Here is a 114244-nt window from a genome sequence, read left to right on the forward strand (position 1 = left end):
CTTCTCGAAGACGGGTTCCGGCGAACCGTCCGCGCGGCTGCCGACCTGCCCCGAAACGAACAGCAGGTCGCCCGAGCGGATTGCCGCCGAGTAGCGGTGATTCTCATAGAGCGCGTGCCGGCTTTCCGGAACGATGGCCTCGCGTTGAGCCATTTTGGTTTCCTCTCCTTGCTGAAGGGTGATCGATCGTGAGCCGGGCCGCCCCACCCTGGATCCGGCTTCACTGGCGAAGCGCGATTTGATATACGCTTCGTATGTGAATGACAACACACATACGTCTCGTATGTCAATACACATACGGGATGTATGTCCGGAGGAAAAGCCGTGGCTGGGAAAAAACGTGCTGAGATGATGGAGGAGACCCGCGCCAAGCTGATCCGGTCGGCGCGCAAGGCCTTCTCGGAGAAGGGCTATGCCGCCGCCTCGATGGATGAGTTGACGGCGGAGGCCGGGCTGACGCGCGGGGCGCTCTATCACAATTTCGGCGACAAGCGCGGGCTGCTGCAGGCGGTGGTCGACCAGATCGACGGGGAGATGGCGGCGCGCGCGCGCGCGGTCGGCAGCCAAGCCACCAATGACTGGGAAGGCTTGCTGGCGGAGGGGATCGCCTACATCGAGATGGCGCTGGAACCCGAGGTCCAGCGCATCGTGCTGCTCGACGGACCGGCGGTTCTCGGTGATCCGTCGCAATGGCCCAGCCAGAACAACTGTCTCCAGGCGACCTTGGAGACGGTGAAGGGGCTGATCGGGCAAGGCATCGTCAAGCCGGTGGATGCCGAAGCGGCCGCCCGGCTTTTGAACGGGGCGGCGCTGAACGCCGCGCTTTGGGTCGCGGCCAGCGATCGGCCGCAGGAGGTCCTGGCCAAGGCGGTCGAGGCGTTCAGGGTCCTGGCCGGCGGGCTGCTGGCGACTCCCGGCCGGTGACCGGCGCCGAAACCGGAAGCCCGCGGCGTTGCCGCGGGCGCCCCGGCATGACAGCAGTCAATGGTTGTCGCGCGGGATCCCCATCGTCTGCGCCACGCGCTGGTACTTGACCGCCGGCTTCAGGACCATGCCCTCGTCCAGCTGGTCGACGATGCCGCGCTGGATTTCCTGCCACGGAGTCTGCGACGGCGGGGCGGGGTAGCCGCCGGCGGCTTCCAGCGTGGCCTTGCGGTCGGCCAGCTCCGCTTCGGAGATCAGGATGTCGGCGCTGCCGCGGCGCAGGTCGATGCGCACGCGGTCGCCGCTGCGCAGAAGGCCGAGGTTGCCGCCGGCCGCCGCCTCCGGCGAGGCGTTGAGGATCGAAGGCGAGCCCGAGGTGCCGGACTGCCGCCCGTCGCCGATGCAAGGCAGGGAATGGATGCCTCGGCGGATCAGGTCGGCGGGGGGACGCATGTTCACCACCTCGGCCGCACCCGGATAGCCGATGGGGCCGGCGCCGCGGATGACCAGGATGGTATAGGCGTCGATGCCCAGCGACGGATCGTCGATGCGGTGGTGGTAGTCCTCCGGTCCGTCGAAGACAACGACCTTGCCCTCGAACGCTTCGGGGTCGCTGGGGTTGGACAGGTAGCGCTCGCGGAACTCGTCGGAGATCACGCTGGTCTTCATGATGGCGGCGTTGAACAGGGTGCCGCGCAGCACGACGAAGCCGGCGTTGATCTTCAGCGGGTCGTCGATCGGATGGATGACGCGGGTGTCGAGGATCTCGGTGTTGCGGCAGTTCTCGCCGATGGTCCGGCCGTTGACGTTCGGCGCGTCCTCGCGGATCAGGCCCTGGCGCATCAGCTGCGACACCACCGCCGGCACGCCGCCGGCGCGGTGGAAGTCCTCGCCCAGATATTCGCCGGCCGGCTGCAGGTTGACCAGCAGCGGCACGCCCAACCCGTGGGTCTGCCAGTCGTCAACCGTCAGCGGCACGCCGATGTGCTTGGCGATGGCGTTGATGTGGATCGGCGCGTTGGTCGAACCGCCGATGGCGGAGTTGACGACGATCGCATTGAGGAAGGCGTCGCGGGTCAGGATGTCCGACGGCTTGATGTCCTGGCGCACCATCTCGACGATGCGCTTGCCGGTCTCGTAGGCGGCCTGCTGGCGCTCGCGGTAGGGGGCGGGGATGGCGGCGGAACCGGGGAGCTGCATGCCCAGCACCTCCGCCAGCGAATTCATGGTGGAGGCCGTGCCCATCGTGTTGCAGTAGCCGGTCGAGGGGGCCGACGACGCCACCAGCTCGATGAAGCCCTGATAGTCGATCTCGCCGGCCGCCATCAACTGGCGGGCCTTCCACACGATGGTGCCCGACCCGGTGCGCTCGCCGCGGAACCAGCCGTTCAGCATCGGGCCGACCGACAGCGCGATGGCCGGGATGTTGACGGTCGCCGCCGCCATCAGGCAGGCCGGCGTGGTCTTGTCGCAGCCGATGGTCAGCACCACGCCGTCCAGCGGATAGCCGTGCAGCACCTCGACGAGGCCGAGATAGGCGAGGTTGCGGTCGATGGAGGCGGTCGGACGCTTGCCGGTCTCCTGGATCGGGTGGACGGGGAACTCGATGGCGATGCCGCCGGCGGTGCGGATGCCCTCGCGCAGCCGTTCGGCCAGGACCAGATGGTGGCGGTTGCAGGGGCTGAGGTCGGACCCGGTCTGGGCGATGCCGATGATCGGGGCGCCGGACTGCAGCTCCTCCCGCGTCAGGCCGAAGTTCAGGTAGCGCTCCAGGTAGAGCGCGGTCATGTCGGGGTTGGCGGGGTTGTCGAACCACGCGCGCGACCGCAGCCGACGCCCTGAATCGGAGGGGTTGGGGGGGAAGAAGGGGGGCTTCGTATCGGTCATATCGGCACCGGTTTAAGGTTGGGGCGCGGGCCGGATCGGCGGCGCCGGAGTTGGGGGTGCGTCGCGGCGGCGGCGTTACCAGTCGAAGGCGTCGGTGCGGTGCCAGCGCCCGACCATGCAGGCGTCGGCGACCAGCGACAGCGGGCGGGCGTCGACGTCGCTCGCCCCGTCACCTATCAACTGGCGGAAATGGCGATAGATGCGCTGGTATTCTGTGTCCGGTTCGGCCAGCGCCGGCACGCCGTCCACGATCAGGCGGGTCCCGCCATGGGTGAGGTAGAGGCGCCCGTCCTCGGTCTCGATCACGATGGACCAGGTCTGCTCCCCCTGCTGGAGGAAGTCGAAGTCGGCGGTGACGCGGCCGATGCGGGAACCGGGAGCGGCCGACATCTCCAGCGTCGCGGCGATGGGGGTATCGCGGTTGGTCGGGACATGCAGGTCGGCGGAGCGGACGAAGACCGGAGCCGGCAGGATGTCGGTCAGGATCGACAGGGCGTTGATGCCGGGGTCGAAGACGCCGAAACCGCCGGCCGCGAAGATCCAGTCCTGGCCCGGATGCCAGCGCCGCACATCCTCCTTCCAGGTGATGGCGACGCTGCGGATGGCCGTGTCGGCAAGCCGGCGCTTGGTTTCCTCCACCGCCGGGTTGAACCGCGAATGCCAGGCGGTGAACAGGGTACGCCGCGCGGCCTCGGCCTCCGCCACCAGATCGTGAAGCTCCGACAGAGTGGCGGCGGGCGGCTTCTCGATCAGCACATGCTTGCCGGCGCGCAGAGCCTCCACCGTCAGGCCGTGACGGACGGCGGGCGGGGTGCAGAGCGCCACGGCATCCAGGCCGGGCAGGGCCGCCAGCATCTCCGCCTGGGAGCGGAAGGTCGGCACGCCGTCCGTGCCGGCGCCGTCCGGGCTGACCACGGCGGCCAGTTCGAACTGGCCGGTGGCGGCAATGGCCGGGATGTGCTGGTCGCGGGCGATCTTTCCCAGACCGACGAGGCCGAGGGTGGGGAGCGTCATGGCGATTGTCCGGTCGGGGCGGAAGGCCTCAGGCCTTGCCCTTGTTGTAGACGTCGAAGCAGACGGCGGCGAGCAGCACCAGGCCCTTGATCACCTGCTGCCAGTCGATGCCGATGCCGAGGATCGACATGCCGTTGTTCATCACGCCCATGATGAAGGCGCCGATCACCGCACCGGTCACCCGGCCGACGCCGCCCGACGCCGAGGCGCCGCCGATGAAGCAGGCGGCGATCACGTCCAGCTCGAAGGACACGCCGGCCTTCGGCGTGGCGGTGTTGAGCCGCGCGGCGAAGATCAGGCCGGCGAGTGCGGCCAGCACGCCCATGTTGACGAAGGTGTAGAAGGACAGGCGGCGGGTGTCGATGCCCGACAGCTTGGCGGCCTTCTCGTTGCCGCCCAGCGCGTAGATGCGCCGGCCGATGGTGGTGTCGCGGGTGACGAAGGCGTAGATGCCGATCAGCAGCGCCATGATGATCAGGACGTTCGGCAGCCCTTTGTAGGAGGCGAGCAGCATGCCGATGTAGGCGACCACCGCGAACAGCCCGGCGCTCTTCAGCAGGAACAGCGGCAGCGGCTCCTGTTCGATGGCGAAGCGGTGACGGCGGATGCGGGCGGCGACGCTGAGGCCGATGATGATCGCCGGCGTCACCAGGCACAGCAGGAGCGTGGTGGTGTGGAAGCCGGCCGTCCCGAAGACGTCCGGGATGAAGCCGGAGCTGAGGCGCTGGAACTCCACCGGGAAGGGACCGACGGACTGGCCGGCGAGCAGGGCGAGGCTGAGGCCGCGGAAGACCAGCATGCCCGCCAGCGTCACGATGAAGGACGGGATGCGGAAATAGGCGACCCAGTACCCTTGTGCCGCGCCGATGGCGGCGCCGGCCAACAGGCAGAGGATGGCGGTCGGGATGAAATGCAGCTGGAACTGCACCATCAGGATGGCGGCCAGTGCGCCGATGAAGCCGACGATGGAGCCCACCGACAGGTCGATGTGCCCGGCGACGATCACCAGCAGCATGCCCAGCGCCATGATGACGATGTAGCTGTTCTGCAGGACGAGGTTGGTCAGGTTCAACGGCTGCAGCAGCGTGCCGTTGGTCATGTATTGGAAGAAGGCCACGATCGCCAGCAGCGAGATCAGCATGCCGTAATCGCGCATGTGGCTCTTCAGGAACCTGGCCATGGAGGCCTGGCGCGGCGGGGCGGCCGGAAGGTTCAGTTCGGCGCTCATTGCAGGGACTCCCGGGCAACCATGCTCTGCGTGACCGCCGGAGGCTTCGCGGACGAGGACATGATGGCGTGCATGATCTTTTCCTGGCTGGCTTCGGCCGCCGGCATCTCGGCGACCAGCGCCCCTTCGTTCATCACGTAGATGCGGTCGGCGACGCCCAGCAGTTCGGGCAGTTCCGACGAGATCAAGATGACGCCGCGGCCTTCGGCCACCAGCTGGTTGACGATGGTGTAGATTTCATACTTGGCGCCGACGTCGATGCCGCGGGTCGGTTCGTCCAGGATCAGCACCTGCGGGTCGGCGAACAGCCATTTGCTGAGCACGACCTTCTGCTGGTTGCCGCCGGACAGGTTGACCGTCTGCTGGAACACGTCGGAACAGCGGATGCGCAGGCGGCGGCGGAAGTCGTTGGCGACCTCGATCTCGCGCTCGTGATGGATGACGCCACGCTTGGCGACCCCGTCCAGGTTGGCCAGCGTCACGTTGTGGCGGATGTCGTTGTCCAGCACGAGGCCGTAATGCTTGCGGTCCTCCGTGGCATAGGCGAGGCCGGCGTTCATCGCCTTGGCGATGGTCGACACGTCGATCTCGCGTCCGCCGAGGAAGGCCTGCCCGCGGATGTTGCGGCCATAGCTGCGGCCGAACAGGCTCATGGCGAACTCGGTGCGGCCGGCGCCCATCAGCCCGGCGATGCCGACCACCTCGCCCCGGCGGACATGCAGGTCGATGTCCTTCACCACGCGGCGGCCGGGATGGATGGGATGGTCGGCGCTCCAACCCTTCACCTGGAACAGGATGTCGCCGGGGTTGCCGGCGCGGCGCGGATAGCGGTCGGCAAGGTCGCGGCCGACCATGCCCTTGATGATGCGCTCCTGGCTGATGGGTGCGTCGTGGCAATCCAGCGTTTCCACGGTCGTGCCGTCGCGCAGGATGGTGACGCGGTCGGCGACCTTGGCGATCTCGTTCAGCTTGTGCGAGATCAGGATGGAGGAGATGCCCTGTTCCTTGAAGCGCAGCAGCAGGGCCAGCAGCGCGTCGCTGTCGCTCTCGTTCAGGCTGGCGGTCGGCTCGTCCAGGATCAGCAGCCTGACCTGCTTGGACAGGGCCTTGGCGATCTCCACCAACTGCTGCTTGCCGACGCCGATGTCGGTGATCAGGGTCTCCGGCGAATCCGTGAGCCCGACCATGCGCAGCAGGTCGCGCGCCCGCGCGGTGGCCGCAACCCAGTCGATCCGGCCCCGCTTCGCCTGCTCGTTGCCGAGGAACAGGTTCTCGGTGATCGACAACAGCGGGACCAGCGCCAATTCCTGGTGGATGATGATGATGCCCAGCTTCTCGCTGTCGGCGATGCCGCGGAAGGCGACGGGCTGGCCGCGGAAGCGGATCTCGCCGTCATAGGTCCCGTGCGGATAGACGCCGCTCAGCACTTTCATCAGCGTCGATTTGCCGGCGCCGTTCTCGCCGATCAGTGCGTGGATCTCCCCCTCGCGGACCGAGAGGTTGACGTCGTCGAGCGCCTTGACGCCCGGAAACGTCTTGGTGATGCCGCGCATCTCAAGAATGCTGTCCATGGATGACCCCCGGTGGCCCGCCTGCATGGTCCGGCGGAGCGCTGGAGCGGAATGCCGGGCGGCATCCGCCCCCGCGCCGCCCGATCACTTGATCTGCGATTCCTTGTAGTAGCCGCCGTCGACCAGGACCTGCTTCCAGTTCGTGGAGTCGACGCTGACCGGCTTCAGCAGATAGGAGGGGACGACCTTCTTGCCGTTGTCGTAGGTCTTGGTGTCGTTGACTTGCGGGGTGCGGCCGGCCAGCAGGTCGTCGACCATGCCCACCGTGACCTTCGCCAGTTCGCGGGTGTCCTTGAAGACGGTGGAGCGCTGCTCGCCCGCCAGGATCGACTTGACCGACGGGATTTCGGCGTCCTGGCCGGTGACGACCGGCATCGGCTGCGAGGCCGAGCCGTAGCCGACACCCTTCAGCGAGGAGATGATGCCGATGCTGATGCCGTCATAGGGGGACAGCACGGCGTCCAGCGTCTTGTTGCCGTAATAGGCGCTCAGCAGATTGTCCATGCGGGATTGGGCGACCGCGCCGTCCCAACGCAGGGTGGACACCTTGTCCATGCCGATCTGGCCGCTCTGCACCTTCAGCTTGCCACTGTCGATGTAGGGCTGCAGCACCGACATGGCGCCGTTGTAGAAGAAATAGGCGTTGTTGTCGTCGGGGGAGCCGCCGAACAGCTCGATGTTGAACGGACCCTTGCCCTCCTTCAGGCCGAGAGCCTTCTCGATGTAGGCGGCCTGGAGCACGCCGACCTGGAAGTTGTCGAAGGTGGCATAGTAATCGACATTGGCCGAGCCGCGGATCAGCCGATCATAGGCGATGACCTTCACGCCCTGTTCCGCCGCCTTCTGCAGCACGTCGGTCAGCGTCGTCCCGTCGATGGCGGCGATCACCAGAACCTTGTCGTTCTTGGTGACCATGTTCTCGATCTGGGCGAGCTGGTTGGGGATGTCGTCCTCGGCATATTGCAGGTCGGTCTTGTATCCCTTTTCCTGGAAATACTTGACCATGTTGTTGCCGTCGTCGATCCAGCGCGCCGACGACTTGGTCGGCATGGCGATGCCGATGGTCGGCTTGTCCTGCGCCATCGCCGGGGCGGCTGCGGTGCCGGTGGCGATCAGCAGGCCGATGGTGAGGCCGCCAAGTTTGCCAGCCAGTTTTGAACCGAAGGAAGAACGCTTAGGAGACGACATGGACCGGAATCCTCCCCGTTTCTACGGCACGCGATTCGCAGCCCCCACGTTCGGTGTCGCGGACGGCATGGGACGCGATGGTTTGTGTCCCTAGCAATCCTCCGTTTCCCCATAACTGTCAAATATGATTATTCGGCAAATCGATATGCATTTCGGTATCGGATGGTGGTTCCGCCAACTGGCGCATCTTGCGTTCCGACGCCGCACGCACCGCCGACAGGACGGTGCGGGCCCCCGGCGACAGCGGCCGGTCCTTCAGCCAGAAGATGCCGTAAGGCTCCACGCTGAAACGCTTGTGAAAGGGCATGATGGCGTAGCCGCCGCCGGGCGTGAACACCTGGGCGAGCGCACGGGCGAAGACGGTGATCGACTCCGTCTCCGCCACCATCGCCATCGAGATGACCGGCGACGCGCTTTCGATCACCTTGTGCGGCAGGCGGGCGCCCTCGGCGCGGAACAGCGCCTCCACCCGGTCGCGCAGCAGAGTGCCGACCGGCTGCAGGATCCAGGTGGCGTCCGACAGGTCGGCGGCGGTCAGCGGGCGGCCGAGCTGCAGAAGCGGGTTGCCGGCGCGGCAGACGAAGCACAGCTCCTCGCTGCTGATCTCCTGATATTCGAAGGCGGTGGGGTCGAAATGGCCGGGCAGGCGGCCGATGGCGAAATCCATCACCCCCTGGTGGACCCGTTCGGCCAGCACGTCGCTGGTCTCCACCGCCACGGCGACCTTCAGGTTGGGATGCTCGCGGGTCAGGTTGCTGATGACGGGAACCACCAGTTCCACCGCCGGAGCCATGACGGTGCCGACCGACACCCGGCCGCTGTGCCCGGCGAGCAGCGCGTTCAGCTCCTCCCCCGTTTCCTGCAACTCGCTGAGGATCATCCTGGCGTGGCGGATCATCAGGCTGCCGTACCAGTTCGGCTCGATCCCGCGGCCATGGCGGTCGAACAGCTCGATCCCCAGCGTTTCCTCCAGGTCGCCCAGCAGCTTGGAGGCCGCCGGCTGCGACATGTTCAGGCTGGCGGCGGCCCGGTGCAGGTTGCGGTGTTCGTCGAGCGCCGCGAACAGCTGGAGATGGCGCAGCTTCAGCCGGGCCTTCTGGAACCAGTTCGGGGGGAAGCGCTGGGGGGTCACGGGTGGTTGCCTCCGGTCGGGCGCCGGCACCGGGTTGCGGAATGCCGGTATACGACAATTGATATCGCAGATGCCCATCTTCGTATTGGACGATTATCAAGAGGCCTCTTATCGTTCGGGTCGTCAACAAATATTCAAATGGCTGGCGGCAACGGCAGCCACAGGGTGCGAGGGGGGAGTGAATCGGCATGGCGCAGGAAGCGCGTTGCGTCTGGCAGGCCGGGGCGCTGCTGGGGGAGGGCCCGCTCTGGTCCCCACGGCAGGATGCCGTTTACTTCGTCGACATCCGCGGCTCCCGCATCCTGCGCCACGGCCTATCCGACGGGGCGCAGGCGGGGTGGGAGCTTGACGACGCCGCCTGCTGGCTGGTGGAGAGCGCCGACGGCAACGGCCTCATAGCCGGGCTGCGCTCCCGCAGCGTTGTCCGCCTGCTGCTGGAGCCGGGCGAGGCGGTGATCGCCGAGGAGTTGGCGCGGATCGAGCCGGACCGGCCGGGCAACCGGCTGAACGACGGCAAGGCCGATGCGCAGGGCCGGCTGTGGGTCGGCAGCATGGACGATGCGGAGGAGGCGCCGGCCGGCAGCTTCTATCGCATCGATCCCGACGGCGCCGTCACCAAGGTCGATGAGGGCTACACCGTCGCCAACGGGCCGGCGCTGTCGCCGGACGGGCGGACGATCTACCACACCGACAGTGCGGCGCGGACGGTCCATGCCTTCGACATCGGCAGGGACGGCAGCCTGTCCGGAAAGCGTGTCCATATTCGCTTTACCGAGGCTGACGGCTACCCGGACGGCATGACCTGCGATGCCGAGGGCGGGCTGTGGATCGCCCATTGGGATGGTGCGCGCGTCAGCCGCTTCCGCCCCGACGGCAGGCTGGACCGCGCCATCGCGCTGCCGGTGTCCCGCGTGACCTCCTGCGTCTTCGCCGGTCCGGACCTCGACCGGCTGTTCGTCACCACCGCCGCGCATGGCCGGCCCGAGGAGCCGCTGGCCGGGGCGCTGTTCGAGTGCGACCCCGGCGTCCGCGGCCTGCCGCCCAGACGCTTCGGTTCCCCGTCGCGTTGAGCCTCGAAGAACCCGATGAAGGATTCCACCACCATGCCGCCCAGCGCCCGTCCCTATCGCGGCGTCTTCCCCGTCGTTCCCACCATCTTCACCGAAACGGGGGAGCTGGACCTCGACGGCCAGAAGCGCTGCGTCGATTTCATGATCGACGCCGGCTCCACCGGCCTGTGCATCCTCGCCAACTTTTCCGAACAGTTCGTGCTGACCGATGACGAGCGCGCGGTGCTGATGGAGACGATGCTGGCCCATGTCGCCGGCCGGGTGCCGGTGATCGTCACCACCACCCATTTCAGCACCCGCGCCTGTGCCGAGCGCAGCCGCCGCGCCCAGGATATGGGGGCGGCGATGGTGATGGTGATGCCGCCCTACCACGGCGCCACCATCCGCGTGCCGGAGGCCGGCATCGTCGAGTTCTTCCAGCGGGTGTCCGACGCCATCGACATCCCGATCATGATCCAGGACGCACCCGTGAGCGGCACCCCGCTCTCCGCCCCCCTGCTGGCGCGGATGGCGCGGGAGATCGCGCAGGTCTCCTACTTCAAGATCGAGGTGCCGCAGGCGGCGGCCAAGCTGCGCACGCTGATCGAACTGGGCGGCGACGCCATCGAAGGCCCTTGGGACGGCGAGGAGGCGATCACGCTGCTGGCCGACCTCGACGCCGGGGCGACGGGGGCGATGACCGGCGGCGGCTATCCCGACGGCATTCGCCAGATCATCGATCCCTATCAGGCGGGAGACCGCGAGGCGGCGGTGGCGGCCTATGGGCGCTGGCTGCCGCTGATCAACCACGAGAACCGGCAGTGCGGCATCGCCACCGCGAAGATCCTGATGAAGGAGGGCGGCGTCATCAGGTCCGACGCGATGCGCCACCCGATGTCCAGCCCGCACCCGATCAGCCGCGACGGGTTGCTGGACGCGGCGCGGCGGCTCGATCCGCTGGTACTGCGCTGGGGGCGGTGAGTTCTTGCAGCGGATGCCCCCTCCCTAACCCTCCCCCGCTGGGCGGGGGAGGGGACAAGTGCTTGATCGGGAAAGCGGCGGCAGTCCCTCCCCCGCCCAGCGGGGGAGGTTAGGTGGGGGTATCGTCAGCCGACCCCCTCCCAACAAGGAGACCCATCATGACCATCACCGGCGAGATGCTGATCGGCGCCGAAACCCACCGCGGCAGCGAGGGCGAGTTCCGCGCCGTCGCCCCCGCCAGCGGCGAAGCCCTGGAACCCGCCTTCGGCGGCGGCGGAGCGGCCGAGCTGGAGCGCGCCTGCGCGCTGGCTTGGGCCGCCTTCGACACCTTCCGCGAGACTGGCCTGGAGCAGCGCGCGACCTTCCTGGAGACCGTCGCCCAGAACATCCTCGACATCGGCGACGACCTGATCGCCCGCGCCATGGCCGAAAGCGGCCTGCCGCGCGCCCGGCTGGAGGGCGAGCGCGGCCGCACCGTCGGGCAACTTCGCCTGTTCGCCCAGGTGGTGCGCGAGGGCAGCTGGATCGAAGCGCGCATCGACCCGGCCATGCCCGACCGCAAGCCGCTGCCCCGCCCCGACATCCGCCAGCGCCACATCCCGCTGGGGCCGGTCGCGGTGTTCGGCGCCTCGAACTTTCCGCTCGCCTTCTCGGTCGCCGGCGGCGACACCGCCTCTGCCTTCGCCGCCGGCTGTCCGGTGGTGGTCAAGGGCCATGGCGCCCATCCCGGCACGTCGGAGCTGGTCGGCCGCGCCATCCGGGCGGCGGTTGCGTCCTGTGGCCTGCCCGAGGGGGTCTTCTCGCTGCTGTTCGGCACCGGAAACGAGATCGGCACGGCGCTGGTCGCCGATCCGCGCATCAAGGCGGTGGGCTTCACCGGTTCGCGTCGCGGCGGGCTGGCGCTGATGGAGGTGGCGTCCAGGCAGGTGGAGCCGATCCCGGTCTATGCCGAGATGAGCAGCATCAACCCGGTTTTCCTGATGCCGGCGGCACTGGCCGCAAGGGCCGACGCGCTGGGCAAGGGCTTCGTCGCCTCGCTGACCATGGGGGCCGGGCAGTTCTGCACCAATCCCGGCATCCTGCTGGGCGTCGAGGGGTCGGACCTCGACCGCTTCGTCGCGGCCGCGGTGGAGGCCATCGGCGGCAGTGCTGCGTCCACCATGCTGACGCCGGGCATTTATGCCGCCTATGACGCCGGTGTCGCCAAGCTGGCCGGCAGCGGCGCGGTGACGACGCTGGCGCGCGGACTGGCCTGCAGCGGGCCGAACCAGGCGCAGGCTGCCTTCTTCACCACCACGGCGGACGCCTTCCTGGCCGACACGGAATTGCAGGAGGAGGTGTTCGGCGCGGCATCGCTGCTGATCCGTTGTCCGGATGTCGCGGTCATGAAGGCCGTCGCCGAACGGCTGGAAGGGCAGCTGACCGCGACTGTGCAGATGGATGCGCAGGACAAGACCGCCGTGGCGGCACTGATCCCGACGCTGGAGCGCAAGGCCGGCCGCATCCTGGCGAACGGCTGGCCGACCGGGGTGGAGGTCTGCCACGCGATGGTGCATGGCGGTCCCTTCCCGGCAACGTCGGATGCGCGCAGCACCTCGGTCGGCACGCTGGCGATCCGCCGTTTCCTGCGCCCGGTCTGCTACCAGGATCTGCCGGCCGGCCTGCTGCCGGAGGCGGTGCGCGACGGTAACCCGCTGGGGCTGTGGCGCCGCGTCGAGGGGACGCTCGGCCGGGACTGACCGGCGCACATGAACCTCGCCACAAAACCTCGCCACAGAACCTCAGGGAGTGAAACAGATGTCCAGGAAATGGGTGATCTCCGCCGCCACCGCCGCTGCGGCGCTCTTCATCGGGCTTGGCGCGGTGCAGGCCGCCGACAAGAAGCTGGTGGTCGGCTTCTCGCAGATCGGATCGGAATCGGGCTGGCGCGCGGCGGAGACCAAGACCGCCAAGGCGGAGGCCGAGAAGCGCGGCATCGACCTGAAAATCTCCGACGCCCAGCAGAAGCAGGAGAACCAGATCAAGGCCGTGCGCTCCTTCGTCGCCCAGGGCGTGGACGCGATCTTCATCGCGCCGGTGGTGGCGACGGGCTGGGATTCGGTGCTGAAGGAGGCCAAGGAGGCGAAGATCCCGGTCGTGCTGCTGGACCGCCAGATCGAGACCAAGGACCCCAGCCTCTACATGACCGCCGTCACCTCCGACACCGTGCATGAGGGCCGGGTGGCCGGCGAATGGCTGGCCAAGCAGACCGGCGGCAAATGCGCGGTGGTGGAACTGCAGGGCACCGTCGGCTCGTCCCCCGCCATCAACCGCAAGAAGGGCTTCGACGAGATCGTCGCCAAGAATCCGGGGATGAAGATCGTCCGCACCCAGTCCGGCGACTTCACCCGCGCCAAGGGCAAGGAGGTGATGGAGAGCTTCATCAAGGCGGAGAATGGCGGAAAGGGCATCTGCGCCGTCTACGCCCACAACGACGACATGGCGGTCGGCGCCATCCAGGCGATCAAGGAAGCCGGGCTGAAGCCGGGCAAGGACATCCTGGTCGTCTCCATCGACGGCGTGCCCGACATCTTCAAGGCGATGGCGGAAGGCGAGGCCAACGCCACGGTGGAGCTGACGCCGAATATGGCGGGTCCCGCCTATGACGCGCTGATCGCCTTCAAGAAGGACGGCAAGGCGCCGCCGAAGTGGATCCAGACGGAGTCCGCGCTGTTCACGCCCGAGACCGCCAAGGCCGAGTACGAGCGCCGCAAGGACGCCTACTGACTTGGGGTGAGGTTTGCAGGTCCCTCTCCCGTCCCGGGAGAGGGAAGGGGCCCGCCGCGAAGCGGTGGGAAGGGTGAGGGGTAGCGCAAGGAACCATGCGCTTCCGGATTCTTGGACTCCCCCTCACCCTCCCCACTTCGTGGGTCCCCTCCCTCTCCCGGGGCGGGAGAGGGCTTCGATTCCCCACACTTTCCATTGCGCATCCGGCGAGGTCCGTCATGACGGCGTCCACCGCTCCTCCCTCCGCCCCGTTGCTGGCGATCCGTGGGCTGTCGAAGGCCTTCCTCGGCGTCCAGGCGCTCGACGGCGTCGATTTCACCCTGCGCCATGGCGAGATCCACGCGCTGCTGGGCGAGAACGGCGCCGGCAAATCGACGCTGATCAAGACGCTGACCGGCGTCTATCAGCGGGATTCCGGCACCGTGGCGCTGGAGGGGCGGGAGATCGCGCCGCGCGGGGTGGAGGAGGCGCAGCGCCTGCACATCGGCACCGTCTATCAGGAGGTGAACCTGCTGCCCAACCTGTCGGTGGCGGAGAACCTGTTCCTGGGCCGCCAGCCGATGCGCTGGGGGCTGGTCGACCGCGGCGCCATGCGGCGGCGGGCGCGTGCCATTCTGATGCCCTATGGCCTGTCCATCGACGTGACGGCCCCGCTCGGGCGGTTCTCGGTGGCGACGCAGCAGATCATCGCCATCGCCCGCGCGGTCGACATGTCGGCCAAGGTACTGATCCTCGACGAACCCACCGCCAGCCTCGATGCGCAGGAGGTGGCCGTGCTGTTCAAGGTGATGCGCACCCTGCGCTCGCGCGGGATCGGCATCGTCTTCGTCACCCATTTCCTCGATCAGGTCTATGAGGTCTGCGACAGCATCACCGTGCTGCGCAACGGCCGGCTGGTGGGGGAGCGGCGCACGGCCGACCTGCCGCGCTTCGACCTCGTCGCCATGATGCTGGGGCGGGAGCTGGAGGAGGCGGCCCACCGCATCGATATCGGCCCGGCGGAGGTGGACAGCCGCCCGCCGCTGGCCAGTTTCAAGGGATTCGGCAAGTCGCGCAGCGTGGAGCCCTTCGACCTCGACATCCGGCCCGGTGAGGTGGTGGCGCTGGCCGGGCTGCTGGGATCGGGACGGACCGAGACGGTGCGGCTCGTCTTCGGCATGGACCGCGCCGACCAGGGCGAGGCGACGGTCGACGGCAGCCCGGTGCGGCTGAAGGGGCCGCGCGACGCCGTGCGGCTCGGCTTCGGCTTCTGCCCGGAGGACCGCAAGAAGGAGGGGATCGTCGGCGAGCTGTCGGTGCGCGAGAACATCATCCTGGCGCTCCAGGCGCGGCAGGGCTGGCTGAAGCCGATCCCGCGCCGCCGCCAGGAGGAGATCGCCGACCGCTTCATCCGCCTGCTCGACATCCGCACGCCGGACGCCGAGCGGCCGATCCAGCTGCTGTCCGGCGGCAACCAGCAGAAGGCGCTGCTGGCGCGCTGGCTGGCGACCGAACCGCGCCTGCTGATCCTCGACGAGCCGACGCGCGGCATCGACGTCGGAGCGCACGCCGAGATCATCCGCCTGATCGAGCGGCTGTGCGCCGACGGCATGGCGCTGCTGGTGGTGTCGTCCGAACTGGAGGAGATCGTCGCCTACAGCCGCCGCGTCGTCGTGCTGCGCGACCGCCGCCATGTGGCGGAACTGAGGGGAGGGGAGGTCAGCGTGGAGCGCATCGTCGCCGCCATTGCGTCGGAGACGCCGAATGCCATCCCGTCTGAATCGAAAAGCGGTGAGGTGCGGCAATGACGCTGTCCGCTCCCGGTCCGGCGCGCAACCTGCCGCAATATGGCGCGCTGATCGCCGTCCTGCTGGCCAACTGGCTGCTGTTTCCCGATTTCTTCGCCATCCGCCTGCAGGACGGCCGGCTGTTCGGCAGCCTGATCGACGTACTGAACCGCGGCGCCCCGGTGGCGCTGCTCGCCATCGGCATGACGATGGTCATCGCCACCCGCGGTGTCGATCTGTCGGTCGGCGCCGTCATGGCGATTTCCGGCGCGGTCGCCGCCACCATGACCGGGGCGGGGTGGAGCCTGCCGGTGGTGTTGGCGGCGTCGCTAGCCGCCGGGCTGCTGTGCGGGCTGTGGAACGGCCTCTTGGTGGCGGTTCTGCGCATCCAGCCGATCATCGCCACCCTGATCCTGATGGTCGCCGGGCGTGGCATCGCCCAGCTGATCACCGAGGGGCAGATCGTCACCTTCACCAGCCCGGCGCTCGCCTTCATCGGCAGCGGGGCCTTCCTGACCGTGCCGATGCCGGTGGTCCTCACCATCCTCGTGCTGGCGGTGACGGCTCTGCTGGTGCGGGCGACCGCACTGGGGCTGATGATCGAGGCGGTCGGCATCAACCGGCTGTCCAGCGCCGGGGCCGGCGTCAACACGCCGGTGGTGCTGGTCGCCGTCTATGTCTGGTGCGGGCTGTGCGCGGCGGTGGCCGGGCTGATCGTCACCGCCGACATCCGCGGTGCCGACGCCAACAATGCCGGGCTGTGGCTGGAGCTGGACGCCATCCTGGCGGTGGTGGTCGGCGGCACCTCGCTGCTGGGCGGGCGCTTCGGGCTGGTACTGTCGGTGGTGGGCGCGTTGATCATCCAGGCGATGAACACCGGCATCCTGCTGAGCGGCTTCAAGCCGGAATTCAACCTGATCGTCAAGGCGGGTGTCCTGATGGTCGTCCTGCTGCTGCAATCGCCGACGCTGACCCTGTTCCTGCCGCGCCCGAAGGGAGCGCGGCCGATGGGCACGGTCAAGCCGCCGGTGGCGCCGCCGCCGGTTGCGCCGAGGAGCGGAGGGGCGAAACCATGACCGGAGCACTCCAGCGGTTCCTTCCGCTGATCGTCACCACCGCCGTGCTGGTGGTCGGATTCCTGATCTGCGCGGCGCAGTTCCCCAACTTCGCTTCCTGGCGGGTGGTGGGCAACCTTTTGACCGACAACGCCTTTCTCGGCATCACCGCGGTCGGCATGACCTTCGTCATCCTGTCGGGCGGGATCGACCTGTCGGTCGGTGCGGTGATCGGCTTCACCACCGTGCTGCTGGCCGTGCTGATCGAGCATGGCGGCTGGCACCCCGTCCCCGCCTTCGCCGTGGCGCTGATCGTCGCCGGTGCCTTCGGGGCGGCGATGGGCGGGGTGATCCATGTCTTCCGGATGCCGCCCTTCATCGTCACGCTGGCCGGCATGTTCATCGCCCGCGGGCTGGGCTTCGTCCTGACCACCGATTCGGTGCCGATCAACCACCCGTTCTATGGCGAGATGAACGACATGGCGCTGCGCTTCGGTTTCGGGCTGAAGCTGAGCCTGCCGGCGCTGCTGATGCTGGGGGTGGTGGTCGCTGCGGTGGTGCTGGCGCATTGGACGCGCTTCGGTGCCAACCTCTACGCGCTGGGCGGCAACCGCCAGTCGGCGGAGCTGATGGGCGTGCCGGTCGGGCGGACGACGGTGGCGGTCTATGCCCTGTCCGGGCTGCTGGCCGGGCTGGCGGGGATCGTCTTCTCGCTCTACACCGGCGCCGGCTATTCGCTGGCGGCGACCGGGGTGGAGCTGGACACCATCACCGCGGTGGTGATCGGCGGCACCCAGCTGACCGGCGGCTACGGCTATGTCGTCGGCACCTTCGTCGGCGTGCTGATCCAGGGGCTGATCCAAACCTACATCACCTTCGACGGCACCTTGAGCAGTTGGTGGACCAAGATCGCCATCGGTGTTCTGCTGTTCGTGTTCATCCTGTTGCAGAAGGGTCTGCTGACGGTCTGGGCCGGCCGCGGCGGCGAACCGGCGGAGGCGTGATGCCCATCGAGAGTTTCCTGTTCGATACCCTTGAGGGCCGTCCGGTGGAGGGCTTCACCCTCTCCGCCGGCGGGCTGGAGGCGACGGTGATCGCCCATGGCGCCCGGCTGGTGCGGATGACGGTGCCCGGCCGCGATGGAACCAGCGCCGACGTGGTTCTGGGCTTCGACCGGGTGGCCGACTATCTGGCGAGCGACGCCTATTTCGGCGCCACCTGCGGCCGTTACGGCAACCGCATCGGCGGGGCGGCCTTCTGGCTGGATGGCGTGCGCCATGAACTGGCCGTCAACGAGCCGCCGAACCAGCTGCATGGCGGGCCGGAGGGCTTCGACCGGCGGATCTGGGATGCGACGGCGGAGGAGGCGGAGAACGCCGTCATCTTCACGCTCGTCTCGCCGGACGGCGACCAGGGCTATCCCGGAACGCTGACGGCGACGACGCGCTACCAGCTGAGCGACGACGGCGTGCTGGACATCCGCATGACGGCGACGACCGACCGGCCGACCATCGTCAACCTCGTCCATCATAGCTATTGGAACCTCGGGGGCCACGCCACGGGCGACCTCCGCGACCATCGGCTGACGGTGCAGGGCGGCTTCACCACGCCGGTCGGCGCCGCCCTGATCCCGACGGGGGAGGTGCGGCCGGTGGACGGCACCCCCTTCGACCTGCGTGGTGGTATAGGGCTGGATGACGCGCTGGAGGCGGTCGGCGGCCTCGGCTTCGACCACAACTGGTGCCTTGAGGGGCCGGCGGGGGAGCTGCGGCCGGTGGCGGTGCTGGAGCACCCGGCCTCGGGCCGGCGGATGGAGCTGGCGACCGACCAGCCGGGCCTGCAGGTCTACACCGGCGGCTATCTCAGCGAGCAGGTGGTGGGGAAAGGCGGGCAGCGTTATCGCCGCTTCGCCGGGCTGGCGCTGGAAAGCCAGCGTTTTCCCGGCAGCCCGAACATCGGCCATTTCCCGTCGGCCCGGCTGGACCCCGGCGAGACCTACCTGCACCGCATGCAGCTGCGATTCCGGGCGGGCTGAGCGGAAAGCGGGGAACCGTCCACCGGCTTGCGGGGTTCATCGAAGGCACGGCAGCGGTTCCGCTGCTGCCATTGCCAAACCCCATCATGCCGGAAGGAAAGGTCGACATGGCCGCGACGCCGGACGCAGCCCGCCCAAGTCCCGTTTATCCGACCAGCCAAATCCCGGCGGGACCGATCCTGGTGCCCGGCCGGACCTGTTGGCGCGTGGCGAAGGCGGACCGGATGGCCGTCATCATCGACGCCGCCGCCTATTTCGCCAGGATCAAGGAGGCCATCCTCAACGCCCGCCACACGGTGATGCTGATCGGCTGGGATTTCGACACCCGGATCAAGCTGGAGCCGGAAGACCCGATTCCGAACGTGCCGAACGAGCTGGGCGATTTCCTGTCATGGATCGTCCGGACGCGGCCGGAACTGACCATCAACGTGCTGAAATGGGACTTGGCGGTTCTGAAGATGCCGTTCCGTGGCCGGACGCCGCTGGTCCTGCTCGACTGGATGAGCAGCCGGCGCCTGCGTTTCCGCCTTGATTCCGCCCATCCGCCCGGCGCCTGCCACCACCAGAAGATCGCCATCATCGACGATGCGCTGGCGTTTTGCGGCGGCATCGACATGACCACCGACCGCTGGGACACCCCCGAGCACCGCGACGACGATCCCCGCCGCGTGCGGCCGAGCGGCGAGCCCTACGGCCCCTTCCACGACGTGACCACCGCCGTCGACGGCGAGGCGGCGCGGGCGCTGGGCGAACTGGCGCGGGAGCGCTGGCGCCGGGCCACCGGCGACGCGCTGCTCCCGCCGCCGCCGACCGAAGCCCGTTGGCCGGAGGACCTGGAGCCTGACTTCCGCGACATCCCCGTCGCCATCGCCCGCACCGACCCGATGGCGGATGATGAAGGACGGGACAAGACCGGCAAGCGCGGCGTGCGCGAAATCGAGGCGCTGTATCTGGCCGCCATCGCCGCGGCCCGGCGGTTCATCTATCTGGAAAGCCAGTATTTCGCCTCGCAACGGATCGTCGGCGCCATCGCCGCCCGTCTGTCGGAGCCGGACGGGCCGGAGGTCGTGGTCGTCAATCCGGAACGCACCCCCGGTTGGGTGGAGGAGGAGGCGATGGGCAGCGCCCGCTCGCTGCTGGTCCAGCGCCTGCGCGCGGCCGACCCCCACGGTCGCTTCCGCATCCTGGCCCCGGTGACCGAAGGCGGGCAGGGCATCTATGTCCATGCCAAGGTTCTGGTGGTGGACGACCGCTTCCTGCGGGTGGGATCGTCCAACATCAACAACCGGTCCCAGGGGCTGGACACCGAATGCGACCTCGCCATCGAATGCCCGCCCAGCGATGGGCAGGAGGAGTCGGAGAACTGCCGCGCCATCCGCTCCGTCCGCACGCGGCTGATGGCAGAGCATCTGGGCGTGGCGGTGGAGGAGGTCGAGCGGACGGAGGAGGGGAGCGGCTCGCTGGTCGCCACCGTCGACCGTCTGATGCGCCCCGCCGGCCGGTCGCTCCGGCCGCTGGAGCCGGAACCGCTGAGCGAGGCGGAGGTGGCCCTGGTCGACGAGCGTCTGCTCGATCCCGACCGGCCGGAGCCGATGGCGAAGATCATCCTGCGCGGCGCGACGGTGTTCGGCGACGTGAACCGCACCACGCTGCGCATCGCCGCCGGGGTTGCCGCGGGTGCGGCGATCGGGCTCGGCCTTGCCGTCTGGGCCGGCCGGAAAGGGCGCCGCAAAAATTTTCGCGAAGAGTGAATTCTCTGCTTGCGGGCCGCGATCCATCCCGCTACATAAGCGCTCCCCGCGGCGCCCAACGCGGTGCGGGGAAAGCGCTTGTGGCGGAATTGGTAGACGCGCTAGGTTCAGGTCCTAGTGGCTGAAAGGCCGTGGGGGTTCGAGTCCCTCCAAGCGCACCAACACTCCAAGTGTTGGTGAAGGGTAGCAGAAGTATAGTGGGGCCATAGCTCAGCTGGGAGAGCGCTACAATGGCATTGTAGAGGTCAGGAGTTCGATCCTCCTTGGCTCCACCACTTCTGAAGGTTTGGGTAGAGTTTAGGTCTTGTCTATCGGGGTGAAGTCTTGTAAAAGGCGCCGCTCCTCAGCGCGGGTGTAGCTCAGTTGGTTAGAGCGCCGGCCTGTCACGCCGGAGGCCGCGGGTTCAAGTCCCGTCACTCGCGCCACTTTGCGGGCGTAGCTCAGGGGTAGAGCACAACCTTGCCAAGGTTGGGGTCGAGGGTTCGAATCCCTTCGCCCGCTCCATTACTGGAGCGACAGTTTTAGGTTCCCGTGGTCTCGTAGCTCAGCGGGAGAGCACTACGTTGACATCGTAGGGGTCACTGGTTCAATCCCAGTCGGGACCACCATTCTGAAGGCCGCCAACCGGAACGGGTTGGCGGCCTTCGCCATTTCTAGGCCTGCAATCCTCAAATCATCGCCAGCGGTTGCTTGCGCTTCGGCGGCGGGAAGGCCCGGTCAATCTCCGCGATGTCCTCGCCTGTCAGGGTCAGCTTCACGGCCTCGGCGTTCTCGATGGCGTGCGCCGTGGATCCCGCCTTGGGGATCGCGATCACGCCCTGCTGGCGCAGCGCCCAGGCCAGCGCCACCTGTGCCGGGGTGGCTTTGTGGCGCTTGGCCACCGCCAGCAATGCTGGGGAGCGCAGCAGGCGGCCGCCCTGGCCGATGGGGGAATAGGCCATCACCGGCATGCGCGCGGTGTGCTGGAAGGGCAGCAAATCGTATTCGATGCCGCGGTGTTCGGGGTTGTAGAGCACCTGATTGACGGCGCAACCGTGCAGGTCGGTGACCTCCCCCAACTCCTCCAGGTCGTCCACGTCGAAGTTGGAGACGCCCCAGCGGGCGATCTTGCCGGACTGGCGCAGCAGCTCGAACGCCTCGACCGTCTCCTCCAGCGGCACGCCGCCGCGCCAGTGCAGCAGGTAGAGGTCGATGCGGTCGGTCTTCAGCCGCTTCAGGCTGCGGTCGCAGGCCTTCACCGTGCCGATGCGGGACGCGTTGCTGGGCAGGACCTTGGTGACGATGAACAGGCCGTCGCGCCAGCCGGCGATGGCCTCGCCCACCAGTTCTTCCGATGCGCCGTCGCCGTACATCTCGGCGGTGTCGATCAGGGTCAGGCCGTGGTCGATGCCGGCCCGGATGGCGGCGATCTCCGCGGCACGGTCGCCGTGCCCCTCCGCCATCATCCAGGTGCCCTGGCCGAGAGCCGGAACGTCGGTGCCGTCCGGCAGGGTCACGCGCTTCATCTCTGGTCCCTCGTCGTCATCCCGAAAGACAACAAGCTGGCCCCGCGGGGCCAGCTTGTCCAATGCCTATTCGGTGGGATTTCCGGAAGATGGAAGCGGCTCAGGCCGCCTTCTTCGGCGCTCCGGCATGGCCGCCTTCCAGGAAGTTCAGCAACTCCTCGCGGTAGTCGTAATAGCGCGGGTGTTCCAGCAGGGCCTGGCGGGTGCGCGGGTGGGGGATGTCGACGGTCAGGACATGGCCGATCTTGGCATTGGGGCCGTTGGTCATCATCACCACCCGGTCGGCCAGCAACAGCGCCTCGTCCACATCGTGGGTGACGCAGACCGCGGTGACCTTGGTGCGCGCCCACACCTCCATCAGCACCTCCTGCAACTCCCAGCGGGTCAGGCTGTCGAGCATGCCGAAGGGCTCATCGAGCAGCAGGAGCTTGGGCGACAGGGCGAAGGCACGGGCGATGCCGACGCGCTGCTTCATGCCGTTGGACAGCTCCGACGCCTTCTTGTCCATACTGTCGCTTAAGCCCACGCGGACGAGATAGTAGCGGGCGATGTCGGCGCGCTCGCCCTTGTTCGCATGGGGAAATACGCGGTCGACGCCGAGCATGACGTTCTCGTAAGCGGTCAGCCAGGGGAACAGGCTGGGGGCCTGGAACACCACGGCGCGGTCGGGACCGGCGCCGTCCACCTCCTTGCCGTCCAGCACGATGCCGCCGCTGGTCACGTCGGCAAGGCCCGCGACCATCGACAGCACGGTGGACTTGCCGCAGCCGGAATGGCCGATCAGCGAAACGAACTCCCCCTTGCGCATCTTCAGGTCGAAGCCGTCCACCACGGTCAGCGGCCCCTTCGGCGTGGCGAAGGTCTTGGTCAGGCGGGTGAATTCCAGATAGCGGTCCTCCATCCCGCGCCCGCCCATCGCCTCGATATAGGCCTTGGGCGGGGGCGAGGCGGTGATCGGCTTCACGTCGGGCAGGATCAGGTCGTCATCGCCGCCGGTGCCGCGGGCGACGCCGACCTCCATCAGATAGGCGGTGACCTCGGCGCGCAGGCGCTTGAAATCCTCGTCATGGTTGACGGCGGTGCGGTCGCGCGGGCGGGGCAGGTCGACGGTGAAGGCGGGGCCGAGCGTGGCGTTCGGGCCGGGGGTCAGCGGGATGATGCGGTCGGCCAGCAGGATCGCCTCGTCCACATCGTTGGTGATGAGGATGACGGTCTTGCGGTCCTTGCGCCAGATCGCCTCGATCTCGTCCTGCAGCTTGGCGCGGGTCAGCGCGTCGAGCGCCGACAGCGGCTCGTCCAGCAGCAGCATCTCCGGGCTCATGGCGAGCGCGCGGGCGAAGCCGACGCGCTGGCGCATGCCGCCCGACAGCTCCTTCGGCCGGCGGTCGGTGGCGTGGCCGAGGCCGACCGTCTCCACCGCCCGGCGGGTCAGCACGCCGCGCTCGGCCGACGGCTTGGCCTTATGGACGGCGTCGACGGCCAGCGCGACGTTCTCCTTCACGCTGAGCCAGGGCATCAGCGAATAGGACTGGAAGACGAGGCCGCGCTCCGGGCCGGGGCTGGTCACTGGCTTGCCGCGATAGAGCACCTCGCCGGCGTCCGGCATCGCCAGCCCGGCGATCAGGTTGATCAGCGTCGACTTGCCGGAGCCGGAGAAGCCGACGATGGCGACGAACTCGCCCTCTTCGATCGACAGGTCGATGTCGCGCAGCACGGTGGTGCCACCATAGGACTTCGACACACCCTTCAGGTCCAGGATCGCCATGGCCGTCTTTTCCTTCGCTTAGCGGGCGGGGCTGTGGCTGACGGCGGACTGCAGCGCCAGCATCACGCGGTCGAGCAGGAAGCCGATCAGGCCGATGGTGAAGACCGCCACCATGATCTTGGCGAGCGAGTTGGAGGAGCCGTTCTGGAACTCGTCCCAGACGAACTTGCCGAGGCCGGGGTTCTGCGCCAGCATCTCCGCCGCGATCAGCACCATCCAGCCCACGCCCAGCGACAGCCGCAGCCCGGTGAAGATGTAGGGCAGGGCGGACGGCAGCACGAGGCGGCGCACCATGGTGAAGCCCGACAGCTGCAGCACCTTGCCGACATTCATCAGGTCGCGGTCGATGGAGGACACGCCGACCGCCGTGTTGATCAGGGTCGGCCACAGCGAGCACAGCGTGACGGTGATGGCGGAGGTCAGGAACGACTTCTCGAACAGCGGGTCGCTGCCCGACACGGTGGCGCTGACCACCATGGTGACCAGCGGCAGCCAGGCCAGCGGCGACACCGGCTTGAAGATCTGGATCAGCGGGTTGATCGCGGCGTTGACCGTCGGCGACAGGCCGCTCGCCACGCCCAGCGGCACGGCCACCAAGGCGCCCAGCAGGAAGCCGGTGAAGACCGTCTTCAGGCTGGTGACGATCTGGTCGAGGTAGGTCGGCTTGCCGGCATAGGGGCGGGTCTTCACCTCCGCCGCCGGGTCCTTCGCCAGGATCTCGGCGTTGCGCTTGGCCTGTCGGTCGTAGAAGGCTGCTTCCTTGGCGCGTTCGGCCTTGTGGTCGGCGTAGAGGTTGGTGGCCTGCTCCCACACCTGGGCCGGGCCAGGGATGGCGCCGAGGCTGGTCTGCACCTGCGGGGCGGCCCAGCCCCAGGCGGCGAGGAACAGCAGGATGGCGGTCAGCGGAATGCCCATCTGGCGCCACAGCTCGACGCCCTGCTGGCGCGGATTCTCGCCGGCGGCAAGCCGCAGCAGAGGCGCCAGCCAGCCGAGGCCGACGGTGTTCAGGGCGGAGGCGATGCGGTTCAGGGTGTGCGTGCGGCGCGCCTTGCGCTGGGCGCGGGCGAGGTCGGCGGAGGTGTCGGTCAGGCTGGTCATGGCGGGGTGTCCTGAGCTGTCGGCGGGCGTGGAGGCGTCGGCTACACGTGCCCCCACCCCGACCCTCCCCCGCTTCGCAGGGGAGGGGGCCTTATGGGGAGGCGGCGGCAGTCCCCTCCCCCGCGATCGGACCGACCTTCGGTCGGCCGAGGGCGGGGGAGGGTTAGGGTGGGGGCATAAGGCTGGCGCTCAGCCCCCCACCACCTGACCGGCCTCGACCTTCTGGTCGCCCTTCAGGCCGATGGGCTGCTTGGCGAGGTAGTCGTTCGGCTTGCGGCCGTCATAGGGGATGCCGTCGATGAAGCCGTTATCCACCGGCTTGTAGCCGTCGCTCTTCCACGGGAAGTCGGCTTCCCGGACCTTGCCTTCCTCGACCAGCAGCTTGGCGGCCTGGAGATAGACGTCGGGCTTGTAGACCTTGCGGGCGGTCTCGTCGTACCAAGCATCGGGCTTGGACTCGGCGATCTGGCCCCAGCGGCGCATCTGGGTCAGGTACCAGACGGCGTCGGAATAGAAGGGGTAGGTCGCGTTGTAGCGGAAGAAGACGTTGAAGTCGGGAACGTCGCGCTTGTCGCCCTTCTCATACTCGAAGGTGCCGGTCATCGAATTGGCGATCACCTTGGCGTCGGCGCCGACATATTCGGGCTTGGCCAGGATCTTCACCGCTTCGGCGCGGTTGGCGTTGTTGTTCTCGTCCAGCCACTGGGCGGCGCGGATCAGCGCCTTGACGACGGCGAGATGGGTCTTGGGGTTCTTCTTCGCCCAGTCGTCGGTGACGCCGAAGACCTTCTCCGGGTTGTTCTTCCAAATCTCGGTGTCGGTGATGACGGGGACGCCGATGCCCTTGATCACCGCCTGCTGGTTCCACGGCTCGCCCACGCTGTAGCCGTAGATGGTGCCGGCCTCCAGCGTCGCCGGCATCTGCGGCGGCGGGGTGACGGAGAGCAGCGCGTCGGCGCCGATCTGGCCCGACACGTCGGTCGGGCTGTAGAAGCCGGGGTTGATCCCGCCCGACGCCAGCCAATAGCGCAGTTCGTAATTGTGGGTCGAGACCGGGAAGACCATGCCCATGTTGAAGGGCTTGCCCTCCGCCTTGTATTGGGCGATCACCGGCTTCAGCGCGTCGGCCGTGATCGGATGGGCCGGCTTGCCGTCCGCACCCTTCGGCACGTTGGCCTTCATCTTTTGCCAGACGTCGTTCGACAGCGTGATGCCGTTGCCGTTCAGGTCCATGGAAAATGCGGTGACGATGTGCGCCTTGGTGCCGAAGCCGATGGTGGCGCCCAGCGGCTGGCCGGCCAGCATATGGGCGCCGTCCAGTTCGCCGGAAATCACACGGTCGAGCAGGACCTTCCAGTTCGCCTGCGGCTCCAGCGTGACGGAAAGGCCTTCATCCTCGAAAAAGCCCTTTTCGGCGGCGATGGCGAGCGGCGCCATGTCGGTCAGCTTGATGAAGCCGAGCTTCAGCTGGTCCTTCTCGACGTCGAGCGGCGCGGCGATGGCAGAGACGCCTGCCGTCAGGGCGATGACGGCAGCGGCGGATGCGAGAAGGTGGCGGAGGGTGGGAAGGGTCTGGGCCACGTCGGTTGCTCCATCTCTGAAATCCGGACCAGCGGTCGGGCATGCGACACCGGTGGCGATTTTCTGGGCAAATCCCGGACTGGCTGTTTTTCGGGCAGATGGTGGTGGAGCACCTTGGCCGTCGAAAGCGTCCAGCGGGATCGACCGGAAAAGCCCTGTTTAAAGGCCTGTCGATACCGGGGTCGGCAACACTGCCGGGGCTGGCCCATCATTGGACGCTTGGGATGCACGCACCGTCGTTGGCGCGTCTCTGGCCTCCCTCTTCGCAAGCCTCATGCCAAAGGATGGCTTTTGCCGAAAAATGGGCCGGAGCGGTTGATTCCTCTGGCTATGACCCGGCGGAAGGTATGAGGTGCCCGCCGCCACCATCGCGCCGCCTGCCGATTTTTGCGGCGCACACAAGTCTGCGTGGTCATGCTTTGTGCAATACCTAAGGATGATCCGAATTTAGGCACCTAGGTATCGGGTGCAAAGCAGGGCGCGACCCCGCGGAATCCTTGGAGTTTTCCCGAAGCCGTCCGCTTGCGAAGGGATTGGCACGCGGATTGCAAAGGGAGTGGCGAGACAACAGCGGGCGCCAGCAACGTCGCCAGTGCCCGCGACACCCGCCGAAACCGTGCGACGACGCGCGGAATTGGCTCTGGTTCGACGACGAACCGCCCGGACAACGGCGTCCGAACAGGTCTGCACCCATCTTCGCGAGTCACTCGCGGGGCAGGGACTCAGGCCCGTTCGGACGCCTTTCTTTTTGGCCCCGTGCCTGACTTTGCAGCAGGCCGGACACGATAGACGAGGCAGACGCGCCATGGACATGCATCTCTCATCGAACAACGGGCCCGCCGTCGAACTTAACGAGGCTGAACTGCGCAGTGCCGGCCCGGCCAGGGAGCGGCTGGTGGTTGTCGGCAACGGCATGGCCGGCATGAAGACGGTGGAAGAACTGCTGGCCAAGGCGCCGGGCCGCTACGAGGTCACCGTCTTCGGGGCCGAGCCGCATCCGAACTACAACCGCATCATGCTGTCGCCGGTGCTGGCGGGCGAGAAGACTTTCGACCAGATCGTGCTGAACAGCCGCGAGTGGTACGACGCCAACGGCATCACCCTGCTGACCGGCGAGCCGGTGGAGGGCATCGACCGCGAGGGCAAGACGGTCGTCTCGCAGTCCGGCCGCGTCGTTCCCTATGACAAGCTGCTGATCGCCACCGGCTCCATGCCCTTCATCATCCCGGTACCGGGATCGACCCTGCCGGGCGTCATCGGCTTCCGCGATCTGGCCGATGTCGACGCCATGCTGGCGGCGGCGGCCAAGGGCGGCCGCGCCGTGGTGATCGGCGGCGGGCTGCTCGGGCTTGAAGCCGCCAACGGCCTGCGGGTCAAGGGCATGGAGGTCACCGTCGTCCACCTGATGCCGACGCTGATGGAACGCCAGCTCGACCCGTCGGCCGGCATGCTGTTGCAGCGTGAACTGGAGCGCCGCGGCATCGAGGTGCTGACCGGCGCCGACACCGCCGAAATCGTCGGGGACGAGCGGGTCGGCGCGGTGCGGCTGAAGGATGGGCGCGAGCTGCCGGCCGACATCGTCGTCATGGCGGTGGGCATCCGCCCCAACATGGCGCTGGGCAAGGCGGCCGGGCTGGAGTGCGGGCGCGGCATCCGGGTGGACGACCAGATGCGCACCAGCGACCCGTCGATCTACGCGGTCGGCGAGTGCGTCGAGCATCGCGGCGTCACCTGGGGCCTTGTCGCCCCGCTGTTCGAAATGGCGAAGGTGCTGGCCCACGACCTCGCGGGCGGGGAGGGTGCCGCCTACACCGGCTCGGTCACCTCGACCAAGCTGAAGGTCACGGGCGTCGACGTGTTCTCCGCCGGCGATTTCTCGGGCGGGGCGGGGACCGAGGACATCGTGTTCCGCGACGCCGCCCGCGGCGTCTACAAGCGGCTGGTGCTGAAGGACGGCAAGCTGCTGGGCGCCGTGCTGTATGGCGACACCAAGGACGGCGCCTGGTACTTCTCGCTGCTGAAGGACGGCGCAGACGTGTCGGCCGAGCGCGACACCATGATCTTCGGCCAGGGCTTCGGCAGCGCCGATGCCGGCGACCCGAACGCCGCCATCGCGGCATTGCCCGACAGCGCCGAGATCTGCGGCTGCAACGGCGTCTGCAAGGGCGCCATCGTCAAGGCGATCACCGAGAAGGGCCTGACCAGCCTGGACGAGGTGAAGGCGCACACCAAGGCATCCGCCTCCTGCGGCGGCTGCTCCGGCACGGTGGAACGGCTGCTGGCGGTGACGCTGGGCGACGGCTTCACCGCGGCGCCCAAGGTCAAGCCGATGTGCAAATGCACCCACCACACCCATGACGCGGTGCGGGCGGCCATCGTCGACCGCGGGCTGAAGACTATGGCCGACGTGTTCCAGGCGATGGAATGGACGACGCCCGACGGCTGCGCGTCCTGCCGGCCCGCGCTGAACTATTACCTGCTGTGTGCGTGGCCGGGCGAGTACCGGGACGACTACCAGTCGCGCTACATCAACGAGCGCGCCCACGCCAACATCCAGAAGGACGGCACCTATTCGGTCGTGCCGCGCATGTGGGGCGGCCTGACGACTGCGGCGGAACTTCGTGCCATCGCCGATGTGGTCGACAAGTTCGCCATCCCCACCGTGAAGGTCACCGGCGGCCAGCGCATCGACCTGTTCGGCGTGAAGAAGGAGGATCTGCCGGCGGTCTGGGCCGATCTGAATGCCGCCGGGATGGTATCCGGCCACGCCTATGCCAAGGGGCTGCGCACGGTGAAGACCTGCGTCGGGTCGGAGTGGTGCCGCTTCGGCACGCAGGACTCGACCGGGCTGGGCGTGAAGCTGGAGCGGATGACCTGGGGCACCTGGACCCCGCACAAGGTCAAGCTGGCGGTGTCCGGCTGCCCGCGCAATTGCGCCGAGGCGACCATCAAGGATCTGGGCGTGGTGTGCATCGACAGCGGCTACGAGCTGCATGTCGGCGGCAACGGCGGCCTGCATGTCCGGGCCTGCGACCTGCTGGTCCGCGTCACCACCGAGGAGGAGGTGCTGGAATACACCGGCGCCTTCATGCAACTTTACCGCGAGGAGGCCCGCTATCTGGAGCGCACCGCGCCGTGGGTGGAGCGGGTCGGCCTCGACCACATCAAGGCGGCACTGGTCGATGATCCGGAGCGGCGGCGGGCGTTGAACGCGCGCTTCCTGTTCTCGCAGACCTTCTCGCAGGACGACCCGTGGGCGGAACGCGCCGCCAAGGGCGTCGACCGTCACGAATTCAATCTGCTCGCCGAAGTGGGGTAAGGGAACATGGACAGCATCATCATGGAAAACGCCGCCCCCGAAACCGCCATCTCCGAGATCGTCTGGACCCCGGTCGGCAGCATTGACGACATCCCCGTGCTGGGCTCGCGCGTCGTCCGCACCCCCGATGGCGACATCGCGCTGTTCCGCACGGCGCAGGATGAGGTCTTCGCGCTGGAGGATGCCTGCCCGCACAAGCAGGGGCCGCTGTCCCAGGGCATCGTCCATGGCCGCCGCGTCACCTGCCCGCTGCACAATTGGGTGATCGAGCTGGCGACCGGCGAAGCCGTCGCCCCCGACGAGGGCCGCACCGGCCATGTTCCGGTGCGGGTGGAGGGGCGCAGCGTCTCCCTCGCGCTCGGCGAGGCCAAGCTGTCGCGCGGCGGCTGCCGCAAGGCCTGCGGCCATGTTTGACGGAGCGGAGCCAACCTCCGGGCCGAAACGGGAGGTGAAGACCACCTGTCCCTATTGCGGGGTCGGGTGTGGGGTGATCGCGACGGTGGCGGCCGATGGTGCCGTCAGCGTGCGTGGCGATGCCGACCACCCGGCGAACCGGGGACGGCTCTGCTCAAAGGGATCGGCGCTGGCCGACACGCTGGTGCCGGAGGGGCGGCTGCTCCATCCCGAAATCGGCGATAAGCGCGTGTCGTGGGACGAGGCGCTTGACGAGGTGGCCCGGCGCTTTTCCGACACCATCGCCAAGCATGGTCCGGATTCGGTCGCCTTCTACGTCTCCGGCCAGCTGCTGACCGAGGATTACTACGTCGCCAACAAGCTGATGAAGGGCTTCATCGGCTCGGCGAACATCGACACCAACTCGCGGCTCTGCATGGCCTCGTCGGTGGTCGGGCACAAGCGGGGCTTGGGTGCCGATGCGGTGCCGGGGACCTACGAGGATTTCGAGAGCGCCGATCTGGTGGTGCTGGTCGGCTCCAACCTCGCCTGGTGCCATCCGGTGCTGAACCAGCGGCTGCTGGCGGCACGGGCCGGGCGCGACACGCGCATCGTCGTGGTCGATCCGCGCCGCACCGACAGCGTCGATGCCGCCGACCGCCATCTGGCGCTGAAGGCCGGAACCGATGCGGTGCTGTTCAACGGGCTGCTGGCCTATTTGGACGGCAACGGCCATCGCGATGCGGGCTTCACCGCCGCCCATGCCGAGGGGGTGGAGGAGGCGCTGGCCGCCGCCCGCGCCGATGCGCCGGATGTGGCTGCGGTCGCCCGCCGCTGTGGGCTGGAGGAGGCCGAGGTCGCCGCCTTCTATGCCGAATTCGCGGCGACCGGGCGGGTGGTGACGGTCTATTCCCAGGGGGTCAACCAGTCCTCCCAGGGAAGCGACACCGTCAACGCCATCCTGAACGTGCATTTCCTGACCGGGCGCATCGGCCGGCCGGGCTGCGGTCCTTTCTCTGTCACCGGGCAGCCGAACGCCATGGGCGGACGCGAGGTGGGCGGGCTGGCGAACCAGCTGGCCGCCCATATGGGCTTTACGGCGGAAGAGGTCGACCGGGTCGGCCGCTTCTGGAGCGCGCCGCGCATGGCGGACAAGCCGGGGCTGAAGGCGGTCGACCTGTTCCGCGCCATCGTGGCCGGGACGGTCAAAGCGGTGTGGATCATGGCGACCAACCCCGCCGTCAGCATGCCCGACGCCGGCCGGGTCCGCCGGGCGCTGGAGAAATGCGAGACGGTGGTGGTTTCCGACTGCATCCGCGACACCGACACCGGCCGCTTCGCCCATATCCGCCTGCCGGCCAAGGGCTGGAGCGAGAAGGACGGCACCGTCACCAACTCCGACCGCACCATCTCGCGCCAGCGGGCCTTCAAGGATGGGGAAGGGGAGGCGCGGGCGGACTGGTGGATCATGACCCAGGTCGCGCGGCGCATGGGGTTTGGCGACGCTTTTCCGTATGAAACCGCCGCCGCGGTGTTCCGCGAGCATGCGGCGCTGTCGGCGTTCGAGAATGGCGGGGCGCGGGCCTTCGACATCGGGGCGCTGGGCGGGCTGGACGATGCCGGCTACGACGCGCTGGCGCCCTTCCCCTGGCCCTGGCGGGTGGGGGGCGAGCCGCAGAAGCGGCTGTTCGGCGATGGCCGCTTCTTCACCGCGGACGGGCGCGCCCGGATGCTGGCGGTGACGGCGAAGCCGCTGCCGCGCAACCTGCCGGACGGGGCGCTGCTGCTGAACACGGGGCGGCTGCGCGACCAGTGGCACACGATGACCCGCACCGGTCTGTCGGCGCGGCTGTCGGCGCATGCGCCGGAGCCTCGGCTGGACATCCACCCGGCGGATGCGGCGGCGCGGGGGCTGGTCGATGGCGGGCTGGCCCGTATCGCCGCGGCGGCGGGGGAGGCGCTGGCGCGGGTGCGCGTCACCGATGCGCAGAGCGAAGGCACCATCTTCCTGCCGATGCATTGGACCGACCGCTTCACCGGCGGCTGCGTCATCGGCCGGCTGATCGACGACGAGGCGGTGGACCCGTTTTCCGGCCAGCCGGATCTGAAGCGGATGCCGGCGACGGTGGAGCCCTGGCGGCCGGACTGGACCGCCTTCCTGCTGACCCGCCGTCCGGTGGAGCCTGCCCATGGCGGCTATTGGGCGCGCCGCGCCGTGGCCGGCGGCCATCTAGTAGAGATGGCGGGGATCGGAGCGATTCCCGATCTTGCGGCTTGGCTGCCCGGTCTCGATCCGGCCGAGGCGGCGGTGGAGTTCCGCGACGAGGCGCGCGGCGGCTTGCGCATGGCCTGGGTGGACGGCGACCGGTTGGATGCCTGCCTGTTCGTCGCCGCCGACGGGCGTCTGCCGCCGCGCGGCTGGCTCGCCGGTCTGCTGGAGGCTGACGGGCTGGACGACGGCGCGCGGGCCGGGCTGCTCGCCGGTCGGGCGCCGGGTGCAGCCGCGGATGAAGGGCGGATCGTCTGCGCCTGTTTCAGCGTCGGCATCAACCGGCTGGTCGGCGCCATCCGTGACCGGCAGCTGACCAGCGTGGCGGAGATCGGTGCGGCGTTGAAGGCCGGCACGAATTGTGGTTCCTGCGTGCCTGAACTCAAGGAGGTGCTTCGTCATGCTCATCAGCGCGAAGTGGCGTGATGGTCTCGCGGCGTTGGCGCGCCTCTTGGTCCCGCGAATCGCGGGCGCCGGCGGCGGTGCCCCCACCCTGACCCTCCCCCGCTGGGCGGGGGAGGGGAACAGGTGCTTTGTCGGCGTTCGGCGGCAGTCCCTCCCCCGCCCAGCGGGGGAGGATAGGTGGGGGCAAGTGACGCTCGTCGGCGCCGGCCCCGGCGACCCCGACCTGCTCACCGTCGCGGCGGTGAAGGCATTGGCCGCCGCCGAGGTCGTGCTCTATGACGCGCTGGTCGGCGCCGGCATCCTCGACCTCGCCCATCCGAAGGCCGAGCGCATCTGCGTCGGCAAGCGGTCTGGCCGGCATTCGCTGCCGCAGGGGGAGATCAACGCGCTGATCGCCTTCCATGCGCAACGCGGCAAGCGGGTGGTGCGGCTGAAGGGCGGCGACCCGATGGTGTTCGGCCGCGCCGGCGAGGAGATCGAGCATCTCGACAGCCTCGGCATTCCGGTGCGCGTCATCCCCGGCATCACCGCGGCGCTCGGCTGTGCCGCTTCCACCGGCCTGTCGCTGACCAGGCGTGGGGTGTCGCGCGCCGTGACCTTCGTCACCGCCCATGGCCGCGACGGCGAGCGGTTCGAGCCCGACTGGGCGCGGTTGGCCGATCCGCAGGGCACGCTGGCGATCTATATGGGACGCGAGCAGGCGCGCGCCGTCGGCCAGGGGCTGACCGGGGCCGGGCTGCCGGCCGAAACGCCGGTGCTGGCGGTCGAGAATGGTTGCCGGCCCGACGAGCGGCGCTATTGGACGACGCTCGGCGAGATGGCGGAGCAGGGGGTAGCCGCCGGCAAGGGACCGACCCTGCTGCTGGTGGGGGAGGCGCTACGCCCGCGTCAGGTTGGGACGGCGCACTCCGTTGATCTCCGCGCGCTTGGCGACCTCGCTCAGCGGCTCGATCACGACTGACATGGTGAAGACGGTGGCGTGCAGCAGGTTCGTCCCGTCCACCATCAGCCCGACATGGCCGGGGAAGAAGACGATGTCGCCGCGTCGGTAGTCGACGCCGCGGCCATCGTCGGACACCCATGCCCCCAGCCGGTCATCCTTGCGCTGCATCCCGCTGCTGTGGTGTGAGACCACCCCGGCCGCCGCCATGGCGGTCAGCACCAGCCCGGAACAGTCGATGCCGAAGCTGCTGCGCCCGCCCCAGACATAGGGCGTTTCCAGAAAGCGCAGCGCGGTGGCGATGTGGTCGGTCGCGGGGGCCGCATCCACCAGCTCCAGCCATCCCGCGAACAGCCACAGCCCGTCGTCGGTGCCGACCCAGCCATTCTCGGCCCGGCCGTCTAGCGTCACCAGCGAGCCGAAGCTGAGCGTCGCCACCGGCGGCGCCCGGTGCGTCGGTCCGGGGTGCAGGTCGGCGCGCAAAGCCCGCACGCGGTGGGTGGGGGCAACCGCCTCCCGATGCGCGGTGCCCGGCGGCAGCCAGCCGACATGCCCGTCGAAGGCGTTCTCCGCCCGCAGCCAGCCGTCACGCTCCTCCAGAATGCGGAAACGCTCGCCACGGATCATCTCGCTGGTCTGGGGAACGCCGTTTTGCGGCTCCTCCAGCAGGACGGCATGCGGGGCGGTCAGTTGGCGGATCGTCATGGGTGCGGGCCGGATATGGGAAAACCGGCTGCGACCTTAGCGCCGCTGCCGAGATGGCGCGAGGGATAAAGCGCGTCCGTCATTTCAACGGACATCCCGTCATTCCAACGGAAATCTCCGGCGCTCCCGGCGCATTGCCCGGTTCTGCCTGGCCGCATCCGCCGACACCTTTTGTGTGCGAGCCAAATGGTCAGCGCGGCTCGCCAACACGGGACACGGCAGAACAGAGGAGCGGGAGACATGGCAACGATGAAGGTTCTGGTTCTGGGTGCGGGCAAGATCGGGTCGATGATCGGCACGCTGCTGTCCGAGACCGACGATTTCGCCGTCACCATCGGCGACCGGGACGAGGCGCTGCTGTACCGCGCCGAGCGTGCCGGGCTGCGGGTGACGCGGGTCGATGTGGAGGATCCGCACTCCCTGCGTGCCGCCATGGCCGGCCAGCATGCGGTGCTGAGCGCCTGCCCCTTCACGCTGACCCCGGCCATCGCCACCGCCGCCGTCGCGGCCGGCGCCCATTACCTGGACCTGACCGAGGATGTCGCCGCCACCCGCAAGGTGAAGATGCTGGCGGAGACCGCCGACACCGCGCTGATCCCGCAATGCGGCCTGGCGCCCGGCTTCATCTCCATCGTCGGGCATGATCTGGCCCGGCGTTTCGACGAGTTGCACAACCTGCATCTCCGGGTCGGCGCCCTGCCGCAATACCCGACCAACGCCCTGAAATACAATCTGACCTGGAGCACCGACGGGCTGATCAACGAATACTGCAACCCGTGCGAGGCCATCATCGACGGCCGTCCGCACGAGGTGATGCCGCTGGAGGGCGACGAGCGCTTTGCGTTGGACGGCGTCGATTACGAGGCGTTCAACACCTCGGGCGGGCTGGGCTCCCTGTGCGAGACGCTGGCCGGCAAGGTGCGGAACCTCGATTACAAGACGGTGCGCTATCCCGGCCACCGCGACATCGTCCGCCTGCTGATCCGCGACCTGCGGCTGGGCGAGCGACGCCACCTGCTGAAGGACGTGCTGGAGACCGCGGTGCCGCTGACCCTGCAGGACGTGGTGCTGGTGCTGGCGACCGCCACCGGCATGCAGGAGGGCGAATTGCGGCAGGAGACCTTCGCCACCAAGATCTACAGCAAGCCCATCGCCGGCCGCACCTGGAGCGCCATCCAGGTGACCACCGCCGCCGGCATCTGCGCCGTGCTGGACCTGCTGCGCGAGGGCTCCATCCCGCAGGCCGGCTTCATCCGGCAGGAACAGGTGCCGCTGGACGCCTTCCTGAACAACCGCTTCGGTCGGCATTACAAGGGCTGAGTGGGGGGCTGAGTCGGCATCGGCGCCGTGTGAGCCCTTTCGGGCCGCCGTTCCCGCGACGACGGGGACGGCGGCCCCTGACTGTAAGTATAAGAGATTGTCAGCAACAGGAACATTGTGGAGAGCCGTTCTGTTGGTCCAGTAGCCGATGTCGCCATCCCTGTGCATGGCTCGATGCAGGGTGGCAGCTGTCGTTCCGGCTATGGAGAGCGGTCGTGCGCCACGTCGATCCCGATGCCAGCAGAGCCCTTGATGCGGTTGCCGTTGGGATGTCCAAACCGCAGTGTGAGGCGTCATTCCTTTGGGCATTGGCCCCGCGGGTCTGCCGGTGACCTTCGTTGAGCCGCCATGGCCTCTCAACGAACCGGCCCGCATCGACCGGCTGAAGGGATATTGCATCCTCGACACGCCGCCGGACCCGGTCTTCGACCGGCTGACCAAGCTTGCCGCCCGCTTCTTCCATGTGCCGACCGCCTTGGTCAGCCTGGTCGACGAAAGCCGCCAATGGTTCAAGGCGCGCTACGGCTTCCATGTCCAGCACACCGCCCGCCGGCTGTCCTTCTGCGCCTACACGATCCTCGAAGACCGCACGATGGTGGTGCACGACACCATGGCGGACGAGCGGTTCGCCCATAACGACCTCGTCACCGGAGAGCCGTTCATCCGCTTCTATGCCGGGTCGCCGCTGAGGACGCCGGAGGGGCTGCTGCTGGGAACCTTCTGCCTCATCGACTATGAGCCGCGGCATGATTTCGGCGAGCAGGAGCAGAGCGATCTGGCGGAATTCGCCCGCATCGTCATGCACGAATTGGAAATGCGCGCGGCGCAACGCGCGGCCGAGGCGGCTGAGCAGGCGGAACGGCAGGCCCGCGCCGCCACGGAAAGGGCTGAAACCCGGTATCGCGCCGTGGTGGAAACCGCCGTGGACGCGATGGTGGTGATCGACGAAGCCGGCGTGATGCAGTCCTTCAATGCTGCCGCCGAGCGCATCTTCGGTTACGCCGCCGAGGACATGGTCGGGCGCAACGTGTCGGAACTGATGCCGGAGCCCGACCGGTCCCGGCACAAGGAGTATATCGGCCACTACCTGCGAACCGGGATTCCCCGGATCATCGGTTCGGGGCGCGAGGTGGAGGGGTGGCGGCGGGACGGAACGCAGTTTCCGCTGGAACTCGCGATCGCCGAATGGTGGGACGGCGAGCAGCGCTTCTTCACCGGCATCATGCGCGACATCACCCAGCGCCGGATGATCGAGCAGACTCTTCAGCAGACCAACAGGCTGCTGGGGACGCTGATCGAGGGCATCACCGACCCGGTGTTCGTGAAGGGGGCGGACGGGCGGTTCCTCGTGGTCAACGACGCCACCTGCCGCCTGTTCGGTGCCGGCCGCGACCGGGTGCTGGGCGCGCGCGACCGGGATTTCTACCCGCCCAAACTCGCTTCCCATATCGAGGCGGTCGACCGGCAGGTGATCGAGACCGGCGAGATCGTGGTGCTGGAGGAGGAGATCCTCGACTGCACAAGCGGACAGATACGCTTCTGCCTGACGACCAAGGCACCCCTGCGGGACTCCGATGGGCATGTCGTCGGCGTCGTCGGCATCGCCCGCGACATCACCGAGCGCAAGCGCTTCGAGGACAGGCTGCGCACGGCCAAGTCGGAAGCCGAGCGGGCGAATGTGGCGAAGTCCAAGTTCCTTGCCTCGGCCAGCCACGACCTGCGCCAGCCGGTGCAGTCGCTGGTCCTGTTCATGGGGGCGCTGCAGGGCCATGTCGAAGGAACTCCGGGGATGCGCATTCTCCGCTCCATGGAGCAGTCGATGGACGGCTTGCGCATGCTGCTCGATGGGCTGCTCGACGTCTCGAAGCTGGATGCCGGGCTGGTGACGGCCAACCCGGTGGCGATGCCGATCGCCCCCATCATCCAGCGCCTGGCCGACGAATACACCCTGCGCGCGGCGGAACAGGGACTGCGGTTCCGGACGAGCGGCTGCGGCACGGTGGTGCAGAGCGACCCGGTGCTGCTGGAGCGCATTCTGCGCAATCTGGTGGAGAATGCCCTGCGCTACACGGAGCGGGGCGGGGTGCTCGTCGGGTGCCGGCGGCGCGACGGTCAGTTGCGCATCGAGGTGGCCGACACCGGCATCGGCATCGCGCCGGACCGTCAGCAGGAAGTATTCGAGGAGTTCTTCCAGGTCGGCAACCCCGAGCGCGACCGCGACAAGGGGCTGGGCCTGGGGCTTGCGGTGGTTCGGCGGCTGGCGCGCCTGCTGGGACATGAGGTGGAGGTCCGGTCGATCCCCGGACGCGGATCGACCTTCGCCGTCACGGTGCCGCTGATCGAGGCCGGCGGCGCCTCTCCCTGTCGGAGCGAGGCGGTCGCGCCGGAGGAATGCAGCGGCGTCGTCCTTGTGGTCGACGACGAGGAACTGGTTCGGGCCGGGATGCAGGCGATGATCGAGACCTGGGGATACCGGGTGCTGACCGGATCCTGCCGCAACGAGGCGATCGGGGTGCTGGACGACCACCCGCCCGACATCCTGCTGGCCGATTACCGGCTGCGCGACGGCGAGACCGGGCTGGATGTGATCCGTGCCGTGCATGCCCGGCTCGGCAGACGGATCCCGGCGGCGATCGTGACGGGCGATACGGCGCCGGAACGGCTGGCCGAAGCCCAGGCGGGAGGATACCGCCTTCTTCACAAGCCCGTTGCCGCGACCGACCTGCGCACGGTTGTCGTCGAACTGATGGGTCAGGCCGTGCGCCTCGGCGGCGCCCCGCAGCCGGGCCGTCGCAATGGGGCGTGAAGCCCCCCGAAGGCCCAAGGTGAAAGCCCGAGGTGAAGCCCCAAGGCGATGCTCCAAGGCTATGCCAGGGTGAGGACGCCTACGGCCGGGCCTCCTTGCCGACGGACTGCGGCGGGCTGATGATCAGCAGCGTGTCCTGCGCCTGGATGATGTAGCGGTTGCGCTCGGTGAAGGGGATATCCCGGCCGTGGCTGTGGACCTGGACGACCATGCCGGCGGAGACCTCCGCCATGGTTTTGCCGACCTCGTCCGCTTCCGCCCGCCGTTCGCTCAGCACCATCTGCCCGCCGGTCGACATCAGGTCGCACAGGAAGGGGGTGGCGTGCCGCGTCTCCACCGCGTCGGCCATCAGATAGCCGCCGATCTTGGGCGGCGACACCACGAGGTCGGCGCCGCTGAGATTGGCGAGCTTGATGTTCTCCTCCTGCTTGATGCTGGCGACGATCTTGGTGTCGGCGGACAGGTGGCGCACGGTCAGGACCACCAGGACGGTGGTGTCGTCCCGCCCGGTGCTGACGATCACCGCCTTCGCCCGGCCCACGCAGGCCTTGGTCAGCGTGTCCTCGCTGGTGCCGTCGCCGAGCAGGCCGATGAAGCCGCATTCGGCCGCCAGTTGGATGCGCTCCTCCGATTCGTCGATGACGACGATGTGGTCGGCGGGATGGCCCTTCGAGACCGTCTCCTGCGCGGCGATGAACCCGCTGTGCCCGAAGCCGCACAGCACGATGTGCCCCTGCAACTGCTTCTGAATGCGGCTCAATCGGAATTCCTCCACGATCCTCTGCACCACCAGCTCGTAGGCGGTGCCGAGAAAGATGAACCAGATGAAGATGCGGATCGGCGTGACGGCGAAGGCGTCGATCAGGCGGGCAGTGTGGCTGACCGGCACGATGTCGCCATAGCCGACGGTGGTCACCGTGATCATGGCGAAGTAGAGAACGTCGGGGAAACTGATGTTGCCGTCGATCTGGTCCTTCAGCCCGTCGCGGTCGAACCAGAACACCGCGATGACCAGCGTGATCAGGACGATGACGATCCCGATGCGCACCAGCAGCGTCTTTTCCGCCGACAGGCCGGAGCGGACATGCAGCAGCTTCCCCTTGCGCGGGGAAGGCTTCGCCCGCCGCCTGTCCTGAAGCCGCCGCTCCGCCGGTTTGTCCATCGGCCTTCCGTCCGGATCCGTTTTGTTGTTCTTCGATAGTCTGAACGCGCCAGACCGCATTCCGGGTGCGGGGCTCCCGCTTTTTAGAATTTGAAGGCGGCTTCCATGCCTGCGAAATGGATGGTCTTCGCCGGGCCGCTGTCCTTCAGGAAGGGACCGGGACGGAATGCCGAGTAGGAGATCAGCCCTTCGAAGGATCGGCCGGAGCTGTAGGACAGCACCAGTTCGCCCTGGGTGCCGACATAGCGTGCCCGCGATCCGGTTCCGGAGCGCAGAAGACCGCCGGTCAGGTCGTACACGCCGTCGGCCAGGCTCTCGCGCCAAAAGGCAATGGCTGAGGCGGCCAGGCTGAATTCGTCGGACAAGGCGAGGTCCAGCGATGGGTGCAGGTTCATCAGGTTGTAGGGGCCGACCGGCGTCAGTTCGCCGAAATACTTGGCGCGCGGGAACAGGGGATTGAAGGTCTCCAGCCGGTCGTCGCGGGGATTGCCGTCGCCACTGGCGATGTTGGCCTTCAGGCCGAGGCGCGGTTGCAGCGGCAGGGTGGTGAAGCGGTAGCCGGTGTCGGTGGCGAGCGACCAGGCCCGGATCGATCCGCTGCCGAAGCGGCCGAACTGGCCCATGGCCTCCCAGTTCCAGTCCCAGCCGGCGGCCTTGCCGAAGGCGCGCAAACCGACCGTGTGGCGCAGTTCGCGTGCAGCACCCGCGTCGAAGCCGGCGCGGCGGTTGCGGTAGCCGATGTAATAGGCGTCGAGCCCGGCGCTGTCGGTCCACTCCAGATCGAGCGGTCGCGTGGCGTAGAGCGCCCAGGCGGAGCGGCGGGCGTCGCGGCCGTCGTCGAACAGCTCCGGCGCCGGCTGGATCGGGCGGCCGAGGAAGGCGTCGACCCGCCAGGGGCCGGCGGTGACGATGCCCTTCACCGCGTCGAAGGAGCGGGGGACGTTGGCACCGTAGCGGATGGAGATCAGCCGTTCCGAACCATAGGCCAGCATCTGGCGGCCGACGCGCAACGTGCCCTGGGCATCGCCCAAAGGGGCATTCAGGTCGGCGAATCCCTGCATCAGGTCTATGCGGTCGGCATCCGGCGGGGCAAGCGGGTCCAGCTTGCCCACCGTGTCGGCCATGATCAGCTGGCCGAACAGGCGGAGGCTTTCTCCGAAACGCAGGTCGGCGTAGGGCAGGGCGCGCCACAGCCCATAGGCGTCGTTGCGCGTCTCGTCCTGGCCCCAGCCGCTGTTGCGGACCGCCTCGCCGCGCAGGCGCAGCTCCAGCCCGGAGGACAGCGAGGCGAAGCCGTCCGACGTGACCGGGATGGCCTTGAACCGCTCCCAACCGGCACCGGACCGTGCCTGGGGCGACAGCAGATAGCGGTAGTCCTCGTCGAAGCGGGTGTTGGTCAGCGGCGGCGGATCGGCCGCATAGGCCGAGCCGGTCCACAACAAAAGGGCGACCGCCGCCGCGCGAAGGCGAGCCGTCATGGGGCATCTCCGTGGTGGCGCTGGACTGCACCGATCCTATGGAGATGCCCGGCCGGGTGATTGCTCCATCGGAACCGCTTTTGACGGTTCTGCGCGCTATCCCGACGCTTTGCGGCTTACCCCACCGCCGCCATCGACGCCGCCGTGTCGGCCGTCCGCGTGGTGCCGTAGCGTCGGATCATGGCGGCGCAGAACTCCGCGAACTCCTCCGCCACCTGGGGCGGGCTGGTGTGGTGGGGTTCGACGCCCCGGTGTTCGGGGGTGAAGCAGAAGGTGACGGTGACCTCGAAATCGGCCAGAGCCTCCATCTGGCGGTCGAACCAGTCGAGCGCGTTGGGGCGGAAGCTGTCGGCCCAGGACAGGCCGGTGCGCAGGTGGCGGACGCCCAGCCGTTTCAGCCAGCCCACCGCCTCGTCAAGCCGGTGGTCCTCGAAATGGAACCACTGGCAGATGCCCATCTGCCCGGCATAAGGCGCGAAGGCCTCCACCGCCGGTTTCGGCGTGCCGTCGGCGCGCAGCAGGCCCATGTGGAAATGGCGGTAGTAGGACGACCCCTCCGCCTCCTTGTGGCGGGTTGTGGCCTCCCAATGACTGGGCAGGTCATACAGGCTGTACCAGTGGATGCGCGGCACCTTGCCGATCAGCAGCTCCGCGGTGCGCTTGACGCCCCAGGCCTGCACCTCCTCGGCGCCGAAGGAGGACACGCCGGCCTCCGTCACCCAGATCGGCTTGTTGGTGACGGCGCGGATCTCGTCGATCTTGTTCGGCCACTCGTGGATCTGCCAGAGATTCCAGTCGAGCGGGAAGCCGTGGACCGCCACGACATCCACCTCGTCCAGCACGCCGCGCTCGTCGAGCCGGCGGACGAAGGACGGATCGATGGGCGACATGCCGCCCAGAACGCGGGTGATGGTGGAATTCTCCGCCCGGATCGCCTGTCCGGCCAGGACGGTCATGCGGGCGAACAGGTCCCATTCGGGGTCGAGGTTGGGATCCCAGTGCGACTTGTTGTTCGGCTCGTTCCAGATCTTGGCGGCTTCGATCATCCCACGGTCCCTTTCTTCACGGCGTCTTCTTTTGGCTGGGCGGGATAGACGGCCCCCGCCTCCGTCGGGCGGTCGACCCGGCGGCAGACATAGACCTCGCGTTCCGGATGCTCGACGATGGCGAAGCCGGCGCTGCGCAGCATGGCCTCGGCGCAGGCGGCGTTCGGCGCCCACCAGTTGGTCCAGTCGCGGGCGTAGTCGTGTTCGATGAAATGCAGCTTCGGATAGCCGGGATCGTCGAAGTGATCCTGTTCGAAGAAGTCGTAGTCGGCGCGCACCGGCGCCACCTCGGCCGAGCCGCGCTGCATCGACTGGAAGATCATCAAATCCTTGGCGACATGGTCGTGGATCAGGTCCAGCGCCAGCAGCGGGTGGCGCAGGTGATAGAGCACGCCCATGAACAGCACGACATCGAAACTCTCGCCGAGCTTGGCGACGTCGTAGACCGACATCTTGTGGAATTCGATGTCCTGGCCGGTCACCTCGGCGGCGAATTTCGCCTGGGCCAGATAGCGGTCGTCGAAGTCGATGGCGACCACCCGGTCGGCGCCGCGACGCTTCATCTCGATGGAGTAGAAACCGCCGTTGCAGCCGATGTCGAGCACGGTGCGGCCGGTCAGATCCTTCGGCACCGCATGCTCGAAGCGCTTCCACTTCACGTTCGGGTAGTCGTTGAGGAAATGATCGGGCGCCGTGCGCACGCCGTTGAGGTCGATGTTGTGGAACCAGTCGCCGAGTTCTGCGACGCGTTCGCGGATCTGGTCGGCCGTCAGGCTCGTCATGCCGCACCCTCGTTGATGCTGTGGACCTTCAGCCCCCAATCGCCGGCGATCAGGACGCTGCGGGAGGCCGGGCTGATTTCGAATCGTCCGTAGAAGTCGAGCGGCAGCCCCATGGCGTGGGCCAGCGCCGCCTTGATGACGTCGCCATGGCTGACCAGCGCCAGCGTGCCGCCGGGATGGGCGCAGCGCAGCCGGTCGAGCAGGGCCGCGATCCGCACCTGCGCCTCCGCCATCGACTCACCTGGAGTCTCACCGGGAGTGGGGCGGGCATGGCTGCGCGCCCGGTTCCACAGGTCCCAGGCGGGGTCGCCGTGCAGCTCCTCGAACCGCTTGCCGCTCCAGGCGCCGAGGTCGAGTTCGTTCAGCGCCGGCTCGATGGTCGGCGACAAGCCCTGCCTCTCGGCGATTGGGGTGGCGGTCTCGACGGCGCGCTCCAGCGGGCTGGACAGCACGGCGGTCAGGCGCAGTGACGACAGGCGGTCGGCCAGCGAATCGGCCTCCGCCCGGCCCTGGGCGCTCAGCGTCACGCCGGCCATGCGGCCGCATAGGACCGAGCCCAGCCGGTCGTGCGAACCGTGGCGCACCAGGATGAAAATGGTCTCCATGCCGCCGCTCACATCAGGCGGGTCGGCTTGGTCTCAAGAGGTTCCCCGGCGATGAAGCGCAGCGTGCGTTCCCGTGCCTCGTGGTCGGTGAACTGTTCGGGCGGCGACTTCATGAAGTAGCTGGACGGGCCGACCAGCGGGCCGGCGATGCCGCGGTCGAGCGCCAGCTTGGCGCAGCGCACCGCGTCGATGACGATGCCGGCGGAGTTGGGGCTGTCCCAGACCTCAAGCTTCAGCTCCACATTCAGCGGCACGCCGCCGAAGGTTGTGCCTTCCAGCCGGATATGCGCCCATTTGCGGTCGGTCAGCCACGGCACATGGTCGCTGGGGCCGACATGCACGTCGTCGGGGTCGAGCGGCACGTCGAGCTGGCTGGTGACCGCCTGGGTCTTGGAGATCTTCTTCGATTCCAGGCGCTCGCGTTCCAGCATGTTCTTGAAGTCGGTGTTGCCGCCGAAATTCAGCTGATAGGTGCGGTCAAGCCGCACACCGCGCTCGCGGAACAGGTTGGCCAGCATGCGGTGGACGATGGTGGCGCCGACCTGGCTCTTGATGTCGTCGCCGATGATCGGCAGGCCGCGCTCGGCGAAGCGCCGCGCCCAGACGGGGTTGGAGGCGATGAAGACCGGGATGCAGTTGACGAAGGCGCAGCCGGCCTCCAGCGCCTGTTCGGCGTAGAATTCCGTGGCCTGCTGCGATCCGACCGGCAGGTAGGAGACCAGGATGTCGGTGCCGGTGCGGCGCAGGGTTTCCGCCACGTTCACCGGCCGCTGCTCCGATTCGGCGATGTCGCCGGCCAGGTATTTGCCGATGCCGTCCAGCGTCGGACCGCGGTCCACCGGCACGCCAAAGCGCGGGGGCTTGGCGAAGCGAACAGTATTATTAGGAGGTGCGAAAATAGCCTCTCCGACATCGAACCCCACTTTCGAGGCTGCAACATCGAAGGCGGCAGAAATCTCGATGTCTCCAACGTGATAGCCGCCAAGATCGACAGTCATAAGCCCCGGGGGCGGCTCATTGGCTTTAGCGTCGGCATAATAGCATATCCCTTGCACAAAAGATGATGCACAATTTCCAACGCCAGCGATTGCTACCCGGAGCTTTTTCCCAGTCACGAAGCTCTCCCATCCTTAAATGCACGTCACTTTACGGAGCATGGATATTTGTAGACGTGAAAAGGAATCATCGGAAGATCGGTCGTTGGTAGCAAGCCTTTTGGACGAGGTGCGCAATTTTTGGAGCCGGTGTTAACGTCGGCAATGAAGCTGCTGCAGCTCCTCTGGAGAGTTGCAATTCGTCTGCCAAATAAAACCGCACAGGACGCCCTGGGCAACTTGCGGGAACGAGCGGGGGGCTCGCGGTGTCGATATCCGCAGGCCCTGCCCCTTGTTTCCGCACGTCAACGTCAAGAATCGTATCAAATTCCTCGGAGGGACTTGTGGGAGAGACCGTTCTCGTCACTGGCGGAGCCGGCTTCATCGGCCGCCATGTCGCCAAGGCCCTGCTTGCCCGCGGCGACCGCGTCCGGGTGCTCGACAGTCTGATCGAACAGGTGCATCCGACGCGGCAGCGTCCCGACGAACTGGATGCCGACGTGGAACTGCTGGTCGGCGACGTGCGGGACGAGGCGATGGTCGCCCGTGCGCTGGAAGGCGTCGGTTCGGTGATCCACCTCGCCGCGGAGGTCGGCGTCGGCCAGAGCATGTATGCGGTCGACCGCTACACTTCGGTGAACGACTACGGCACAGCCGTCCTGTTCCAGCGCCTGATCGATAAGCCGGTGCGCCGCGTCGTCGTCGCCTCGTCCATGAGCATCTATGGCGAGGGTTTGTACCGCACCGCCGACGGCACGCTGATGGAGGACGTCGTCCGGGGCGCCCGCAATCCCGATGGGTCCTGGGACCCGCTCGACCAGCAGGGCCGGCCGCTGGTGCCGGTGCGCACCCCGGAAAGCAAGCGCCCGGCGCTGAAGTCGGTCTACGCCATCGGCAAATATGTGCAGGAGCGGCTGACCCTGACGCTGACCGCCCAGTATGGGATGGAGGGCTCGGCGCTTCGCCTGTGGAACGCCTACGGGCCGGGGCAGGCGCTGTCGAACCCCTACACCGGCGTGCTGGCGATCTTCGCCTCGCGCATTGCCAACGGCCAGCGCCCGATGATCTTCGAGGACGGGCAGCAGCGCCGCGATTTCGTCCATGTCCGCGACGTGGCCCGCGCCTTCCTGCTGGCGCTGGACAACCCGGCGGCCAACGGCGAGGTGTTCAACATCGGCTCCGGCGAGGAACGCACGGTGGAGGAGGTGGCGCTGATGCAGGCCGCCTCGATGGGCCGCGCCGACCTGTCGCCGGAGATCACCGGCAAGGCGCGCGCCGGCGACATCCGCCACAACATCCCCGACCTGACCAAGGCCCGCACCGTGCTGGGCTATGAGCGGCAGGAGAGCTTCTCCGAAGGGCTGGCCGAACTGGCGGAATGGGTCGCCCGGCAGGAGGCGCAGGACCGCGTCGCCGACGCCCGCCGCGAACTGGAAGAGCGGGGTCTGGTGGCATGAGCGCAACCAAGAATCCGGTCCTCATCACCGGCGGCGCCGGCTTCATCGGATCGAACCTTGCCGACCGGCTGGCGTCGGACGGGAATGACGTGCTGATCTATGATGCGCTGCGCCGTCCGGGGGTGGAGCGGAACCTGCGCTGGCTGCAGGCCCGCCACCCGTCGCGCATCAGCGCCGTCACCGCCGACCTGCGCGACGAGCAGGCGCTGGCGGACGCCGCCAGGGATGCCAAGGCGGTGTTCCATCTGGCCGCCCAGGTCGCGGTTACCACCAGCATGGTCGACCCGGTCGACGATTTCGAAGTGAACATCCGCGGCACCCTGTCCCTGCTGGAGGCGGTCCGCCGTCACAGCCAGAATCAGGGCAGGCGCACGCCGGTGATCTTCGCCAGCACCAACAAGGTCTATGGCGACCTCGCCGACGTGCCTCTGGAACTGGTGGATGACGCCTATGCGCCGGTCGATCCCACCATCCGCGCGCATGGCGTGTCGGAAGCCCGGCCGCTCGACTTCCACACCCCCTATGGCTGTTCCAAGGGCGCGGCGGACCAGTATGTGCTGGATTACGCCCGCAGCTTCGACCTGCCGACCGCCGTGCTGCGGATGAGCTGCATCTACGGCCCGCGCCAGATGGGGACGGAGGACCAGGGCTGGGTCGCCCATTTCCTGATCCGCGCGCTGAACGGCGAGCCGATCACCATCTACGGCGACGGCCGGCAGGTGCGCGACGTGCTGTTCGCCGCCGATGCGGTGCAGGCCTATGTCTCCGCCTGGGAGCGGATCGAGCAGGTGAAGGGTCGCGCCTTCAACCTCGGCGGCGGGGCGGGGAACGCCATCAGCCTGCGCCAACTGATCGCGCATATCGAGTATCTGATGGGCCGCAAGGTGGAGGTCAGCTACGGCGACTGGCGGGCCGGCGACCAGCGCTATTACGTGTCGGACACCCGCGCGGTCCGCGACGCGCTGGGGCTGGCCGCGCCGACGGAGTGGAAGCGCGGCGTGGCGCTGCTCGCCGAATGGCTGCGGGCGGAGAAGAGCGGCGTGTCGGAAGCCGCCCAGTCGGTGGAGGCCGCCTGATGAGGGTTGCGCTGGTCAACCCGGCCTGGAGCTTCGACCACAGCATCTATTTCGGATGCCGCGAAGCGCATCTGCCGCTGGAGCTGGGATATGCCAAGGCGCTGCTGGAACAGGCCGGGCACGAGGTGCTGCTGCTGGACGGCGCGCTGGACGGCCTGTCGAACGCGGAGATGGCGGAACGGATCGCCGCATTCGCGGCCGACATGACCGTGCTGACCACGGCGCCGACCTACCTGTTCTGGCGCTGCGCCCAGCCGGAACTGCGCGTGCCGAAGGAATTCCTGGCAGCGCTCGACGGCCGGGGCGGGCGTACCGTCGCGGTCGGCCCGCACGGCTCCACCACCCCGGCGCCCACGTTGAGCAAGCTCGGCGTCGATCTGGTGGTGCGCGGGGAGTGCGAGGAGATCGTCGCCAAACTTGCGGACGGTTTGGTGCTGGACGACATACCGTCGCTGGCCTTTTACCGGGACGGCGATCTGGTGGTGACCGGCGGACCGCATGCCGCGCGCTTCACCGACCTGCCGGCGCTGTCCTGGCCGGTGGAGTGGCTGCAGCGCCACCCGCACCACCATCACCGTTACGGCACCGCACCGGTCGGGCCGGGGCCGGGGGCGGAGGTGGAGGCGTCGCGCGGCTGCCCCTACAACTGCAGCTTCTGCGCCAAGATCGATTTCCGCGACCAGTACCGGAGGCGCGACACCGCCATCATCCTGGAGGAGATTGATGGCCTGATCGCGGCCGGCGTGCGCTACGTCTATTTCATCGACGAGATCTTCCTGCCCCGGCGCGACCTGCTGGAAGCGCTGGTGGAACGGCCGATCGAGTTCGGCGTGCAGACGCGCATCGACCTGTGGAAGCCGGAGATGCTCGACCTGCTGGGGGCGGCCGGCTGCGTGTCGATCGAGGCCGGGGTGGAAAGCCTGACCGAGGAGGGGCGCGCCTCGCTCGACAAGAAATGCCGGATGAGCACCGACGATCTGGCCGACCGGCTGATCCATGCCCGGCGCAGCGTGCCCTTCGTCCAGGCCAACCTGATCGCGGTGGCCGGCGACGATGCCGACATGGTGAAGGCCTGGCGCGAGAAGCTGCTGGCCGCCGGGGTGTGGGCCAACGACCCGGTGCCGCTCTACCCCTATCCGGCCTCGCCCGATTACCGTCGCCTGTGGGGCGAGCCGGACGACCGGGCGTGGGAACGGGCGCACGAGCATTACCTTGCCCAGTTCGATCGCCTGAGCGACATCCAGGAGGACGAGCCTTTGCCGCTGACGGAACTGGAGGCGGCATGCTCCTGCCGCTGACGAGTGCCCAAAAGAAGCCGCCGCCTGCAGAACCACCCTATGTGCTGATGACGGCCGACAGCGTCGGCGGGGTGTGGACCTATGCGCTGGATCTGGCGCGCGAACTGGCGGGGCAGGGGACGCGGGTGACGCTGGCGGTGCTGGGGCCGTCGCCCCACCCCGATCAGGTCGCCGCCGCCGCCGCGGTGGACGGGCTGGAACTGATCGACACCGGGCTGGCGCTCGACTGGACCGCTCCCGACGAAGCCGCGGTGCGCCGCACGGCGGAGGCGCTGGGCGATCTGGCCGCGCGGCTCGGTCCCGATGTCGTGCATCTGAACAGCCCGGCCTTGGCCGCCGACGCCGGCTTCACCATGCCGGTCGTCGGCGTCTGCCATTCCTGCATGGCGAGTTGGTGGGTGGCGGTGCGCGGCGGCGAGATGCCGGAGGATTTCCGCTGGCGGACCGAGCTGCTGCGCCGCGGCTATCAGGCCTGCGATGTGCTGGTGGCGCCCAGCGCCGCATTCGCCGACGCGACCGCGGCGCTCTACGGCGTGGCGCCGCCGGTGGTGGTCCGCAACGGGCGCTATGCCCGCAAGGCTGGGCCGCGGCGGGCCGCCATGGGGCGGGAACGCTTCGTCTTCACCGCCGGGCGGCTGTGGGATTCGGGCAAGAACGTCGAACTGCTGGATGCGGCGGCCAAGCTGCTGGACGTGCCGGTCTTCGCCGCCGGGCCGCTGGAAAGCCCGACCGGGCACCGCGTCGGGCTGACCCATGCCAAGGCACTGGGCCGGCTGGACGGCGCGTCGGTCGCCGGATGGATGGCGCGGGCGCCGGTCTTCGCCTCGCTGCCCTTGTACGAGCCGTTCGGGCTGACGGTGCTGGAGGCGGCGCAGGCCGGCTGCGCGCTGGTGCTGTCGGACATCGCCAGCTTCCGCGAGTTATGGGACGGCACCGCCATCTTCGCCGATCCGGGCGATGCCAGGGCGCTGGCCGCGACCCTGCGCCGGCTGCTGGACGACCCACTGGAGGCCCGGCGGCTCGGCACCGCCGCCCGCCGCCGCGCCGCCCGCTATGACATGGACCGGCTCACCGCCGGGATGCTCGACGTCTATTGGTCGGTGACGCATCCCGTGCGTTCGGAGGTGATCGCGTGAGGATCGTCTATTTCACCCATTCGCTGGCCTCCTGCTGGAATCACGGCAACGCCCATTTCCTGCGCGGGGTCCTGCGCGACCTGATCGCCCGCGGCCATGACGTGCAGGTGCTGGAACCCGAAGGCGCCTGGAGCCTGCAGAACCTGCTGGCCGACCATGGCGAGGCCGGGCTGTACGCCTACCGCAGTGCCTATCCAGAGCTGTCGTCGCGGGTGATGCCGAAGGGCTTCGATGTGGAAGCCGGCTGCGACGGCGCCGATCTGGTGATCGTCCATGAATGGAACGACCCGGCGCTGGTCGCGGCGGTCGGGGAGGCGCGCAGGCGCGGCGGGCGCTTCACCCTGCTGTTCCACGACACCCACCACCGCGCGGTCAGCGATCCCAAAGCGATCAATGCCTTCGACCTGTCCGGCTATGATGGCGTGCTGGCCTTCGGCGAGACGCTGGCGGCGGTCTACCGCCGCTGGGGCTGGGAGGGCCGGGTCTTCGTCTGGCACGAGGCGGCCGACATCCGGCTGTTCCATCCGCCGGCGGAGGAGGCCCCACGCGCCGGCGCGGTGTGGATCGGCAATTGGGGCGACGGCGAGCGGACGGAGGAGCTGGAGCGCTTCCTGTTCGCGCCCGCCAAGGCGACGGGGCTGCCGCTGGAGATCTACGGCGTGCGCTATCCGGTCGAGGCCCTGGCGATGCTGAAGCGTTACGGCATTGCCTACAAGGGCTGGCTGCCGAACGCCCGCGCGCCGGAGATCTTCGCCCGCCATCGGGTCACCGTCCATGTGCCGCGCCGCTTCTACGTCGACATGCTGCCGGGCATCCCGACCATCCGCGTGTTCGAAGCGCTGGCCTGCGGCATCCCGCTGGTCAGCGCGCCGTGGAGCGATTCGGAGGGGCTGTTCCGCCCCGGCCGCGACTTCCTGTTCGCACGCGACGGCTTGGAGGTTGCGGGCCATCTGCGCGCCATCGGCGAGGACGAGGGGCTGCGTGCCGAGCTGGTCCGCAACGGGCTGGAGACGATCCGCGCCCGCCACACCTGCGCCCACCGCGTCGATGAGCTGCTGACCATCGTCGGCGCCTTGCGCGGCAATGAAAAAGAACCGGTCCTTGAGGAGTCCGCCCGATGAAGATGGCCTTTTACGGGTCGAGCCTGCTGTCCTCCTACTGGAACGGCGCCGCCACCTATTACCGCGGCATGTTGAGCGAACTGGCCACGCATGGCTGGGACATCACCTTCTACGAGCCGGACGCCTTTGACCGCCAGAAGCACCGCGACATCGATCCGCCGGACTATGCCAAGGTCGTCGTCTATGACGCCACGCCCGAGGCCTGCCGCGCGGTGATCGCCGAAGCGGTCAAGGCCGACGTGGTGGTGAAGGCGAATGGCGTCGGCGTCTTCGACGACGAGTTGCTGGACGGCGTGATGGATGCGGCCAACCCGCAGGCCCTGCGCATCTATTGGGACGTGGACGCCCCGGCCACGCTGGCCGAGTTGCGGCAGGCGCCCGACCACGTGCTGCGCCGCCGCCTGCCGGAACTGGATTTCGTGCTGACCTATGGCGGCGGACCGCCGGTGGTTTCGGCCTATGAGGCGATGGGCGCGCCGGTCTGCCGGCCGGTCTACAACGCGCTGGACCCGTCGACCCACCATCCGGTGCCGCCGCAGGACCGCTTCAAGGCCGACCTGAACTTCCTCGGCAACCGGCTGCCCGACCGCGAGGCGCGGGTGGAGCGCTTCTTCCTGGAGCCGGCGGCACGCAATCCGGACGCCCGCTACATCATCGGCGGCAGCGGCTGGGAGACCAAGGGCCTGCCGGCCAACGTCACCCACATCGGCCATGTCGGCACCGCCGATCACAACGCCTTCAACACCTCGGCCAAGGCGGTGCTGAACATCGCCCGCGACAGCATGGCGGAGGTCGGCTTCTCCCCCGCCACCCGCGTGTTCGAGGCGGCGGGCGCCGGCGCCTGCCTGATCACCGACGCCTGGGAAGGGGTGGAGCTGTTCCTGGCCCCGGACGAAGAGGTGCTGGTGGCCCGCGACGGGCAGGACGTGACCGAGCATCTGCGCGCGCTGACGCCGGACCGCTCCCGCGCCATCGGCGAGGCGGCGCGGCGCCGCATCCTGGACGGCCACACCTATGCCCGCCGGGCGGTCGAGGTGGACCAGTTGTTGCGCGGCGCGCTGGCCGCCCGCCGGGAACGGAGTGCGGCATGAAGCTGGTCGTCCTTGGGCTCAGCCTGTCCTCTTCCTGGGGAAACGGGCATGCCACCACCTTCCGCGCGCTGCTGAAATCCTTCGCCGCGCGCGGACACGAGATCCTGTTCCTGGAGCGGGACGTTCCCTGGTACGCCAGCAATCGCGACCTGCCGAATCCGGGCTGGTGCGAACTGGCCTTCTACAGCGACCTTGAGGATCTGAAGCGCTTCACCGTCGCCGTCGCCGGGGCGGACGCGGTGCTGGTCGGGTCCTATGTGCCCGAAGGTGTCGCGGCCGGGCGCTGGGCGCAGGAGACGGCGCGCGGTGTCGTCGCCTTCTACGACATCGACACGCCGGTGACGCTGGCGAAGCTGGAGCGCGGCGATTACGAGTATCTGGCCCCGGAGGTCATCCCCGGCTACGACGTGTACTTCTCCTTCACCGGCGGGCCGACGCTCGACCGGCTGATGGAGCGGTACGGCTCGCCGGCCGCGCGGGCGCTCTATTGCTCGGTGGATGCGGAGGCCTATGCGCCGATGCCGGTTCCCAAGCGCTGGGATCTCAGCTATCTCGGCACCTACAGCATCGACCGCCAGCCGACGCTGGACCGCCTGCTGCTGGAGCCGGCACGCCGCGCGCCGGACCTGCGCTTCGTCGTCGCCGGGCCGCAATATCCCGACGACATCGTCTGGCCGGCCAATGTGGAACGGCTGCACCATGTGCCCCCGGCCGACCATCCGGCCTTCTACGCGGCGAGCCGCTTCACGCTGAACGTGACGCGCGAGGATATGATCCGCGCCGGCTACAGCCCCAGCGTCCGCCTGTTCGAAGCGGCGGCCTGCGCCACGCCGATCATCTCCGACATCTGGGACGGCATCGACACGCTGCTGGAGCCGGGGCGGGAGATCATCCTGGCCGAGACGGCGGAAGAGGTGCTTGACGTGCTGCGCCGCCCGGCCGGGGAAGGCGAGATCGGCGAACAGGCGCGGCGGCGGATCCTGGCGGCGCATACGGCGGCCCATCGGGCGGAGACGCTGGAGCGCGAACTGGTCGCGGCGATGGAGCGGGGGCTTGCCCCCACCCCAACCCTCCCCCGCTGGGCGGGGGAGGGGGCAGGTGCTTAGGCGGGAAATCGGCGGCAGTCCCCTCCCCTGCGAAGCGGGGGAGGGTTAGGGTGGGGGCACCCGCGCCTGCTCCCCTCACGGCACCCGCTTCTTCTCCAGCTTGCGGGCCAGCGTGCGGCGATGCATGCCGAGCCGCCTTGCCGTCTCCGAAATGTTGAAGTTGGTCTCCACCAGCGTTTCGTGGATGCGTTCCCATTCCAGGTTCTTGATCGAGGTGCTGCGGGCGGCGGGAGCGATCGAGGTGTCGCCTTCGGTGCGGCCGAAGGCCGCCTCGATGTCGTCGGTGTTGGAGGGCTTGGCCAGATAATGGCAGGCGCCGAGCTTGATCGCCTCCACCGCGGTGGCGATGCTGGCGAAGCCGGTCAGCACGACGATGCGGGTTTCCTCGTCCGCCTCGTGCAGTTCCTTCACGCATTCCAGGCCGGAGCCGGTGGCGAGCTTCAAGTCGATCACCGCGTAGTCGGGGGCCACCGTCTGCAGAAGCTCGCGCATCTCCTCCAGCCCGGCGCAGGCATGCACCTCGTAGCCGCGGCGTTCGAAGGACCGGCGCAGCGCCTTCGCGAAGGCGGCGTCGTCCTCGACGATCAGCAGGGTGCGGTCGCCGCTTTCAAATTCGGGCGTCTCCTGCTCAGTCATCTCCATCGGAGCCTCCCGGCGACAGGGCGGCGAGCGGCAGGGTCAGCGTGACGGTGGCGCCTCCGCCGGCCCGGTTCTTGGCCGAGACGGTGCCGCCCAGCTTGCGCAGCACATTGACCACCAGGAACAGGCCGAGCCCGCTGCCCGGCCGCTTCTTGGTGGAACGGTAGGGCTTGCCCAGTTCTTCCAGGATGGCGGGGTCGAATCCGGGGCCGGAATCGTTGACCGCCACCACCAGATTGTCGCCCTGGCGCAGGGCGGCGACGCCGATCCAGCCCGGCGACGCCTCCAGCGCATTGTCCAGAACGTTGAACAGCACCTGCTTCAGTGCGAGGTCGGCGATCATCCGCTCCTGTGGGCCGACCGTGTTGTCGTACTCGAACCGGCCGGGGGATCGGCTGGACAGCCAGTCCTGCACCAGATCGTCGAGGAAGCCCTTCACCGTGGTGCGCACCGTGCCCTCGCCGCGCGCCTCGCCCGACGACAGCAGGATGCCCGACACGATGGCCTTGCAGCGGTCGATCTGGTTCTGCATCTCCGCCATCTCGTCCGCCAGGTCGGGGTCGGATTTCAGCGACGGCATGCGGCGCCAGTCGTTGAGGATCACCGACAGGGTGGCGAGCGGCGTGCCCAGCTCGTGCGCCGCGCCCGACGCCAGCAGGCCCATGCGGACGATGTGCGCCTCTTCCATGGAGCGTTGGCGCAGTTCGGCCAGATAGGCGTCGCGGGCACGCAGGTTGCGGTTGATCTGGGTGAGGAAGGGGACCAGCAGGCTCGCCGCCAGCACGAAGCAGATGAACATTCCCTGGATGTGCAGGCTGAACAGCTCGCCCTCATGGGCATGGGGCAGGGGAAGCGGCTGGTAGGTGCCGGTCAGCCAGGTGAAGCCGGCGGTCGCCACCAGCACCAGCGCCCAGGCCGACCATGCCTCCAGCAGGACGGCACCCAGCGCCACCTGAAGAAGATACAGCGAGATGAAGGGGTTGGATGCGCCGCCGCTGAGATAGAGCTGCAGGGTCAGCGCCCAGACGTCGATCAGAAGTTCCAGGAAAAGCTGGGTGTTGGAAACGGTGGCGCTGCGGCGGATCTGGATCAGGCTGGCGATGTTCAGCGCGATCAGGACGAGGACCACCGCGGCCATCGGCAGCAGCGGCAGCCGGATGCCCATCTGCAGATGGACGATCAGGATCGTCACGATCTGCCCGACGACGGCGAGCCAACGCAGCTGGACGAGCAGGAACAGGTTTTTGCGGTCGGTGGTGTCGCGCACGAAAGACGTCCTGTTCCTCACCCGGTTCATCAGCCCACCGACTTATATAGAGAGTTACCGGCGGGAGGGGAGTTTTAGGACGCCCGTTTTCGGTTACGTCCGTGTTCCATCGCTGTCGGCGATGGCGCGTCTGCGCCGCAACTCGTTGCGGATCACGAACAGGACGGCGGCGATCAGCATCAGGTCCAGCGCGAACCAGGTCAGCGCATAGCCGAGATGGCTGTTGGGGAAGCTGACCACGGTCAGCCCGCCGACCGGCCAGCCACCGGGATTGCGGCTGGAATCGGCATCGATGAAATAAGGCGCGGCGTCGCCCAGCCCCTTGGCTGCGGCGATGGCGGCGACGTCGCGGGAATACCAGCGGCCGGCGGCCGGGTCGTTGCTGCGCAGGAAACCGCCCTTCGGCTCGGTGACGCGCAGAAGGCCGGCGACGGTCACGGTGCCCTGCGGCTGCCCCTCGGCCCGGGTCGCGGGATCGCGTTTTTCCGGGGGGACGAAGCCGCGGTTGACCAGGACGGTGAAGCCGCGGTCGGTGACCAGCGGCGTCAGCACCCAGAAGCCGCCGCCGAGGTCGGAGACCGCCTGGACCAGCGTTTCACGGTCATGCAGGAAACGGCCGGCGGCGGCGACCCGGCGGTATTCGGCCGATGCCGCCGAAACGGCAGGCCAGGACTCCGGCCCCGGAGCGGGGGCGGGGGAGGCATGGATTCTGCCCTCCACCCGCTCGATCAGGTCGAGCTTCCAGGCCCGCCGTTCGAGCTGCCAGACCCCGAGCGCGGTCAGGCCGGCGATGCCGGCCAGCGCCAGAAGGCCGAAGAGGGCCAGCGCCCAGACCGGGCGTGCCCTCTTCGGCGTGCCGCCCGCGTGGGGCGCGGACGGCTGTCCGGTCACGGCATCTTGCTCATGTCGGGGGTGGTCATGCCGGGCATCATGTTGTGGTTCATGTGGTACATGACCCACAGCGAACCGGCGAACATGATGACCACGACGATGATCGTGAAAATCATCGCCAGCATCGACCAGCCGCCCTCTACGCGGCCGTTCATGTGCAGGAAATACACCATGTGGACGAGGATCTGGACCACGGCCAGCCCCAGGATCACGGCCGTGGTGGTCGTGTTGTCCAGCGTACCGGTCATGACCAGCCAGAACGGAATGACCGTCAGGATCACCGACAGGACGAAGCCGGTCATGTAGCTGCCGAAGGTGCCGTGGGCGCCTTCGACGTGGCCGTGGTCGCCGTGGCCGCCATGACCACCATGCCCATGGCCCTGATGGGCGTGGTGATCGCCGTGCGCGTGAGTGCTCATCGCAGCATCCCCATCAGGTAGACATAGGTGAAGACGCCGATCCAGATGACGTCCAGGAAGTGCCAGAACATGCTGAGGCACATCAGGCGCCGGCGGTTGGCCGGGATCAGGCCGCGGCGGGCGACCTGGACCATCAGCGTCACCAGCCACACGCTGCCGAAGGTGACGTGCAGCCCGTGGGTGCCGACCAGCGTGAAGAAGGCCGACAGGAAGGCGCTGCGGCCGGGGCCGGCCCCCTCATGGATCAGGTGGGCGAACTCGTACAGTTCGATGCCGAGGAAGGCGAGGCCGAACAGCAGCGTGATCGCCAGCCAGCCCTGGGTCTGGGCGGTGCGGCCCTTCTCCATCGCCAGCATGGCGAAGCCGTAGGTGATGGAGGAGAACAGCAGCATGGCCGTGTTCAGCGCCACCAGCGGCAGGTCGAACAGCTCCTTCGGCGTCGGGCCGGCGGCGTAGCTGGTGCCCAGCACGCCGTAGGTCGCGAACAGGACCGCGAAGATGAGACAGTCGCTCATCAGGTAGATCCAGAAGCCGAGCGCGGTGCTGCCGGCTTCGTGGGCGTGCTCGTCCCTTACATAGAAGACGGGCGGGGTGGCGTCGCGCGGGGCATCGTGCCCCGCGTGGCCGCCATGCATGGCTTCAACGGTCGTCGTCATGCTTTACACCTGTCCCGCGAGCAGACGGGTCCGCTCGTTCTCGGTCCGTACGACCTCCTCCACCGGAATGTGGAAGTCGCGGTTGTAGTTGAAGGTATGGCTGATGGCGACCACCAGCAGGCCGATAAAGCTCAGCGCCGCCAGCCACCAGATGTGCCAGACCAGGGCGAAGCCGAGCGCCGTGCTGATGCCGGCCAGGATCACGCCGGTGCCGGTGTTGGCGGGCATGTGGATCGGGCGGTAGCCTTCCAGCGGACGGGCATAGCCGCGCTTCTTCATGTCCCACCACGCATCATTGTCGTGGATCACCGGCGTGAAGGCGAAGTTGTAGCCCGGCGGCGGCGAGGAGGTCGCCCATTCCAGGGTACGGCCGTCCCACGGATCGCCGGTGACGTCGACATACTGGTTGCGCTTCAGGACGCTGACGGCGATCTGGACCAGGAAGGCACCGATGCCGATGGCGATCATGACGGCGCCGACGGCGGCGATCTGGAACCAGATCTGCAGCGACGGGTCCTCGAACACGCGCAGGCGGCGGGTGACGCCCATCAGGCCCAGGACGTAGAGCGGCATGAAGGCGACGTAGAAGCCGATCACCCAGAACCAGAAGGACACCTTGCCCCAGAACGGATCCAGGCGGAAGCCGAAGGCCTTGGGCCACCAGTAGTAGATGCCGGCGAACAGGCCGAACAGCACGCCGCCGATGATGACGTTGTGGAAGTGGGCGATCAGGAACAGGCTGTTGTGCAGGACGAAGTCGGCCGGCGGAACCGCCAGCAGCACGCCGGTCATGCCGCCGATCACGAAGGTCAGCATGAAGGCGATCGTCCACATCATCGGCAGCTCGAACCGGATGCGGCCGCGGTACATGGTGAACAGCCAGTTGAAGATCTTCGCACCCGTCGGGATCGAGATGATCATCGTCGTGATGCCGAAGAACGAGTTCACGCTGGCGCCGGAACCCATGGTGAAGAAGTGGTGCAGCCACACCAGGTAGGACAGGATGGTGATGACGACGGTCGCGTAGACCATCGAGGTGTAGCCGAACAGCTTCTTGCCGCAGAAGGTGGAGGTCACTTCCGAGAAGATGCCGAAGCAGGGCAGGATCAGGATGTAGACTTCCGGGTGGCCCCAGATCCAGATCAGGTTCACGTACATCATGGGGTTGCCGCCCATGTCGCTCGTGAAGAAATGGGTGCCGACATAGCGGTCCAGCGACAGCAGGACCAGAACGGCGGTCAGGACCGGGAAGGAGGCAACGATCAGGACGTTGGTGCAGAGCGAGGTCCAGGTGAAGACCGGCATCTTCATCATGGTCATGCCGGGCGCGCGCATCTTCACGATCGTGCAGATCAGGTTGATGCCCGACAGCGTCGTTCCGACGCCCGCCACCTGCAAGGCCCAGATGTAGTAATCGACCCCGACGTCAGGACTGGCCTCCAGGCCCGACAGCGGCGGATAGGCCAGCCAGCCGGTGCGCGCGAACTCGCCCACGAACAGCGAGATCATGATCAGCACGGCGCCGCCGACGGTCATCCAGAAGCTGAAATTGTTCAGGAACGGGAAGGACACGTCGCGCGCGCCGATCTGCAGCGGCACGACATAGTTCATCAGCCCCGTCACCAGCGGCATGGCGACGAAGAAGATCATGATCACACCGTGGGCGGTGAAGACCTGATCGTAGTGGTGGGCGTTGAGGTAGCCCTCGCTGCCGTTGAAGGCGATGGCCTGCTGGGCGCGCATCATGATGGCGTCGGCGAAGCCGCGCAGCAGCATGATGAGGCCCAGGATCATGTACATGATGCCGATGCGCTTGTGGTCGACGGTGGTGAACCACTCTTTCCACAGGTAGCCCCACAGCTTGAAGTAGCTGAGTGCCGCCACCAGCGCGATGCCGCCGAGCATGACCGCGAAGAACGTCGCGACCAGGATCGGCTCGTGATAGGGGAAGGACTCCAGGCTGAGGCGCCCGAAGAGGAAGGTCGTCAGTGTCTCAAGCATGCCGGTGTGCCCAATCAGGGATTGGCCAGCCGCTGCGGCCCGGCCTGGGAGGCGGACGCGCCGATCGGCGTGACGGTGGGGCGCTGCACGGCGCCCGAGTTTGCGGCGGCTTCGACCGCCTCGGCGACGGTGCACAGGCCGGTCGGCTGCGTGTCCGGGAAGCCGGCCAGCGTGTTGGCCCGCAGGATCCCGTTGGCCGCGGCCATGCCGCCGGCGTTCAGCCCGCCCGCACGGTCGATGGCGGCCATGTCGCTCATGCACATGGTGCCGGGACGCACGCACAGGTTCACGACGGCGTTGAACAGCTTCGGATCGACGGTGCCGAAATGCTGGACCGGAACGGCCTCGCTCGGCTTCTCAAGCGCGATGTAGGCGTTGCGGTCGAGCGGGGCCCCCGCCGACTTCACCTTGGACACCCAGCCGTCGAAATCCTGGTTCGACAGGCCGTGGAAGGCGAAGCGCATGTGCGAGAAGCCGGCGCCGCTGTAGTTGGACGAGAAACCCTTGTAGGTCCCCGGCTCGTTGATCACGGCGTGGAGCTTCGTCTCCATGCCCGGCATGGCGTAGATCATGCCCGCCAGCGCCGGAACGTAGAAGGAGTTCATCACCGTGGAGGCGGTGAGGCTGAAGCGGATCGGCCGGTCGACCGGCGCCGCCATCTCGTTCACGGACGCGATGCCGTATTCGGGATAGACGAACAGCCATTTCCAGTCGAGCGCCACCACCTGCACGTCCAGCGGCTTCACGCCGGCCGGAAGCGGCTTGTCGGCCGCAATGCGATCGAGCGGACGGTAGGGGTCGAGCTTGTGGGTGGTGACCCAGGTGATGGCCCCCAAGCAGATGATGATCAGCAGCGGGGCTGCCCAGATCACCAGTTCAAGCTGCGTCGAATGGTCCCAGTCCGGTTCGTAGCGGGCTGTGTTATTCGACTGACGGTAACGCCAGGCGAACAGCACGGTAAGCGCCATGACCGGGACAATGATCAGCAGCATCAGCAGGGTGGAGATGACCACGAGGTCTCCCTGCTGGCTGGCAACGTCGCCGGCCGGGTTCAGCACGACCAGGTTGCAGCCACTCAACGCCGCCATCACTGGCAGCAGGGCGATTGCGCGATAACGGCTCAAGGCAGGACCTGTATCAAAGGTTTGCTTTGGGGAGACAGCTAACGTCCATGCCCCAGCGGCGACATTGGACAATTTGTCCAATGCCCCGACTCCTGCGCGCTTGACAGGTCACTGATTGGTGCGGTGACATATTGTATGATCTACGGATCATCGCAAGCGAAATAACGCAGCCGGGGCCGACATGATGAATCCATCGATTGCGGCGGTCGAACGGGATGCGAGGCTGGTGAACGCGCGGCATCACGGGGTGAATCCCGGAGAAATTGCCATCGGCGTGATCATCGGCCGAACATCCGAGTTTTTCGACTTCTTCGTTTACGCCATTGCTTCCGTGATCGTCTTTCCAAAGCTGGTGTTTCCCTATGTCGATCCGCTGACGGGCACCATTTGGTCCTTTGCCATCTTCGCGCTGGCCTTCGTCGCGCGGCCGATCGGCACCTTCATCTTCATGGCCGTCGACGACAATTACGGGCGCAGCGCCAAGCTGACCATCGCCTTGTTCCTGCTGGGCGGGTCGACGGTGGCGCTGGCCTTCCTGCCGGGATATGAGGCGATCGGCGTCGCATCCGCCTGGTTGCTGGCGCTGTCCCGCATCGGGCAGGGCGTGGCGCTGGGCGGCACCTGGGACGGGCTGGCTTCGCTCCTGGCGATGAACGCGCCGCAGAACAAGCGTGGCTGGTATGCGATGATCCCGCAGCTGGGCGCGCCCATCGGCCTGATCGTGGCGAGCGGCCTGTTCGCCTACATGGTCAACAGCCTGTCGGCGGAGGATTTCTTCGCCTGGGGCTGGCGCTATCCCTTCTTCGTGGCCTTCGCCATCAACGTGGTGGCCCTGTTCGCCCGGCTGCGTCTGGTCCAGACGCCGGCGTTCGAGCGGCTGTTCACGAACCGCGAACTGCAGCCCGCCCCCGTGGTGGAGACTCTGCAGATGGAGGGCAAGCGCGTGGTGATCGGCGCCTTCGCGCCGCTGGCCAGCTTCGCCCTGTTCCACATGGTCACCGTCTTCCCGCTGTCCTGGATCTTCCTGAACGCGCAGCACGAGACCGGGGCGTTCCTGGTGATCGAGGTGATCGCCGCCGCCTTCGGCATCGCCGCCATTGTCGCGTCGGGCTACATCGCCGACCGGGTCGGGCGGCGGACCCTGCTGGGCAGCTGCGCCGCCGCCATCGCGGTGTTCAGCGGCTTCGCCCCGCTGCTGCTCGACGCCGGGCAGACGGGCGAGGCGGTGTTCATGGTGGTGGGCTTCGTCATCCTCGGCCTGTCCTTCGGCCAGTCGTCGGGGTCGGTGGCGTCGGGCTTCAGCCAGCAATACCGCTACACCGGCTCGGCCATGACCTCCGATCTGGCGTGGCTGTTCGGGGCGGGCTTCGCGCCCTTCGTCGCGCTGTACCTGTCCAGCCAGTTCGGGCTGGTCGCGTCCGGCCTCTACCTGCTGTCCGGTGCGGTCTGCACGCTGGTGGCTCTGCGGATCAACAAGACCCTGTCTTCGTGACGTTCGTGTCCAACGGGCGGGCTCAGGCCTGCCCGTTGGCGCCCACCCGGGCCTCCATGGGCGCCAGCCGTTCGCCGGCGGCACCCGAAGCGGGACGCGCCAGATCCAGCCGTTCGCGCGGAAGCGATCCCGGATACTGCTCCGTCAGGAAGCGGATCATCTCCTCGCGCACGAGGCAGCGCAGGTCCCAGGCCGTGCCGGCATCCGGCGCGCTGACCAGGGCGCGAAGCTCCATCGTGTGTTCCTTCAGGTCGGTGACCTGCAGGTTCCACACTCGCTTGTCCCACAGACTGGTGCTGTCCAGCACCTTGCGCAGATGGTCGCGCAGCGCCGGGATCGGCACCGAGTAATCGACATACAGCATCACCGAACCCAGGATGTTCGGCGCGTCGCGTGTCCAGTTCTGGAAGGGCTTTTCCAGGAAATACCCTAGCGGAACGATCAGCCTCCGGTCGTCCCAGATGCGCACGACGACATAGGTGGAGGTGATCTCGTCGACATTGCCCCACTCGCCCTCGACCACCACCGAGTCGCCGATTCGGATCGGCTGGGTCAGCGCGATCTGGATGCCGGCGATCAGGTTGGCGATGGTCGGCCGGGCGGCGATGCCCAGCACGATGCCGGCGACGCCGGCCGAGGCGAACAGGCTGATGCCGATGGTCCGCACCAGCGGCACGGTCATCAGCATGAAGCCGACGGTCAGGGCCATGACGGTCAGCAGCGCCAGCCGCCGGAACACCGTCAGCTTGGTCCGCCGCCGCCGCCATTCGAACCCGCGTTCGTTGGGGCCGCTGCGGCCGAGATAGGCGTCGAACACTGCCCCGACCTTGCTGGCGATGGCCCAGCCCAGCGCGCCGATGAAACAGATGCCGACGGCGCGCGCCAGCATCTCCATGGCGGCGTGCGGCAGCGGCAGCGCCGGCACGGAGGCGAGAAGGGCTGCGAAGATCACGGCGAAGCGGGTGGCGGTGCGACCGGCCGTGACGACCCGGCTCAGCACCGGCGCGTTGGTCGGGCGGAACAGCCGTTGCAGCACCCGCCACACCACCTCGTGAATGGCGATAGCGACAGCCACGGCGACGACCGGCGCCAGGAAGGCGGCGACCGTGGAGGAGATCGGAAATTCCATCGGTTCCTGCTGATCCGGTTTCTGCTGATCGATGAGGCGAGGGGGCGCGGCGCACCCGGTTCTTACGGGCTTGAGAACATGCCGGCCGGGATTTGGTTCGGGGGGCTGTCCCATCCGGACGCCGACCGACCCGCCGGGTATAGGGCGTTGGAGGGAACCCCCTGGCCGGAGGAGGCAATGCTTGCCGGAAGAGGCTCCGCCGCCAATCTTGCAGGGTGAGACAACCGGAAAAGGCGACCAGACCGATGCAAGTCCTTCCCCGCGCGACCACCCCGGCGCCGATGCGCAAGAGGCTGCCCATCGCCGCGCTGGCCGTTCTGGCAGGCCTTTCCGCCTGCGCCGGGATCGAGCCCGATTTCCGCAAGCCGGGTGCCCAGCGCCTGACCGGGCCGGAGGTTTCCACGCTGCTGGGCGGCCACACGCTGAGCATCGTCAACCCGCGCGGCAAGTCCTACATGAACCGCTTTTCCAAGGACGGGTCGATCGTCATTTCCGGCGCCAAGGGCAACGAATACGGGCGCTGGACCGTCTCCGGCGACCGGTATTGCCTGACGCTCGACGTGGACCCGCGCCAGCAATGCATGGAGATCTACCGGCTGCCTGACGGCCGCTACCAGATGGTCAATGCCGACGGGACGCTGCGGAACACCTTTCAGGTGGATTGACGCATGACCGTCAACCGGACCGAAGCGCATTGACCGTCAGCCGCCCCGCCGGCCAGGAATGGACGAGGCCGGCGGCACGCAACTCCGGCAGGGCGCTGCCCACCTCCTCCGCCGACAGACCGGTGGCCTCGACCAGGGCGGGGCAGGTCTGCGGACCGGAGCCCAGCGCCGAGAGGATCGCGCTGGCCGGCGTGCCGGGCGCGTGGAGCGCATCGGCCGGACGGGGCGGGGTGCGGGCGCGGGCGGCGGCAATCGTCAGCGCCAGCGCCCGCAACTGTCCCAGCCGGTGCATCGCCCCGCCGTCCAGTTCTCCGGTCAGCGACAGCGCCGTGTGGCAGCGCGCGACCAGCCGGGCGAGCGCGGCGAGGTCGTCGGTCCGGTTCGCCACCACGGCGGCGACGGCTGCCTGCGCCAGGGTTTCCAGTTCGGCGTCCGCCACGGCCCAGTCCTGCCGCCGGACGGCCTCCAGAAGCGCATCGGTCAGCGATCGCAGCGCCGGCTCCAATACGCTCATTCGCTGCTCTCCTCCTTGGGATCGGCCGGTTCGGGATCGGGCAGGGCGGGCCAGCGGCCGGGCGTCCAGCCGGCGCAGACATGGCCGGGGGACGGGTCGGCCAGCGGCAGGGTCAGGCATTGGATGCGCGGAGCGCCGGCCTGGCTGGCCCGCGGCTGGAACAGCAGGGCGACGCCGCACTCCTCGATGATCTTGTCCTCTTCGCCGTTGGCGCGGCAGTAGCGATTGAAGCGGTGCGACAGCGCCATGCTGTTGGCGACGATCACCCGGCAATAACCGGCGCGCGACGAGGCCCCCCCTTCCTTCGCCTGCCAGCGCTCGGTGGTCAGGCCGCTGTCCATCACCGGGGTGACCAGCCAGTCCACCATCATGCCGGACGCGATCCAGGCACTGGGCTCCGAACGCCCCAGATCCTCGCAGATGGCAACGGCTAGCCGGCCGAGGTCGGGCAGTTCGAACAGGGTGAAGCAGTCGCCGGTCTCGATGTCCTCGCGCGCGCAGTCCAGCAGCCGGCCGTTGCGGTCGCGCAGGTCGTAGGAGCGGCACTGGTCGCTGTCCAGGTCCCAGCAATGCAGCTTGGTCTGGCTGCCGATCACCGTGCCGCAGCGGTCGAGCAGCAGCGCCCGGTTGTGCGGTCGTCCACCGTCCTCCGCCTCCTCCTTAACCCCCACCAAGGCGTAGCGGATCGGGCCGTCCACTGCCTGGGCGCGCAGCGCTTGCCGGATCGCGTCCAGCGTGCCGGCCCCGACCGAAACCTCGGGGAACAGCACGAAGTTGGCGCCCTGCTCCGCCAGTCCGGCGATGGCGTCGGCGGCGCGGCGGCTGAAGTCGCGTGGGGTGGGCTCGTACCAGTCCTCGCCGTCGCGGCGGAACTGGTGGATGGCGAGGTCGTCCTCCGCCTCGGCCAGCGGGACGATGCCGATCACCGGCGTCCAGGCGGGGTCGGCCGGGTCCTGGTCGGACACCGCGGCGATGCGGCGGTATTCGACGGCGATGCGGCGGTCCGGGTCGCCGTCGCGCTCGGCCTCTATGGTCAGGCCGGGCGGCACGACCAGCAGGGTGGAGAACAGGTCGACCGGATCGAAAGCGTCGGGATCGGCGCCTGGCGGTGCCGTCTCCCGGATGTTCATGGCGCGCGCCAGCAGGCCGGGGCGCAGGATCAGTTGGCCGTCCGCCGGGTCGGCGTTGAAGCGGCCGTCGCGGTTCAGGCGGCGGCGCGCCTCCAGCCGGTCGGCGGGGAGCAAGTCGTCGGATGCCCGGAGGTCGTATCGGGAGGCCAGCGGCGCGAACCACCCGTCGATGGCCTGCGCCGCCGCGAGTATCCGGTCGAGGTCCAGTCCGTCCCCGACCCACCTCTCCAGAGCGGCGGCGCCCTTCCGCAACTCCGGCGCCGCCTCCCCGGCCAGCCGGCCGGCCCGCGCGTGGTCCGCCTCCTGCCCTTGGGCGAGGACGCGGACCTCTTCGCGCCGTTCCTCCAGCAAGCGCCACAGTGCCATGAACAGGTCGGCCGGATGCATGTGCGTCAGGGGCTTGCCGTCCGGCTTTGAGCGATCTGGCTTTGGGCCGGCTGGAACTGCAGGATCTTCGGCGTCCGCATGTCTTCGCCGATGGGGGCGTCGCTGGCGACGCCGCGCATGGCGGAGACCGAACGGGGGAAGCCGCTGCGGTCGCTGTAATCCGGCACCGGCAGGCTGCGGTAATAGGCCTCCTCCTGGTGCAACTTCTGGGCGCAGACCACGTCCAGCGCCGTCGCCGCCACCACCGCGCCGAAGGCGATACGGGCGTTGCCGGCGCGGGGGTTGTCCTGCATGCCGGCGGCCAGCGTCGCCATGTCGACGGCGTCGCCGGCGATGCGGCTCCAGATCCAGGGCTTGGGATCGCCGAGAGCCAGCAGACCGACGCCGGCGGTGATCTCCCGCACGCCATAGGCGCGGATCAGGTTGGTCTTGTCCTCCATCCCCATCCAGCGGGCGATGGTCCGGCCGGCCATCAGTTCGGCGACGCCGAGGCCGATGCTGAACCAGCCGAGCCCGCGGGCGAGGTTGTCTCCGGTCGAGGAGCGGTCGTAATAGGCCATGACGTCACCTCAGGGCTTGAGGACCACCTTGATGCAGCCGTCCCGCTTGTCGCGGAAGGTCTTGTACATCTCGGGGCCCTGGTCGAGCGGAACGGTGTGGGTGATGACGAAGGACGGGTCGATCTGTCCTTCCTGGATGCGGTTCAGCAGGTCGTCCGTCCAGCGGTTGACGTGGGTCTGGCCCATGCGCCAGGTCAGGCCCTTGTTCATCGACATGCCGAAGGGCATCTTGTCGATCAGCCCGCCATAGACGCCGGGGATCGACAGGACGCCGGCCGGGCGGCAGACATAGATCATCTCGCGCAGCACATGGGCGCGGTCCGATTCCAGCATCAGCGCCTGCTTGGCGCGGTCGTACATCGAATCCAGCGTTGCGGTGGCGTGCGCTTCCATGCCGACGGCGTCGATGCATTTCTCCGGACCCTTGCCGCCCGTCAGTTCGTTCAGCCGCTCGACGACGCTCTCCTCTTCGAAATTGATGGTGATGGCGCCGCCGGCTTTGGCCATCGCAAGCCGTTCCGGCACGCGGTCGATGGCGATGACCTGTTTGGCGCCCAGCAGGATGGCGCTGCGGATCGTCATTTGCCCGACCGGGCCGCAGCCCCAGATCGCCACCGTGTCGGTCGGCTGGATGTCGCACTGGGCGGCGGCCTGCCAGCCGGTGGGGAAGATGTCGCCCAGGAACAGAACCTGCTCGTCGGTCAGCCCGCTGGGAATTTTGATGTGGGTGCGGTCGGCCATCGGCACCCGCACATACTCGGCCTGTCCGCCGGCATAGCCGCCGGTCAGGTGGGTGTAGCCGAACAGCCCGGCGGTGGTATGGCCGAAGACCTTGTCGGCCAGCGCCTTGTTGCGGTTGGAGCGCTCGCAGACCGAATAGTTGCCGCGCTTGCACTGGTCGCACTCGCCGCACCAGATGGTGAAGGGAACCACCACCCGCTCGCCGACCTTCAGCGCGCTCTTGGCGTCGGGCCCCACTTCCACAACTTCGCCCATGAACTCGTGGCCGACGATGTCGCCCTTCTCCATGCCCGGCATGACGTTGTCATGCAGATGGAGGTCGGACCCGCAGATGGCGCAGGTCGTCACCTTCACGATGGCGTCGCGCGGATGCTCGATCTCCGGATCCGGGACCGTGTCGCAGCGGATGTCGTTGGCGCCGTGCCAGACCAATGCCCTCATCGATGCCTCCCTGTTCTTGCCTTCGTGATAATCACGGTCAGTAACAGGACCGGCGAGCGGAGCGTTCCGCCCGCCGGTCGTGCCATACCGCCACAGGGGCAGGCCAGGGTCAGAGGATCAGCGCCTTTTCGCGGGCGACGCCGCCGGACATGGTGGCGGTCTGGCGATCGTCCATGCTGTTGCGCAGGGCGGGAAAGTCGATCTCCTCCTCCTGCCGGATATGGCCGTCGATGATGCGCTTCAGGTCGAGCGCCACGGCAAGCCAGTGCGGATCGTCCTTCGGCGTCTGTTCCAGCGTGAAGAGATGCATCTTCATTTCGGCATGCTCGCCGTAGAGATGCTTGGCGTCCTCCTCCTTCCGCGCCTGGTCGTGCAGCATCGGATAGACGACGTCCTCCTCCGCCATGGCGTGGGCGGCCAGCCGGCGCTTCAGGCGCAGCAGCAGCTGGGTGCGGCGGACGGGGGCGTCGATTGGCGTCTTCACCATTTCCACCAGCAGCGCCTGGATGTGGCGGTGGTCGTCGATCAGCGCGTCGAAACCGTCGTAGCCGGCCGATGCGCGGGCCGAGCCGGCGAGCTGCGCCACCACCGGCGGCAGCAGCCGGCTCGCCACAAAGGCCAGCGCCGCGCCGCCGGCCATCATTGCCAGCCCGCGGGCCGACAGCCAGCCCGTGCCGTCCTCATGCGAATAGCCTGCTTCCGGATAGCGTGGCGTGTAGCGTGGCATGTCTGGGCTCCTTCCTGCCGGTTGGGTCATCTGGCCCACCAACAGGTGCGGAAGCCCCGGCGTTCCGGTGAGCGGCCGGGAGGCAGGCGGCGGGGACCGCGCGTCAGCCCGGCAGCGCCGCCCGAGGAAAGGACAGTGGCCGGCCCTGGCGAACCGGTGTCGCCACCCGCCACAGCACCGTCATGAGGATCAGCGTGCCGAAGAACATGTAGGATTGCAGGATGTTGAAGGGCGTGTCCGCCAAGGCGTTCGCCGGCTTGAAGGCGTCGACGGCGATGAGAAGGAACGCGACGCCAAGGAGTTGGAAATTGCGGTTCGCCGTCTGTGGGCATTCCGCCGCAGTCCTGGCGACGGCAAGGAAGGCAATGGCGAAGGCGGGCAGCAGAATGCCGAAATGATGGATCCAGGCGACAGGCGATCCGACCGTGAAGCATATGCCGGCCATCGCGAAGGACAGGATCCCGCCGTCACCGTGGTCGTGCCGGCGCCAGAGCAGGCCGAATCCGATGAACAGCAGGCCGGACGACATGGTTGCCCAATAGACCAGCGGATGGTGCGGGGCGAAGGCGTCGCCCAGCCATTGTACATTGTTGCCGTTGTGGAGCAGCCGGTTCAGAAGCCCGTTCAGCGTCTGGTTGGAGTAATATCCCTCGCCATGCGCGCCGATGAAGGACAGGACGTCCAGATAGGTCAGCATCGGCTTTACCCCGTACAGCATCGCCGTCACCGCGGTGCCGACCGCCACGACGGCCGCCCAGCCCCCGGCGATCCGCCACTCCTTGCGCAGCAGCGCCCACAGCAGGAACAGCGACATCTGCGGCTTTATCAGCGTCGACAGGCCCAGCAGCATGCCGACCGCCCAGCGGCGGTTGCGGCAGTAGAGGATCGTCGACAGGACGAACGCCGCGTTCAGCCAGACCTGGATCTGGCCGACCGAGAAAGCCTTCGCCACCGGGAAGAAGCCGAGCGTCGCGAGCACGCCGAGGCTGGCCAGCTTCAGACGCGCGGACAGCGTATCGGACGGGCCGGACAGTCCCAGCCGAGCCGCCAGATCCAGCATGAGAACGCCCATGCCGAGCGCGGTGGCGCAGGTGAGGATGAGGTTGACCAAGATGTAGACCCGAAGGTGCAGCAGGCCGACCGACGACATCACCTCCATCGGGAGAAGGGAGGTCAGCGGATATTGGAACTTCACATGTTCGACGAAGAAGATCGCCTCATAGACATTCTCGCCGAGATGCCGATGCAGCCAGTCGAAGGCCTTCATCATCGGTTCCCAGGAATCCAGGGGAAGCCGGGCCGGCGATCCGACGAAAATCAACTGGAGGACATCGGAGATCGAACATTCGGTCAGGCTGGTGGAGTCCAGAAACGGCTTGAGAACGATATCGAACAGTACGATGATGAGAAGTAGGAATGCCGACGTGAATGCGACCGCCGATGTCAGCCGATTCGTTCCATTTGCCCTGCCAAAGTCCCGTTGCCCGCCAGCTTCCATGCTCGTCGCTCCCAATCCCGAATATTATTGACGACTGACGGTGGCAAGGGCCAATGACGAGACGGCCGGCACATCCGATCTTTGATCGTCTACTCATCGACGCTTCGCAGCGTTCGACGTTCGGAGCGAAAGGCTAGGTTAGTAAGCTGGCTTTTGGAACATGTCCCACCGGTTGTGGGCAGGATTAATGCCATTGTGTGGGCGGAACATTTCCGTGCGCCAGAGCTATCATTAGGATCCATCATAGGTGACGGTTCCACCAAATCCGGCTTAGCGTCCACTCGTCTGCTGCGGTATCTCCGGTTCCGCCATTCGACCGATGCCTCGGGCAAGTGCCTGATTCCGGCGAGTGCCTGGACGGGTGCGCTGAAGCGCTCGCCGGTATCGAAGGCCGGTCAACCCGGCTTGCCTTCCTCCCGGTTGCGCGGACGCTTGCCGGCATTGTCCTTCGGGGTCGGCGGGACGGCGTGCTGGTCCGGCAGGTCGCGGCGCTGTCCGGTACCCTCGCCGACGGTGACGGTGGTCGACGGTCCGCCGCCGACGGTGTGCGGCAGGTCGTCCGCGCCGCCGGTTCCGACACCCATGCCCTGGCCGGCCCGGCCGGGGGTGACCGGCCCGCCACCCTGTGCGCCCGGATTGGGGCTGTCGGCGTTGGAGACCTGCCGGTCGCGATCCTGATCCTGGTCCTTGTTCATGCTGTCCTCCCGGTTGGTATTCGCCCTTCGGCCAACATGCTGTCCGGTCGGGAGTTCCGGACATGGTCAGACGGCGAGGGGCCGGAACGGCCGTCAAGGGCTGCGGTTGTCGGTTGGCGGCGGTGGGCGGCAGCGCCCGGACGGCCGCCGTGCAGTAGGGAGACCCAACGATGGCAGATTTCTCGCAGACCGCCGCCGGTGCCGGCCGCAGCGGCGGCCCACCGACTTACCCGCCGCCGCAGACTGCCGGTCTCAGTGCCGTGCTGGAGCGTAACATCCAGGCGCTTCAGGCCCGCCGCAAGCGGGAGGAGGTGGAGGCCACGTTTCAGGACCGCATCGCCGACCGGATCACCCGCTTCACCGGCAGCATGCGCTTCGTCTACCTGCATCTGGTGCTGTTCGGCGGCTGGATCCTGATCAATCTGGGCTGGATCCCGATCGTCAAGCCATGGGACGCGTCCTTCGTCGTGCTGGCGATGATCGCGTCGGTGGAGGCGATCTTCCTGTCCACCTTCGTCCTGATCAGCCAGAACCGCATGGCCTCGGTGTCGGACAAGCGCGCCGATCTCGACCTGCAGATCAGCCTGCTGGCCGAGCATGAACTGACCCGGCTGGTGACGCTGGCCTCCTCCATCGCCGATCATCTGGGGGTGAAGACGGAGGTCGATGCGGAACTGGATGTCATTCGCCAGGACGTCGCCCCCGAGGCCGTGCTGGACGAGATCGAGGCGACCCAGGCGGAGGCCAAATCGAAATGACCGGTGGCGCGGTGCCATCCGGCAACCCACCGTTGCCGAACGCATGGAGGTTATGCGTTTAGGGAATCCCTCGGTCCTGCTTGAGATATTGTTCTGGAGGCGAAGAATAGCCTAAGGTCAGGCTACCCCCATTTCGGGCTTGGCGCAGACCACGTCCCGACAGAGACCAGCTTAAGGCCCCCGGTGACCGACGGTGATGGCGTCCTCTCACATAATCGTCGGTGGCGCCACCTGGTTCTACCTGTCGAGCCGGTACGGGATGACCTTCGACCCGGTCGCCTTCGGCGCGGCGATTCTGGGGGCGCTGGCGCCGGACATCGATCATCCGAAATCGACTCTGGGGCAGATGGTGAAGCCGCTGTCCACCGCGATCTCCAACATCTTCGGACATCGCGGCGTCACCCATTCGGCCCTTGCCATCGCCGGATGCCTGTGGGTTCTGCATGAGCATGCGGCCTACCAGCACCTGCTGATCCCCTTCATCGTCGGCTATCTCACCCATCTGGCCGGCGATCTGCTGACACCGGCCGGGCTGCCGCTGCTGTGGCCGATCAAGCGGCGGCGCAACTTCGCCCTGCCGGTGCTGAAGACGGGCGGATTTTCCGAACAGTTGGCGGTGACGCTGATGGCGGGCTGGATGATCTCCGGCCTGTTCGCCGGCGGCTGGCCGCAATTCCCGCTGGAACGCCCCTGGCGGTCCGTTGTCGCCGCGGCGCAGACCTATCTTGGGGAGAGCGGCGGCGAGAAGGCTGCGCCGCCGGTCCCAGTGCGCAAGCCGCCGGAAAACAGCCGGCCCAAGCCGCTGAAAGGCTGAATCCCGGCCGTTCGGGCGCTCTGCCCCTCATCCCGTCGAATCCGCGGAATCAAGACCGTCGCTTCCTCTAAGGCATCGGCAACAGGGCCGTATTGCCGACATTTGTTCGGCAAAAACGAATGCGCTGGCCGGGAGGTCGCGAAAACAGGCCGGATGTTCTGGGATTTCGGCGTCACGCTCATAGTTTATTCTGAATGATGGCGCATCATCAGAATTTAAATCGGGAAAATGATGGAAATACCGGTTGGAAAGGATCCCGGAAAATCGGTTAGCCTGACAGGCATCGGATCGACCTCCGCAACCCGCCGGACATGGGCTTTCCGAAGCCGCCGCTCCACGCCCCCGACCAGAGCCAGCCACGCGATGAACCAGATGACCGACCCGAGCGTTGCCCCCGCCACCGAGCCGTCCTTCGCCAGTGGGGCCCTCTCCAGCGGAATTGGCCCCTTCGCCGCCTTCGCCCCCGTCGTTCGTCCGGCCGGTCCGCTGCGTCAGGCGATCACCGCCGCCTATCGCCGGCCGGAGCCGGACTGCGTGGCGTGGCTGGTGGAGCAGGCGACGCTGCCGGACGAGGTGACCGCGGCGGCCGCCCAGTCCGCGCGGATGCTGATCGCGGCACTGCGCGCCAAGCCGCAGGGGCGCGGGGTGGAGGGGCTGATCCACGAATACAGCCTGTCCAGCCAGGAAGGCGTGGCGCTGATGTGCCTGGCGGAGGCGCTGCTGCGCATCCCCGACCGCGCCACCCGCGACGCGCTGATCCGCGACAAGATCGCCGGCGGTGACTGGCGCGCCCATCTCGGCAACAGCCCGTCGCTGTTCGTCAACGCCGCCACCTGGGGGCTGCTGGTCACGGGCAAGGTCACGGGCGTGCTGGGCGACAGCTTCGGCGGCGAGCAGGCCCTGTCCTCCGCCTTGACCAAGCTGATCCTGCGCGGCGGCGAGCCGCTGATCCGCCGCGGCGTCGATATGGCCATGCGGATGATGGGCGAGCAGTTCGTCACCGGCCAGACCATCGACGAGGCGCTGTCCAACAGCCGCAAGATGGAGGCGGAGGGCTTCCGCTATTCCTATGACATGCTGGGGGAGGCGGCGACGACCGCCGCCGACGCCGACCGCTATTACGCCGACTATGAGAAGGCGATCCACGCCATCGGCAAGGCTTCGGCCGGGCGCGGCATCTATGACGGCCCCGGAATCTCGATCAAGCTGTCGGCCCTGCACCCGCGCTATTCCCGTGCCCAGGCGGACCGGGTGATGGCGGAGCTGCTGCCGCGCGTGACCGAGCTGGCCCGGCTGGCCCGCCGCTACGACATCGGCCTGAACATCGACGCCGAGGAGGCCGACCGGCTGGAGCTGTCGCTCGACCTGCTGGAATCGCTGTGCTTCGACCCGGATCTGAAGGGCTGGAACGGCATCGGCTTCGTCGTGCAGGCCTATGGCAAGCGCTGCCCCTACGTCATCGACTTCATCGTCGATCTGGCCCGGCGCAGCGGCCACCGGCTGATGGTGCGTCTGGTGAAGGGCGCCTATTGGGACAGCGAGATCAAGCGCGCCCAGGTCGACGGGCTGGAGGATTTCCCGGTCTATACCCGCAAGCTGCACACCGACGTGTCCTATGCAGCCTGCGCCCGCCGGCTGCTGTCGGCGCCCGACGCGGTGTTCCCGCAATTCGCCACCCACAACGCCCAGACGCTGGCGACCATCTACCGGATGGCCGAGCACCTGAACGGCGAGTTCAAGGTCGGCCAGTACGAGTTCCAGTGCCTGCACGGCATGGGCGAGCCGCTCTACAAGGAGGTGGTCGGTCCGCTGAAGCGGCCCTGCCGCGTCTATGCCCCGGTCGGCACGCACGAGACCCTGCTGGCCTATCTGGTCCGCCGCCTGCTGGAGAACGGCGCCAACAGCTCCTTCGTCAACCGCATCGCCGACAAGAGCGTGTCGATCGACGATCTGGTCGCCGACCCGGTGGCGCAGGCCCGCGCCGCGCTGCCGGTGGGCGAGAAGAACCCGCTGATCGCCCTGCCCAAGGATCTCTTCGGGGCGGAGCGGGCCAATTCCGCCGGCCTCGACCTGTCGAACGAGACGGTTCTGGCCGACCTATCCGGCGCGCTGCGCGACAGCGCCGCCGTCGCCTGGACCGCCGCCCCGCTGCTGGCGGACGGCGAGCGCCGGGGCATGACCCAGCCGGTGCTGAACCCGGCCGACCATCGGGACGTCGTCGGGCACTGCGTCGATGCCACTCCGGCCGACATTGCCGACGCCTTCCTGTTTGCGGAGGCGGCCGCCCCGGTCTGGGCCGCCACCCCGCCGGCCCAGCGCGCCGCCTGCCTGTTCCGCGCCGCCGATGAAATGCAGGCGCGCATGCCGACCCTGCTGGGCCTCATCATCCGCGAGGCCGGCAAGTCCACCGCCAACGCCATCGCCGAGGTGCGCGAGGCCATCGACTTCCTGCGCTATTATGGCGCCCGGGTCCGCGACGGCTTCGGCAACGACACCCATCTGCCGCTGGGTCCGGTGGTCTGCATCAGCCCGTGGAACTTCCCGCTCGCCATCTTCTCCGGTCAGGTCGCCGCGGCGCTGGCCGCCGGCAACCCGGTGCTGGCCAAGCCGGCGGAGGAAACCCCGCTGGTCGCGGCGGAGGCCGTGCGCATCCTCCGCGCTGCCGGCGTGCCCGCCGGTGCGGTGCAACTGCTGCCCGGTGCCGGTCAGGTCGGCGCCGCCCTGGTCGGCCATGCCGGCACCCGCGCGGTGATGTTCACCGGCTCCACCGACGTGGCCCGGCTGATCCAGCGCCAGTTGGCCGAGCGGCTGTCGCCGGACGGCGCGCCGATCCCGCTGATCGCCGAGACCGGCGGGCAGAATGCCATGATCGTCGACAGCTCCGCCCTGGCCGAGCAGGTGGTGGGCGACGTGATCGCCTCCGCTTTCGACAGCGCGGGGCAGCGCTGTTCGGCCCTGCGCATCCTCTGCCTGCAGGAGGATGTGGCCGACCGTACGCTGACCATGCTGAAGGGCGCGATGCGGGAGCTGCGCATCGGCAGCCCGGACCGGTTGGCCATCGACGTCGGCCCGGTCATCACCGCGGAAGCGCGCGATGGCATCGCCCGCCACATCGAGGCGATGCGGGCCAAGGGCCGCCGGGTGGAGTCGCTGCCGCTGCCGGCGGAGACCGCCAACGGCACCTTCGTGGCGCCGACCATCATCGAGATCGACCGCATCGCCGACCTGGAGCGCGAGGTGTTCGGCCCGGTCCTGCATGTCCTGCGCTTCCGCCGTGACGATCTGGACCGGCTGGTCGATGCCATCAACGGCACCGGCTATGGCCTGACCTTTGGCCTGCACACCCGCATCGACGCCACCATCGACCGGGTGACCAGCCGGATCGAGGCCGGCAACCTGTACGTCAACCGCAACACCATCGGTGCGGTGGTGGGCGTACAGCCCTTCGGTGGCCATGGCCTCTCCGGCACCGGCCCGAAGGCCGGCGGCCCGCTGTACCTGTCGCGTCTGCTGTCCGTACGTCCGTGTCTTGACCTGGGCTTGCGCGGCAGAGACGCCGTACGTGCGCCGGCCCATGGCTTCGCCGACTGGCTGTCCGACCAGGGCAGAACTGCGGTCGCCACACACGTACGGACGCTGGCGAAGCGTTCCCCCGTCGGCGGCAGCGTCGAACTGGCCGGCCCGGTGGGTGAAAGCAACGTCTACAGCCTGATCCCGCGTGGCCGCATCCTGCTGCTGCCGCAGACGGAGGACGGGCTGTACCGGCTGCTGGGGGCAGCGCTCGCCGCCGGCAACGAGGTGGTGGTCGACGGCGACAGCGCTGTCACCGCCTGCCTGGCGAGCCTGCCGGCGGAGCTTGCCGCCCGCGTCCGGGTGACGGCGAACTGGCTGTCCTTCGGTGCCTTGGCCGGTGCACTGGTGGAGGGCGATTCCGCCCGCCTGCTGGCCGCCAACCGCCGCATCGCCGAACTGCCCGGCCCCATCGTCCTGACCCAGGGCGTGCCGCCCGGCGGCGAAGGGGTGGAGATCGCCTGGCTGATGAACGAGCGCTCGCTCAGCACCAACACCACCGCGGCCGGCGGCAACGCCAGCCTTGTGGCGATGAGCTGAGGATGGGCGTGTAATGCCTTCTTGAGGGTCGGGGCGAGGGGGATGCACGGCGTGACTTCCCGAAAATCTTCGCCGTGCACCCCCTCACCCTAACCCTCTCCCCGGGGGGGAGAGGGGATTTCCGCGAGCCCACGGCGCAGGCGCTCCGCTGTTTCGGCATCGGCGGGGAAGAAGGCCTCGATCGCCAGTTCCGAAAGGGTCACGTCGACCGCCGTGCCGAAGACGGTGGTCGTGCTGAACAGGCTCAGCAATCCAGCGGACGTGTGCAGCCGCAGCGGCACGACCACGTCGGGATGGTGTCCGTCCACACCGACATCATCCAAATACGAGGCCGGCGCCGGATAGCCCTGCAACTCGCTGCGCAAGGCCACCAGCGCCGGGTCAGCGCTCGCCTCGATCTGCCGGGTCAGGCGGGACAGCACATGCTCGCGCCATTGCGCCCAATTGCCGATGCGGCCGGCCAGCCCGTCGGGATGCAGGCTGAGGCGCAGGACATTGACCGGCGGGGTCAGCAGCTCGGCCGAAATCCCCTCCAGCAGAGGCATCACCGCCCGGTTGGCTGCGATCAGTTGCCAATGCCGGTCCACCGCCAGCGCCGGGAAGGGTTCGTGCCCCGTCAGCACAAGGTCGACCGCCTTGCGCGCCGCCTCCATCGCCGGGCTGTCCAGGCTGTGCTCACTGTAGACCGGGGCAAAACCGGCGGCGACCAGCAGGGCGTTGCGGTCCCGCAGCGGCACGTCCAGCCGTTCGGCCAGATGGATCAGCATGCTGCGGCTGGGCTGCGAGCGACCGGTCTCCAGGAAGCTGACATGCCGGGTGGAGATGTCGGCCTCGCAGGCGAGGTCGAGTTGGCTGAGGCCGCGGCGCTGGCGCCAGGACCGCAGCAGTGCGCCGACCGGCGGCCCGGCCGGAACCCTGCCGGTGCGGGCTGCGGCTTGGGGAGTGCCATGGGGCATGGAACCTGCTCCGAACCAATATCAACTGCCATGGTTGCCGTCATCCGCGGGCGAAGGCCAGCAGTTCCGCGTTGAAGCGGTCGCGGTGGGTGAGGAACAGGCCGTGCGGAGCCCCCTCATAGAGCGACAGCGCGGCATTCGGCATCAGCGCCACCGTGCGCTCGGCGAGAGCCAGCGGGGTGGTCACGTCGCGGTCGCCATGCACGACCAGGGTGGGCACGGTAATGGCCGGCAGCTCCGCCCGGAAATCGGTCGAGGTGATGGCGCGGTGGCACTCCAGCAAAGACTTCAACGAGGATTGCAGCGCCATCCCGGTGACCCAGCCCTTCATTTCCGCCGATGTTTCCCCGGTCACGAATGGATCGATGTTGTCGCCGAGCCATTTGGGGAAGTCGCGCAGCAGCTGTTCCGACCGGAAGGTTTCGAACAATGCCGGGTCTATACCGTCGGGATTGTCGTCGGTCTTCGCCATCAGCGGCGTGATGGTGCCCAACATCACCACCCCCGCAACCCGCCCGGCCCCATGTCGGGTCAGGTAGCGCACGATCTCGCCCGTCGCCATCGAATGGCCGACCAGCGTCACGTCCTGCAAATCCAGCCCGTCCAGCAGGGCGGCGATGTCGTCCGCCAGCCGGTCGAAGCCATAGCCGGACGACGACTCGTCAGACCGACCATGGCCGCGGCGGTCGAAGGCGATGCAGCGGCATCCCTGCTCGGACAGCGGCGCCATCTGATAGGCCCAGGCATCTGAGGTCAGCGACCAGCTCGACACGAACAGGATCGGCCGGGCACCTTCTTCGCCGCCCCAATCGCGATAGAACAGGCGCACGCCGTCGTCGGTCCGAATGAAGCCCATGATTTCCTCCCTTGCCGATCCGCCGGATTGTCCCGGCGGACCCAGGATCGCCCGGCCAGGGGACCTGAATCGATTACGTGCCAAGTAATGCCGTACACGAATGATCCCGCGGCGCACGCATGCCTGCCATCACCGTCGCACTGCGGTACGCCCGCGGCCGATCCGGTTAAGGTCCTGAACCTCTGTCGTCGCCGTTCGGGCCATCCATGCGTCTCATCTTCCTGCTCGGCCTCGCCGGGTTCGCCAGCGCCTTTTCCCTGCGCACCACCGATCCGATGCTGACGCTGATCGCCGACGACCTCGGCGTGACGGTGCGGCAGGCGGCGCTGCTGGCGTCGGCCTACACGCTGCCCTATGCGCTGATGCAGATCGTGCTGGGGCCGGTCGGCGACGCCATCGGCAAGTCGCGGCTGGTCCGGCTGGCGCTGGCCGTGCTGACGGTCGGGCTGGCGCTGTCCACCATCGCGCCGACCTATGGCACTGTGATGGCCGGGCGCATCCTGGCCGGGGCCTTCGCCGGCGGCATCATTCCGGCCTCCATGGCACTGATCGGCGACCGGGTTCCTTATGAGGAGCGCCAGATCGCCATCAGCCGCTTCCTGCTGGCGGTGATCCTGGGGCAGATGTCGGGTTCGGCCGTGTCGGGTGCGCTGGCCGAGGCCTTCGGCTGGCGCGCGGTGTTCGGGCTGTCGACCGGCCTGACCGCGCTGATCTGCGTCGCCACCCTGATCGGGCTGGCGCGGGAGGTTGAGACGCGCTCCCGCCTGTCGGTCGCGGATGCGCAGCAGCGCTATGCCACCGTGCTGACCAACCCGGCCTCGCTGATCGTCTTCGCCACGGTGGCGGCGGAAGGGCTGCTGATCTTCGGCGTCTTCCCCTTCGTGGCGCCGGTGCTGATGGAGCATGGCGCGGCCGGCGCCTTCCAGGCCGGGCTGACCATCGCCGCCTTCGCCATCGGCGGTGTCGTCTACAGCGCCGTGGTGCGGCGAATGATCGCCTCGCTCGGCCAGTGGGGCATGATGCAGGCCGGCGGACTGGCGGCGGGGCTGGCCTATCTGGTCATCGCCTTCCCGGTGCCCTGGCCGGTGGTGAGCCTCGCCTTCCTGGTTGCCGGCTTCGGCTTCTACATGCTGCACAACACCATGCAGACCCAGGCGACGGAACTGGCGCCGACCGCCCGCGGGTCGGCGCTGGCCCTGTTCGCGTCGAGCTTCTTCATCGGGCAGGGGATCGGTCCGGTTCTGTACGGCGCCATCTCCACCCACACCGGCTTCGCGCCGCTGTTCCTCGGCGTCGGCGCGCTGACCGCCGGGCTGGGCTTCGCCTCGGCCCGGCTGATCCGGCGTGGAAGGGCTTGAGGGCTACAGGCACGCCCGGATGTAGGGCCGGTTCGCCTCCCACAGCTCGTCCAGGATGGCGACGGCGGCGGTGCTGGAGTTGATGACGGGGTCGATCAGCAGCGCCTGCAGCGCCAGTTCCTTCGATCCGCGCAACGCCGCCTCCACCGACAATTGCTGCACGTTGGCCTGGACCGACAGAAGCTTGACGATGCCGTCGGGCAGGCGGCCGAGCGAGATCGGGTGGATGCCGGCGGCGTCGGCGACCAGCGGCACCTCCACCGCCAGCTCGTCGGGCAGGCCGGGGATGACGCCGCGGTTGATGACGATGCCGCTCTCGATGAAGCGCTTCTGGTTGTGCAGCTGGCCGGCGATCACCGCCACCGCCCGTTCGCCCCAGGACGGCTTGGTCCAGTCGTCGGGGATCGGCTTGCTGCCGTCGATCACCCCGTCCATCAGGTCGCGCAGGATGACGCGGCCCTCTTCATCATGCTTGAAGTCGAAGCCGTGTTCGCCGGCCTCCCAGCCATAGGGCAGGAACTCGCCGGTGTGGTCGTCGCTGGGCGTCACCCACAGGCCGAAGGCGTGGAACAGGCGCCGCGCCAGCGGGGTGAAGGACGGGTCGTGCGTCGCCTCCCTCTCGCGCAGCAGGGGGTAGAGGTCGCGGCCCGTCGCCTTTTCGCGAATGGCGGTCAGCCATTGGAAATGGTTCAGCCCGGCGCCCCAGACATCCACCTCCTTCTCGGCCATGCCCAGGATCTGGCAGATGAACCAGCGCGCCAGGAAGATGCCGTGGCAGAGCCCCAGCGTCCGCACGGAGGTGCAGCGCGACAGGCCCAGGACGATGCGGCTTTCCGGGTTCGAGAGGTTGATGAACAGCGCGTCGGGGCAGATCGCCTCGACGTCGCGGACGATGTCGACGATCAGCGGCAGGGTGCGCAGCGTGAAGAACAGCCCGCCGGGGCCGCCGTTTTCGCCCAGCGTGTGGCGGATGCCGTGCTTCTTCGGCACCTCGAAATCCAGCTTCCACAGACGGTTGCGGTCGATGGCGATGGCGCACAGCACGAATCCGGCGCCCTGCAGGGCGGCCTTGCGGTCGGTGGTCTTCTCGATGGTGATGCCGGCGTCCCCGTGGCGGTTCATCACCTCGGCCAGCGCCGCCATGCGGTCGAGCGCCTCCGCGTTGGTGTCGACCAGCGTCAGGGTGCTGCCGGCCAGTTCGGTGGTGGAGAACAGATCCTGGAACAGGCTGAGCCCGAAGGCGGCGCTGCCCGCACCGATGAAGACGATCTTGGTCGTGTTGGGCATGGTGGTCTTCCTCCGTTGTCGGAGCGGCTGGGCGCCGTCTTTTGTAGACAGGCTACGCCTTTCGGACAGGTCCGCACAGTGCCTGCGTGCAATCGCCCGCGGCTGCGCCACCGCGTCGCGCCATGCCTGATCGCGTGCTTGTCCCATGGCGAAGGGCGGCCGGCTGGGGCATGCTTGGGAAAACGGATCATCCCCGTGGGAGGAATAGGAATGGACAGCTTCAGCCAGCCCGTGTCCCAGGCCGCCGATGCCAAGCCGCTGAGTTTTCCGCCGGATTTCCGCTGGGGTGCGTCCACCGCATCCTACCAGATCGAAGGGGCGGTCAATGCTGACGGCCGCGGGCCTTGCGTGTGGGACACCTTTACCGCGCAAGGCCGCATCATGGACGGCAGCAGCGCCGCCGTCGCCTGCGACCATTACCACCGCTTTCCGGAAGACATCGCGCTGATGAAGGCGGCGGGCTTTGACAGCTACCGCTTCTCCATCGCCTGGCCGCGCATCCTGCCGACGGGAACGGGGGCGGTGGAGACGCGCGGCCTCGATTTCTACGACCGGCTGGTCGATGCGCTGCTGGAGGCCGGGATCACGCCGATGGCCTGCCTTTATCACTGGGATCTGCCGCAGCCGCTGGAGGATGCCGGCGGCTGGCAGGGGCGGGAGATCATCGGCCCCTTCGCCGATTATGCCCGCATTGTCACCGCCCGGCTGGCCGACCGGGTCAAGACCTGGATGATGCTGAACGAGCCGAATGTGGTCGCCATCTTCGGCTATGGCGTGGGGGAGCATGCCCCCGGCCACACGCTGGGCGAACAGGGCATCCTGCGGGCACTGCATCACCAGAATCTGGCGCAGGGAGCGGCGTTGCGCGCCATCGCGGCGGAGCATTCCGGCCTGACGCTGGGCACCGTGCTGAATCTGCAGCCCGCCGTTCCCGACAGCGACCGGCCGGAGGATGTGGCCGCGACCGCCCGCTGGGACGCCGTGTGGAACCGGGTCGCGCTGGACGGGCTGATGCGGGGGCAGATCCCGGCGCTGCTGGCCGACAAGATGGCGGATTTCGTGCAGCCCGGCGACGAGGAGGCGATCCGCTATCCCATCGACCTGCTGGGGATCAACTACTACTCCCGCATGACGATGAAGCATGAGGAGGGGCGACCCTTCGATGTCGGCTGGGGCGAGGCGCGGTGCCGGCGCTGGACCGGCATGGCCTGGCCGGTGCAGCCGGAGGGGCTGTACGACCTGCTGACGGAGTTCCGCACCGATTACGGCAATCCCGCCGTCTTCATTGCGGAAAACGGCTGTGCCTATGACGACGTGGTGACGCCGGACGGCCAGATCCACGATGCGGAGCGCGTGCTGTATTACCGCGAACATCTGGAATCGGTGGCGCAGGCGCTGGCCGACGGCTGCAACGTCAAGGGCTATCTGTGCTGGAGCCTGCTGGACAATTTCGAATGGGCCTTCGGCCTGTCGAAGCGGTTCGGCATCGTGCGCGTCGATTACGACACGCTGGAACGCACGCCGAAGGACAGCTACCGCTTCCTCGCCGAGGTTGTGAGAACGGGGAGGCTTTAAGCCTTTCTTCGCCCCTGCCCCTGTACTTTTGTCCGAGCGCGTCCTATTCGTTAGTAGTACGGACGGTGAGGGATTGAGGGCGGAGGCCCGGGATGGCCGACATGACGGACGACACTGACGGCAAGACGGGCGGCGCCAAATCCGGTGGCGCCAAATCCGGTGGCGACAGGCCCGCGGACGACGCACCCGGCTTCACCCGCCGCTTCCTCCGGCTGGCGGGCGGCTATTGGTTCGGACGGACCCGGGTGACCGTCTGGGCGCTGACCGTGGCGCTGTTCGTGCTGACCATCGGGCAGGTGTCGATCCCGGTCCTGATCAATCTGTGGAGCGAGCGGCTGTTCGATGCGCTCGAACAGCGCTCCATGGACCGTTTCCTGACCATGATCGGACTGGTCGGGCTGATCATCGTCTACAACATCGTCATCGTCGTGCTGCATCTGCGGGTGAAGCGCCGGCTGCAGATGGGCTGGCGCGACTGGCTGACGCGCAAGCTGCTGGAGGACTGGCTGCGCCGCGGCCGCCACCACCAGATCGCCTATATGCCGGGCGAGCACGACAACCCCGACGGCCGCATCGCCGAGGACATCCGCATCACCGCGGAGATGGCGATCGACCTGGGCCATTCGCTGACCTATTGCGCGCTGCTTCTGATCAGCTTCACCAACATCCTGTGGATGCTGTCCGGCACGCTGTCGGTCACGCTGTTCGGAACCGAGCTGTCGGTGCCGGGCCATCTGCTGTTCGTGGCGCTGCTCTATGCCGCCATGGGCACGACCATCGCCATGCTGATCGGACAGCCGCTGGTCAATGCCGTCAACCGGCGCCAGGGCTATGAGGCGGATTTCCGCTTCGCGCTCGCCCGCATCCGCGAGAACGGCCAGACCATCGCGCTGCTGCATGGGGAATCGGCCGAGCGAGGGCATCTCGCCTCGCTGTTCGGCGGGGTGGTGCGCGGCTGGACCGGGCAGACCCGTGCGCTCAGCCACATGATGGTGTTCAGCGCCAGCTATTCGGTGCTGTCGGCCGCCTTCCCGATCCTGGTCGCCGCCCCGCGCTACATCGCCGGGACCATCTCGCTGGGCGTGCTGATGCAGACGGCGCAGGCCTTCCAGCAGACGGTGGGGGCGCTGTCCTGGCCGATCGACAACCTGCCGCGCGTCGCCGAATGGCGCGCGTCGGTGGAGCGCGTGCTGAACCTGCACGACGCGCTGGTGCGGCTGGACCGCGATGTCTGCGACGTGCCGGACGGCCACATCCAGGTCGTGCGCTCCGAAGAACACCACACGCTGACCTTCAGCGGCGTCGCCATCGATGAACCGAACGGCACGGCCGTCGTCCATGCCTTCGACCTGGAGGTCCGTCCGGGCGACCGGGTGCTGATCGGCGGCGATGCGACGGCGACCATCCGCCTGTTCCGCGCCGTGGCGGGCGTCTGGCCGTGGGGCAGCGGGCGCATTACCCTGCCGGCCCACACCCGCGTCTTCTTCATGCCGGAACGCCCCTATCTGCCGCATGACAGCCTGCGCGCGGTGCTGGCCTATCCCGGCCCGGCCTCTTCGGTGGCGGACGACCGGGCGGCCGAGGCGCTGGCCAGCGTCGGGCTGCCCGATCTGGTCGACCGGCTGGACAGCACCGACCGCTGGGACGAGGTGCTGTCGGTGCCCGAGCGCCAGCGGCTCGGCTTCGCCCGGCTGCTGATCCGCCGCCCCGACTGGATTTTCCTGGAGGACGCCACCGACAGCCTCGATCCCCCGGCCGAGGAGGAACTGCTGACCCTGATGGAGCGGGAGCTGCCGAACGCCACCCTGCTGACCATCGGCCATCATGCGGGGCTCGGCGCCCACCACAGCCGCAAGCTGATCCTGGAACGCACCAACGGCGCCGTCACCTTGCGCGAGGAGGCGTGCGAAACCCGGCCGGTGACGGAGAGCGTGGCGTGATGGTTCCCTCATGCGGGCGTTGATCGCCGCATCCTTGGAACGCATCCAAAAAGCTGCCACACTGCCCGGCGACCACCGTTCGTACCCACAGCATTGTCGCCCCGCAAAACCATGGACATGAGCGTGAAGAAGACCAGCATCAACGCGGCATGGCGGGGGCTGGCGAACTGCCGAGGGTGCGGCATCAGGGAATCCGCGCTTTTCGCCGATCTGACGGAATCCGATTTCAACCTAATTCATCTGCCCATCGACGAAATGACGGTGGCGCCAGGGGCGGCGCTCTACCATGTCGGCGACGAGCCGACGGCCCTCTTCACCGTGCGCGGCGGGCTGGTGAAACTGGTGCAGTATCTGCCCAACGGCGGCCAGCGCATCGTCCGGCTCCTGCGCACCGGCGACACCGCCGGGCTGGAGGCGGCGCTTGGCGAACCCTATCGCCACACCGCCATCGCAATCCATCCGGTCCTGACCTGCCGCATCCCCCGTGCCGTGATCCAGCGCCTGTCGGAGGAGACGCAGCACTTGCACCAGCAATTGATGCGGCGCTGGCATCAGGCGGTGGAGCGTGCCGACGCCTTCCTGGTGGAACTCGGCACCGGCAGCGCGCGGGCGCGGGTCGCCCGGCTGTTCCTGACCTTGGTGGACGACCAGGGCGAATGCGACTTCTTCGGGCGGGAGGATGTCGGCGCCGTGCTGGGCATCACCACCGAGACCGCCAGCCGCGTCGTCGCCGAACTGAAGCGGCAGGGCCTGCTGACCGAGCTGCGGCCCAACCGCTTCCACTGCGACGTGGACGCCCTGCGGGACCTGGCGGACGGGCCGTAGCCCGTCCTCGCCCCCCCGGCATCGGACCGGCGTCAGGCCGCCCGCATCTCTCCGACCAGGGCATCGACCTGACCGGACAGGGTCCGTAGCTGGCCCTGCACGGTGGAGGAGGCCGACAGAACGCGGTTGGCGGATTCCCCCGATTCCCGCGCGGCGTCGGCGACGGAGTCGATGTTGCCGCGGACATGCTGGGTGCTGTCCGCCGCCTCTCCCACGTTGCGGGCGATCTCGCGGGTGGCGGCACTCTGCTGCTCCACCGCGGCGGCGATGGTGGCGGCGATCTCGTTCACCTCGCGGATGGTGCCGGCGATGGAGCGGATGGCGTCCACCGCCTCCTGCGTCACCGACTGCATGGCGGCGATCTGGGCGGAGATGTCCTCCGTCGCCTTTGCGGTCTGGGTGGCGAGCCCCTTCACCTCGCTGGCCACGACGGCGAAGCCTTTGCCGGCCTCCCCGGCGCGCGCCGCTTCGATGGTGGCGTTGAGCGCCAGCAGGTTGGTCTGGCCGGCGATGGACTGGATCAGCCCGATCACCTCGCCGATGCGGCCGGCGGTCTGGGCCAGCCCTTCCACCGTGCGGTCGGTCCGCTCCGCCTCATCGGCGGCCTTACGGGCGATCTGGCTGGAGGCGTGGACCTGCGTCCCGATTTCCTGGATGGAGGCCGACAGCTCCTCCGTCGCGGCGGCCACCGCCTTGACGTTGCCTTCGGCCTGCTGGGAGCTGCCGGCGGCGGTCGTCGCCTCCCCGGCGGTCAGGTCGGCGCTGCGGGTCATGCGTTCGGCCATGTCCTGCATCTCGCCTGCGGCCTGGGCCACGCGATCCAGCACGCCGCGGACGCTGCTTTCGAAATTCTCCGCCATCTCGACCATTGCGCGGCGGCGTTCCCCGGCGGCACGGCCGCGCTCGGCCTCGGCGCGGGCGTTGGCATCACGGGCGGCATTCGCGGTGTCGCGGAAGACCATCAGCGCGCGGGTCATGTCGCCGATCTCGTCGGTGCCGGCGGCGGGGATGGATGCGTTCAGGTCGCCGGCCGCGATGGCCCGCATGGCCTCCGACAGCGCGCTGAGGCGGGCGACGATGTGGCGCCCCACCACCAGCCAGGCCAGCGCCGCGGCGCCGACCAGACTGCCGACGGCGAACAGGATCAGCATGTTGCGGCCGGCGGCGATGGTGCCGTCGGTGCCGGCGACGGCGGCCTTGGCCTCGTCCCGCATGGCGGCGATCTGGCGGTCGACGGTGGCGGCGAAGCTTTGCGACAGCAGGCGGTTCTCCGCCAGGACCCGGCCGGTGTCGGCCACGGCCGCCAGTTCGGCCCGGCGCAGCGCGACGATGCCGTCCTCCCCCCGGCCGAAGGCGGCCAGCGCCTTGGCCAGGGCGGTGATCACCGCGTTGCCCGCGGCATCCTCGCCACCCTCGCCCTTATCGGTATCGGCCAACTTGACGATGCGCTGGTCGAGCGCGATGGCCTCGGTGATGAAGCGCTTTTCCAGCAGGGCCAACCGGGCGGCGTCGGCGGCCTGCGCCGCTTCGTTCAGCGCGCCGGCCAGGGCGGTGCCGTGGGTCGAGAGTTCCAGATGGGTGCGGAAGCGGTCCAGGCCGGGGCCCAGCAGGTCCTGCGTGGACTCCTGGATGCGGGAGCGGACGTCGAAGCTGGTGCGCTTGATGTCGCTCTGCACCTTGCGCAGCGGCGCCTTCAGCCCGTCGAGCAAGCCGGCCGCCTGTGCCCGCGCCGCGCCCAGCCTTTCCGCCAGCCGCCGGTCGACCGCCCCGCCGCTGTTCTCGCCGCTGTTTCCGGTGCCGTCCAGCGCCGCCCGCCGCAGTTCGAAGACATTGTCCTTGCCGTAGCCGAAGAGGAACAGCGTGTCGATCCTGCCGGCCATGTCGGCCGGCAACCGGTCGCCCAGCGTGCCGAGCGTGCCCGTCACCTGTGAGGAGGCTTCCAGATAGGCCTGCTGCAGCTCGCCGATGGTCTTGCCGTCCGGCGCGGTGCCGGACCGGTTCATGGCGTCGAGCGCAGCGGCGATGCCGCCGCGCAGGTCGTAGAGCGCGATCATCGACCGTACGGCATCCGACAGCGCTCCCATGTCGCGATCGGTCCCGCCGTCCAGCGCCATGCCCTTGTCCTGCAGGGACTGTCCGGCACCCTCCACCAGCGGCGCCAGCGTCTTGATGAAGCCGTCATAGGCCTGGGCCAGCTTGGCCGACGCAGCCTCGCGCCGGTCGCGCAGCGACAGGCGGGTGGCGACCCCGTCATTGACGCGGTCCAGCGTCGCGATCAGAGCGTTGCCGGTGTCCCGCACTTCCGACAGCAGAGGGTCCTGCGGGCGGCGGGCGGCCAGCTCGTCGACCAGCGCCAGGAAGGCGCGGGAGCGTTCGCGCGTGTCGGCCTGGATGCGCTCGCGCTCCTCCTGACTTCCGGCGCCGTCCAGGGTCGGGGCGGCGGTGGCGATGCGGCTGCTTTCGCCGGCCAGCCGGGTCGCCAGTTCCATCTCCGGCAGGCTGGTGTCGGCGATCTGCTTCATCGGCCGTTCGACGGCGGAAAAGGACATCAGCCCGACGGCGCTGGCCGCCACCGTCATCGCCGCCATGCCGGCGAAGGCCAGCAGCAGCTTCGCCCGAACGCCGAGACGGCGCCGGTTGCCCGGAATTGGAATGCTGCCGGACGGTCCTGAAACATTCTGCGGGAGGGCAGGTGCGGCGGTGGACATGGCGTCGGGTCCCCTCGGGGCGGGTGTGATCGCTGTCACCCGGAGGCGGCGGCTGCGCTCCACCCGGGTGCCGGGGGCTCCCATCGGCCGCAAGTCTGCATTGTCTGCAATCTTGGTTCTGCAAGTACCAAGAGGTTCTTGCGGCGATCGGTCACACCGGCTCTTGCATGGTTTTCGACCGGGAGATTTCCCGTCAATCAAATTTCCACTGACAGGAAAAGAGATTACAGGTCGTTCCATCATATGGAATGTCCGCGCCACCGGAATGGAAAAATTTCGCAGGCGAGAAAGTGTATTGCCCGCGGGTCATATATCCGTTCGGACTCGGTGGCCGCCACCAGGATGATGTCGGCTGCCCAAAACACGCAACGGCCAAGCCCGGGCCTAGGCCGGTGGGTCATGGTCCGAACTGGCAACACCAAAGGCATCCGGGCCATCGCCCAACGCTATCCCTGTGCTTACCCCCACCGGAGAAAAAGCGATCACTTGGATAGCCCGACCGCCATACCGATGCCGAGTGGAAGCACCGGGGTGGCGTGGCTAGCTTGGGATCAGCAAGTTTCCGAGGGATTTAAAGAATGCCGCAGGACGCCAGCCCGCCTTTTCCCAACCCGTCGCTCCAAGCGGCCGGGAGTGCCGGGCTACCCCCCACCGCCGGTGGCGGTGCCGATGACGGGATGATCGCCGGTATCCGTTCGGTCCTGGCCGAATGCGGCGGACTGGCGGTCGATGCCGGCAGGCTCGCCGTCGATGACGATCTCTATGCCGCCGGTCTTACCTCTCATGGTTGTGTCGGCCTGATGCTGGGGCTGGAGGAGCAGTTCGACGTCGAGTTTCCGGAAAAGCTTCTGAACCGCCGCACCTTCGAGAGCATCGCGGCGATCCGCGACGCGGTGCGCGGCCTGATCGACGGGGGCGAGGCGTGAACGCCGCCCCGGCCGGCGCGGCTCCGAGCCTCTCGGCCCGCGCGCGCGCTATCGGGGCGGACATCGCCGCACCCCACGCCGACGCGGTGGACCGGGAGAGCCGCTTCCCCGCCGAGGCCTTCGACGCCCTGCGCCGGGACCGGCTGCTGGGGGTCATGGTGCCGGCGGAACTCGGCGGCGGCGGCGCCTCGCTGTTCGAGGTGGCGGCGGCCTGCCATGCGCTGGCCCGCGGCTGTGCCGCCACCGGCATGATCTATGCCATGCACCAGATCCAGGTGGCCTGTCTGGTCAATCACGGCAGCAACGGCTGGCATCGCGAACTGATGGCGCGCATGGCGGCCGAACAGCTGCTTCTCGGCTCCGCCACGACGGAGGCGGAGACCGGAGGCGACATCCGCAACAGCGTCTGCGCCGTCGAGGTGGATCAGGAGGCCGGGGAGGGCCGTTTCACCCTGGTGAAGAACGCCTCGGTCATCTCCTACGGCGACCAGTCGGACGTGATCCTGGTCACCGCCCGCCGCCATCCCGACGCGCCGTCGTCGGATCAGGTGCTGGTGGTGCTGACCCGCGACGATTACCGGCTGGAGAAGACGACGCTGTGGGACGCGATGGGGATGCGCGGAACCTGCTCCGACGGCTACCGGCTGGAGGCGGCGGGCGTCACCGACCAGATCCTGCCGCTGCCTTACGCCGACCTGTCGGCCCAGACCATGCTGCCGGTGACCCACATCCTGTGGAGCAGCACCTGGCTCGGCATCGCCGCCGACGCGGTCAGCCGCGCCCGCGCCTTCGTCCGGTCGGAGGCCCGGCGCAAGCCGGGCACCACCCCGGCCTGCGCGGTGCGGCTGGCGGAGGCGACGGCGAAGCTGCAGCAGATGAAGACCGTCATCCTGACCGCCATCCGCCAGTACGAGCTGGCCTGCGGCTCGCCGGAACTGCTCACCACCCTGTCCTTCGCCACCGCGATGGGAACGCTGAAGGTCACGACGTCCGAACTGGTGCGCGAGGTGGTGGAGGCGGCGATCCGCACCTGCGGGCTGGCCGGCTACCGCAACGACACGCCCTACAGCCTGGGCCGCCACCTGCGCGATGCCCACTCCGCCGCGCTCATGATCGGCAACGACCGCATCATGTCGCACATCGCCACCCAGCTTCTCGTCCAGCGGGACGGGTCGGGGCCATTCGAATGAACATGGTCGACATCGGGGCGGCCCAGGCGGCCTATCGCGACGAACTGGTGGCGGCCGGACTGCTGATCCCCACCGGCGTGGACGGCCTCTATGGCCGCAGCGGCGTTTTCGAGGAAGTGGTGGAGCGTTTCGACGCGCTGGTCACCCGCTGGGGCGGCGCCGACGGGGCGGAGGTGATGCGCTTCCCGCCGGCCCTGAACCGGCGCTATTTCGAGGAAAGCGAGTATCTGAAGAGCTTCCCCCATCTGGCCGGCACCATCCACAGCTTCGCCGGGGACGAGAAGGCGCACCGCACCCTGCTGCGCCGGCTGGAGGAGGGGCAGGACTGGACCGAGGAACAGGTCGCGACCGACGTGGTGATGACGCCGGCCGCCTGCTATCCCGTCTATCCCACCATCGCCCGGCGCGGCGCGCTGCCCGGTGACGGCAGGCTGATCGACGTCTTCTCCTACTGCTTCCGGCATGAACCGTCGATCGACCCCGCCCGCATGCAGATGTTCCGCATGCGCGAATACATCCGTATCGGCACGCCCGAGCAGGTCGTGGAGTTCCGCGAGCGGTGGCTGGAGCGCGGCCGCGAGATGATGGCCGCGCTGGAGGTGCCGCTGGACATCGACGTCGCCAACGATCCCTTCTTCGGCCGGGCCGGCGCGATGCTGTCGAGCAGCCAGCGCGAACAGAAGCTGAAGTTCGAGCTGCTGATCCCCGTCACCAGCACGGAGAAGCCGACCGCCTGCCTCAGCTTCAACTATCACCAGGACCATTTCGGCCATATCTGGGACATCCGCACCGCCGATGGCGGCATCGCCCACACCGCCTGCGTCGGCTTCGGGATGGAGCGGGTGGCGCTGGCGCTGTTCCGCCATCACGGCTTCGACCCGGCCGGCTGGCCGGCGGCGGTCCGCAAGGTGCTGTGGGGCTGACGGGCGCCATGTGGACCCGGCACCAGCCCGACGGCCACGACCGCCATCCCCTGCACCAGGGCGAGCGGATCTGGCTGGAAACCAACTGCTACGTCGATCTGTGGATCGAGGCGCTGCATGCCCGCGGGCTCGACCCGCTGGCGATGCTGGGCTTCACCGTCACCCAGGATTTCGAGGGCGACCAGTTCACCTTCTTCAAGGTGCCGCTGGAGGATCTGGAGACGCTGTACGGCCTGCGCGTGCAGGAGTTGGCGATCTACGACAGCGTCGAAACCCATGTCGTGGAGCAGTTGAAGCGCAGTCGGGGTGATAATCCAAGGGGCGGCGGGCTGGTGCTGGTGGAGGTCGACGGCTTCCACCTGCCGGACACCCGCGGCACCTCCTATGGCACCACGCATGTCAAGACCACGGTCGGCATCGTCCACATCGACCCGGCGGCGCGGACCATGGACTATTTCCACAATGCCGGTTTCCACCGGCTGGAGGGGGCCGATTACGAGGGCGTCGCAGCGGCGGCGGCCGGGCCGCTGTTCCCCTATGTGGAGTTCGTGAAACCGGCCCAGCCGGCGCTGGAAGGCCGAGCCCTGATGGACTCCTCGCTGGCGCTTCTGCGCCGCCACCTCGCGCGCCGGCCGGCGGAGAACCCGATCACTGCCTACCGCGCCGCTTTCCCGGAGCATTTGGAGCGGCTGCTGTCGCGGCCGATGGAGTATTTCCACCTCTACGCCTTCAACCTGCTGCGCCAGCTCGGTGCCAATTTCGAGCTGCTGGGCGCGCACACCCGCTGGCTCGACGGACCCGCGGAGGCGGAGGAGGCCTGCCGGATCATCGCCGAGGGGGCCAAGGCGATGCAGTTCCAGCTGGCCCGGACGGTTGCCCGGCGCAAGGCGCCCGACCTGAGCGACGGCTTCGACCGGATGGAACGGGCCTATGACACCGCCCTGGGCGCGCTGGCCCGACATTACGGGTGACCGGCGATGGCGCGCATCCGATCGGTCACAGGACGGCGGATCACCGCGCTGACGGAGGGATGGAACCTGACCCTGCTGCCGCCCGGCGGTGCGGGAGAGGCTGGAGAATCGGGAGAGGGCGTGCTGGCTCCGGTGCCCGGCACCGCGGCGCAGGCCCTGCAGGCGGCCGGCCGGTGGTCGCTGGACGATCCGCTGCCGCTGCATGACAAGGACGTCGTCTACCGCACCCGGCTGACCGGCCACGGTCCCCGCAGCTTGCGCTTCCACGGCCTCGCCACCATCGCGGAGGTGTGGCTGGACGGGGAACGCATCCTGACCTCCGACAGCATGTTCCTTGCCCATGAGGTACCGGTGACGCTGAACGGGGAGGCGGAGCTGTCCATCCGTTTCCACGCCCTTCACCCGGTCCTGGAGTCCTTGGCGGCGGCGAAGAAGGGCCGCGCCCGCTGGCGGCCGAAGCTGGCCGAACCGGCGGCGCTGCGCTTCGTCCGCACGACCCTGCTGGGCCACATGCCGGGCTGGTGCCCGCCGGTCCATGCGGTCGGTCCCTACCGCCCGGTGGAACTGGTGGAGGAGACCGGCCCCATCCGCCTGCTGGGCGCCGATCTGCGCAGCGGCTATGACGGGGGCGACGGTCGGCTGTCGCTGCGCCTGACGGTGGACGGCGCCCAGCAGGCGGATGGGGCCGGCATGACCGGCACGGTGGAGGTCGCCGGGCAGGTGGCTCCGCTCCGGTTCGACGGCATCGACGCCTTCCACGCCGACATGACCCTGCCGGGGGTGGAGCCCTGGTGGCCGCACACCCATGGCGAACCGGTGCTGCATCGCGTGGTCGCCCGGATCGGTACGCCGGGGGGCGTCGTGGAGGTCGATCTGGGGCGCGTCGGCTTCCGTTCGCTGGCGGTGGACCGCGGGGCGGACGGCAACGGTTTCGCCCTGCTGGTGAATGGCGAGCGGGTGTTCTGCCGCGGCGGCTGCTGGGTGCCGGTCGATCCGGTGGGGCTGTCGGCGGAGCGGGCCGTCTACGAGCCCGAATTGCGCAGGATGCGCGATGCCGGGGCCAACATGGTCCGCGTCGGCGGCACCATGCTGTATGAGGGCGACGCCTTTTTCGAACTGTGCGACGAGCTGGGCATCCTGGTCTGGCAGGACGCCATGTTCGCCAATTTCGACTACCCCAACGATCCGGCTTTTCTTGAGAGCGTGCGGGCAGAGATCGCGCAGCTTCTCGACCGCACCCAGGCCTCCCCCTCGCTAGCTGTGCTGTGCGGCGGCAGCGAGATGGAGCAGCAGGCGGCCATGCTCGGCCTGCCCCGCGCCTCCTGGACGCAAGGGGCGCTGGCCGCGGCGATCACGGAGGAGGCGACGGCGCGGCGGCCCGACCTGATCCAGATCGCGAACTCCCCCAGCGGCGGGCCGTTGCCCTTCGTCGCCAATGCCGGGGTGACCCACTATTACGGAGTCGGCGCCTATATGAGGCCGCTGGAGGACGCCCGGCGGGCCGACGTGCGCTTTGCCAGCGAATGTCTCGCCTTCGCCAATCTGGCGGAGGATGACCTGCTCGGCGTTCCGGCGCTCCATCATCCCCGCTGGAAGGAGCGGGTTCCGCGCGATCCCGGCGCCTCCTGGGACTTCGAGGATGTGCGGGAGCATTACCTGGAGGCGCTCTACGGCGTCGATCCGCGCCGCCTGCGCTACGAGGAGCCCGACCGCTACCGCCGCCTGTCCCGCGCGGTGACCGGGGAGGTGATGCAGGCGGTGTTCGACGAGTGGCGGCGCGGTGGTTCCGGCTGCGCCGGCGGGCTGGTCTGGCAATGGCGCGACCCCTGGCCGGGAGCCGGCTGGGGCGTGGTCGCCGCCGACGGCACGCCGAAGCCAGCCTGGCATGCGCTGAAACGCGCCTTCCGTCCGCTGCGCGTCATCCTGACCGACGAGGGGGTGAACGGTCTGGCCGTGCATCTGGTCAACGACACCGCCCGGCCGGTGGAGGCGCTGCTGCGGCTGACGGCCTGGCGCGACGGAACGGTTCCGGTGCTGAAGGCGGAGCGGCCGGTGACGCTGCCGGCGCGGGCGGCGGTCACCCTGCCGGCTGCCGGGATGACCGACCGCTTTTTTGACACGACCTACACTTACAGGTTTGGACCGATCCCACACGATGTGGTGTCGGCGCAATTGCTGCCGGCCGAAAGGGAAGCGGAACCAATTGATGAGTCTCATTATTTCCCGAAGGGTCGCTCGCTGCCGCGCGCGGATCTCGGCCTGACGGCGGTGGTGGAGCGGCAGGGGGACGACTGGGCATTGCGGCTTGCCACCCGGCGGCTTGCCTGTTCGGTGCATGTGGAGGACGGGCGGTTCCGGGCGGAGGATGCCTGGTTCCACCTGTCCCCCGGCGTCGAGCGGGTGGTCCGCCTGCAGCCGCGTACCGGCGCCGGAGGCGGGGTGCCGGATGGGGAGGTCCATGCGCTGAACGCGCTGGCGCCCGTCCGTTACAGGGGGGACGCATGAAGCCGACACCAATGGTGTTCGAAGGGTGTTTCGGATGGCTGCACCCGGCGCCGGGGAGGCGCGGGGTGGTGCTGTGCGGTCCCTACGGACATGAGGAACTCTGCGTACACCGCGCCTGGAAGACCTTCGCGGAGAAGCTGGCCGCCGCCGGGCTGCCGACCTTGCGGTTCGACTATCCTGGCTCCGGCGATTCCGCCGGGGACGACAGCGAGCCGGACCGGGTGCGCGCGTGGCTGGACGGCGTCAAGGCGGCGGTGCGCCGCCTGCGCGAGGACACCGGCGTCACCGAACTGGCCCTGGTCGGCTTCCGCCTGGGCTCGCTTCTCGCCACCGCGGCGGCGCTGGAACTGGCGGAGGAGGGGCAGGGGGTGGATGCGCTGGCGCTGCTGGCACCGATCACCTCCGGCCGCAAGGCGGTGCGGGAGCTGCAGACGCTGGCCACCATGGTGCTGCGCCCGGTCTGCAATCCGGAACCGCCGGAACGCGCCTCCTGGCTGAACGTGATCGGCATGCCGCTGACGCCGGAGACCGCGCTGGCGCTGAGCGGCCTAGCCCCTTGCGACCAGCCGAAGCTGCCGGCTCCACGCATCCTGATCGCCGACCGGCCGGACGCGAAGACGCCGGTGAAGCTGGCGGCCCGCTGGCGCGCGATGGGCGCGGTGGCGGAGCCGATGGGCATCAGCGGCATGCTGGAGATGGTCCAGCAGCCGCAGCGTGCCCAGGCCGCCGCGGTGTTCGATCCGGTCCTGCGCTGGATCGCCACCGGACCGATCGCTATGGGTGCGACCCCGCCGCCGGACCGCCCGGCCGGGCTGATGACCACGACGGCGGTGGAGCGGCCGGTCTTCTTCGGCAAGGATCCGGAACTGTTCGGCATCTATTGCACGCCGGTCCTGGCCGATCCCGCCGGCAGCCGGCCGGCCATCCTGTTCCTGAACAGCGGCGCCACCCACCATGTCGGTTCCGGACGCGCCACCGTGGTGCAGGCCCGCCGTCTGGCGGCGCGCGGCTACTGCTCGCTCAGGATCGATGCCGCGGGGATCGGCGACAGCCCCGGCCGGCCGGGCGTTGCCGACAACCTGCTCTACCACCGGGATGGGATCGGCGACGTGCGGGCGGCTCTGGACTGGCTCGAAGCCCAGGGGCACGCGCGGGTCGTCGTCATCGGCCTGTGTGCCGGCGGGACACCCGCGCTGCATGCCGGTTTGGGCGACAACCGGGTGGTCGGGCAGGTCGCGCTGAATCCCGGCCGCTTCGAGTTGGGCGACGGTACCGCCGTCTCGGAGCTGATGCGGACGGTCGCCTTCCGCTCCACCACCGAATATCTGCTGGAGGCGCTGAAGCCGGCCCGGCTGCGCGCCAGCTTCCGCAACCGCGCCCGGGTGATGGGGCTGACCAAGCGGCTGGCCGGCCGCTTCGTCCGTAAGGTCCTGATCCGCACCGGCCTGACCCGCCACGCGCTGCGCATGTTCCGCCGCCTGTCCGCGGAAGGCCGCCGGGTTCTGCTGGTCTACAGCAGCGGCGACATGACCTTGGCCGAGTTCTATCTGCATCTGGGCGACGGCGGACGCGCGCTGGACGGCCTGACCGGCATCGAGCTGGTCTATCTCGACCGCGCCGATCACAGCCTGACGGTGTGGGAGGCGCGCGACCGGCTGAACCTGCTGATCGACCGCCATCTGGCCTCGCTGGATACCGCCGCCACCGATCCGGCCGCCTCCGGCTTAGCCGATTGGGACCTCGGGCTACCGTCGGGGGAGCGGGTGGGGTAGGGAGGATCGGCTGCAAGCAATCGCAATCCGCGATGCGCCGTTTCATGCCCCGAGTTGATGGATCGGCACCGTTGGCTGCCTGAGATATTATCAGCGATTCTGCTTGGGCCGAAAAAGCGAAACCCCAGGAGAGGCGCGGCGCGCCTGTCCTGGGGCTCTATCTGTGTCGTGGGCGCTTACCTTGCGGCAGAGGGGCTTCACGACTTACAGAGAAAAGAATGGTGGCCAAGCGGAAGAAAGTCAACTCATTTTTGATTACAAAGATAATGTCATTGATGCTCTGGAAGCGACAATATCCAGCGACCGGTTCGCCACCTATCTAAAACCTGCGGGCTTCGACAAGCGGCATGCCATACAGCTATATGTCTGGAACTCAAAATTATCTGAAGCGCTACATCTGCCACTTCAAACAGCAGAAGTAACACTGCGCAATTCTGTAAACGAACGTCTTTGTTATTTATACGGTCCGGAGTGGCCGACAAGCGACCGGTTCCGTTCTGTGCTCGGCGAAGAAAGCGGCGCGAATTTAGATCGTGTGAGAGGACGTATTGTCAAGGCAAAATATGTTCCGGTCACGGGACGCATCGTGGCTGGGCTGTCCTTCGACTTCTGGGCGTCACTGTTCAAGGGGAAATATGATCGTCCGATCTGGCAAACCGGATTGCATGCGACTTTTCCTCACCTTCCGGCAGGAACGCGGCGCGGTGACGTTGCCGATTTGGTGAACAGGATAAGGTGGTTGCGAAACCGGGTGGCCCATTATGAACCCATCTTCAAAGAAGATTTATCGTATCTGCATACGATAATCATTCGTCTCATCGGGTTCCGCTGCGTCCATACCGCTGATTGGGTAAGACATCACAGCATTTTGCCCGTCGTGATGCGCGCCCGTCCTGCCCCTATACATCGGGGAACCATCGTACTCCCAGCTCAGTAAAGCTGCTGAAGGGCCAGAACCCTTCAGCAGCGCAGACTGCCATTCACCCCAGCAGTTCCGCCAGCGACCTCGCCACCACCTGGGTCGCCTTGCGGAGGTCCTCCAGCACCAGCTTTTCGTCGGCGCGGTGGCCGTTGGCTTCCAGCAGGTCGCGCGGGCCGGCGCCGTAGAGGATGGTGGGGATGCCGGCCTCCGAATAATGGCGGGCGTCGGTGTAGAGCGGGATGCCGTTCTGGCCGACCGGAACGCCCAACACCTCCTCTGCATGGCGGGCGAACAGCGCGGCCAGCCGCGGCGCATCGCCGACCGAGCGGAAAGGCCTCGCCAGCAGGATGCGGCGGATGGTGACGCGGATGCCCTCGCGGCCTGCGGCGGCCTTCTCGATCAGGGCGCGCAGTTCGGCCTCGACCTCCGCCGGGGTCTCCTCCGGGATCATGCGGCGGTCGAGGCGGAAGGTGACGCGGTCGGGGACCACGTTGGTGTTGATGCCGCCCTGGATCAGCCCGACGGTCAGCGACGGGTGGGTGATGCCGGTGACGCTGGAGAGGCGCGTCGCCAGCTCCGGCCGGTGGGCGTAGAGGGCGGCCAGGATGCCGGTCGCCGCCTCCAGCGCGTCATGGCCGGTGTCGGGGCGGGCGGCATGGGCGGACTTGCCGTCGACCTGCACTTCCAGATGCAGGCAGCCGTTGTGACCGGTCACCACCGAATAGGCGAAGCTGGCCGACACCGCATAGTCCGGCTTGGAAATGCCTTGGTCGAGCAGCCATTTCGGCCCGATCTCGCCGCCGGCCTCCTCGTCATAGGTCAGGTGCAGCTCGACCGTGCCCTTCAGCGGGGCCTGTGAGGCCATCAGCGCCCGCAATGCGAAGGCGTAGGTGGCGAAATCCGACTTCGACACCGCCACACCGCGGCCGTACATCACGCCGTCGCGGATTTCGGCGCCGTAGGGATCGCTCGACCAGCCCTCGCCCGGCGGCACCACGTCGCCATGGGCGTTCAGCGCCACAGTGGGGCCAGGGGTGGGACCATCGCCGAAGCGGTGGCGGATCACCAGGTTGGTGGCGCTGATCATGCCGTTGGCCCGCACCAGATCGGCCGGCACCGGATGGCGCTCCACCGTGAAGCCCATCGCCTCCAGCAGTTCGGCGGCGCGGACGGCGTGGGGGGCGCAGTCGCCGGGCGGGTTGTCGGACGGCACCTTCACCAGTTCCGCCAGGAAACGGACCTCCTCGTCGAAGCGGGCATTCACCGCCTCGTCAAGCGTGGCGGCGAGGGAGGGGGACAGGTCGGTCATGGCAGGCGGTCCGTCACGGAATGGAGGTTGCGGGCTGGAAAGACTCGACGAAGCGGGCGAGCACGCGGGCTCCCGCCTCGGCATCGGCGGCGGTGATCCGTTCGGCCGGGTTGTGCGAGATGCCGCGTTCGCAGCGCACGAACAGCATGGCGATGTCGGTCAGCGCCGCCACCGCCATGGCGTCGTGGCCGGCGCCGCTCGGCAGCTCCGGCGCGTCCAGCCCTTCGGCGGATGCCGCGGCGGCGAACTGCGCCATCAGCGCCGGGTGGCAGGCGACGGCCGGGCTTTCATGCAGGGTTTCGAAGCCGATGGCGACGCCGCGGGTATCGGCGATGGCCTCCAGCCGGGCACGGACGGCGCCGACCCGCTCCAGCCGCAGAGGGTCGCGGTCGGCGCGCAGGTCGATGGTGAAGCGGACCTTGCCGGGAATGACGTTGGTGGCGCCGGGCGACGCCTCGATCCGGCCGACGGTGCCGACCAGCCGTTCCTGTCCCGAGCAAAGCTGCTCCACCGCCAGGATCATCTCGGCCGAAGCCGCCAGCGCATCGCGGCGCAGGGTCATCGGCACGGTGCCGGCGTGGCCGGCCATGCCCTCCACCGTCACCGCCAGCCGGGTGGCGCCTGCGATGGCGGTGACGACGCCGACCGGGCGGCCCAGCGCCTCCAGCACCGGCCCCTGTTCGATGTGCAGTTCCACATAGGCCAGGACGGCGTGAGGCTCGTAGGCGGCGGTGGCCCAGGCGGCGGGATCGAGCCCGAACGCCGTCATCGCGGCGGCCAGCCGCGTTCCGGCGGCATCGCGCGCCTCCAGCACAGCGGGGTCGAAGGTGCCGGCGATGGCGCGGCTGCCGATCAGGGTGGACTGGAAGCGCGTACCCTCCTCGTCGCCGAAGCCGATCACCTCGACGGCAAAGGGCAGGCGGCGGCGGGCGTTCAGGTCCGCCACCACGGCGATGCCGCTCAGCACGCCCAGCATGCCGTCATAGCGCCCGGCATCGCGCACGGTGTCGAGGTGCGAGCCGATCAGCAGGGCCGGCAGACCCGGCCGGTCGCCCTCGTAGCGGCCGATGATGTTGCCGACGGCATCCTCCCGCACGGCCATCCCCGCCGCCCTCATCCACTGCGCGACGAGGTCGTTGGCGCGGCGGTGTTCCGGCGTCAGGTAGAGGCGCGACAGGCATCCCTCCTCCGCGCTGATCGCCGCCAGCGCGTCGATGCGCTCGAGAAGGGCCGGCCCGGACAGCGGCGACGGGGAGGACGGAGAGACGGGCATCGGGATTCCGGACTGCAGAGGGTTCGGGATGATGGCACCGGTTATACGCCGAAGCCGCCACCCGGCCCTAGCCCCCGGCCGGCGAAGACAGTTTCAAAGAATCCCGGAAAGGCGATCCGTCACCGACTTTTGGTCATACTGCAACGCAAAAAGACGGAGAAAAGAGCGTTGGTGGTGCCGAATACTGCCTACCACCCTCTGGAAGTGATCGGCAGACTTCATAAATGAAGGGAAACAAAATCCGCTGCGAAGCGGCGGGAATTTGCTGCGACTGCGAAAGAAACTACCGAGGGGAGGTGCGTCAATGACGTCGTTCGATCCCGATATGCCTTTCGAAAACGCAACGCCGATTGGCCGACCGGGCGGTGCCCTGTGGTTCAACGACCGGGCGGGATTGGCCCAGGCCCGCACACTGGCGGGATGGATCACGCTGCTGGCGGAAGACCGCGGGCTCGACGACCGGCAATTGGCCGCAGTCACCGGGCTCGACCCGGAGGATGTGCGCGCGGTGCGCGACGGCGCGGTGGCGATGCTGCCGCCCCGGCTGCTGAACCGTGCGCTGGCGCGGCTGGAGGGCAGGAACGACGAAGGGCGGCTGCAATAGCTGCAGGCCGCCCTTCCGGAGCAATTGGAGTGGGCGGCGCCTCAGGCGACGGCCAGCACGTCCACATACATGTTGGCCGGCGCCGACAGGTGGATGCGGTACAGCATGCCGGACTGGTCGACGATGATGTCGGCGACCGGATTCTTGGTCGACAGGTCGGTCACCGCGGCGCGGACATTGCGCGGCAGTTGTTCCAGGGCGACGTCGCGGTAACCGCCCTTGTCGGAAAGCTTGATGGTCTTGTTGCCCATGATGGCAGCTGCTCTGTTTCAGGAAGGCTTGAGAGGGGATACTCGATTTGCTGCGGGACAATGATCCCCGCCGGTTAACCGAGTGTTAAGCACCCACTCAGGTCCTCCGAATGCCCGCGCAGGGCAGCAGCGCATCCGGTGCAGGGGGGCGGATCCGCCCACCCTGCACCGGTCATGGCTCGGCTTACGGCTCAGCGGCGGTCCCGCCCGGCGGTGCCTGCCATCGCGTCGTTGCGGCGCAGCGTGTCGTCCTCCGGCAGCGGCTGCTTGCCCAGCACCATGGAACTGTTGTCGAGCGCCGCCACCATGGCGTCCCGTGCCGGGGCGCCGGGGCCGGTCACGCTGCCCTCGCCCTGCGGAGCAGCCGGCTCGACCCGCTCACCGAGGCCGACGGTCGTGGTCTGGCCCGGCGCATTCCGGCTGGCGACGCGCAGGTCGTTCTGCACATGGCCGACGCCCGACACGCTTTCCGCGATGTCCTCCGCCCGGCGGCGGGCGGCGCGGTCGGTGACGGTGCCGGACAGCGTCACCTCGCCTCCCTCCACCTTCACCCCGACGTCGGAGGCGTCGATGTGGTGATCGTCCGTCAGTCGCTCGTTGATGTCTTCCAGGATGCGTTCATCGGACCGGCGGTAGTTGCGCGGGCCGACGCCGCGGTATCGCGCCTCCGGCCTCATCTTGGCGAACTCCTCGCTCCAGGGATGGCGGTGCATGCGCATGGCGGCCTCCGTTTAGCAGCTTCCAGGATCTTTCGCCGTTCAACAAAAGTGGCGCCCTCCGCGTTCCGAACCTTTGCCGGATAGGCAGTGATGCGCAGAGAATGGCGCTCGTCGCTCAAACATGTCGCAACCAACTCCGCCCCCGTTCGTTGGGATCGGAAAGGGTTTTGGTCGAGGACGTGCCATGAAAAAATCCGAGCGAAGCGTCGCCCTGTGGGCGATGACAATTCTGCTGGCAATTTTGGGGCTCGGGTCGCTGGGCGGCGGGCTGTGGCTGATCCTGCTGGGCGGGTCCTGGTACTATGCCGTCGCGGGCATCCTGTTCCTGGTCACCGCCCTTCTGCTGGTGAAGCGCTCACCTGCGGCACTGGCGGTCTACGCGATTCTGGTGATCGGAACGCTGGCCTGGGCCTTGTGGGAAGCGGGGCTGGATTGGTGGCCTCTGGCGGCGCGCGGCGACGTGATCGCGGTGGTCGGGTTCCTGCTGCTGATGCCCTGGATCACCCGCCGCCTGGGCGAACGGCAGCCGATGGCCGGCGTGCCGGCGCCCGGCGCCTACCCGGTGGGGGTCTTCCGCGGTGCCGGCATTCCGCTGACCACCTCGCTGGCGATCATACTGGTGGTGGCCGCCGCATCCTGGTTCACCGACCCGCACCGCATCGACGGAACCGTTCCGGCGCGTCAGCAGACCGCATCGGCCGGGACTCCGGGTGCCGGCCCCGGCCCGGCGATCCCCGACGGGGAATGGCATGCCTATGGCCGCACCGGCTACGGCCAGCGCTATTCCCCGCTGACCGGCATCACGCCGGAGAATGCCGACAGGCTGGAGGTCGCCTGGACCTATCACACCGGCGACCATCGCGGCCGGCCCGGTGATCCGAAGGAAACCACCTTCGAGGTGACGCCGCTGAAGATCGGCAACCGCCTGTTCCTGTGCTCCCCGCACCAACTCGTCATCGCGCTGGACGCGACCACGGGCAAGGAGGTGTGGCGCCGCGACCTGCAGATCGATCCCAAGCAACTGGCGCTGCAGCACCTGACCTGCCGCGGTCTGTCCCACCATCCGGCTCCGCAGGCGGCCGCCAATTCAACCGGGGGCTCCCAAACCGGAGGCGCCTGCGCCGCCAAGCTGTTCATGCCGACCGCCGACGGGCGTCTGGTGGCGCTGAACCCGGAGGACGGGTCGATCTGCAGCGGCTTCGGCCGGGACGGCGAGATCGATCTGTGGACCAACATGCCGAATGTGCGGCCCGGCGCCTATTATTCGACCTCCCCGCCGGTGGTGACGGCCAATCTGATCATCGTCGGCGGCACGGTGCTGGACAATGTCTCGACCAAGGAGCAGTCGGGCGTCATCCGTGCCTTCGACGTGAATGACGGCCATCTGGTTTGGAACTGGGACTCGGCCAGGCCCGACCAGACCGCCCCGATCGCGGAGGGGCAGACCTACACCGTCAATTCACCCAACAGCTGGTCGATCTCCAGCGTGGACGAGGCGCTGGGCATGGTCTATGTGCCGCTGGGCAACCAGCCGCCCGACCAGTTCGGCGGCAACCGCAGTCCGGAGGTGGAGCGCTTCTCCTCCTCCGTAGTAGCGCTCGATCTGGCGACCGGGCAGGTGCGCTGGGTCTTCCAGACCGTGCATCACGACCTGTGGGACTACGACGTGCCCGCCCAGCCCAGCCTGATCGACCTGACGATCGACGGACAGACCGTGCCGGCCCTGGTCCAGCCGACCAAGCAGGGCGAGCTGTTCGTGCTCGACCGCCGCACCGGCCAGCCGGTGTTGCCGGTGACCGAGAAGCCGGCGCCGCAGGGTGCCGTGGAGGGCGACCACACCGCCCCGACCCAGCCCGTCTCCGCCCTGTCCTTCGACCCGCCGCCGCTGGGCGGAGCGGACATGTGGGGGGCGACGATGTTCGACCAGCTCGCCTGCCGCATCGCCTTGAAGCGGCTGCGATACGAGGGGCGCTACACGCCTCCGTCGCTGCAGGGGTCGCTGGTCTATCCCGGTAATTTCGGCGTCTTCAACTGGGGCGGCGTCGCGGTCGATCCCGAGCGCCAGATCGCCTTCACCACGCCGGCCTACCTCGCCTTCGTCTCGCAGTTGGTGCCGCGCGAGAACGACAAGGATCTGTATGTCCAGGGCGGGGAACGGCCGGAATTCAGCCTGCCGGCCCTGAACGAGAATTTTGGCTCACCCTATGCGGTGAAGCTCGGCCCCTTCGTTTCGGTGCTGGGCCTGCCCTGCCAGGCGCCGCCCTGGGGCTATGTCGCCGCGGCCGACCTGACGACCGGCAAGGTCGTGTGGAAGCACAAGAACGGCACGACCCGCGATGCCTCGCCGATCCCGCTGCCCTTCCGCATGGGCGTGCCCAACCTGGGCGGCCCGATCATGACGGCGGGCGGCGTAGCCTTCCTGTCCGGCACCATCGACTATTATGTGCGGGCGTACGACGTGTCCAACGGCAAGCAGCTGTGGGAAAGCCGGCTACCCGCCGGCGGTCAGGCAACGCCGATGACCTATCAGGGTGAGGACGGCCGGCAATATGTGCTGGTGGCCGCCGGCGGGCACGGCTCGCTGGGGACCAAGGGAGGCGATTCGGTGATCGCCTATGCGCTGCCGAAGTGAGGGGGGTGTCTTTATAGAGGCGTTAGGCCCCCTCCCTAACCCTCCCCCGCCCAGCGGGGGAGGGTTAAGGTGGGGAGCGTCAGCCAACCCCTCTCCAATAAAGCATTCACAAATCCTCAGCGCGTCGGCACCGGCGGAGTCTGTGAGTAGTCGTAGAAGCCGCGGCCGTACTTCTTGCCGATCCAGCCGGCCTCGACATACTTCACCAGCAGCGGGCAGGGACGGTACTTGCTGTCGGCAAGACCTTCGTACAGCACCTGCATCACCGCCAGACAGGTGTCCAGGCCGATGAAGTCGGCCAGTTCCAGCGGACCCATCGGGTGGTTGGCGCCCAGCTTCAGCGCGGTGTCGATGGCCTCGACGCCGCCGACGCCCTCATAGAGGGTGTAGACGGCCTCGTTGATCATCGGCAGCAGGATGCGGTTGACGATGAAGGCCGGGAAATCCTCGGCCACCGCGGCGGTCTTGCCGATGGCCAGCGTCAGTTCCTTGATGGCGTTGAAGGTCGGCTCGTCGGTCGCGATGCCGCGGATCAGCTCCACCAGCTGCATCACCGGCACCGGGTTCATGAAGTGCATGCCCATGAACTTGGCCGGGCGGTCGGTCGCCGCGGCCAGACGGGTGATCGAGATCGACGAGGTGTTCGTCGCGATCAGCGCCTCCGGCTTCAGATGCGGGACCAGCTTCTTCAGCAGGTCGCGCTTCAGCGCCTCGTTCTCGGTTGCGGCCTCGATCACCAGATCGGACTCGCCGAACACCGACAGGTCGGTGCCGGTGGTGATGCGGCCGAGGGCGGCGGTCTTCTCCGTCTCCTCCAGCTTGCCCTTCTGGATCTGGCGGTCGTAATTCCGGCCGATGTTGGCGAGCGCCTTTTCCAGGACCGCGTCGCTGATGTCGGACAGGACGACATCATAGCCGGCCTGGGCGCAGACCTGGGCGATACCGCTGCCCATCTGGCCGGCGCCGATGATGCCAATCTTCTTGATCGTGGTCATGGGGGCTGTCCCGCTTGGGATGTGGGTAGAAGGATCGCGGTCGAGGAGGGATTCCCCCCCCTCGACCGCGATCCGGATCAGCGCGCCTTATCCAAGTTTGTCCGTCAGCTCCGGCACGGCCTTGAACAGGTCCGCGACGAGGCCGTAATCGGCGACCTGGAAGATGGGCGCTTCCTCATCCTTGTTGATCGCGACGATCACCTTGCTGTCCTTCATGCCGGCGAGGTGCTGGATCGCACCGGAGATGCCGACGGCGATGTACAGCTCGGGCGCCACGATCTTGCCGGTTTGCCCGACCTGATAATCGTTCGGCACGAAGCCCGCGTCCACGGCGGCGCGGCTGGCGCCCACCGCGGCGCCCAACTTGTCGGCCAGAGCCTCCAGCATCGGGAAATTCTCGCCCGACTGCATGCCGCGGCCACCCGACACCACCACGCGGGCGGCGGTCAGTTCCGGACGTTCCGACTTGGTCAGCTCGGCCGAGACGAAGCTCGACAGGCCGGCGGCACCGGCGCCCGACACCGGCTCGACCGAGGCCGAACCGCCTTCGGCGGCGGCGGTCTCGAAGGCGGTGGTGCGGACGGTGATGACCTTCACCGCGTCGGCCGACTGCACGGTGGCGATTGCGTTGCCGGCGTAGATCGGCCGCTCGAAGGTGTCGGCCGACACCACGGCGGTGATGTCGGAAATGGCGGCGACGTCCAGCAGCGCGGCGACGCGCGGCAGGAGGTTCTTGCCGACAGAGGTGGCACCGGCCAGGACATGGCCGTAGCCGTTCTTGGCGATGGACACCACCAGCGGGGCGACGTCTTCCGGCAACTGGTGCTCATAGGCGGCATCGTCGGCCAGCAGCACCTTGGCGACGCCGGCCACCTTGGAGGCCGCCTCGGCGGATCCTTGCGCGCCCTTGCCGGCGACCAGGACATGAATGTCGCCGCCGATCTTGGCGGCGGCGGTGACGGCGTTCAGCGTGGCGGGCTTCAGCGAGGCGCCGTCGTGTTCCGCGATGACGAGAATGTTGGCCATGGTCAGTTCATCCCCCTCAGATCACGCGCGCTTCGTTCTTGAGCTTGTCGACCAGCGTGGCGACGTCCGGCACCTTGATGCCGGCCTGACGCTTCGCCGGCTCCGTCACCTTCAGCGTAGTCAGGCGCGGGGCGACGTCGACGCCCAGGCTGTCCGGGGTGATGGTCTCCAGCGGCTTCTTCTTCGCCTTCATGATGTTGGGCAGGCTGGCATAGCGCGGCTCGTTGAGGCGCAGGTCGGCGGTGACCACCGCCGGCAGCTTCAGTTCCACGGTCTCAAGGCCGCCGTCGATCTCGCGGGTGACCGCGACCGTACCGTCGCCGGCAACGACCTTCGAGGCGAAGGTGCCTTGGCCCCAGCCGAGCAGGGCGGCGAGCATCTGGCCGGTCTGGTTGCAGTCGTCGTCGATCGCCTGCTTGCCGAGGATGACGAGGCCGGGGGCCTCCTTCTCGACCAGCGCCTTCAGCACCTTGGCGACGGCCAGCGGTTCGGTCGTCACGTCGGTCTGCACCAGGATGGCGCGGTCGGCACCCATGGCGAGAGCGGTACGCAGCGTCTCCTGCGCCTGGGTCGGGCCGACGGACACGACGACGATCTCGGTCGCCTTGCCGGCCTCCTTCAGGCGGACGGCCTCTTCGACGGCGATCTCGTCGAAGGGGTTCATGCTCATCTTCACGTTGGCGGTCTCGACGCCGCTGCCATCCGCCTTCACGCGGATCTTCACGTTGTAGTCGACCACTCGCTTAACGGGGACGAGGACTTTCATAACTCACCCTGGCTGCTGAGCGCGCGCCCATTACGGCGAACACCGCGAAAATTGCTGTGGTTGCGAACGGACCATAGGATCTGGCATTACCACTGTCAATGACGCGCCGGAAGCGTGACCGGCGGCGCAGGCCGGATTCGGTGGCCGGCTCATCACCGGTTGGCGCCGGGAACCCACAGCACGTCGTCCGCCCCGTTGCGGTTCACCACCCGGCTCAAGACGAACAGGTGGTCCGACAGCCGGTTGACGTATTTCAGCGCCGCCGGCGTTACCGGTTCGTGGCGCGCCAGATCGGTCATCAACCGCTCCGCCCGTCGCACCACGGTGCGCGCCAGATGCAGGTGCGCGGCGGCCGCAGAGCCGCCGGGAAGGATGAAGGAGGTCAGCGGCGCCAGACCGGCGTTCATCGCATCGATCTCCGCCTCCAGCCGGTCGACCTGGGCCTGCACGATGCGCAGCGGCGGGTATTTCGGCTCCTCCTCCTCCGGCGTGCAGAGGTCGGCGCCCAGGTCGAACAGGTCGTTCTGGATGCGGCCGAGCATCGCGCCGGCCTCCGGCCAGTCATTGGTGTGGAGGCGCGCCATGCCGATGACGGCGTTCGCCTCGTCCACCGTGCCGTAGGCGGCGACGCGGCGGTCGTGCTTCGGCACCCGGCTGCCGTCGCCGAGCGAGGTTTCGCCGGCATCGCCGCCGCGCGTGTAGATCTTGGTCAGCTTTACCATGGAAACCGTCAGCCTTTGATCAGGATGGCAAGAACGAACAGCAGCAAGGCTGCGCCCTGCAGGATCACGCGCAGGCGCATCGCCTTGTTGGAGCGGCGTGGGTCGCCCCTGCCGCCGCGTGCCATGAAGAAGAGGCCGACGAACAGCGAGCCGACCACGGCCAGCATCGCCAGGACCATCAGGATGGGGAAGAGATCGTGCATGGCGCCAATATAGACCGCGATGGGCGCCGCGCCTATGGCCGCCCTTGGATGCGATACCATGGAAGTTGTCAGGGGTGTGATGTCGTGGGGGCGGTGCCCCGGAAGAATCGCCGATCCGGGTAATCACCCGGTTGCCAAAGCCGTTGGACTGCATACAGTGCGCGGCGACGGACGGCCACAGCCCGGTTGGGCGGCGGAGCGGAGATGCGGGCGATGCGGCGGCGGAGTTTCCTGAAGACGGCCCTGAAGGTGACGGCGGCCGCGGCGGCCGGTGGCGGCGCGATGGCCGCGCTGACTCGCGAGGGCGTACAGGCGGCGCCCGACTCGGCAGCCCGGACGGTCGCCTTCCCCGACGGGTTCCTGTGGGGCGTCTCCACCTCCAGCTACCAGATCGAAGGGGCGGTGGCGGAGGATGGGCGCGGTCCCAGCGTCTGGGACACCTACAGCCATTCCTTCGGGCGGATCGCCAACGGCGACACCGGCGACGTCGCCTGCGACCATTACCACCGCTATGCCGAGGATGTGGAGCTGATGGCGCGGGCCGGCATGAAGGCCTACCGCTTCTCCATCGCCTGGCCGCGGGTGATGCCGCAGGGCACGGGTGCGGTGAATCCGAAGGGGCTCGACTTCTACGACCGGCTGACCGACGCGCTGCTGGCGAAAGGCATCCAGCCCTGGCCCTGCCTGTTCCACTGGGATTTGCCCCAGGCCCTGCAGGACCGCGGCGGCTGGACCAACCGCGACATCGCCGGCTGGTTCACCGACTATGCGTTGGCGGTCACCGCCCGGCTGGGCGACCGCGCCAAGCACTGGGTGATGCTGAACGAGCCGTCGGTGGTCGCCATCTTCGGCCACGGCACCGGCGGCCATGCGCCGGGGTTGACCGGTCGCGACAACTGCCTGAAGGCCATCCACCACCAGAACCTCGCCCAGGGCACGGCGCTGGCCGCTCTGCGGCAGGTGGGCGGAAAGAACTGGCAGCTCGGCACCGTGCTGTCGCTGCAGCCGTCCTGGCCGGTGGGGGGACTCGATTCGAACTATCCGGCGTCGCTGATGTGGGATGCGGTGTGGAACCGCTCCTGCCTGGACCCGCTGTTCAAGGGCCGCTTCCCGGCGCAACTGGAGGCCGATTTCACCCGCATCGCCAAGCCCGGCGACCTGGAGCGCATCAATCAGCCGGTCGACTTCCTCGGCATCAATTATTACAGCCGCATGCACCAGCAGCCCGATCCGCAGGGGCTGTTCGGCACCGGCTACGGCTCGGCGCCGGAGGGCACGCGCAAGACCGGCATGGAATGGCCGGTGGAGCCGGACGGCCTGACCGAAATCCTGGCCGAATTGCAGGAGAAATACGGCAACCCGCCGGTCTATGTGGCGGAGAACGGCGCCGATTATCCCGACACCGTCGGCCCGAGCGGTCGGGTGGAGGATCGCGACCGCGTGGCCTATCTGCGCGACCATCTGCTGGCCGCGGCCAAGGCGATCGACGAGGGCTGCAACCTGAAAGGCTACATGGCCTGGACGCTGCTGGACAATTTCGAATGGGCGGAGGGCTACCGCCGCAAGTTCGGACTGGTGCAGGTCGACCGCGAGACGATGGAGCGCAAGCCGAAGGCCAGCTACGACTGGTACGCCTCGGTCATCCGCAACAATGCGGTTCCGCTGCGCTGAGTGCGGCGATAGACTGCCGCCCATGCCGACCCCGCGCCCGCCCCAGCCGACACGCTTCGCCATCCAGAAGGCGCGCGGCAAGGGGTGGAAGACGCTGGAGGTGGGGGAGGAGCTTGCCCACGCCAAGGCACGCTTCGACCGGATGGTCGGCATCAACCCGCGGGCCTATTTCCGGCTGATCCAACTCGATTACAACGCCGACTCCGCCTATGAGGGCATGGAGTTCAACTGGACGCTGATCGAGCTGTACGACCCCACCAAGGGGCCGCCGAAGGGGGGACGCGTTCGCCCGGCTCCGAAGGCGGCGCCGGCCGCGAAACCGGGTCGCAGGCGCAAGGCGGCGGAACCGGTGGCTTTGCCGCTGCGGGTCTATCTGGCGGTGATCCTGATCGGCACGCTGGCCGGCGCACTGGCCTACCTGCACTTCGCCGGGAGATAGAGGGGCGGACGGTGGAGCGTCACTCCGTCGCGTAGCCCTTGCGGCGCATGCACAGCGCGAAGATCTCCTTACGGTAGCCGTATTGCGGCGTTTCCGGCAGCGGGCGCAGGGGGTAGCCGCGCAGGCGCATGGTGTGGTCCACCTGCTCGGTGCATTCGTCATAGGCGATGGTCGGCACGTCGGGGCTGGCGGTCCATTCGCGATAGGCCGGCGGGCTGCTGCAGCCGGACAGCAGGAGCATGGTGGACAGGAGGGCCGCAGCCTTCGGTCCGATCCACGGAGATGCGTTTTCGAACCCGATCATGGCGCCCCTGCATTCCATGTGATGCCCCCGAATTGACGCTACCACGTCCGGCCTTTTCCGATCCATTTTCCCACACCATTTCCGGGAACGCGCCTTTTCGGCAACGCTGCGCGGCGGACAACGCAGACGCACAAAAATCGCCGCCGGAAAAGCGGCACAATCTGGTAACACGATCCATGTCCCCGATTCGCAGGGGAGTGTCGTGGCTCTGAAATCGGTCTGGCGTCACGGACGGAGGGATAGGCGATGTCTGGGATTTCGCGGCGGGTGCGTGGTGGCGCCGCGGTGGCGGCAGTTGCAGTGGTGGTGTCGGGTCTTGCGCTCGGAACGCCGGGTTCCGCATGGGCGGAGGCATCGACGGCCGATATCCAGTGGGCGCAGACCTTTCTGAAGGACAAGGGCTACAATATCGGCGGACGGGCCAAGGGCCAGATGACGCCGGAAACGCGATCCTCGCTCAGCGCCTATCAGAAGTCCGTCGGGCTGCCGGCCACCGGCAACCTCGATCAGGCCACTATCAACAAGATGATGGGCGAGCGCGAGAAGAAGGCCGCTCCCACCATGGGCAGCCTGTCCAAGAGCCAGGTCGGCCAGACCCGCCACGACAAGGAGGTGGCGCCGCGCGCCGCTCCCACCGGCCGGGTCGAGTCGGGCAACGAGAGCGTCGGCGGCATGGCCCAGTTCGGCGGCGCCCCGGTTTCGGCGCCGTCCAGCCAGTCTCCCTCCTCTTCCACCGGCCACAGCGCCCCGGCCGCGGCTCCGCGCCCCTCTGCACCGGCGGCCTCTCATGCGGTCACGTCCAGTGCAGCGCCTCAGAGTGCATCGCGTCCGCCGGCCAGCGCCGCCGAAGGACCGGCTCCGCAGGCGGCGCCCCGCGGAGCGGTGTCGGCGACGACCCCGGACGGCAAGCCGGCTCCGGTGGAGGAATCGGTGGCGGTCGGCGGCGGCACGTCGGTGTGGCAGTCGAACGCCGCGCGCGCCGGTGTGGCCGGACTGCTCGCGGTGACGCTGGGCGGCGTCGGCTTTGCGTGGTGGCGCAGCGGACGCGGTGTCGATCCGCTGAGCCGCACCCCCGCCGGCGACGACCGGCCGCGCGAGTCGCGCGTGGAGCCGAGCTTCGGCTCTCCCCGCCGCCGGGAGGAGTTGACCATCGAACCGCGGCTGACGGCAGAAGCGCGGCGGAGGTAGGCGCCGCGCCGAACAGGCGGTCAGGATCCCCGCAGCCGGCCGGCCTTGAAGATGCCGGCCGGCTGCGGAGAGTGGTGTTAGCTGAGCGTCGCTATTCTTCTTTCCAGCTCGGCCAGCTCCGCCTGGCTTTTGGCGATGCTCTCCTTCAGCAGCGGCAGGCGCTCGGCCTCGTGCCTGTCGGCGGCAGGATCGATGGCCATGCGGCCGCCCTCGAACATCAGGTTCTTCACCTCGATCTCGACCTTGGCATCGTCCTTGAACTTGCCCCGCATGTCCGGCGGGAAGCGGAAAGCAAGTGGCGCTTGCGCGTCGCCGCCAATGGAAAGCTTGGTCACATAGGTGAAGCCGGCACCGGTCCCTGTCCATGGAAACAGCTTCGAGGTCGTGACCTGATAGCGCGGAACGGCGCCGTTGGGTGAGGTGACGGTCAAAGCCAGATGGATCTCGACTATCCTGCGTCCGGTTCCGTTCTTCACATCGAAAAGAACCTCGCGCTCATTGGCGTTGCTGCCGATCTGCCCCACCCGCGCATTCCCCACCACGACGGCTCCGACAGCACCCTCACCTCGCGCAGCGGCCGGGCGGGCCAGTTCAGCCTCGAGCTTTGCCAGTTCGCCCTGCGATGCCGCGATCTGTTTGCCGACCTTGTCGGCTTGCGCACGCAGGCGCTTCAATTCCTCCGCCTTGCGCTGTTGCTCCTCAGCCTTGCGCTGCCGCTCGGCATACTCCGCCTGCCGCACCCGTTCAGCCTCGGCAAGGCGCTGCCGCTCGGCTTCCTCCCGCTCCCTCCTGAGCGCCATCTCCTTCGCGTGATTTCCCTGCTCGGCTTCGATGAAGGCGATGATTTCCTTGGCGGTTTTTCCGTGTAGCGGCGTGGCCGTGCGCTCGAAGAGAAACTCCTCCCTCTGGTTCGAGCCCTGCCCGCTGGTGTCGCAGTCTCCGCCAAAGATCGCGGTGAGCATGCACACCCCGAACTCGAGCCCGAAATGCGAAAGGAGTTCGTCCTTGTGTCTCTCGAGAATCACCACGCTCCAGTCGTTCAGGGCTTTCTCAAGCTTGGCGGCGTCGCTCTTGCCCATGGAAACCTGCATATCGAGGATACTGCGGCGGCTGGTGTCCTTGTTCGTCGCATCGAACCTCGTTTCGTTGCAGGCGCCCAGCAACAGGCTGGCTGCCAGAAGTATCGCCAAACCGATACGCATCATGTCCTCATAATTCTCAAAAAAATTGCCGGGAAGAGGCTGGAGAGAGGCGTCGGCAAATCATCTCGGGATACCGGGCGCCACGCTCCGTCCGGGCGCGCCGTCCGTGTAATCCGTCTCAATACTTTGCTGCAGGAGGGCCGGCAGTTTGTGTCCGAAAGACCGTCACCTATGGTGAACGGTGCGATTCGTCCTGCACGGCCCGGCGGAGGCTGTCGCCCTCACATCATCATCGGACAGCCGCCCCCGCCGCAACCGCCGGGTGCACAGGCGGGAGCCGGGGCCGGCTGCGACTTGCCGACGCGCGGGGCCATGATGGCCTTGGCGACCTCCGTGCCGCCGCAGGATGGGCAGGGAATGCCGGCGGTCTTCTTGGCGTCGTAATCGGCCATGTTGTCGAACCACTGGTCGAAATCATGGCCGCAGGCGCAGTGCAGGGCGTAGACGATCATCGCGGAGCCTCGAAAAGAGAAATCTCGGCCGCTCTTCTAGCCAAGCGTCCGCGGTCCCGCCAGGATCTGCATCAATCGCTACGCCTCAGCGCGACTCGGTGACGCCGACGCGGGCGCACATCGACAGCAGCGGGCAGGTTGAGCAGCGCGGCCGGTCACCGGTGCAGATCCATTTGCCGAAGGGGACCAACCGCTCGTTGATCTCCACCCAATAACGCTTGGGCAGCACCGCCAGCAGCGCCGCCATGGTCTTTTCCGGCGTGCGCGCCGACACATAGCCCCAGCGGTTGGTGACGCGGTGGACGTGGATGTCGACCGCCAGCGCCGGAATGTCGAAGCCGACGGCCAGCGTCAGCGCCGCGATCTTCGGCCCGACCCCGCGGAAGCGCATCAGCGCGTCGGGCGTGTCGGGCACTTCGCCGCCATGCTCCTCGACGATGCGGCGGGAGAGGTCGCGGATGTCGCGCGCCTTGGGTTCCGGGAAGGTGGCGCCGTGCAGAAGCTCCACCAGTCGCTCTTCCGGCAAGGCGGCCATGGCGGCCGGAGTGTCTGCGACGGCGAACAGCCGTTCGGCGACCATGAGGCTGGTCTCGTCCCGCGTGCGGGCGGAAATCAGGCTGGCGACCAGCTGCTGGAAGGGGGTTGCATAGCCGCGGTCGCGCAGGTCGAACATCGCCGCCTTGGGGTAGGGGGCGACCGCGATCCGCAGGCGGCGGAAGGCTTCGTCGATATCGAAGGCCTGGAACGTCGCGGGCTGCAAACTCACGGGGAGACCACCTCCGGGGAACGGGCTGCAACGGCACCCCGTTCGACAACCGGCAAGTCCCCGTGATTGTTCCGGTCAGAATGTTCCGGCCGGAACGCTCCGATCAGAGCGCCCCGATCAGAGCGCTTTAATCTGCATCTTGATCGGCCCGTCCGCCCGGCCATGGACGAACTGGTCGACATAGGCGTTGCCCGAATTGTCGATGTCGCGGGCGTGGCCGGTCCAGATGATGCGGCCCTGATAGATCATGGCGACGCGGTCGGCGATCTTGCGGGCCGACGCCATGTCGTGGGTGATGGTGACCGCGGTGGCGCCGAGATCCTTCACGCACTGCACGATCAGCTCGTTGATGACGTCGGCCATGATCGGGTCGAGGCCGGTCGTCGGCTCGTCGAAGAAGATGATCTCCGGCTCGTCGGCGATGGCGCGGGCAAGGCCGACGCGCTTCTGCATGCCGCCCGACAGCTCCGACGGCGACAGCTCCGCCACGTCGGGGGTGAGGCCGACGGCGCCCAGCTTGGCGACGGCGATCTCCTTGGCCTGGGATCGGGGCATATGGGCGCCCTGGATCAGGCCGAAGGCGACGTTTTCCCAGACCGGCAGGCTGTCGAACAGGGCGGCGCCCTGGAACAGCATGCCGAACTTGTGCAGCATCTTCTCCCGCTCGCGCGAGCGCAGGCGGGTCGTCTCGACGCCGTCGACCTGGATCGAGCCGGAATCCGGCGTCAGCAGGCCGAGGATGCTCTTCAGCATCACCGACTTGCCGGTTCCCGATCCGCCGATGACCACCAGCGACTCGCCCTTCGCCACCTCCAGGTCGATGCCGTTCAGAACCTTCTTCGGGCCGAAATGCTTGGTCACGCCCTTGAGCGCGATCTTCGGGACGGTGGTCATGGGCCCAGTGTTCATGGGATGGCGCTCACTTCGTCGAGAAGAAGATGCCGGTGATCAGATAATTCCACACCAGGATCATGATGGAGGCCGACACCACCGCGTTGGTGGTCGCCGCGCCGACGCCCTGGGCGCCGCCCTTGGAGTGGTAACCGTGGTAGCAGCCCATCAGCGCGATCAGGAAGCCGAAGATCGCCGCCTTCACCAGGCCGGAGATCACGTCCAGCGGTTCCAGGAATTCCCAGGTGCGGTTGATGTAGCTGGCGGCGTTGAAATCCAGCCGGTAGACGCCGACCAGGAAGCCGCCGAACACGCCGATGATGTCGGCGACCACCACCAGCAGCGGCACCATGGTCAGGCCGGCGATCAGGCGCGGGGCCACCAGATACTTGTACGGATTGGTCGACAGGGTCGACAGGGCGTCGATCTGTTCGGTGACCCGCATGGTGCCGATCTCCGCCGCCATGGCGGCGCCGATGCGGCCGGCGACCATCAGGCCGGCCAGAACCGGCCCCAGCTCGCGCGTGATCGACAGCACGACGACGGTGGCGATG

General features: G+C 68.1%; 96 protein-coding genes and 5 tRNA genes (2 of these 101 only partly in view). 49 read left to right on the forward strand and 52 right to left on the reverse strand.

Translation table 11 applies throughout. From position 1 onward, the window contains the following. Positions 1 to 153 carry the start of a RidA family protein gene (locus tag J2Y49_RS18665; RefSeq protein WP_310116374.1) on the reverse strand. 246 nt of this gene lie to the left of the window's left edge, so only the first 153 of its 399 coding nucleotides appear in the window; it begins with the start codon at positions 151 to 153; its stop codon lies off the left edge, out of view. Positions 154 to 324: 171 nt separating this feature from the next. Here J2Y49_RS18665 and J2Y49_RS18670 point away from each other — a divergent pair, with 171 nt between their 5' ends. Then, the gene (locus tag J2Y49_RS18670) at positions 325 to 924 is read left to right on the forward strand and encodes a TetR/AcrR family transcriptional regulator (protein ID WP_310116375.1); all 600 of its coding nucleotides are present in this window, start codon (positions 325 to 327) and stop codon (positions 922 to 924) included. Between the two features lie 57 nt (positions 925 to 981). On the opposite strand, the gene J2Y49_RS18675 is transcribed toward J2Y49_RS18670, so the two are convergent. From J2Y49_RS18675 to J2Y49_RS18700, 6 genes are all read right to left on the reverse strand, one after another. Next, the gene (locus J2Y49_RS18675; RefSeq protein WP_310116377.1) at positions 982 to 2811 is read right to left on the reverse strand and encodes an IlvD/Edd family dehydratase; all 1830 of its coding nucleotides are present in this window, start codon (positions 2809 to 2811) and stop codon (positions 982 to 984) included. Between the two features lie 75 nt (positions 2812 to 2886). Further along, positions 2887 to 3825 carry a Gfo/Idh/MocA family oxidoreductase gene (locus J2Y49_RS18680; protein WP_310116378.1) on the reverse strand — a complete coding sequence of 313 codons (939 nt, stop codon included), beginning with the start codon at positions 3823 to 3825 and terminating at the stop codon, positions 2887 to 2889. 28 nt (positions 3826 to 3853) lie between these two features. Next, on the reverse strand, positions 3854 to 5053 hold the full coding sequence (gene mmsB, locus J2Y49_RS18685; RefSeq protein WP_310116379.1) for a multiple monosaccharide ABC transporter permease: 1200 nt from the start codon (positions 5051 to 5053) through the stop codon (positions 3854 to 3856). After that, a complete protein-coding gene (gene mmsA, locus J2Y49_RS18690) occupies positions 5050 to 6624 on the reverse strand; it encodes a multiple monosaccharide ABC transporter ATP-binding protein (protein ID WP_310116380.1) in 1575 nt (524 codons plus the stop codon). The genes mmsB and mmsA overlap by 4 nt, the downstream gene beginning before the upstream one ends. Positions 6625 to 6708: 84 nt before the next feature. Next, on the reverse strand, positions 6709 to 7812 hold the full coding sequence (gene chvE, locus J2Y49_RS18695; protein ID WP_310116381.1) for a multiple monosaccharide ABC transporter substrate-binding protein: 1104 nt from the start codon (positions 7810 to 7812) through the stop codon (positions 6709 to 6711). A gap of 118 nt (positions 7813 to 7930) precedes the next feature. Next, complete coding sequence (locus tag J2Y49_RS18700; RefSeq protein ID WP_310116382.1) at positions 7931 to 8944, reverse strand: LysR family transcriptional regulator; 1014 nt, start codon at positions 8942 to 8944, stop codon at positions 7931 to 7933. A 188-nt stretch (positions 8945 to 9132) separates the two neighbouring features. Between J2Y49_RS18700 and J2Y49_RS18705 the strand changes: the two genes are divergently transcribed. The 14 genes from J2Y49_RS18705 (at position 9133) to J2Y49_RS18770 (ending at position 20955) form a co-directional block, all read left to right on the forward strand. Next, complete coding sequence (locus tag J2Y49_RS18705) at positions 9133 to 10014, forward strand: SMP-30/gluconolactonase/LRE family protein (RefSeq protein WP_310116383.1); 882 nt, start codon at positions 9133 to 9135, stop codon at positions 10012 to 10014. 15 nt (positions 10015 to 10029) lie between these two features. After that, complete coding sequence (locus tag J2Y49_RS18710; protein ID WP_310116384.1) at positions 10030 to 10974, forward strand: dihydrodipicolinate synthase family protein; 945 nt, start codon at positions 10030 to 10032, stop codon at positions 10972 to 10974. A 158-nt stretch (positions 10975 to 11132) separates the two neighbouring features. Beyond that, positions 11133 to 12713, forward strand: coding sequence for an aldehyde dehydrogenase (NADP(+)) (locus J2Y49_RS18715; RefSeq protein ID WP_310116385.1), 1581 nt, complete (start codon positions 11133 to 11135; stop codon positions 12711 to 12713). 58 nt (positions 12714 to 12771) lie between these two features. Beyond that, a complete protein-coding gene (gene ytfQ / locus J2Y49_RS18720) occupies positions 12772 to 13740 on the forward strand; it encodes a galactofuranose ABC transporter, galactofuranose-binding protein YtfQ (RefSeq protein WP_149222518.1) in 969 nt (322 codons plus the stop codon). A 218-nt stretch (positions 13741 to 13958) separates the two neighbouring features. Further along, positions 13959 to 15527 (forward strand): galactofuranose ABC transporter, ATP-binding protein YtfR, encoded by a 1569-nt coding sequence (gene ytfR / locus J2Y49_RS18725; protein ID WP_310116386.1) that lies wholly within the window; start codon positions 13959 to 13961, stop codon positions 15525 to 15527. Continuing rightward, positions 15524 to 16582, forward strand: a complete 1059-nt coding sequence (locus J2Y49_RS18730; protein ID WP_310116387.1) for an ABC transporter permease — start codon at positions 15524 to 15526, stop codon at positions 16580 to 16582. Before ytfR ends, J2Y49_RS18730 begins: the two co-directional genes overlap by 4 nt. Then, positions 16579 to 17565 carry a galactofuranose ABC transporter, permease protein YjfF gene (gene yjfF, locus J2Y49_RS18735; protein ID WP_310116388.1) on the forward strand — a complete coding sequence of 329 codons (987 nt, stop codon included), beginning with the start codon at positions 16579 to 16581 and terminating at the stop codon, positions 17563 to 17565. Before J2Y49_RS18730 ends, yjfF begins: the two co-directional genes overlap by 4 nt. After that, positions 17565 to 18596: an aldose epimerase family protein gene (locus J2Y49_RS18740; RefSeq protein ID WP_310116389.1), complete on the forward strand. Its 1032-nt coding sequence runs from the start codon at positions 17565 to 17567 to the stop codon at positions 18594 to 18596. Before yjfF ends, J2Y49_RS18740 begins: the two co-directional genes overlap by 1 nt. Positions 18597 to 18703: 107 nt before the next feature. Further along, complete coding sequence (locus J2Y49_RS18745) at positions 18704 to 20347, forward strand: phospholipase D-like domain-containing protein (RefSeq protein ID WP_310116390.1); 1644 nt, start codon at positions 18704 to 18706, stop codon at positions 20345 to 20347. 74 nt (positions 20348 to 20421) lie between these two features. Next, a tRNA-Leu gene (locus J2Y49_RS18750) sits at positions 20422 to 20508 on the forward strand. A 38-nt stretch (positions 20509 to 20546) separates the two neighbouring features. Then, positions 20547 to 20622 (forward strand) — tRNA-Ala (locus J2Y49_RS18755). A 73-nt stretch (positions 20623 to 20695) separates the two neighbouring features. After that, positions 20696 to 20772, forward strand: a tRNA-Asp gene (locus J2Y49_RS18760). 4 nt (positions 20773 to 20776) lie between these two features. Further along, positions 20777 to 20851 (forward strand) — tRNA-Gly (locus J2Y49_RS18765). Between the two features lie 29 nt (positions 20852 to 20880). Beyond that, positions 20881 to 20955, forward strand: a tRNA-Val gene (locus J2Y49_RS18770). A gap of 60 nt (positions 20956 to 21015) precedes the next feature. On the opposite strand, the gene J2Y49_RS18775 is transcribed toward J2Y49_RS18770, so the two are convergent. The 4 genes from J2Y49_RS18775 to J2Y49_RS18790 form a co-directional block, all read right to left on the reverse strand. Beyond that, positions 21016 to 21852 (reverse strand): aldo/keto reductase, encoded by an 837-nt coding sequence (locus J2Y49_RS18775; RefSeq protein WP_310116391.1) that lies wholly within the window; start codon positions 21850 to 21852, stop codon positions 21016 to 21018. 100 nt (positions 21853 to 21952) lie between these two features. Next, the gene (locus tag J2Y49_RS18780) at positions 21953 to 23617 is read right to left on the reverse strand and encodes a nitrate ABC transporter ATP-binding protein (RefSeq protein WP_310116392.1); all 1665 of its coding nucleotides are present in this window, start codon (positions 23615 to 23617) and stop codon (positions 21953 to 21955) included. A gap of 18 nt (positions 23618 to 23635) precedes the next feature. Continuing rightward, positions 23636 to 24715: an ABC transporter permease gene (locus J2Y49_RS18785; protein WP_310116393.1), complete on the reverse strand. Its 1080-nt coding sequence runs from the start codon at positions 24713 to 24715 to the stop codon at positions 23636 to 23638. Positions 24716 to 24904: 189 nt separating this feature from the next. Continuing rightward, positions 24905 to 26296 carry a CmpA/NrtA family ABC transporter substrate-binding protein gene (locus tag J2Y49_RS18790; RefSeq protein ID WP_310116395.1) on the reverse strand — a complete coding sequence of 464 codons (1392 nt, stop codon included), beginning with the start codon at positions 26294 to 26296 and terminating at the stop codon, positions 24905 to 24907. Between the two features lie 811 nt (positions 26297 to 27107). On the opposite strand from J2Y49_RS18790, the gene nirB reads away from it, so the two are divergent. The 4 genes from nirB (at position 27108) to cobA (ending at position 33643) form a co-directional block, all read left to right on the forward strand. After that, positions 27108 to 29615, forward strand: coding sequence for a nitrite reductase large subunit NirB (gene nirB / locus J2Y49_RS18795; RefSeq protein ID WP_310116526.1), 2508 nt, complete (start codon positions 27108 to 27110; stop codon positions 29613 to 29615). A gap of 6 nt (positions 29616 to 29621) precedes the next feature. After that, positions 29622 to 30029, forward strand: coding sequence for a nitrite reductase small subunit NirD (gene nirD, locus J2Y49_RS18800; RefSeq protein WP_310116396.1), 408 nt, complete (start codon positions 29622 to 29624; stop codon positions 30027 to 30029). Next, the gene (locus J2Y49_RS18805; RefSeq protein WP_310116397.1) at positions 30022 to 32703 is read left to right on the forward strand and encodes a molybdopterin-dependent oxidoreductase; all 2682 of its coding nucleotides are present in this window, start codon (positions 30022 to 30024) and stop codon (positions 32701 to 32703) included. The genes nirD and J2Y49_RS18805 overlap by 8 nt, the downstream gene beginning before the upstream one ends. Positions 32704 to 32869: 166 nt before the next feature. Then, positions 32870 to 33643 carry a uroporphyrinogen-III C-methyltransferase gene (cobA, locus tag J2Y49_RS18810; protein ID WP_310116398.1) on the forward strand — a complete coding sequence of 258 codons (774 nt, stop codon included), beginning with the start codon at positions 32870 to 32872 and terminating at the stop codon, positions 33641 to 33643. On the opposite strand, the gene J2Y49_RS18815 is transcribed toward cobA, so the two are convergent. Then, entirely contained in the window at positions 33560 to 34327 is a 768-nt protein-coding gene (locus J2Y49_RS18815) for an NlpC/P60 family protein (RefSeq protein ID WP_310116399.1), read from the reverse strand. The genes cobA and J2Y49_RS18815 overlap by 84 nt on opposite strands. 240 nt (positions 34328 to 34567) lie before the next feature. Between J2Y49_RS18815 and J2Y49_RS18820 the strand changes: the two genes are divergently transcribed. Next, complete coding sequence (locus J2Y49_RS18820) at positions 34568 to 35647, forward strand: saccharopine dehydrogenase C-terminal domain-containing protein (RefSeq protein ID WP_310116400.1); 1080 nt, start codon at positions 34568 to 34570, stop codon at positions 35645 to 35647. Positions 35648 to 35975: 328 nt separating this feature from the next. Then, entirely contained in the window at positions 35976 to 38453 is a 2478-nt protein-coding gene (locus tag J2Y49_RS18825) for a PAS domain S-box protein (RefSeq protein WP_310116401.1), read from the forward strand. Between the two features lie 79 nt (positions 38454 to 38532). Here the strand turns inward: J2Y49_RS18825 and J2Y49_RS18830 are convergent, their stop codons facing one another. The 6 genes from J2Y49_RS18830 to J2Y49_RS18855 all read right to left on the reverse strand — a co-directional run bounded on the left by J2Y49_RS18830 (position 38533) and on the right by J2Y49_RS18855 (position 44524). Continuing rightward, complete coding sequence (locus J2Y49_RS18830) at positions 38533 to 39615, reverse strand: NAD-binding protein (RefSeq protein ID WP_310116402.1); 1083 nt, start codon at positions 39613 to 39615, stop codon at positions 38533 to 38535. An 83-nt stretch (positions 39616 to 39698) separates the two neighbouring features. Then, the gene (locus J2Y49_RS18835) at positions 39699 to 41093 is read right to left on the reverse strand and encodes an alginate export family protein (RefSeq protein ID WP_310116403.1); all 1395 of its coding nucleotides are present in this window, start codon (positions 41091 to 41093) and stop codon (positions 39699 to 39701) included. 116 nt (positions 41094 to 41209) lie between these two features. Beyond that, positions 41210 to 42139, reverse strand: coding sequence for a beta-xylosidase (locus J2Y49_RS18840; RefSeq protein ID WP_310116404.1), 930 nt, complete (start codon positions 42137 to 42139; stop codon positions 41210 to 41212). Next, complete coding sequence (locus J2Y49_RS18845) at positions 42136 to 42921, reverse strand: TIGR04290 family methyltransferase (protein WP_310116405.1); 786 nt, start codon at positions 42919 to 42921, stop codon at positions 42136 to 42138. Before J2Y49_RS18845 ends, J2Y49_RS18840 begins: the two co-directional genes overlap by 4 nt. Beyond that, positions 42918 to 43526 carry a histidine phosphatase family protein gene (locus tag J2Y49_RS18850; RefSeq protein WP_310116407.1) on the reverse strand — a complete coding sequence of 203 codons (609 nt, stop codon included), beginning with the start codon at positions 43524 to 43526 and terminating at the stop codon, positions 42918 to 42920. The genes J2Y49_RS18845 and J2Y49_RS18850 overlap by 4 nt, the downstream gene beginning before the upstream one ends. 8 nt (positions 43527 to 43534) lie before the next feature. Beyond that, on the reverse strand, positions 43535 to 44524 hold the full coding sequence (locus J2Y49_RS18855; protein WP_409017871.1) for an inositol-3-phosphate synthase: 990 nt from the start codon (positions 44522 to 44524) through the stop codon (positions 43535 to 43537). Between the two features lie 440 nt (positions 44525 to 44964). On the opposite strand from J2Y49_RS18855, the gene J2Y49_RS18860 reads away from it, so the two are divergent. The 7 genes from J2Y49_RS18860 to J2Y49_RS18890 are packed head-to-tail and all read left to right on the forward strand — an operon-like array spanning position 44965 to position 52905. Then, complete coding sequence (locus tag J2Y49_RS18860) at positions 44965 to 46077, forward strand: SDR family NAD(P)-dependent oxidoreductase (RefSeq protein ID WP_310116409.1); 1113 nt, start codon at positions 44965 to 44967, stop codon at positions 46075 to 46077. Next, positions 46074 to 47153, forward strand: a complete 1080-nt coding sequence (locus J2Y49_RS18865) for an SDR family NAD(P)-dependent oxidoreductase (protein ID WP_310116410.1) — start codon at positions 46074 to 46076, stop codon at positions 47151 to 47153. Before J2Y49_RS18860 ends, J2Y49_RS18865 begins: the two co-directional genes overlap by 4 nt. Beyond that, positions 47153 to 48451: a TIGR04295 family B12-binding domain-containing radical SAM protein gene (locus tag J2Y49_RS18870; protein WP_310116412.1), complete on the forward strand. Its 1299-nt coding sequence runs from the start codon at positions 47153 to 47155 to the stop codon at positions 48449 to 48451. The genes J2Y49_RS18865 and J2Y49_RS18870 overlap by 1 nt, the downstream gene beginning before the upstream one ends. Continuing rightward, the gene (locus J2Y49_RS18875; RefSeq protein ID WP_310116413.1) at positions 48436 to 49587 is read left to right on the forward strand and encodes a glycosyltransferase family 4 protein; all 1152 of its coding nucleotides are present in this window, start codon (positions 48436 to 48438) and stop codon (positions 49585 to 49587) included. The genes J2Y49_RS18870 and J2Y49_RS18875 overlap by 16 nt, the downstream gene beginning before the upstream one ends. Beyond that, positions 49584 to 50708 carry a glycosyltransferase gene (locus J2Y49_RS18880; RefSeq protein ID WP_310116414.1) on the forward strand — a complete coding sequence of 375 codons (1125 nt, stop codon included), beginning with the start codon at positions 49584 to 49586 and terminating at the stop codon, positions 50706 to 50708. The genes J2Y49_RS18875 and J2Y49_RS18880 overlap by 4 nt, the downstream gene beginning before the upstream one ends. Further along, positions 50705 to 51799 (forward strand): glycosyltransferase, encoded by a 1095-nt coding sequence (locus tag J2Y49_RS18885; RefSeq protein WP_310116415.1) that lies wholly within the window; start codon positions 50705 to 50707, stop codon positions 51797 to 51799. The genes J2Y49_RS18880 and J2Y49_RS18885 overlap by 4 nt, the downstream gene beginning before the upstream one ends. Beyond that, entirely contained in the window at positions 51796 to 52905 is a 1110-nt protein-coding gene (locus J2Y49_RS18890; RefSeq protein ID WP_310116416.1) for a glycosyltransferase, read from the forward strand. Before J2Y49_RS18885 ends, J2Y49_RS18890 begins: the two co-directional genes overlap by 4 nt. 75 nt (positions 52906 to 52980) lie before the next feature. Here the strand turns inward: J2Y49_RS18890 and J2Y49_RS18895 are convergent, their stop codons facing one another. The 7 genes from J2Y49_RS18895 to cyoA all read right to left on the reverse strand — a co-directional run bounded on the left by J2Y49_RS18895 (position 52981) and on the right by cyoA (position 59902). Continuing rightward, a complete protein-coding gene (locus J2Y49_RS18895) occupies positions 52981 to 53547 on the reverse strand; it encodes a response regulator transcription factor (protein WP_409017872.1) in 567 nt (188 codons plus the stop codon). Continuing rightward, complete coding sequence (locus J2Y49_RS18900) at positions 53534 to 54811, reverse strand: ATP-binding protein (RefSeq protein ID WP_310116417.1); 1278 nt, start codon at positions 54809 to 54811, stop codon at positions 53534 to 53536. The genes J2Y49_RS18895 and J2Y49_RS18900 overlap by 14 nt, the downstream gene beginning before the upstream one ends. A gap of 93 nt (positions 54812 to 54904) precedes the next feature. Then, entirely contained in the window at positions 54905 to 55702 is a 798-nt protein-coding gene (locus J2Y49_RS18905) for an SURF1 family protein (protein WP_310116418.1), read from the reverse strand. After that, positions 55699 to 56121, reverse strand: a complete 423-nt coding sequence (gene cyoD, locus J2Y49_RS18910; RefSeq protein WP_310116419.1) for a cytochrome o ubiquinol oxidase subunit IV — start codon at positions 56119 to 56121, stop codon at positions 55699 to 55701. The genes J2Y49_RS18905 and cyoD overlap by 4 nt, the downstream gene beginning before the upstream one ends. Then, entirely contained in the window at positions 56118 to 56777 is a 660-nt protein-coding gene (cyoC, locus tag J2Y49_RS18915; RefSeq protein ID WP_409017873.1) for a cytochrome o ubiquinol oxidase subunit III, read from the reverse strand. The genes cyoD and cyoC overlap by 4 nt, the downstream gene beginning before the upstream one ends. 3 nt (positions 56778 to 56780) lie before the next feature. Continuing rightward, entirely contained in the window at positions 56781 to 58778 is a 1998-nt protein-coding gene (cyoB, locus tag J2Y49_RS18920; RefSeq protein ID WP_310116420.1) for a cytochrome o ubiquinol oxidase subunit I, read from the reverse strand. Between the two features lie 14 nt (positions 58779 to 58792). Next, the gene (cyoA, locus tag J2Y49_RS18925) at positions 58793 to 59902 is read right to left on the reverse strand and encodes a ubiquinol oxidase subunit II (protein WP_310116421.1); all 1110 of its coding nucleotides are present in this window, start codon (positions 59900 to 59902) and stop codon (positions 58793 to 58795) included. A 181-nt stretch (positions 59903 to 60083) separates the two neighbouring features. On the opposite strand from cyoA, the gene J2Y49_RS18930 reads away from it, so the two are divergent. After that, positions 60084 to 61394, forward strand: a complete 1311-nt coding sequence (locus tag J2Y49_RS18930) for an MFS transporter (RefSeq protein WP_310116422.1) — start codon at positions 60084 to 60086, stop codon at positions 61392 to 61394. A 22-nt stretch (positions 61395 to 61416) separates the two neighbouring features. On the opposite strand, the gene J2Y49_RS18935 is transcribed toward J2Y49_RS18930, so the two are convergent. Beyond that, on the reverse strand, positions 61417 to 62523 hold the full coding sequence (locus J2Y49_RS18935; protein WP_310116423.1) for a mechanosensitive ion channel domain-containing protein: 1107 nt from the start codon (positions 62521 to 62523) through the stop codon (positions 61417 to 61419). A gap of 245 nt (positions 62524 to 62768) precedes the next feature. On the opposite strand from J2Y49_RS18935, the gene J2Y49_RS18940 reads away from it, so the two are divergent. Then, positions 62769 to 63188: a hypothetical protein gene (locus J2Y49_RS18940; RefSeq protein WP_310116424.1), complete on the forward strand. Its 420-nt coding sequence runs from the start codon at positions 62769 to 62771 to the stop codon at positions 63186 to 63188. A gap of 10 nt (positions 63189 to 63198) precedes the next feature. On the opposite strand, the gene J2Y49_RS18945 is transcribed toward J2Y49_RS18940, so the two are convergent. The 7 genes from J2Y49_RS18945 to J2Y49_RS18975 form a co-directional block, all read right to left on the reverse strand. Further along, positions 63199 to 63702 carry a hypothetical protein gene (locus tag J2Y49_RS18945; RefSeq protein ID WP_310116425.1) on the reverse strand — a complete coding sequence of 168 codons (504 nt, stop codon included), beginning with the start codon at positions 63700 to 63702 and terminating at the stop codon, positions 63199 to 63201. Next, the gene (locus tag J2Y49_RS18950) at positions 63699 to 65198 is read right to left on the reverse strand and encodes a nitrilase-related carbon-nitrogen hydrolase (protein WP_310116426.1); all 1500 of its coding nucleotides are present in this window, start codon (positions 65196 to 65198) and stop codon (positions 63699 to 63701) included. The genes J2Y49_RS18945 and J2Y49_RS18950 overlap by 4 nt, the downstream gene beginning before the upstream one ends. Positions 65199 to 65224: 26 nt before the next feature. Continuing rightward, on the reverse strand, positions 65225 to 65779 hold the full coding sequence (locus J2Y49_RS18955; RefSeq protein ID WP_310116427.1) for a cyclase dehydrase: 555 nt from the start codon (positions 65777 to 65779) through the stop codon (positions 65225 to 65227). Between the two features lie 9 nt (positions 65780 to 65788). Beyond that, positions 65789 to 66961: a zinc-dependent alcohol dehydrogenase gene (locus J2Y49_RS18960; RefSeq protein WP_310116428.1), complete on the reverse strand. Its 1173-nt coding sequence runs from the start codon at positions 66959 to 66961 to the stop codon at positions 65789 to 65791. Between the two features lie 109 nt (positions 66962 to 67070). After that, entirely contained in the window at positions 67071 to 67688 is a 618-nt protein-coding gene (locus J2Y49_RS18965; protein WP_310116429.1) for a hemerythrin domain-containing protein, read from the reverse strand. Between the two features lie 103 nt (positions 67689 to 67791). Beyond that, complete coding sequence (locus J2Y49_RS18970; protein ID WP_310116430.1) at positions 67792 to 68955, reverse strand: glycosyltransferase family 87 protein; 1164 nt, start codon at positions 68953 to 68955, stop codon at positions 67792 to 67794. 626 nt (positions 68956 to 69581) lie between these two features. Beyond that, entirely contained in the window at positions 69582 to 69881 is a 300-nt protein-coding gene (locus J2Y49_RS18975; RefSeq protein ID WP_310116431.1) for a hypothetical protein, read from the reverse strand. A 170-nt stretch (positions 69882 to 70051) separates the two neighbouring features. On the opposite strand from J2Y49_RS18975, the gene J2Y49_RS18980 reads away from it, so the two are divergent. The 3 genes from J2Y49_RS18980 to putA all read left to right on the forward strand — a co-directional run bounded on the left by J2Y49_RS18980 (position 70052) and on the right by putA (position 75563). Further along, positions 70052 to 70639 (forward strand): DUF1003 domain-containing protein, encoded by a 588-nt coding sequence (locus J2Y49_RS18980; protein ID WP_310116432.1) that lies wholly within the window; start codon positions 70052 to 70054, stop codon positions 70637 to 70639. A gap of 196 nt (positions 70640 to 70835) precedes the next feature. Beyond that, complete coding sequence (locus tag J2Y49_RS18985; protein WP_310116433.1) at positions 70836 to 71453, forward strand: metal-dependent hydrolase; 618 nt, start codon at positions 70836 to 70838, stop codon at positions 71451 to 71453. Between the two features lie 363 nt (positions 71454 to 71816). Then, on the forward strand, positions 71817 to 75563 hold the full coding sequence (gene putA / locus J2Y49_RS18990) for a trifunctional transcriptional regulator/proline dehydrogenase/L-glutamate gamma-semialdehyde dehydrogenase (protein ID WP_409017874.1): 3747 nt from the start codon (positions 71817 to 71819) through the stop codon (positions 75561 to 75563). 89 nt (positions 75564 to 75652) lie between these two features. Here putA and J2Y49_RS18995 read toward each other — a convergent pair whose 3' ends face one another. Next, the gene (locus J2Y49_RS18995) at positions 75653 to 76519 is read right to left on the reverse strand and encodes a helix-turn-helix transcriptional regulator (RefSeq protein ID WP_310116435.1); all 867 of its coding nucleotides are present in this window, start codon (positions 76517 to 76519) and stop codon (positions 75653 to 75655) included. Between the two features lie 40 nt (positions 76520 to 76559). Continuing rightward, positions 76560 to 77375 (reverse strand): alpha/beta hydrolase, encoded by an 816-nt coding sequence (locus J2Y49_RS19000; RefSeq protein WP_310116436.1) that lies wholly within the window; start codon positions 77373 to 77375, stop codon positions 76560 to 76562. 206 nt (positions 77376 to 77581) lie between these two features. Between J2Y49_RS19000 and J2Y49_RS19005 the strand changes: the two genes are divergently transcribed. Then, positions 77582 to 78733: an MFS transporter gene (locus J2Y49_RS19005; RefSeq protein ID WP_310116437.1), complete on the forward strand. Its 1152-nt coding sequence runs from the start codon at positions 77582 to 77584 to the stop codon at positions 78731 to 78733. A gap of 3 nt (positions 78734 to 78736) precedes the next feature. Here the strand turns inward: J2Y49_RS19005 and J2Y49_RS19010 are convergent, their stop codons facing one another. Beyond that, complete coding sequence (locus J2Y49_RS19010; protein WP_310116438.1) at positions 78737 to 80020, reverse strand: alpha-glucosidase/alpha-galactosidase; 1284 nt, start codon at positions 80018 to 80020, stop codon at positions 78737 to 78739. Between the two features lie 210 nt (positions 80021 to 80230). Here J2Y49_RS19010 and J2Y49_RS19015 point away from each other — a divergent pair, with 210 nt between their 5' ends. From J2Y49_RS19015 to J2Y49_RS19025, 3 genes are all read left to right on the forward strand, one after another. Further along, positions 80231 to 81595: a GH1 family beta-glucosidase gene (locus J2Y49_RS19015; protein ID WP_310116439.1), complete on the forward strand. Its 1365-nt coding sequence runs from the start codon at positions 80231 to 80233 to the stop codon at positions 81593 to 81595. Positions 81596 to 81696: 101 nt separating this feature from the next. After that, a complete protein-coding gene (locus J2Y49_RS19020) occupies positions 81697 to 83535 on the forward strand; it encodes an ABC transporter ATP-binding protein/permease (RefSeq protein WP_310116440.1) in 1839 nt (612 codons plus the stop codon). 117 nt (positions 83536 to 83652) lie between these two features. Continuing rightward, positions 83653 to 84360, forward strand: a complete 708-nt coding sequence (locus tag J2Y49_RS19025) for a Crp/Fnr family transcriptional regulator (protein ID WP_310116441.1) — start codon at positions 83653 to 83655, stop codon at positions 84358 to 84360. 32 nt (positions 84361 to 84392) lie between these two features. Here the strand turns inward: J2Y49_RS19025 and J2Y49_RS19030 are convergent, their stop codons facing one another. Further along, positions 84393 to 87068 carry a methyl-accepting chemotaxis protein gene (locus tag J2Y49_RS19030; RefSeq protein WP_310116442.1) on the reverse strand — a complete coding sequence of 892 codons (2676 nt, stop codon included), beginning with the start codon at positions 87066 to 87068 and terminating at the stop codon, positions 84393 to 84395. 578 nt (positions 87069 to 87646) lie between these two features. Here J2Y49_RS19030 and J2Y49_RS19035 point away from each other — a divergent pair. The 7 genes from J2Y49_RS19035 (at position 87647) to J2Y49_RS19065 (ending at position 96292) form a co-directional block, all read left to right on the forward strand. Further along, a complete protein-coding gene (locus J2Y49_RS19035; RefSeq protein WP_282186991.1) occupies positions 87647 to 87994 on the forward strand; it encodes an acyl carrier protein in 348 nt (115 codons plus the stop codon). Continuing rightward, complete coding sequence (locus J2Y49_RS19040) at positions 87991 to 89184, forward strand: acyl-CoA dehydrogenase family protein (protein WP_310116443.1); 1194 nt, start codon at positions 87991 to 87993, stop codon at positions 89182 to 89184. The genes J2Y49_RS19035 and J2Y49_RS19040 overlap by 4 nt, the downstream gene beginning before the upstream one ends. Further along, positions 89181 to 90107, forward strand: coding sequence for an amino acid--[acyl-carrier-protein] ligase (locus J2Y49_RS19045; protein WP_310116444.1), 927 nt, complete (start codon positions 89181 to 89183; stop codon positions 90105 to 90107). Before J2Y49_RS19040 ends, J2Y49_RS19045 begins: the two co-directional genes overlap by 4 nt. Positions 90108 to 90115: 8 nt before the next feature. Further along, positions 90116 to 91078, forward strand: coding sequence for a DUF1839 family protein (locus tag J2Y49_RS19050; RefSeq protein WP_310116445.1), 963 nt, complete (start codon positions 90116 to 90118; stop codon positions 91076 to 91078). A 6-nt stretch (positions 91079 to 91084) separates the two neighbouring features. Then, the gene (locus J2Y49_RS19055; protein WP_310116446.1) at positions 91085 to 93583 is read left to right on the forward strand and encodes a glycosyl hydrolase 2 galactose-binding domain-containing protein; all 2499 of its coding nucleotides are present in this window, start codon (positions 91085 to 91087) and stop codon (positions 93581 to 93583) included. Beyond that, entirely contained in the window at positions 93580 to 95355 is a 1776-nt protein-coding gene (locus tag J2Y49_RS19060) for an alpha/beta fold hydrolase (RefSeq protein WP_310116447.1), read from the forward strand. Before J2Y49_RS19055 ends, J2Y49_RS19060 begins: the two co-directional genes overlap by 4 nt. 163 nt (positions 95356 to 95518) lie before the next feature. Further along, positions 95519 to 96292, forward strand: a complete 774-nt coding sequence (locus J2Y49_RS19065) for a hypothetical protein (protein ID WP_310116448.1) — start codon at positions 95519 to 95521, stop codon at positions 96290 to 96292. Positions 96293 to 96335: 43 nt separating this feature from the next. Here the strand turns inward: J2Y49_RS19065 and J2Y49_RS19070 are convergent, their stop codons facing one another. Together J2Y49_RS19070 and J2Y49_RS19075 are read right to left on the reverse strand one after the other, a co-directional pair. Further along, a complete protein-coding gene (locus J2Y49_RS19070) occupies positions 96336 to 97586 on the reverse strand; it encodes a M20/M25/M40 family metallo-hydrolase (RefSeq protein WP_310116449.1) in 1251 nt (416 codons plus the stop codon). A 13-nt stretch (positions 97587 to 97599) separates the two neighbouring features. Further along, positions 97600 to 98859 (reverse strand): allantoate amidohydrolase, encoded by a 1260-nt coding sequence (locus J2Y49_RS19075; RefSeq protein WP_310116450.1) that lies wholly within the window; start codon positions 98857 to 98859, stop codon positions 97600 to 97602. A gap of 304 nt (positions 98860 to 99163) precedes the next feature. On the opposite strand from J2Y49_RS19075, the gene J2Y49_RS19080 reads away from it, so the two are divergent. Further along, positions 99164 to 99463, forward strand: a complete 300-nt coding sequence (locus J2Y49_RS19080; protein WP_149222581.1) for a hypothetical protein — start codon at positions 99164 to 99166, stop codon at positions 99461 to 99463. Positions 99464 to 99504: 41 nt separating this feature from the next. On the opposite strand, the gene J2Y49_RS19085 is transcribed toward J2Y49_RS19080, so the two are convergent. Further along, positions 99505 to 99714 carry a hypothetical protein gene (locus J2Y49_RS19085; protein ID WP_014250120.1) on the reverse strand — a complete coding sequence of 70 codons (210 nt, stop codon included), beginning with the start codon at positions 99712 to 99714 and terminating at the stop codon, positions 99505 to 99507. A gap of 191 nt (positions 99715 to 99905) precedes the next feature. Further along, on the reverse strand, positions 99906 to 100433 hold the full coding sequence (locus J2Y49_RS19090; protein ID WP_310116451.1) for a BON domain-containing protein: 528 nt from the start codon (positions 100431 to 100433) through the stop codon (positions 99906 to 99908). A gap of 184 nt (positions 100434 to 100617) precedes the next feature. Here J2Y49_RS19090 and J2Y49_RS19095 point away from each other — a divergent pair, with 184 nt between their 5' ends. Then, positions 100618 to 103065 (forward strand): glucose/quinate/shikimate family membrane-bound PQQ-dependent dehydrogenase, encoded by a 2448-nt coding sequence (locus tag J2Y49_RS19095; protein ID WP_310116452.1) that lies wholly within the window; start codon positions 100618 to 100620, stop codon positions 103063 to 103065. A gap of 116 nt (positions 103066 to 103181) precedes the next feature. On the opposite strand, the gene J2Y49_RS19100 is transcribed toward J2Y49_RS19095, so the two are convergent. The 5 genes from J2Y49_RS19100 to J2Y49_RS19120 form a co-directional block, all read right to left on the reverse strand. Continuing rightward, positions 103182 to 104060, reverse strand: a complete 879-nt coding sequence (locus J2Y49_RS19100) for a 3-hydroxybutyryl-CoA dehydrogenase (RefSeq protein ID WP_310116453.1) — start codon at positions 104058 to 104060, stop codon at positions 103182 to 103184. Between the two features lie 87 nt (positions 104061 to 104147). Beyond that, on the reverse strand, positions 104148 to 105086 hold the full coding sequence (locus J2Y49_RS19105; RefSeq protein WP_310116454.1) for an FAD-binding protein: 939 nt from the start codon (positions 105084 to 105086) through the stop codon (positions 104148 to 104150). A gap of 16 nt (positions 105087 to 105102) precedes the next feature. Then, a complete protein-coding gene (locus tag J2Y49_RS19110; protein ID WP_310116455.1) occupies positions 105103 to 105852 on the reverse strand; it encodes an electron transfer flavoprotein subunit beta/FixA family protein in 750 nt (249 codons plus the stop codon). A gap of 152 nt (positions 105853 to 106004) precedes the next feature. Next, a complete protein-coding gene (locus J2Y49_RS19115; protein WP_310116456.1) occupies positions 106005 to 106574 on the reverse strand; it encodes a cob(I)yrinic acid a,c-diamide adenosyltransferase in 570 nt (189 codons plus the stop codon). Between the two features lie 8 nt (positions 106575 to 106582). Further along, entirely contained in the window at positions 106583 to 106777 is a 195-nt protein-coding gene (locus J2Y49_RS19120) for a twin transmembrane helix small protein (protein ID WP_310116457.1), read from the reverse strand. A 213-nt stretch (positions 106778 to 106990) separates the two neighbouring features. Between J2Y49_RS19120 and J2Y49_RS19125 the strand changes: the two genes are divergently transcribed. Further along, positions 106991 to 108448: a GH1 family beta-glucosidase gene (locus J2Y49_RS19125; protein WP_310116458.1), complete on the forward strand. Its 1458-nt coding sequence runs from the start codon at positions 106991 to 106993 to the stop codon at positions 108446 to 108448. A 22-nt stretch (positions 108449 to 108470) separates the two neighbouring features. Next, positions 108471 to 108887, forward strand: coding sequence for a hypothetical protein (locus J2Y49_RS19130; RefSeq protein WP_310116459.1), 417 nt, complete (start codon positions 108471 to 108473; stop codon positions 108885 to 108887). A gap of 19 nt (positions 108888 to 108906) precedes the next feature. Here the strand turns inward: J2Y49_RS19130 and J2Y49_RS19135 are convergent, their stop codons facing one another. Further along, positions 108907 to 109191 carry a hypothetical protein gene (locus J2Y49_RS19135; protein WP_310116460.1) on the reverse strand — a complete coding sequence of 95 codons (285 nt, stop codon included), beginning with the start codon at positions 109189 to 109191 and terminating at the stop codon, positions 108907 to 108909. A gap of 246 nt (positions 109192 to 109437) precedes the next feature. On the opposite strand from J2Y49_RS19135, the gene J2Y49_RS19140 reads away from it, so the two are divergent. Continuing rightward, a complete protein-coding gene (locus J2Y49_RS19140; protein WP_310116461.1) occupies positions 109438 to 110379 on the forward strand; it encodes a peptidoglycan-binding protein in 942 nt (313 codons plus the stop codon). Between the two features lie 77 nt (positions 110380 to 110456). Here the strand turns inward: J2Y49_RS19140 and J2Y49_RS19145 are convergent, their stop codons facing one another. From J2Y49_RS19145 to J2Y49_RS19165, 5 genes are all read right to left on the reverse strand, one after another. After that, complete coding sequence (locus J2Y49_RS19145; RefSeq protein ID WP_310116462.1) at positions 110457 to 111584, reverse strand: hypothetical protein; 1128 nt, start codon at positions 111582 to 111584, stop codon at positions 110457 to 110459. 218 nt (positions 111585 to 111802) lie between these two features. Next, positions 111803 to 112033, reverse strand: a complete 231-nt coding sequence (locus J2Y49_RS19150) for a DUF1178 family protein (protein ID WP_310116463.1) — start codon at positions 112031 to 112033, stop codon at positions 111803 to 111805. Positions 112034 to 112118: 85 nt separating this feature from the next. Beyond that, positions 112119 to 112799: an endonuclease III gene (gene nth / locus J2Y49_RS19155; protein ID WP_310116464.1), complete on the reverse strand. Its 681-nt coding sequence runs from the start codon at positions 112797 to 112799 to the stop codon at positions 112119 to 112121. A gap of 117 nt (positions 112800 to 112916) precedes the next feature. Further along, positions 112917 to 113693 (reverse strand): ATP-binding cassette domain-containing protein, encoded by a 777-nt coding sequence (locus tag J2Y49_RS19160; protein WP_310116465.1) that lies wholly within the window; start codon positions 113691 to 113693, stop codon positions 112917 to 112919. Between the two features lie 25 nt (positions 113694 to 113718). After that, positions 113719 to 114244, reverse strand: the 3' portion of a protein-coding gene (locus tag J2Y49_RS19165) for an ABC transporter permease (protein WP_310116466.1). Its footprint extends 251 nt past the window's final position; 526 of the gene's 777 nt are visible here — the last part of the coding sequence; its start codon lies off the right edge, out of view — the gene reads right to left on this strand; the stop codon is at positions 113719 to 113721.

The sequence above is a fragment of the Azospirillum sp. BE72 genome (genome assembly GCF_031455875.1).
GTDB lineage: Bacteria > Pseudomonadota > Alphaproteobacteria > Azospirillales > Azospirillaceae > Azospirillum.

What these genes read in the sequence shown, in the direction of transcription:
- J2Y49_RS19035 (WP_282186991.1), top strand. Translation starts at nt 87,647, where the DNA reads ATGCCGCAGGACGCCAGCCCGCCTTTTCCCAACCCGTCGCTCCAAGCG.
- J2Y49_RS18865 (WP_310116410.1), top strand. Translation starts at nt 46,074, where the DNA reads ATGAGCGCAACCAAGAATCCGGTCCTCATCACCGGCGGCGCCGGCTTC.
- J2Y49_RS19160 (WP_310116465.1), bottom strand. Translation starts at nt 113,693, where the DNA reads ATGACCACCGTCCCGAAGATCGCGCTCAAGGGCGTGACCAAGCATTTC.
- J2Y49_RS19050 (WP_310116445.1), top strand. Translation starts at nt 90,116, where the DNA reads ATGTGGACCCGGCACCAGCCCGACGGCCACGACCGCCATCCCCTGCAC.
- J2Y49_RS19005 (WP_310116437.1), top strand. Translation starts at nt 77,582, where the DNA reads ATGCGTCTCATCTTCCTGCTCGGCCTCGCCGGGTTCGCCAGCGCCTTT.
- J2Y49_RS19095 (WP_310116452.1), top strand. Translation starts at nt 100,618, where the DNA reads ATGAAAAAATCCGAGCGAAGCGTCGCCCTGTGGGCGATGACAATTCTG.
- J2Y49_RS19000 (WP_310116436.1), bottom strand. Translation starts at nt 77,375, where the DNA reads ATGGGCTTCATTCGGACCGACGACGGCGTGCGCCTGTTCTATCGCGAT.
- J2Y49_RS19120 (WP_310116457.1), bottom strand. Translation starts at nt 106,777, where the DNA reads ATGCACGATCTCTTCCCCATCCTGATGGTCCTGGCGATGCTGGCCGTG.
- J2Y49_RS18805 (WP_310116397.1), top strand. Translation starts at nt 30,022, where the DNA reads ATGTTTGACGGAGCGGAGCCAACCTCCGGGCCGAAACGGGAGGTGAAG.
- J2Y49_RS19145 (WP_310116462.1), bottom strand. Translation starts at nt 111,584, where the DNA reads ATGATGCGTATCGGTTTGGCGATACTTCTGGCAGCCAGCCTGTTGCTG.
- J2Y49_RS18680 (WP_310116378.1), bottom strand. Translation starts at nt 3,825, where the DNA reads ATGACGCTCCCCACCCTCGGCCTCGTCGGTCTGGGAAAGATCGCCCGC.
- J2Y49_RS18940 (WP_310116424.1), top strand. Translation starts at nt 62,769, where the DNA reads ATGCAAGTCCTTCCCCGCGCGACCACCCCGGCGCCGATGCGCAAGAGG.
- J2Y49_RS18955 (WP_310116427.1), bottom strand. Translation starts at nt 65,779, where the DNA reads ATGGCCTATTACGACCGCTCCTCGACCGGAGACAACCTCGCCCGCGGG.
- J2Y49_RS18815 (WP_310116399.1), bottom strand. Translation starts at nt 34,327, where the DNA reads ATGACGATCCGCCAACTGACCGCCCCGCATGCCGTCCTGCTGGAGGAG.
- J2Y49_RS18845 (WP_310116405.1), bottom strand. Translation starts at nt 42,921, where the DNA reads ATGACGAGCCTGACGGCCGACCAGATCCGCGAACGCGTCGCAGAACTC.
- J2Y49_RS18895 (WP_409017872.1), bottom strand. Translation starts at nt 53,547, where the DNA reads ATGGAGATGACTGAGCAGGAGACGCCCGAATTTGAAAGCGGCGACCGC.
- J2Y49_RS18970 (WP_310116430.1), bottom strand. Translation starts at nt 68,955, where the DNA reads ATGAAGGCCTTCGACTGGCTGCATCGGCATCTCGGCGAGAATGTCTAT.
- J2Y49_RS18715 (WP_310116385.1), top strand. Translation starts at nt 11,133, where the DNA reads ATGACCATCACCGGCGAGATGCTGATCGGCGCCGAAACCCACCGCGGC.
- yjfF (WP_310116388.1), top strand. Translation starts at nt 16,579, where the DNA reads ATGACCGGAGCACTCCAGCGGTTCCTTCCGCTGATCGTCACCACCGCC.
- ytfR (WP_310116386.1), top strand. Translation starts at nt 13,959, where the DNA reads ATGACGGCGTCCACCGCTCCTCCCTCCGCCCCGTTGCTGGCGATCCGT.
- cyoC (WP_409017873.1), bottom strand. Translation starts at nt 56,777, where the DNA reads ATGACGACGACCGTTGAAGCCATGCATGGCGGCCACGCGGGGCACGAT.
- J2Y49_RS18675 (WP_310116377.1), bottom strand. Translation starts at nt 2,811, where the DNA reads ATGACCGATACGAAGCCCCCCTTCTTCCCCCCCAACCCCTCCGATTCA.
- J2Y49_RS18995 (WP_310116435.1), bottom strand. Translation starts at nt 76,519, where the DNA reads ATGCCCCATGGCACTCCCCAAGCCGCAGCCCGCACCGGCAGGGTTCCG.
- J2Y49_RS18870 (WP_310116412.1), top strand. Translation starts at nt 47,153, where the DNA reads ATGAGGGTTGCGCTGGTCAACCCGGCCTGGAGCTTCGACCACAGCATC.
- J2Y49_RS18875 (WP_310116413.1), top strand. Translation starts at nt 48,436, where the DNA reads ATGCTCCTGCCGCTGACGAGTGCCCAAAAGAAGCCGCCGCCTGCAGAA.
- chvE (WP_310116381.1), bottom strand. Translation starts at nt 7,812, where the DNA reads ATGTCGTCTCCTAAGCGTTCTTCCTTCGGTTCAAAACTGGCTGGCAAA.
- J2Y49_RS18775 (WP_310116391.1), bottom strand. Translation starts at nt 21,852, where the DNA reads ATGAAGCGCGTGACCCTGCCGGACGGCACCGACGTTCCGGCTCTCGGC.
- J2Y49_RS18985 (WP_310116433.1), top strand. Translation starts at nt 70,836, where the DNA reads ATGGCGTCCTCTCACATAATCGTCGGTGGCGCCACCTGGTTCTACCTG.
- cyoB (WP_310116420.1), bottom strand. Translation starts at nt 58,778, where the DNA reads ATGCTTGAGACACTGACGACCTTCCTCTTCGGGCGCCTCAGCCTGGAG.
- J2Y49_RS19115 (WP_310116456.1), bottom strand. Translation starts at nt 106,574, where the DNA reads ATGGTAAAGCTGACCAAGATCTACACGCGCGGCGGCGATGCCGGCGAA.
- mmsA (WP_310116380.1), bottom strand. Translation starts at nt 6,624, where the DNA reads ATGGACAGCATTCTTGAGATGCGCGGCATCACCAAGACGTTTCCGGGC.
- J2Y49_RS18820 (WP_310116400.1), top strand. Translation starts at nt 34,568, where the DNA reads ATGGCAACGATGAAGGTTCTGGTTCTGGGTGCGGGCAAGATCGGGTCG.
- putA (WP_409017874.1), top strand. Translation starts at nt 71,817, where the DNA reads ATGAACCAGATGACCGACCCGAGCGTTGCCCCCGCCACCGAGCCGTCC.
- J2Y49_RS18975 (WP_310116431.1), bottom strand. Translation starts at nt 69,881, where the DNA reads ATGAACAAGGACCAGGATCAGGATCGCGACCGGCAGGTCTCCAACGCC.
- J2Y49_RS19140 (WP_310116461.1), top strand. Translation starts at nt 109,438, where the DNA reads ATGTCTGGGATTTCGCGGCGGGTGCGTGGTGGCGCCGCGGTGGCGGCA.
- J2Y49_RS19080 (WP_149222581.1), top strand. Translation starts at nt 99,164, where the DNA reads ATGACGTCGTTCGATCCCGATATGCCTTTCGAAAACGCAACGCCGATT.
- mmsB (WP_310116379.1), bottom strand. Translation starts at nt 5,053, where the DNA reads ATGAGCGCCGAACTGAACCTTCCGGCCGCCCCGCCGCGCCAGGCCTCC.
- J2Y49_RS19150 (WP_310116463.1), bottom strand. Translation starts at nt 112,033, where the DNA reads ATGATCGTCTACGCCCTGCACTGCGCCTGCGGCCATGATTTCGACCAG.
- J2Y49_RS18950 (WP_310116426.1), bottom strand. Translation starts at nt 65,198, where the DNA reads ATGGCACTGTGGCGCTTGCTGGAGGAACGGCGCGAAGAGGTCCGCGTC.
- J2Y49_RS18745 (WP_310116390.1), top strand. Translation starts at nt 18,704, where the DNA reads ATGGCCGCGACGCCGGACGCAGCCCGCCCAAGTCCCGTTTATCCGACC.
- J2Y49_RS18730 (WP_310116387.1), top strand. Translation starts at nt 15,524, where the DNA reads ATGACGCTGTCCGCTCCCGGTCCGGCGCGCAACCTGCCGCAATATGGC.
- nirB (WP_310116526.1), top strand. Translation starts at nt 27,108, where the DNA reads ATGCATCTCTCATCGAACAACGGGCCCGCCGTCGAACTTAACGAGGCT.
- J2Y49_RS19100 (WP_310116453.1), bottom strand. Translation starts at nt 104,060, where the DNA reads ATGACCACGATCAAGAAGATTGGCATCATCGGCGCCGGCCAGATGGGC.
- J2Y49_RS18890 (WP_310116416.1), top strand. Translation starts at nt 51,796, where the DNA reads ATGAAGCTGGTCGTCCTTGGGCTCAGCCTGTCCTCTTCCTGGGGAAAC.
- J2Y49_RS18965 (WP_310116429.1), bottom strand. Translation starts at nt 67,688, where the DNA reads ATGCCACGCTACACGCCACGCTATCCGGAAGCAGGCTATTCGCATGAG.
- J2Y49_RS19105 (WP_310116454.1), bottom strand. Translation starts at nt 105,086, where the DNA reads ATGGCCAACATTCTCGTCATCGCGGAACACGACGGCGCCTCGCTGAAG.
- J2Y49_RS18850 (WP_310116407.1), bottom strand. Translation starts at nt 43,526, where the DNA reads ATGGAGACCATTTTCATCCTGGTGCGCCACGGTTCGCACGACCGGCTG.
- J2Y49_RS18885 (WP_310116415.1), top strand. Translation starts at nt 50,705, where the DNA reads ATGAAGATGGCCTTTTACGGGTCGAGCCTGCTGTCCTCCTACTGGAAC.
- J2Y49_RS19135 (WP_310116460.1), bottom strand. Translation starts at nt 109,191, where the DNA reads ATGATCGGGTTCGAAAACGCATCTCCGTGGATCGGACCGAAGGCTGCG.
- J2Y49_RS18740 (WP_310116389.1), top strand. Translation starts at nt 17,565, where the DNA reads ATGCCCATCGAGAGTTTCCTGTTCGATACCCTTGAGGGCCGTCCGGTG.
- J2Y49_RS18930 (WP_310116422.1), top strand. Translation starts at nt 60,084, where the DNA reads ATGATGAATCCATCGATTGCGGCGGTCGAACGGGATGCGAGGCTGGTG.
- J2Y49_RS19130 (WP_310116459.1), top strand. Translation starts at nt 108,471, where the DNA reads ATGCCGACCCCGCGCCCGCCCCAGCCGACACGCTTCGCCATCCAGAAG.
- J2Y49_RS18980 (WP_310116432.1), top strand. Translation starts at nt 70,052, where the DNA reads ATGGCAGATTTCTCGCAGACCGCCGCCGGTGCCGGCCGCAGCGGCGGC.
- J2Y49_RS19075 (WP_310116450.1), bottom strand. Translation starts at nt 98,859, where the DNA reads ATGCCCGTCTCTCCGTCCTCCCCGTCGCCGCTGTCCGGGCCGGCCCTT.
- ytfQ (WP_149222518.1), top strand. Translation starts at nt 12,772, where the DNA reads ATGTCCAGGAAATGGGTGATCTCCGCCGCCACCGCCGCTGCGGCGCTC.
- J2Y49_RS19010 (WP_310116438.1), bottom strand. Translation starts at nt 80,020, where the DNA reads ATGCCCAACACGACCAAGATCGTCTTCATCGGTGCGGGCAGCGCCGCC.
- J2Y49_RS18785 (WP_310116393.1), bottom strand. Translation starts at nt 24,715, where the DNA reads ATGACCAGCCTGACCGACACCTCCGCCGACCTCGCCCGCGCCCAGCGC.
- J2Y49_RS18780 (WP_310116392.1), bottom strand. Translation starts at nt 23,617, where the DNA reads ATGGCGATCCTGGACCTGAAGGGTGTGTCGAAGTCCTATGGTGGCACC.
- J2Y49_RS18840 (WP_310116404.1), bottom strand. Translation starts at nt 42,139, where the DNA reads ATGATCGAAGCCGCCAAGATCTGGAACGAGCCGAACAACAAGTCGCAC.
- J2Y49_RS18710 (WP_310116384.1), top strand. Translation starts at nt 10,030, where the DNA reads ATGAAGGATTCCACCACCATGCCGCCCAGCGCCCGTCCCTATCGCGGC.
- J2Y49_RS19055 (WP_310116446.1), top strand. Translation starts at nt 91,085, where the DNA reads ATGGCGCGCATCCGATCGGTCACAGGACGGCGGATCACCGCGCTGACG.
- J2Y49_RS18830 (WP_310116402.1), bottom strand. Translation starts at nt 39,615, where the DNA reads ATGGACAAACCGGCGGAGCGGCGGCTTCAGGACAGGCGGCGGGCGAAG.
- J2Y49_RS18705 (WP_310116383.1), top strand. Translation starts at nt 9,133, where the DNA reads ATGGCGCAGGAAGCGCGTTGCGTCTGGCAGGCCGGGGCGCTGCTGGGG.
- J2Y49_RS19030 (WP_310116442.1), bottom strand. Translation starts at nt 87,068, where the DNA reads ATGTCCACCGCCGCACCTGCCCTCCCGCAGAATGTTTCAGGACCGTCC.
- nirD (WP_310116396.1), top strand. Translation starts at nt 29,622, where the DNA reads ATGGACAGCATCATCATGGAAAACGCCGCCCCCGAAACCGCCATCTCC.
- J2Y49_RS19020 (WP_310116440.1), top strand. Translation starts at nt 81,697, where the DNA reads ATGACGGACGACACTGACGGCAAGACGGGCGGCGCCAAATCCGGTGGC.
- cyoD (WP_310116419.1), bottom strand. Translation starts at nt 56,121, where the DNA reads ATGAGCACTCACGCGCACGGCGATCACCACGCCCATCAGGGCCATGGG.
- J2Y49_RS18855 (WP_409017871.1), bottom strand. Translation starts at nt 44,524, where the DNA reads ATGACTGTCGATCTTGGCGGCTATCACGTTGGAGACATCGAGATTTCT.
- J2Y49_RS19085 (WP_014250120.1), bottom strand. Translation starts at nt 99,714, where the DNA reads ATGGGCAACAAGACCATCAAGCTTTCCGACAAGGGCGGTTACCGCGAC.
- J2Y49_RS19090 (WP_310116451.1), bottom strand. Translation starts at nt 100,433, where the DNA reads ATGCGCATGCACCGCCATCCCTGGAGCGAGGAGTTCGCCAAGATGAGG.
- J2Y49_RS18935 (WP_310116423.1), bottom strand. Translation starts at nt 62,523, where the DNA reads ATGGAATTTCCGATCTCCTCCACGGTCGCCGCCTTCCTGGCGCCGGTC.
- J2Y49_RS18835 (WP_310116403.1), bottom strand. Translation starts at nt 41,093, where the DNA reads ATGACGGCTCGCCTTCGCGCGGCGGCGGTCGCCCTTTTGTTGTGGACC.
- J2Y49_RS18945 (WP_310116425.1), bottom strand. Translation starts at nt 63,702, where the DNA reads ATGAGCGTATTGGAGCCGGCGCTGCGATCGCTGACCGATGCGCTTCTG.
- J2Y49_RS19015 (WP_310116439.1), top strand. Translation starts at nt 80,231, where the DNA reads ATGGACAGCTTCAGCCAGCCCGTGTCCCAGGCCGCCGATGCCAAGCCG.
- J2Y49_RS19070 (WP_310116449.1), bottom strand. Translation starts at nt 97,586, where the DNA reads ATGACCGACCTGTCCCCCTCCCTCGCCGCCACGCTTGACGAGGCGGTG.
- J2Y49_RS19125 (WP_310116458.1), top strand. Translation starts at nt 106,991, where the DNA reads ATGCGGCGGCGGAGTTTCCTGAAGACGGCCCTGAAGGTGACGGCGGCC.
- J2Y49_RS18960 (WP_310116428.1), bottom strand. Translation starts at nt 66,961, where the DNA reads ATGAGGGCATTGGTCTGGCACGGCGCCAACGACATCCGCTGCGACACG.
- J2Y49_RS19060 (WP_310116447.1), top strand. Translation starts at nt 93,580, where the DNA reads ATGAAGCCGACACCAATGGTGTTCGAAGGGTGTTTCGGATGGCTGCAC.
- J2Y49_RS19045 (WP_310116444.1), top strand. Translation starts at nt 89,181, where the DNA reads ATGAACATGGTCGACATCGGGGCGGCCCAGGCGGCCTATCGCGACGAA.
- J2Y49_RS19110 (WP_310116455.1), bottom strand. Translation starts at nt 105,852, where the DNA reads ATGAAAGTCCTCGTCCCCGTTAAGCGAGTGGTCGACTACAACGTGAAG.
- J2Y49_RS19025 (WP_310116441.1), top strand. Translation starts at nt 83,653, where the DNA reads ATGAGCGTGAAGAAGACCAGCATCAACGCGGCATGGCGGGGGCTGGCG.